The organism is Vibrio kyushuensis (assembly GCF_050337325.1).
In the GTDB taxonomy this organism is placed as follows: Bacteria; Pseudomonadota; Gammaproteobacteria; order Enterobacterales; family Vibrionaceae; genus Vibrio; species Vibrio kyushuensis.
On record NZ_JAKJSV010000003.1, the window covers coordinates 519,042 to 625,845 of the forward strand.

A 106,804-nucleotide genomic window follows, 5' to 3' on the forward strand; every position below is an offset into this window, starting at 1 on the left:
AGCCGAAATATTGATTAAGCCAAGCAAGTGTCTCATCTTCATCGAAATCTCCACCTATGGTGATCACGGCATTATTAGGACCGTACCAACGCAAGAAGAAGTCTTTCAAATCATTAACATCAACACGATCAAGGTCTTCTACATAACCGATTGGTTGCCATGAATATGGATGACCTTCTGGATAAATTGCTTCGCCCATCCGCTCCCACATCAATCCATAAGGACGATTATCGTAACTTTGTGCACGCTCATTTTTTACGGTATCTCGTTGAATCTCAAACTTGTGCTGAGAGACTGCATCCAGCAAGAACCCCATACGATCCGACTCTAGCCAAAGCACTTTTTCAAGTTGATTAGAGGGTACCGTTTGAAAGTAATTGGTTCGATCACGATTTGTCGTGCCGTTTAATGTGCCACCAGCTTCAGTAATAATTCTGAAGTGCTCTTGATCACCGACATTCTCAGAACCTTGGAACATCATGTGCTCAAAAAAATGAGCAAAGCCCGATTTACCAACGTCTTCACGTGCTGAACCAACATGATAGGTAACATCGACGTGAACCAAAGGATCCGAGTGATCTGGAGAGAGAATAACGGTTAAACCATTATCTAACTGATACTTTGAATAGGGGATCATCACTGCGTCAGGTGTTTGAGACACTTCTTCAATTAGAGTCATCCCTTCCGGCACTGAAGAGAAAAAAGGAACGGAAGGAATGGTGTAACTTGAACAGGCTGAAATAGTAAGGAGGGAGAACGCTCCTAACCAAATGTTTCTCATGATGTTTCCTTAAAAAAAACCAAAATAGATTGCAGCTAATAAGCTATATCGAAGTGCTTTGCCGATCAGAATAAGAACAAAACAAGGTAGTAAGCGCATTCTTAGCCAACCTGCGGCTAAGCAGAGTGGGTCACCAATAATTGGGAGCCAACTAAATAATAACGTCCAGTAGCCGTATCGATTAAGCCAGCTAATAGCTTTATGACCATGCTTTTCTTGTTGAGTTCGATTAGGTAACCATAACCCCAACCAATAGTTAGTCATACCACCAAGGGTATTGCCCAAAGTCGCAACAACAATAATAATCAGAGTAGAATATTGATTCAGGCTGAGTGTGGCAATTAAACCCGCTTCAGAGCCACCGGGTAATAAGGTGGCGCTCAAGAAACCACTAATAAAAAGTACCCATAAAGCTGAATCAGAGAACCAAAGAGCAAAAGTTTCAAACGCGGTAGTAAATGTCTCTAGCATTGCATATCAAGTAACACCTTGCCTCGCGTATGCCCTGTTTCTATTTGCAGATGGGCATCTTGCGCTTGGGTAAAAGGGAATATTTGTTGGATTTCAACTTTAAGTAACCCAACACTGACCATATAAAGCATGGTATCAAGTTGCTCAGGATCTGGGTCAACTAACATGCCTGTTGCTTCAAACCCAAGCAGTTTGGCTTTTTCACAAATTAACTCAGCAGAGAGAGTCGGTACAGTAACAACACGTGCGCCATCTTTTAAACACTTCAATGCATCCAAAGCAGCATCACCACCCACTAAATCAATCAACACATCTACTTCTTCAACTCTTTCTGATACTGGAGCGAATTGGTAATTGATAGCATGTGCACCAAGGGTTGCCAGATAATCAAGATTACGCTCACTGCAGGTAGTAAACACTTCAGCTTTTGCAGCAATCGCGATTTGTATCGCCAAGTGCCCGACACCGCCTGCCCCTGCAAGAATAAGAACACGGTCGCCTTCCTTTACTTCTGCTTTATTCAACGCTTGAGCCGCGGTTTGGCCCGCTAAAGGAAGGACCGCAGCCGCTTCTAGTGTTACAGCATCAGGAATGAGGCTAAGCTCACTCTCTGCAACACAGACATACTGGCTATAGCCTCCACCTTGAAGTGGAAAGCCAATAAAGCCTGCAACATTGGCCCCTTGCTCAAAGCGCGATGAATCATCACCCACCGCAACGACTTTACCTGAAATATCATAGCCAGGAACCCAAGGTAAGTTATCTTTATTTTGAGCAGCTGCCCAGCCAAGACCTGCACGTGTTTTTACATCAATAGGGTTAACCCCGGAAAAAGCAACTTTAACAAGTACTTCGCCAGATTTTGGTTGGGGCACTTCGGAAGTAAGAGTGGCAAGGACATCTGCTTCACCAAACTTGGTAATTGCTATTTGCTTGTTTTCCATCTGTTCTATTCCCTATTGAAAAAAAGAAAGGGATGCCGAAGCATCCCTTTGAATATATAACATTTCTTTCAATTAAGTTAACTATTAGCTCGCAATTTAACCATCAACTGACCAAATGCGCTTTTGTTAACCAGCTAATCATTATTAACCGAGCCATTCTTATCAACCGATCAGCTATTATCAACCGACCAAGGCAAGAAGAATACCTGCAGCAACCGCAGAGCCAAGTACACCGGCTACATTTGGTCCCATAGCATGCATCAGCAAGAAGTTTTGTGGATTAGCCTGTAAGCCAACCTTATTCACAACACGCGCAGCCATCGGTACAGCGGAAACACCTGCAGCACCAATGAGTGGGTTAATATCTTCTTTAGAGTACTTGTTTAATAGCTTAGCCATCAAAACACCAGCGGCTGTACCTATACTAAAGGCAACAGCACCAAGTAATAGAATACCTAGCGTTTTGAAGTTCAAGAACTGCTCTGCTTGAAGTTTAGAACCAACACCAAGACCTAAGAAGATCGTTACGATGTTAATAAGCTCGTTTTGCGCCGTTTTTGATAAACGATCAACCACACCAGCTTCACGCATCAAGTTACCTAAACAGAACATACCGACTAAAGGTGTCGCTGATGGTAGGAACAAGATAGTCATCAACAGTACAGCAAGTGGGAAGATGACCTTCTCCGCTTTGCCAACATGTTTCAGCTGAGCCATTTTAATCTGACGTTCTTCAGGCGTTGTTAAAGCCTTCATAATTGGTGGCTGGATAATCGGTACTAATGCCATGTAGCTATAAGCGGCTACCGCAATTGCCCCAAGCAGCTCTGGTGATAGCTTACTGGCTAGGAATATAGCCGTTGGTCCATCTGCACCACCAATGATTGCGATAGAAGCGGCATCTGGCATTGAGAACTCCATACCAGGAATATAGTTAAGCATAATCGCACCAAATAGCGTTGCGAAGATACCAAACTGAGCCGCAGCCCCAAGCCATAGTGTTTTAGGGTTTGCAATCAGAGCACCGAAGTCCGTCATTGCCCCTACGCCCATAAAGATAAGCAGTGGGAAAACACCTGTTTCAATACCAATGTAATAAACGTAATAGAGCAAGCCACCCGGATCAGTAAATCCTGCATTGGGGATATTTGCTAGTATTGCGCCAAAGCCAATAGGCAGTAAGAGTAACGGTTCAAAGCCACGAGTGATCGCTAAAAATAACAGAATTGCACCAACTAGCATCATGCATAGCTGGCCAAATTCAAAATTAGCAATCCCTGTCTCTGACCATAAGATCATCAATCCTTCCATGGTGATCCCTTACGCTAAGCTTAGAAGTGGTGAGCCAACAGTCACGGCATCGCCCTCTTTCACATGAAGATCTTGTACGATACCACCACGAGCAGCACGTACTTCTGTTTCCATCTTCATTGCTTCAAGTATCAATAACACGTCACCTTCGGCAACTTGAGCGCCAGCTTGGACGTTCACTTTGAAAATGTTACCGGCTAGTGGCGCTGGTACAGCTTCAGCGTTACCCGCAGAGGCTGCTACAGGAGCTGCTTGAGCTGACGCTTGAGTTGGCACAACAGACGTTAGCTCCCCTTGAGGGCCTACTTCAACATCAAATACTTGACCATCTACTTTCACGCTGTAACTTTCAATACCACCTGGAGCCGCTTTAGCAGCAACTTGTGGTTGAACTTGTTCTACGCTAGGTGCCGGTTCAAATGCTTCAGGGTTACGACGATTTTTAAGGAACTTCAAACCAACTTGTGGGAAAAGTGCATAAGTTAATACATCATCAACTGTATCTTCAGCTAAAGATATGCCATCCGCTTTTGCTTTTTCTAAAAGCTCTGTGGTTAATGTATTGAGCTCATTTTCAATCAAATCAGCAGGACGACAAGTTACCGGCTCAGCACCGTCTAGTACTTTTGCTTGTAGTGCTTGATCAACTTCAGCAGGAGCAGCACCATATTCACCCTTCAGCAAACCAGCTGTCTCTTTAGTGATGCTCTTATAGCGCTCACCCGTTAATACATTAATTACCGCTTGAGAACCTACAATTTGCGATGTCGGCGTAACCAGTGGGATATAACCCAGCTCTTTACGAACGCGTGGGATCTCTTCAAGAACTTCATCAAGACGATCAGCTGCGCCTTGTTCTTTTAGCTGGCCTTCCATATTGGTAAGCATGCCACCAGGAACTTGAGCAATGAGAATTCGTGAATCAATACCTTTAAGTTGGCCTTCCCATTTTGCATATTTTTTACGTACTTCACGGAAGTAAGCTGCAATAGGCTCAATTTGATCAAGTTTTAAATTAGTATCTCGCTCTGTGCCTTCAAGCATCGCGACAACTGTTTCAGTCGGCGTATGTCCGTAAGTACAGCTCATTGAAGAGATTGCGGTATCAAGAATATCGATACCTGCTTCTACGGCCTTCACCGCTGTTGCAGTCGAAAGACCAGTCGTAGCATGGCAATGGAGTGCGAGAGGAACATCACATGATGCTTTAATACGTGTAATGAGCTCTTCAGCCTCATAAGGCTTTAAAAGGCCAGACATATCTTTAATACACAAAGAGTGACAACCAAGGTCTTCTAAGCGCTTCGCCAAATCTACCCATGTATCTGAATTATGAACAGGGCTTGTCGTATAAGACATAGTTCCTTGCGCATGTGCACCAACATCAATGGCAGCTTTAACCGATGTTTGGAAGTTACGTACGTCATTCATCGCATCAAAGATACGAAATACATCCATACCATTGGTATGAGCTCGTTCGACAAATTTCTCTACCACGTCATCCGCATAGTGGCGGTAACCCAGCAGGTTCTGACCACGCAGTAACATTTGCATTGGTGTATTTGGCATCGCTTTTTTTAATTCACGCAGACGCTCCCAAGGGTCTTCCCCTAGAAATCGAATACAAGAATCAAAGGTGGCACCACCCCAAGTTTCAAGTGACCAATACCCGACTTTATCCAACTCTGCCGCAATAGGCAGCATATCTTCAATACGCATACGCGTAGCGAATAGTGACTGATGGGCGTCACGAAGGACCACATCCGTAATAGCTAGTGGTTTAGACATGCTCATTAACTCCTTTTAATCCTTAAAAAATCTATTTAGCTGTAACTGTACGATGTTGGTGAACGGCAGCTGAGATCGCTGCAACAACTTTCGGACTGATAGCAGAAGGATTTGATTGAACTTTATTATTTTGAATTGGTGTGGAAAACGTCTCTGGTGCTTCTGTTGGCACTAGTTTCGACATTAACCGAACGAGGTATACAAGAATAGTTAGGAAAATAAATACGACTGACATTCCCGTAATCATCAGGGTTGCAGCGTCGCCTAGCAGGCTTCCAATATTTGTCATGTTGCTTCCTTTCTTTGTCATCCTGACAATTTATGTGCCGACGGTTCCAGTAAACAGTGTCGACAGTGATCTAGGATTATCTCGATTGGTAAAAGTTTGTCAATTTTGTTTAATCAACTCTTTATGATAAAACACAAATCCGGTGGATATTTCACCGTTCAAATCACATAACTCTGAAAATTTAATGCTTTTTAGGTAATAAAACTAGCCAATTTATGGACGTTAATACAAATTTTGAACGAATACTGAGATGGAGTTAATAGTTATTGGATTTTTCTTTTAAAACAACGAGTTGTGATTTTAAAGTTATCAGAATGATAATGAGATGTTAATTAAAAAGCCTCGCTAATTAGCGAGGCTTTCGTATAGTGGCGCGTCCTGGAGGATTCGAACCTCCGACCGCCTGGTTCGTAGCCAGGTACTCTATCCAGCTGAGCTAAGGACGCGTGGGGTTTTGATATTAATAACTAAGATAAGTATCAACATCAGGATTAATGAAAACCCTTAATAGTGGCGCGCTCTGGAGGATTCGAACCTCCGACCGCCTGGTTCGTAGCCAGGTACTCTATCCAGCTGAGCTAAGAGCGCACGGGTTTTGATATTGAATTGTCTAAGTTGCGGTAAAGCTAATTAGATCTTCAATATCAGGATTAATGAAAACCCTAAATAGTGGCGCGTCCTGGAGGATTCGAACCTCCGACCGCCTGGTTCGTAGCCAGGTACTCTATCCAGCTGAGCTAAGGACGCACGGTTTTGATATTGGAACACTTTACTTATAAAGCAAATTTCAACATCAGGATTAATGAAAACCCTAAATAGTGGCGCGCTCTGGAGGATTCGAACCTCCGACCGCCTGGTTCGTAGCCAGGTACTCTATCCAGCTGAGCTAAGAGCGCACAAGGTTTCGATACTGAATTCTCTATTAACTTAGTGTTAATTAAGTTATCAATATCAGGATTAATGAAAACCCTAAATAGTGGCGCGTCCTGGAGGATTCGAACCTCCGACCGCCTGGTTCGTAGCCAGGTACTCTATCCAGCTGAGCTAAGGACGCACAAGATTGTGAACAATATCACAATTTATTTCTTTTGGAACAAAAAAATTGACCTAAGGCCAATAAATGGCGGAGAGGGAGGGATTCGAACCCTCGATGCGGCTATAAACCACATACTCCCTTAGCAGGGGAGCGCCTTCGGCCACTCGGCCACCTCTCCACATTATATCTTTCATTCTAATAAGAAGTGACTCTTAAAAAGAATGGCGCGTCCTGGAGGATTCGAACCTCCGACCGCCTGGTTCGTAGCCAGGTACTCTATCCAGCTGAGCTAAGGACGCACATTTTGTTCTCTGTCTGTTTGCCTGCTAAAACAAACAATTATTTGTATGCTACAACAAATAAGCAAGAATGGCGGAGAGGGAGGGATTCGAACCCTCGATGCGGCTATAAACCACATACTCCCTTAGCAGGGGAGCGCCTTCGGCCTCTCGGCCACCTCTCCGTCTTGCGGAGGCACATATTACGATTTACCGAAAATATGTCAAACACTTTCTTGGCAAAAAGATTAAAAAAAACGTCAACCGTTTGCAATTTAATCAAAGCGATGTGAAATCACTCTTTTTACTCGTATTATCTGTTTTAAACTCACAAAAAAGGCCAGCATAGATGCTAGCCTCTTAGATATTAGTAACTGCCGCCAGGTGCAACGTTACCATTACCTTTTTCTGCTTGGATTCGCATGTAGATCTCTTCACGGTGTACAGAAACCTCTTTTGGAGCATTTACACCGATACGAACCTGATTACCTTTTACACCAAGAACAGTGACAGTTACTTCATCACCGATCATAAGAGTTTCGCCAACACGGCGAGTCAAAATTAGCATTACTAGCTCCTTGAGTAGTCTCTAAATAAATTTGCTACGAAAGCATTATCTAACAAAAGTTATATTTTCGTAAACAATAATGTTAATCAATATTAGCCTAAAAGCACGTGTTTCTTTTGGCCATCGAATGCTTGGCTTTGGGCAATATAAGCATCATGTAGCACATAAGCTGCATTATCTACGCAATCTTTAGATAAAACAATCGTCAATGATTCATTCTCAATAAAATCGCTGACAACGTTAATATCACGTCCTATTAACAACTGCTTTGATGACTTAATCAATCCTTTTGCTCGCAAGCCAACGACCGTTAACAGGCTTACCTCTGAACTATTACGGATTTTGTCACTGAACACCAGATCCAATTTAGAAATTGAGTCATGTTCAATCACAATGCTCACGTGATCTGGATGTTTGATCACATTCCAGATGGTGATCCCGAGCATTTGGCACTGTGTCGTCGCACTTGCTAAGTGTGCGGGCTCTATCTCGACCAATAGCATATTTCGACTTATCGCGATTCCTGCAACGTTTTTGGACGCTACCTCTCCTTGAATCAAACTGCCATTGTTCGTTTTGAAAGTAGAAAGAACTCGAAGCGGTACATTGTTTTTCCATGCATATTGAACTGAGGGCAAATGTAATACCTTGGCACCTTTACGGGCCAACTGCTCCATCGATGGAAAATCAATAACATCTAGTTTCTTAGCATTGGGAACCACTCTTGGATCGCAAGTGTAAATGCCATCAACATCAGTAAAAATCTGACACTCTTTCGCCTTTAGTGCCCCAGCTAACGTAACAGCACTGGTATCTGATCCGCCACGCCCTAAAGTCGTGATGTCTCCGTTATCATTAATCCCTTGAAAGCCAGCTACAATGACTATGTTGTCTTGCTCTAGTCGGCTTTCAATCGCATAGGTATCAATGCATTTGATCGTGGCGTCATTATGTTGGTTATCTGTCTGTATGCTGGCTTGTGTTCCTGTTAGTGAACACGCTTTATACCCAAGTTTACTGAGCGCCATAGCAAGCAGTGCCATCGAGACTTGCTCTCCAGATGACAACAAGACATCAAGCTCGCGCGCGTTTGGCACACTGTCGATCTGCTTTGCCAAAGACATTAAGCGATTCGTCTCTCCTGACATAGCTGACACAACAACCACAATATGATTGCCTTGATTCTTAGCATTAATAATATGTTTGGCGACAGTATGAATCGATTCAATCGTTCCTACTGACGTCCCACCAAATTTTTGTACGATAACGGGCTTTTTCACCAGCCTTCACCTTCCCAAGACTAAATCTTATTGGACCTACAGAAACAAACTTCATAGGTATGTAAAAGAGAAAAACCAAGTCGTCTACTTGGCTCTGTATTTCGGCCAATTAAACCACTTGGTTCTAATAACATTGTTATGCTCAATCAAAACTTTTCAATTAAGCATACTTTTTTTGCTAACGGTTACTTCAAGCGCTCTTGTAACCAAGCACGAGTAGAAGTAAGTGCTTCAGGTAATGCTTCGATATCATTACCACCAGCTTGAGCCATATCAGGACGGCCACCGCCTTTGCCACCAACTTGCTCTGCAACCATCTTGACTAGATCACCAGCTTTCACTTTGCCGATAAGATCTTTAGTCACGCCAGCGATTAGGCCAATCTTGCCATCGTTAACGTTCGCAAGAAGAATGATGCCACTACCAACGCGATTCTTAGCTTCATCAACCATTACGCGTAAGTTTTTGTTGTCACCGCCTTCGATGGCAGCAACAAGAACTTTTGTACCTTCGATCTCTTCAACCTTACCCATGATGTTCGCGCTTTCCGCAGCAGCCATCTTGCCTTTCAGTTGTTGGATCTCTTTTTCTAATTGCTTTGACTTGCTAGCAGCTTCGCTGAGTTTCTCTTCATACTGAGCTTGCTGTGCATCAACAGCATCCAACGCCGCTTCACCAGTCACCGCTTCAATACGACGAATACCCGCAGCAATGCCACCTTCCGATGTGATCTTAAATAGACCAATGTCACCCGTGTTGCTTGCGTGAATACCACCACAAAGCTCTGTAGAAAACTCACCCATTGATAGTACGCGAACTTCATCATCATACTTCTCACCAAACAGTGCCATAGCACCTTTTTGTTTAGCAGACTCGATATCCATGATGTTAGTTTCAATAACGTGATTTTGACGAACTTGAGCATTAACCATACGCTCTACTTCTTTCAACTCAGCAGGTGTAACCGCTTCTAAGTTAGAAAAGTCAAAACGTAGATTATTTGGCTTAACCAATGAGCCTTTCTGAGCAACGTGGTCACCAAGAACAGAACGCAAAGCAGCGTGTAGTAAGTGAGTTGCTGAGTGGTTCAAAGTAATGGCAGCGCGGCGTGATGCATCAACCTTTGCGCTTACTTCGTCGCCTTTAGCGAATACACCTTCAGAAAGTACACCGTGATGGGCAATTGCATTGCCTAGCTTTTGTGTGTCTTCAACAGTGAATACACCAGCGTCAGTAATCAACTGACCTGCGTCACCACATTGTCCACCTGATTCTGCATAGAACGGCGTTTCATCTAATACGATGATCGCTTTGTCACCAGCAGAAAGAGTAGAAACTTCTTCGCCTTCAACAAAAAGTGCTGATACCTTGCTGCTGCCTGTCGTTGCTTCATAACCACAGAACTCACTTTCACTATCAATTTTGATAGTCGCGTTGTAGTCGGTACCAAATTGGCCCGCTTCACGAGCACGTTTACGCTGCTCTTCCATCGCCTTTTCAAAGCCAGCTTCATCAATAGACAATTCACGCTCACGCGCAACATCATTAGTTAAGTCAGCAGGGAATCCATAAGTGTCATACAGTTTGAAGACAGTTTCACCGTCTAGTACGCTGCCTTCTAGATTATCAAGAGCCTCATTTAAGATAACCATGCCACGCTCTAGAGTTCGGCTAAAGTTCTCTTCTTCAATACGCAGAACTTTTTCAACAATAGCTTGCTGCTTCTTAAGCTCTTCACCCGCCGTGCCCATGACTTCAATAAGTACAGGAAGCAGTTTATGGAAGAATGAACCTTGAGCACCTAGCTTGTTACCGTGACGTACTGCACGACGAATAATACGACGAAGTACATAACCACGGCCTTCATTTGACGGCATAACACCATCAACAATGAGGAATGCACATGAACGAATGTGGTCAGCAACCACACGTAGAGACTGATTAGAAAGATCGTCATGACCAATCACTTCTGCCGCTGATTTGATTAATGTTTGGAAAACATCAATTTCATAGTTCGAGTGAACGCCTTGCATAATTGCAGAGATACGCTCGATACCCATACCCGTATCAACAGCCGGTTTTGGCAGTGGTTCCATCGTGCCATCGGCATGACGGTTAAACTGCATAAATACGTTATTCCAGATCTCAATAAAGCGATCGCCATCTTCTTCTGGCGTTCCAGGACGCCCGCCCCAGATATGCTCACCATGATCATAGAAGATTTCAGTACATGGACCACAAGGACCGGTGTCGCCCATCTGCCAGAAGTTATCTGACTCAAACGCCTTACCACCCTCTTTATCGCCAATACGAACGATACGATCAGCAGGAATACCTACCGTTTTGTTCCAGATATCAAACGCTTCATCGTCTGTTTCATAAATGGTAACAAGCAGACGTTCTTTTGGAAGCTGTAGAGTTTCAGTTAGAAACTCCCAAGCAAACGCAATAGCATCTTCTTTGAAGTAGTCACCAAAGCTGAAGTTACCAAGCATTTCAAAAAAGGTGTGGTGACGAGCAGTAAAGCCAACGTTTTCTAAATCATTGTGTTTACCACCAGCACGTACACAACGCTGAGACGTAGTCGCTCGCGTGTAGGCTCGTTTCTCTGAGCCTAAGAAGCAATCTTTGAATTGGTTCATACCTGCGTTTGTGAATAGCAGGGTTGGATCGTTATGTGGAACTAACGATGAACTGTCTACGATTTGGTGTCCTTTGCTTTCAAAGAACTTAAGGAACGCGTTGCGAACCTCATCAGTGCTCATGTACATGCAGCTCTTCCTGAAAATTATCGAGTTAGAATTTTGCCGTATTGTAGATCATGGTTAAGTCATAGACTAGTTTTCTAACTAAAAAGACGCTATTGACCTCAAATGAGGGACTAATTCGTCATTTAATACAGTTTCGCATTCAATATTTGAGGGGGAAATGTTCAGCTTGATAGGAGTGTTGAATGGTAAATACAACAAAGCCCTGCATTGCAGGGCCTTGATTTAAATCAGGGAAGAATCTAGCTAAATATTACAACTCTTCTTCTGGTTGCTCTTCTTTTTCTGGCTCTTCAAGTTGAGCTGGAGTTAGCAGCATTTCGCGTAGTTTAGTATCGATTTCAAGCGCAACAGCTGGGTGCTCACGAAGGTACTTACCAGCGTTTGATTTACCTTGGCCAATCTTATCGCCATTGTAGCTATACCAAGAGCCCGCTTTTTCAACAAGCTTGTTCTTCACGCCTAAATCAATTAGCTCACCTTCGCGGTTAAAGCCTTTTCCGTAAAGGATTTGAGTTTCAGCTTGCTTAAATGGTGCTGCAATTTTGTTCTTAACTACTTTGATTCGCGTTTCGTTACCAACGATTTCGTCGCCTTCTTTGATAGAACCTGTACGACGGATATCAAGACGAACCGATGCGTAGAACTTAAGTGCATTACCACCAGTTGTCGTTTCTGGGTTACCAAACATCACACCAATCTTCATACGAATTTGGTTAATGAAGATTGCCATACAGTTAGACTGCTTAAGGTTACCCGTTAGCTTACGCATCGCTTGTGAAAGCATACGCGCTTGAAGACCCATGTGGCTGTCGCCCATTTCGCCTTCAATTTCAGCTTTTGGTGTTAGAGCAGCTACTGAATCGATAACCAACACATCAATCGCGCCAGAGCGTGCTAACGCATCACAAATTTCTAGAGCTTGCTCACCAGTATCTGGTTGAGAAACCAATAGTGCGTCGATATCAACACCTAGCTTTTGTGCGTAGATAGGGTCAAGTGCGTGCTCTGCATCAACGAACGCACAAGTTTTACCAACACGTTGAGCGGCAGCGATAAGCTCAAGCGTTAACGTTGTTTTACCTGATGATTCAGGACCGTATACTTCAACGATACGTCCCATTGGTAGGCCACCAGCACCCAGTGCGATGTCTAGAGAAAGTGAACCTGTTGAGATGGTTTCAACATCCATCGTACGGTTGTCACCAAGACGCATAATAGAACCTTTACCAAACTGCTTTTCAATTTGGCCAAGGGCTGCGGCTAATGCTTTTTCTTTATTTGCGTCCATCTCTATCTCCACACGGTTCGCAGTTTGAGTTGCGAACTAGAATACAATTGGTTTACCGATATACGGGTTACCCGTAAGGGTCTTTAATTGGCTTTTATTATACTGTTGATTCATACAGTGTCTATAGCTGTATGAAAAAAATAATAGCTTTATATTGTTTGGATCACACTATTTAGTGTCAATTATTTCTAGCCACTATTTTAATTTCTTACTCAAATAATCAATAACGGATTGAAGTGCATGACTTATTGCTTGTGATCGAACACTCTCACGATCGCCTTCAAAATAGATCGTTTCAACTTTACGCCAATCACAATTACTTGCCCAAGCAAAACAAACCGTTCCTACTGGTTTACCTTCTGTTGCGCCACCTGGCCCGGCAATTCCACTAATGGAGACAGCCAACGTCGCTTTTGAATGGGACAAAGCACCATTAACCATTTCAACCACAATCGGCTCACTCACTGCACCGTATTGTTCTAATGTCTCTTGCTTAACACCTAACATCTCCATTTTTGCTTCATTGCTATAGGTGACAAATGCGCGATCAAACCAAGCAGAACTGCCCGCCATATCGGTAATTGAGGTGGCAACCCCTCCCCCTGTACAGGACTCAGCCGTTGCCATGATCTGCTTTGTTTCTAGAAGTAGCTGACCGACCTGTTTACTGAGCTGCTTATTAAGCTGTTCATTAAATACTAGATGTGACGCCATGACAGAGAACCTCTTTGTGTCTTTCGTATGAATTTGGATCTTTTCGCGTGAATCGTATTCACGTATCCTAAGCCGCAATAGATCAAAACGAAAGAATAGAACTGTGAAAGCCGATCAAAAACACACGCCAATGATGAAGCAATATCTTGGGCTGAAAGCTGAGAATCCTGAAATACTCTTGTTCTACCGTATGGGGGATTTCTACGAGCTTTTTTATGATGATGCCAAGCGCGCATCTCAGTTACTTGATATCTCTCTGACAAAGCGTGGGGCCTCAGCGGGTGAGCCTATCCCAATGGCCGGTGTTCCTTATCACTCGATTGAAGGCTACCTAGCAAAATTGGTTCAACTTGGTGAGTCTGTCGCTATTTGTGAGCAAATTGGCGATCCAGCAACAAGTAAAGGCCCAGTTGAACGTAAAGTTGTGCGCATTGTGACTCCGGGCACCGTGACTGACGAGGCCCTGCTTTCTGAACGTGTCGATAACTTAATTGCAGCTATTTTCCACCACGGCGATAGGTTCGGTTACGCAACGCTTGATATGACATCTGGCCGCTTTCAATTAATTGAGCCAGAGAATGAAGAAGCGATGGCCGCGGAGCTTCAGCGCACTTCACCAAGAGAGCTTCTTTTTCCGGAAGACTTTGAACCCGTGCACCTGATGAGCAACCGAAATGGTAATCGTCGCCGTCCGGTGTGGGAGTTTGAGCTGGATACTGCCAAGCAGCAGCTTAACCAACAGTTTGGTACTCGTGATCTCGTAGGCTTTGGTGTAGAAAATGCAAAACTTGGATTATGCGCTGCGGGTTGTTTAATTCAGTACGTTAAAGATACTCAACGCACTACCCTGCCACACATCCGTTCATTGACATTTGATCGCCAAGATCACTCGGTTATTTTAGATGCAGCTACAAGACGTAACCTTGAGATCACGCATAACTTATCTGGCGGTTTAGATAACACCCTAGCAGAAGTGCTTGATCACAGTGCAACAGCAATGGGCAGCCGAATGCTAAAACGCTGGCTTCATCAACCAATGCGTTGTACTGACACACTCAATCAACGCCTTGATGCCATTGGTGAGCTTAAAGATTTAGGCTTATATAGCGATTTACAACCAACATTGAAACAGATTGGTGATATTGAACGCATTTTAGCTCGATTAGCGCTTCGTTCTGCTCGACCAAGAGACATGGCTAGACTGCGTCAAGCACTGCAACAACTGCCCGATCTGCATGCTTCTCTCAATGAGCTAAAGCAACCATATCTAGTAAAGCTACACCAATATGCCGCACCATTTGAGGAGATACGCGATCTTTTAGAGCGTGCCGTCAAAGAGAACCCACCGGTTGTGATTCGTGATGGGGGGGTGATTGCACCAGGCTACAGCGAAGAGTTGGATGAATGGCGTGATTTAGCCGATGGTGCAACTGAATTTCTTAATAAGCTCGAAGCAGAAGAGCGAGAGCGTCACGGAATTGATACGCTGAAAGTTGGCTTTAACAATGTGCATGGTTTCTTTATTCAAGTTAGCCGTGGGCAAAGTCACTTAGTACCGCCTCATTACGTAAGGCGTCAAACGCTTAAGAACGCTGAGCGCTATATCATCCCTGAACTAAAAGAGCATGAAGACAAAGTACTGAGTTCAAAATCAAAAGCACTCGCCATTGAGAAAAAACTTTGGGATGAGCTGTTTGATTTACTGCTTCCACACCTAGAACGCCTGCAAAATATCGCTTCAGCTGTATCACAAATCGATGTATTGCAAAACCTTGCTGAGCGTGCAGAAAGCTTAGATTACTGTCGTCCAACCATCAGCAAAGAAACCGGGATTCATATTCAAGCAGGCCGTCACCCTGTGGTTGAAAAAGTAATGGACGCACCGTTCATCGCTAACCCAATTGAACTCAACGATAAGCGCAAAATGTTGATCATTACTGGGCCGAACATGGGCGGTAAATCCACCTATATGCGTCAAACAGCACTGATCGCTCTCATGGCACACATTGGCAGTTATGTACCTGCAGAATCGGCGCAGATCGGCTCAATAGACCGTATTTTCACTCGTATTGGTGCATCTGATGATTTGGCCTCTGGCCGTTCAACTTTCATGGTTGAAATGACAGAAACCGCCAATATCTTGCATAATTCAACACCAAAAAGTCTGGTTCTAATGGACGAAATTGGACGAGGAACCAGTACTTACGATGGCTTATCTTTGGCTTGGGCAAGTGCTGAGTGGCTTGCGAGTAATATAGGCGCTATGACACTGTTTGCGACCCATTACTTTGAACTGACTGAGCTTCCAAATCAGCTGCCAAATCTTGCCAATGTACACTTAGATGCGGTTGAGCATGGGGATAGCATTGCCTTTATGCATGCAGTTCAAGAAGGTGCAGCAAGCAAATCATACGGCCTTGCTGTAGCGGGTCTTGCTGGTGTGCCGAAGAGTGTCATTAAAAACGCACGTAATAAGCTAACGCAGTTAGAACAATTAGGTACGGCAACGGAACAGAATAAACCATCATCCGTTGATATTGCTAATCAGTTAAGTTTGATTCCAGAGCCAAGCGAAGTTGAATCTGCACTTGCAGGGATTGATCCCGACGACCTTACGCCAAGGCAAGCCCTTGAAGCGCTGTATCGCTTGAAGAAAATGATCTGATTTTCTTTATGTCGTAAAGATAAGAGTAGTAAAGAAAACAGAAAGCAATCAATACAAAAAAGATCCTGCTATTTACCTAATAGCGGGATCTTTTTATTTCAGCTTTTTCTAATTAAATCGAGTACTTAAAGCGAATAGTTAAGGTTATTTATCTTCAGCACTATTCGTCTTATTCATCTTCGACACTAAAGAGGTTTTCCATGTTAAGCCCTTGCTTAATCAATACCTCACGTAGTCGACGTAGCCCTTCAACTTGGATCTGACGAACTCTTTCACGAGTAAGATTTATTTCTCGCCCAACCTCTTCTAGAGTAGATGGCTCGTAGCCAAGCAATCCAAATCGACGTGCAAGCACTTCTTTTTGCTTTGGATTTAACTCATCAAGCCAATGTACTAACGAGGTTTTAATATCGTTATCTTGAGTTGAAACTTCGGGATCTGAATTATTAATGTCAGGAATAATATCTAACAGTGCTTTTTCACCATCACCACCAATTGGCGTATCAACCGAACTCACACGTTCGTTTAAACGAAGCATTTTGCTCACATCTTCCACTGGCTTATCCAGTTTTGATGCGATCTCTTCTGCTGTTGGTTCATGGTCAAGCTTTTGTGATAGTTCTCTTGCGGTGCGGAGATAGATATTAAGTTCTTTCACTACATGGATTGGTAAACGAATAGTACGTGTTTGATTCATCAAAGCGCGTTCTATTGTTTGTCGGATCCACCATGTCGCATAGGTTGAAAAACGGAAGCCTCGTTCAGGATCAAACTTTTCTACAGCGCGGATCAATCCAAGGTTTCCCTCTTCAATCAAATCTAGCAGTGCGAGACCACGGTTGCTGTAACGGCGAGATATTTTGACCACAAGACGAAGGTTACTTTCGATCATGCGTTTACGTGCAGCTTCATCACCTCGTAGTGCTCGACGAGCAAACAAGACTTCTTCTTCTGCAGTAAGTAGCGGAGAAAAACCAATTTCACCTAGGTAAAGTTGCGTAGCATCTAGGCTTTTACTAGAAACCTCGGCTTCTTCACTGGCGACGGCTTTTGCTTTAGGTGCTGCTTTTGCTTTAGCGGTGGATTTTGCTTTCGTTGGTTTTTTTTTAGCTTTACCGGCATCCTTCGCGGTATTGTCTAAATCAAACTCTTCGATTTTCGTTGCTGCATTGCTGATACTCATAGTGCCTCCCCCTGGCGAGCTAGCAAGACATTACTACTTCTTAATGTCGCTAAATTACCCTTAAAGTAAATTACGGTAAGTAACGATTTGGATTCACCGACTTACCTTGGTAGCGAATTTCAAAATGTAATCGAACACTGCTGGTCCCTGAACTGCCCATTGTTGCTATTTTTTGACCTGCTTTTACACTCTGTCCTTCTTGTACAAGCAACCGATCATTATGAGCGTATGCACTGAGGTAGTTATCATTATGTTTTACAATCACTAGATTGCCGTAACCTCTTAACGCATTACCCGAATAAACAACGGTTCCTCCTGCTGTTGAAACGACGGATTGACCTCGCTGTCCTGCTATGTCAATACCCTTATTTCCTTGTTCTCCAGCAGAAAACTTCTTAATGATTCTCCCTTTGGTAGGCCATATCCAACTGCTAACTTTGTCGTTTTTTGGTTTTGTCTTAGTTGTGACATTGTTAACATTTTGTTGACTTGTTGATTTAACATACTCCTTTGATTTTGATTGATCAACCTTCTTTGGAGGATCTTTTTGTACTACTTTAGTTTTGGCTGATGTATTTGCAGGTTTAGAGTTTTTACTTGTTTTTTCGGTACTTGTAGCAGCAACTGCTCCCACACCTGTACCACCAAAGGCTGGAGCAACATAATTCTTACGCCATAAGTTAAGTTTTTGACCTGGATGAATAGTATAAGGGGGCGATAAGTTATTATTACGAATGATCTCTTTTACATCTTTATCTGTTACGTAACTGATAAAGTAGAGCGTGTCGCCTTTTTTCACTTCGTAGAAGCTGCCTCGATAGCTACCACGAGAAACACTGCTGTAATCTTTCTTTAATCCAGAAACAGGCGCAGGGTTTTGTGCAGCACATCCAACTAAGAGGCTGACAAAACAAATGACCAGTATGTTTCTGGAAAATATACTCATATCTAAGCAAGATCACCGGCAACTAGGGGAACAAAACGCACCATCTCTATAACTTCTGAATGATACTCACCGCCTTGGCAGGTAATTTTAATAAGCTGCTGTTCATCTTCCCCTACAGGGATAATCATTCGCCCACCTTCAGCTAACTGCGTTAGAAGTGCTTGAGGAACGCTCTCTGCTGCTGCTGTAACAATAATGGCATCAAAGGGCGCTTTATTAGGCCATCCTTTCCAACCATCACCGTGCTTGGTAGAAACGTTATAGATATCAAGCTGCTTCAAGCGTCTTTTCGCATCCCATTGCAGTGTCTTTATTCTCTCAATTGAATGCACATGATCCACTAATTGAGCAAGTACCGCGGTTTGATAGCCTGAACCAGTCCCGACTTCCAACACATTACTGCTTCGCTCTAGCGCCAGCAGCTCTGTCATTCTAGCAACGATATAAGGCTGAGATATTGTCTGCCCCTGACCAATCGGCAGTGCATTATTATCATAAGCTTGATGAACCATCGCCTGAGATACAAAATATTCTCGAGGCAGGTTTCTGATTGCTTGTAATACTCGTGGATCTTGAATGCCACTCGCGACAAGAAAATCAATAAGCTTGTCAGCATGTGGGTTTGTCATAATCTCTTTTCCTTAAACCAATGTTCCATCGCTCGCAAAGATTCATGTGCGGTAAGATCTACCTGCAGTGGTGTAACCGAGATCTGGTTTTTATCCACCGCATAAAAGTCTGTGCCTTCCCCTGCGTCCTGCTCTTTTCCCGGGGGACCTAACCAATAAATATCATGTCCGCGTGGATCTTTCTGCTTAATCATATTCTCAGCGTGATGGCGGGCACCTAAACGTGTCACTTTTATGATTGAGTCACTGTGACTATCTTTATCAGGGATATTCACGTTAAGTAATCGATTAGTAGGGATAGGCTGTGCGATATGCTGCTCGACAATCTGTTTCGCTACTTGAGCTGCAGCGTCAAAGTTAACTTTACCAACTAACGAAAAAGCGATCGATTGAACACCTAAGAAATGCCCTTCCATCGCCGCAGCCACAGTGCCAGAGTAAAGTACATCATCACCCAGATTTGCACCGTGATTAATACCAGACAACACAAGGTCAGGAAGATCGTCTTTCATTAGCTCATTGAGTGCAAAGTGTACGCAGTCAGTAGGTGTTCCTTGCACTGAATAAACTTGTGGTGCAATCTCATTTACTCTTAAAGGTTGCTCTAAGGTTAATGAGTTAGATGCCCCAGACCGGTTTCGATCAGGGGCAACAATGATGATCTGTGCAATCTCTTTTAAGGCATCAGCTAGCGCATGAATTCCTTGCGCGTGAACGCCATCATCATTGCTGATCAATATCTTTAACTTAGGCTTCATTTTCGCTCTACCTTAATAAACCCAACATATTAATAAACGCGTTCAACGATCTCTTCTTCCACTAGTTCTCTTACGATTGACGTCGCAAAACTACCAGCATCAAGTGAGAATTTAAGCGTTACTTGATCATCAGTGTGTGACCATGTGAGATTTTTGGGCTGCAACAAGATCGAACGGCGATCATGGCGCATTCTATTACCACGGATCAGAGCCATTAAATCAGGTTCATCATCAAGGTGCGGCTGTTCGAGTTGTTGTGCTTTTTCTTGAGTAGGTAGTGCATTATCACCGGCTAATGCCGCAGTGATCATCGCCTCTTGGCCCGCAATAGCTTGCTCAATTGAAGCCGAATTGTCTTCTGTTACAGGAGTCGATTCGAAACCTGTCACGATGTCGCCAATGAGCAGTGCGTTAAACACGTTTTGCTCTAATCGAGCTGAAACAATTCTGTTAAAGATCCATGAACGAGCAGAAGATAGATACAAGCTACGTTTGTTTTGATTGCGAGTTCGTACGTTCTCACGCCCCCAGCGACGAGCTTCCTCTAAATTATTGCCCTGATTACCAAAACGCTGGCTACCAAAGTAGTTAGGCACACCCACATTTGAGACTTTCTCAATACGTGCAATAACATCATCAACATCCGTCACATCTGACAGCGTGATTTCAAAATCATTACCCGCCAAATCGCCAGGGCGAAGCTTTTTGTTATGACGAGTCATATCGAGTATTTCAATGCTTGGATACTGCGTTAAAAATGCACCAAAATCAGGAGTGCCACCTTTAGGTAAATGAACGCTTAACCACTGCTCAGTCACTGCGTGACGATCTTTTAATCCCGCCCAGCTAATATCTTTCGATTTTACGCCACAGGTTTTTGCCAGCTCATTGGCAACAAAGCTAGTGTTTTCACCCGTTTTACGAATGCGCAGCATTAGGTGCTCACCAGAACCGGTGAATTCATAACCTAAGTCTTCACTTACTTTAAAGTGTTCAGCTTTTGCTTTTAATTTGGCCTTTGCCGTAGGCTTGCCGTGTAAGTAATGAAACTGGGATAAAACATCTGACATATTATTCTTCCGTCACAACGTGACTCTCGATTTGTTTTAAAGTAATACATGTTTTTAAATATCAGCTGCTTTTAAAGTAACTGGTATCATTAAAGGTATGGTTTTTGTAAAAGCTATTTTTTTAATAGTAGAACAACCGCTTCACAAGCGATGCCTTCTTTTCGCCCAGTAAAACCAAGTCGCTCTGTCGTTGTCGCTTTAACATTCACATTACCAAGCTCTGTTTCTAGATCTTCAGCAATCGCTGCACACATCGCTTTAATGTGAGGTGCCATTTTAGGGGCTTGCGCCATGATAGTGACATCAGCATTACCAAGCACATAACCTTTCTCTTTCACTAAGCGATAAACATCTTTAAGCAGCTCTCGGCTATCCGCGCCTTTCCACTTATCATCGGTATCTGGAAAGTGGCGACCAATATCACCTTCGGCAATTGCACCAAGCAATGCATCACTTAAAGCATGCAAAGCCACATCACCATCGGAGTGAGCGATTAGTCCTTGCTCATACGGTACCGCGACACCACCAATAATAACCGGCCCTTGACCACCAAATTTATGTACGTCAAAACCGTGACCAATGCGCATTATAGTATTTCCTTATTTCGGCTTAAATAGAACTCAGCCAAAGCAAGATCTTCAGGCTGAGTTATTTTTATATTATCAGAGCGACCACGCACCAAAGCAGGAGCTTGACCTAGTCGCTCAAGTGCAGACGCTTCATCAGTAATGATTGCGTTCTGTTTTGATGCTGCATCTAACGCCGCAGACAAAGATCCAACGGGAAACATTTGCGGCGTGAGTGCATGCCATAATGCTTCTCGATCAACGGTTGTGCAGATGTTCTTTGATTCATCAGAGCGTTTCATTGTATCTCGGACCGGACACGCCAATATCGCGCCAACATCATGATTCAACGAGACATCAATCAGGTTATCAATATCGCTTAATAGTACACAGGGCCGAGCGGCATCATGAACCAGTGCCCAAGATGCAAGGCTGTGATGGTTAACATACTCAAGTGCAGATAAGACAGAGTCAGCCCTCTCTTTACCACCAGCAACACGAATGACATTTGGCTGATTGGCGATAGATAGAGTTGAGTAATAGGGATCATCTTCACTGATCGCAACAACAACGGTCTCTATCCTAGGGTGAGAGAGTAACTTACATATGGTGTGTTCTAGAATGGTCACATCATTGATTGTTAAGTATTGCTTTGGGCGATCAGCTTGCATGCGGCTACCAACGCCAGCAGCAGGGACGATTGCGACAATCGAGCTGTAACTTTGTTGAGGCTCTTGGGCTTGATTAAGCTCGTTATTTTCTTTAGATAAGTGCACTGACATTCTACTGAGACTCCTCTCCAAGCAATCGGTAGAACGTTTCTCCTTCTTTGACCATGCCCAACTCATGTCTAGCGCGTTCTTCTATCGCATCTAAACCTTGGCGCAAATCATCAATTTCAGCGAACATTTCTGCGTTACGAGCTTGGAGGTTATCGTTAACTTGATGCTGCGCTTGAATGTCACTATTAACTAAATTGAAATCAATAATGCCGTTTTTTCCAAACCACAATTCATATTGCAGCCAGCCAAACAGTAGCGTTAGTGTCAAAACAAAAATTCGCATAATCGTAACGTAATATAAGGGAGAAAGATTTAAGACCACATATATATCACAATGCAGCTTTTCAAGCGAGATTGAGCAAGTAAGGAAAGAGTGAGAAATGGTGCTACATGATGCAGCACCCTTTAAAAAACGCGTTTATTGAAGCAGTAGGAAAGCAAACAAACCGCCGCCTAGGATAAGGCGATAGATCACAAATGGTGTCATACCCATTCTAGAGATCAGTTTCAAGAATAAGTGAATACAGATATAGGCACTAATAAACGATGTTACAACGCCGGTCATTAACACCCCTAAATGCAGAGGTTCACCACTCATTACGAGTTTTAACCCAAGGTAACCACCAGCCAAGAGAATGATTGGGATCGACATTAGAAACGAAAAACGAGCCGCTGCTTCGCGAGTGAACCCGAGATATAGAGCCGCTGTAATGGTTATCCCTGAACGTGAGGTTCCCGGGATCATTGCCACCGCTTGAGCGATACCTATAAACAAGGATTTCTTCCAGTCTGCTTGATGTTCATCGTAAAGCAGTTCAGCATTTTTATCGACATACCAAAGCAATAGACCAAAGATGATCGTAGTAACGGCGATGACCCAAGCACTACGCAAATATATTTCGATAATATCTTTCATGAAAAGGCCGACAATACAGGCTGGAATTGTCGCTAAGATGATCATCCAAGCAAATTTTGACTCTTTGCTTCGCTCACCTTTAAAAATCGAACCAAAAAAGGCGCTTAATAACGTGACCACTTCTTTGCGGAAATAGATGATCACCGCCGCTAATGTGCCAACATGTACAGCAACATCAAATGCTAGGCCTTGATCTTCCCAACCTAGTACGGCTGAAGGCAGTATTAGGTGAGCAGAACTTGAAATAGGTAAAAATTCAGTCAGTCCTTGAATAAGAGCAAGGATAAACGCTTCTATATAGCTCATTAAAATCTCATTAGTTCTTTAGATCAAACCACGGCTTGATACTAATTAAAGAGTCAAAATCAGAGGATTGGCGCCAAACTTGGCGAACCGTTCTTCCATCTGATGGAATGTGTAAATCAGGGCATAGCTCATAAAGAGGCTGGATCACGAACGGATATTTAAAAATATCGCATCGTGGTAACTGCGGCCCACTGTCACGGACTTCATCACCAAATAAAATGATATCAAGATCCAAGGTTCGATCTTGATACTTTTCAGCGAACTCTTCACGACCCCAACTTATTTCTATCTTACGCAATGATTGTGAAAGATCCGTTAATGACATGGATGTTTTCATCTCAACGACCAAGTTATAGAAAGCATCGCTATCAAAACCCACCGAAGCACATTCGTATATCGACGATAACTTTAACTGCTCCCCCAATTGTGAAAGCTCTGCTATCGCCGCCTCTACATGCTTCTTCCGCTCTACATTGGTTCCAACACCAATGTAAGTGGTGATCATTGCTCGCCTCGCTCAATGATCACGCCAACCCCTTTCGCTTGAGCAACTGCACCCGGCTTAGTTAGGCGAATTTTGATCCAAGGGACACTGAAGCGAGTCATAATTAACTCAGCCACTTCTTCAGCCACACGTTCAACCAGTAAAAATCGACCTTGCTCAATGTGTTTTAGCACCGCTTGGCTCACTTCAAAGTAATCTAGCGCATCAACCACATCATCACTTTTACCCGCAGGTTGATTGTTATGGCCCATTTCAATATCTAAAACCAGCTTCTGCTTGATCTCTTGTTCCCAGTCGTACACGCCGATGGTCGTGATCACTTCTAGCTGTTCAATGAATACTTTATCCATGATGGAGTCTGTCCTTTGTAGAGGTCGGATACCCAAACGGGTCAAAAAAACTTACTATCCTGATGTATCGCTCACGCTGACCATGCATATGTCAGTAGTGCGAGGATATGAATCGCGATATGATAACAATTAGTTGCTTTTAGAGCATCTGTTTCATAAACCGCCCGTTTCACACGACTAACCTCACTTTCTATAAGTTAAGCTCGAGTCGAGTAGTGCTTTTATTAAGTCATGTTTCTATACGAGTAAACGTATCATGAGCCCACTTGTTCTCACATTGATCATTTCAGCCTATTTACTTGGCTCGATCTCAAGTGCGGTATTGATCTGTCGTTTATTAAGGCTCTCGGATCCTCGTGATGTTGGATCTAACAACCCCGGTGCGACCAATGTTCTAAGAATTGGTGGAAAGAAAGCGGCCGTAGCGGTTTTATTGTGTGACATGCTAAAAGGAACAATCCCTGTGTGGGGTGGTTACTTCCTCGATATTGATTCTTTCCTATTAGGTGTTGTGGCTATTTCCGCTTGCCTCGGGCACATGTACCCACTGTTCTTCCACTTTAAAGGTGGAAAAGGAGTAGCTACGGCGCTCGGTGCTATCGCCCCTATTGGATTAGGGTTAACAGGAATAATAGTGCTGACTTGGCTAAGTGTTGCAATTGTCTTCCGTTATTCATCACTCGCAGCCCTTGTCACCGTCTTGCTAGCCCCGTTTTATACCTGGTTAATTAAACCTCAATATACGTTGCCGGTTGCCATGCTCTGTTGCTTAATCGTGTTTCGACACGGACCGAATATCAAACGACTATTAGATGGTACAGAGCCGAAAGTCGGCGAGAAAAAACAAGGATTAAAAAAGGCCTCATAAGAGACCTTTAGATTCTGTTGTTTCGATGCTGTCTTTTTCTTAGCTAAGCAGCTCTTTAGTTTTAGCTGCTAGGCTCTAACTAATTGGCTCTAGCTGATCAATCGGCCAACGTGGCATCGCTTGAACGGATAAATCGCTGGTTTCACCATTCTTAAGACGCTGCATACCAGCGTAAGCGATCATAGCGCCGTTATCGGTACAAAACTCAGTACGCGGGTAGTAGACTTCACCACCAACCTTTTTAGCAAGTTCACCCAGTGACTGGCGAAGCTGTTTATTCGCACTTACACCACCCGCAATTACAATACGTTTCATGCCAGTTTGAATTAATGCACGCTTACATTTGATCACTAACGTGTCACATACCGCCTCTTGGAAGGCATAAGCAATATCAGCGCGAGTCTGATCATCATTGTCATTGGCAGCAATGGTATTTGCGGTAAAGGTTTTTAGGCCAGAGAAGCTCATATCAAGCCCCGGTCTATCGGTCATTGGACGAGGGAACTTAAAGCGACCCGGATTACCATTTTCAGCAAGCTTGGCAAGCAGCGGGCCGCCTGGATAATCTAGACCCATTAGCTTAGCTGTCTTATCAAACGCTTCACCAGCCGCATCATCAACCGACTCGCCTAAAATTTTGTATTCACCCACACCATGCACTTCAACCATCATGCTGTGTCCGCCAGAAACAAGCACCGCAACAAAAGGAAATGGTGGTGGGTTATCTTCTAGCATAGGAGCAAGTAAGTGCCCTTCCATATGGTGGACAGCAACCGCAGGAACATCCCATGCATACGCAATACTGCGTCCAATGGTTGCTCCGACTAGCAGCGCACCAACAAGACCAGGGCCAGCGGTATACGCAACACCATCGATGTCTTTAGAGGTTAAATTCGCTTCTTTAAGCGCCGCTTTAATCAAAGGAATCGTTTTCTTAACGTGATCGCGAGATGCAAGCTCAGGCACCACACCACCATAATCGGCGTGCAGTTTTACTTGGCTATATAATTGATGGCTCAGCAGGCCTTTTTCATCGTCATAAATCGCTATCCCCGTTTCATCACACGAGGTTTCAATACCAATAATGCGCATATTTTTCTCTGTATGCTTTTATCTATGGAGGGAATTTGCCGCAATCTTACCCTGCCTTGGCTCGGCAAACAAATTTTGTACAGACAATAAACGATAAAAGGCTTTACAAAGGTTAGGTGATCGGATTAAAATTCCGCACCATTTTTGATCAAGCTGGTTAACGACCAAACGTGAATGAGAGTTAGCTCGATGGGTAACTTCTCTGATTTGGCGATGAATAACCAGCGATAATGAATAACCCCTGAGGTGAAAGGCATATGCCAATAGTTAAAGTACGTGAAAACGAACCGTTCGACGTTGCACTACGTCGTTTCAAGCGCTCTTGTGAAAAAGCAGGTATCCTTTCTGAAGTGCGTCGTCGTGAGCACTATGAAAAGCCAACTACAGTTCGCAAACGCGCTAAAGCAGCAGCTCAAAAGCGTCACGCTAAGAAGCTAGCTCGCGAAAACGCTCGTCGCGTTCGCCTGTACTAATAACTCGATCCCATAAGGAATCCAGTTATGGCTCTTATTGAACAACTCAAAGAAGAGCAGAAATTAGCGATGAAAGCCAAGGACAAACCGCGCCTTGGCACTATTCGTTTAGCCCTTTCAGCAATTAAGCAACGTGAAGTTGACGAGCGGATCACTCTGACCGACGACGACATTATTGCAATTCTGGTCAAAATGGTTAAACAACGTCGCGATTCTGTCGCTCAATTTGAAACAGCTGGTCGTCAAGATTTAGCTGATACTGAGAAAGCTGAAATCACAGTACTAGAGGCCTTTATGCCTCAACCGCTTACTGAAGATGAAGTTATTGCATTAATTACTAGTGCAATAGAAGAATCGGGTGCTGCGGGCATGCAAGACATGGGTAAAGTGATGGCAGTATTAAAACCTCAGATTCAAGGGCGTGCAGATATGGGTAAAGTAAGTGGTTTAGTTCGCTCTAAACTCGCTTAACCCACATCAAATTGCAACAAGCCGTGCTATCCTTTGGACGCACGGCTTGTTTGTATCTATTGTAAACTTTTCTTTTTTCTTAGGTTTTATGGCAGGACACATCCCTAGAAGCTTCATCGATGACCTCCTTGCTCGACTCGATATTGTCGACATTGTCGACCCGCGCGTGAAACTTAAGAAAAAAGGTAAGAACTACGGCGCTTGTTGCCCGTTCCATAATGAGAAAACCCCCTCTTTTAGCGTAAGCCAAGAGAAACAGTTCTATCACTGTTTTGGTTGTGGTGCTCATGGTAATGCCATCGATTTCATGATGGAGTACGAACGTTTAGAGTTCGTTGAAGCGATTGATGAGCTGGCCTCTTCTTTAGGATTAGACGTACCACGTGAACAACGTAGTGGCGGATTCAGTAATCAGCCAACCGCTAATACTGAAGAAAAGCGTAACCTATACGATGTCATGGGTAGCATTGCCCAGTTTTATCGTAATCAGCTTAAAACCGCGTCAAGTAAAGTGGCTATTGATTACCTTAAAGAGCGCGGATTATCTGGTGAAATCGTACAGAAATTTGGTATTGGTTATGTCGCTGACGAATGGGACTTAGTTCGTAAGAACTTTGGCCAGCAACCTAAAGCACAAGAGATGCTAGTCACTGGTGGCATGCTCATCGAGAATGATAAAGGCAACCGATACGATCGCTTTCGCGGCCGAGTCATGTTCCCTATTCATGATCGCCGTGGTCGAGTCATTGGTTTTGGTGGGCGAGTCATTGGTGATGGTACACCTAAATACCTCAACTCACCTGAAACGCCAATCTTCCATAAAGGTAAAGAGCTTTATGGTTTATATGAAGTACTGCAAGCCTATAGAGAGCCGCCACAAATCCTAGTCGTTGAAGGCTATATGGATGTGGTTGCTTTAGCGCAGTATGGCGTTGATTACTCTGTTGCATCACTGGGAACATCAACAACCGGTGATCACCTACAAGTACTGTTTCGCCAAACGAACACTGTGGTCTGTTGCTATGATGGAGACCGAGCAGGACGCGAAGCCGCATGGCGCGCATTAGAGAATGCCTTAAGCTACTTAAAGAGTGGCAATATTCTCAAATTCCTATTCTTACCGGATGGCGAAGATCCAGACAGCTTTATTCGAAAAAATGGCCAAGAAGCCTTCGAAATAGAAGTTAAGCAAGCGGTGCCATTATCTCGATACCTATTTGATCATTTAGTTGCTCAAGTTGATATGGGCAACAACGAAGGTAAAGCCGCTTTAGAAGCTCTGGCTATCCCTTTGATCAATAAAGTTCCTGATGCTTCCATGCAAGGTCAGTTACTAAAAATATTAGGTCAAAAAACGGGCATTTATAAAAAGCCGCTATTACCAAAGGATTCAGAAGCTAGACCTCAACCGCATAAAGAGATCAAGCGCACGCCAATGCGAGAAGTTATCGCTTTGCTTATTCAGAATCCGAGCTATGCTGATATGGTACCCGATCTCTCATCGGTGAGAGAATTATCACTACCGGGACTAACTTTATTAATAGAAGTCCTTGAATATTGTCGAGCGAATCCCCATATCAACACGGGCCTATTACTAGAACAATGGCGCAATAACAAAAATGAGGCGCTTCTGTCTCGTCTCGCCAGTTGGGAAATCCCAACAAATGAAGACAATCAAGAAGACATATTTTTAGACTCACTGGACAAAATTTTGGCCCAGTGCGTTGAAAAACAAATTGAAAACCTGCAGGCCAAGGCAAGAAGTATCGGTTTATCAGCCGATGAAAAAAGGGAGCTACTAGCACTGATGCTAGATTTAAAAGCGTAACCCTATTGAATTGGTCAGCATTGGAAAGATTTGTTATTACTCGTGGTTTGCATGTCGCATACTAAATCCGTCACTAGATACGAAGTTGGATACCGTCTATGGATCAAAATCCGCAGTCACAGCTAAAACTACTTGTTATTAAAGGCAAGGAGCAAGGCTATCTGACGTACGCCGAAGTAAATGATCACCTACCAGCAGAAATCGTAGATTCTGAACAGGTAGAGGATATCATTCAGATGATCAACGATATGGGTATTAAGGTAGTAGAAACTGCTCCTGATGCCGATGACCTTGCACTGAATGAAGACAACACAGTCACCGATGAAGATGCGGCTGAAGCTGCTGCTGCCGCGCTATCAAGCGTGGAAAGCGAAATTGGTCGTACAACCGATCCTGTCCGCATGTATATGCGTGAGATGGGTACAGTTGAACTTCTGACTCGTGAAGGTGAAATTGATATTGCGAAACGCATTGAAGATGGTATTAACCAAGTTCAAAGCGCAGTTGCTGAATACCCAGGTACGATTCCATACGTTCTTGAACAGTTTGATCGTGTTCTAGCTGAAGAACTTCGCTTAACAGACCTTATCAATGGTTTTGTTGATCCGAATGATGATGGAACAACAGCACCAACAGCAACTCACATCGGTTCAGAGCTAGCTAAAACTGATCTTGCTGATGAAGATGGCGATAAAAAAGAAGAAGATGACGAGGAAGAAGAAGAGGAAGATACAGGTATTGATCCTGAACTTGCTCTAGAAAAGTTCACCTCGCTACGCAACACTTATCAAAACCTTCAACTAGCGATCAACGAGCACGGCGCTGACAGCAGTAAAGCATCGAACGCAACAAAACTTCTTCAAGAAGTCTTTGCTGAATTCCGCTTAACGCCAAAGCAGTTTGATTACTTAGTGACTCAGCTACGCACCTCTATGGAGCGTGTTCGTACTCAAGAACGTTTGATCATCCGTCAAACCGTTGAATACGGAAAAATGCCGAAGAAATCGTTTGTTGCGATCTTTACTGGTAACGAATCAAGTGATGCATGGTTAGACGAAGCACTGGCTTCAGATAAGCCGTATGCTGAAAAAGTTAAGCGTAGTGAAGAAGACATTCGTCGTTCAATTCTCAAGCTTGCTATCATTGAAAGAGAAACTAACCTATCTGTTCAAAGCATTAAAGAAATCAGCCGACGCATGTCGATTGGTGAAGCGAAAGCTCGTCGTGCTAAGAAAGAGATGGTTGAAGCGAACTTACGTCTAGTAATCTCAATTGCTAAGAAGTACACAAACCGTGGTCTACAATTCCTGGATCTAATCCAAGAAGGTAACATCGGTCTGATGAAAGCTGTAGATAAGTTTGAATACCGTCGTGGTTACAAATTCTCTACTTACGCTACTTGGTGGATCCGTCAAGCAATCACTCGTTCGATTGCCGACCAAGCTCGTACTATCCGTATTCCGGTTCACATGATCGAAACGATCAACAAACTAAACCGTATCTCTCGTCAAATGCTACAAGAGATGGGTCGTGAACCACTTCCGGAAGAGCTGGCTGAGCGCATGCAAATGCCTGAAGATAAGATCCGCAAAGTATTGAAGATCGCTAAAGAGCCAATCTCTATGGAGACACCAATCGGTGACGACGAAGATTCGCATCTAGGTGACTTCATTGAAGATACAACTCTTGAGCTACCGCTAGACTCGGCAACATCAACAAGTCTAAGAGGCGCAACGAAAGACGTACTTGCAGGTTTAACACCTCGTGAAGCTAAAGTTCTACGTATGCGTTTTGGTATCGACATGAACACTGACCACACTCTTGAAGAGGTTGGTAAGCAGTTTGATGTTACTCGTGAGCGTATCCGTCAAATCGAAGCGAAAGCACTACGTAAACTACGTCACCCAAGCCGCTCAGAAACTCTGCGCAGCTTCCTAGACGAGTAATAAGTATTCGATATTAAAAAAGGTGAGCACTAGCTCACCTTTTTTGTATCTGATTGGTTTAAGTGGATAAAAACTGAGCGCAATTGCCCCCTACAGTGGGTAGACATGCACAAAGGCTTCCCCTATAATCACTCACCTAATTCGGCCCCTTAGCTCAGTGGTTAGAGCGCACGACTCATAATCGTTCGGTCCCCAGTTCAAATCTGGGAGGGGCCACCAAATACAGAAAGGCCTGAGAGCATTTATGCTTCTCAGGCCTTTTGCTTTTCTAGCTGTTTTAATGCCTTAGATTCTCTATAGATGATGCGCGGGCAGTTCATTTGATTCATAAGCATCAGCAAATGAGTGGTTACGATCTCTGTGCTTTGCCTCATCATCACGAATTCTAAGAATGACATCATGCAATAATGCATCTTCACTAAGTTGATAGTAATCAATAGCAATTTGGGGAGCTGAGACGTTTTCAACTTCACCTGACTCTATTTTTTCTAAATACTCCGTATAACTCTTGCACGCCTCTTCTTCAAAGTATCCCACGACACGATGGGCAATTTTTGAGGAGAATATATAAATGATACTGTAAACCACAACAAATACAGCTTGCCCTAAAAATACCAAAGTTCTTTCTATCCAACTTGGCTTTGCTATATCTAAGAAAATCATTAAGTGCATTCGCTCATTTTCAGCCTCGCTGAGCAACTCCTTAATCCACCCCTCATCATCTTTCATCTTTCTTAGCGCCTTTAAGTGGTTGAACATACCCGCAACCATTCCAGGGACCGCAGCGATTGTTTCTAAGATAACCGCTCTTTTCGCATATTTTTTTCCATAAAATGCATTAAGTATAAGCTTGAGAAACTGGGTAATTTTATAAGCAACATGCTCAGATAACTTGGTGGTATTTCTATGCGTTAATTTGAAGTTTGACATGGTATGACCCTCAACCCTTAAGATGCATTTAAGATACACCTTAATGACGTGAGGCTCAAATTAATTTGATAAGTTAAACTAAAATTACATCAGTGAAAGTGTAAGAATTAATAACACCAGCCAGTTGGAAAGAGCAATAGATCCTAGTTTGATATTCTTAATTACTTACAAAGCAGAAGTACTCCCCCAGTTAAGCTCGGCTTGTTGTATCATATGTGGAGAAATTTCAGCTTGAGCGTTTAGTGATAGTTAACAAAAAATAGTTAGCAATTCCTAATCTCAATCAGCAGATAATGAAGAGATATTTATATGCACCTAACAAGCTTTACTGATTACGCATTACGTACATTGGTGTATCTAGCCTCCTTGCCGGAAGAGAAACTTGCGAGCATTACCGAGGTTACTAACTTATTTGGAGTATCAAGAAACCATATGGTGAAAGTTGTCCATAAACTGGGGCAATGCGGCTATATAAAAACGGTACGAGGGAAGAATGGTGGTATTTACTTAAGCAGATCGTCTGAGTCGATCACTGTAGGAAATGTTGTTCGAGACTTAGAGCCGATGGAGCTTGTAAATTGTACACAAGAGTTTTGTCATATCACTCCAGCTTGCCGCTTAAAAGAAAAGATATTTAAAGCCAAACAGACTTTTTTAGCTGAATTAGATCAGTGCACTATTTATGATTTACTCGATGAGAACCCAGATCTTTATAAGCTTCTCATACCTTCGTAACAGTCTGGCTCTATCATCTAGATGACTAAGCCAAACTGTTAATTAGTAAAATATTAAACCCATGATCTAAGCTACACCCATTAAGGGAATGAAAAGCATGAGCCCTATTTTTCATTTTCATCAACCATAATAAAAGTCTCAACTTTCCCTGTTATGTACTCTCAATTAAGAGCAAGAACCACAGCAAGAACTAGGGCTACCACTTTCATGAGGTTGTTTCTTGGTATTGTCTTTACTACTTTCTGATTCACTCACTTTTTTATCTTCGTCTTTAGAGCGTAACTTTTCTTCGATTTTGGTAAACAGTTTTGGTGTTTGTAATGCCATCATTTTTTCCTAGTAATGCAATTGTGTACTTTTGATCTGACTAACTAAAAGCTAATCACCATAAAGATGCATCTGAAATGCACCTTATGGTGAGATTACTACGATTACTGAATATTTACTAATCATTAATCAACCTACGAATTAAAAATACAAAAAAGCCTAATGAAAATATTCACCAGGCCTTCTGCGAATCGACTTTTACTTTCTTACAGATACAACAACGGGAGCATTTAGCTCCCGTCTATTCCAGCTCAGCAAAAACGAAGTTTGTGTCATTATTTTTATAGCGTTAAACGCCTAGTTAACTTAGCAACAATCCTCTTCGAATAACATTACAGTCAAGCATTTTGTGAGCGATAATTTATTTGCCAGCTCAAAATTTATCAATGTTGCACGCTAGTCTCGTCTTACAACAAACCGATATATTAAAGTAGGTCTACTTTCGATAACGCGATTAATTATAGAAATGACACAAATAGAATACCAAACAACACATTCACAGGTTAAATACACAGATGCCTGAGCAATCAATAATCGTTACTTAATTTCAACTAACTCTATAGGGTTATTAAAAATCAATAAGATCAAGCTCGAAAAGGAAAGCAAATGAGATCATAGTCACATTTAATATTTAGATTAATCAGAAAATAACCAAAATAAAGATCTAGATCACAATATATTTCAATATAAAAACTTTAAAACAGAGATCACTGTCACTTATGTTTTCATTGACTTTTTAACAAGTCGCATTTCGTATTAAAATTACACGCTATAAACTTGAAGAGCATCACTGAAATCCATCAACAAAAGCACTGCTTCGGGATGACAGTCACAAAAAACCCGTTGTCAGTTCTATTATTAATTTGTGTGGTAAATTGATTGAGTACTAAGCAATCAACGAAACGGTTTTAGCGAACCGTTACCACACAATAATCATTAGAACATCGAACGGGGAATTCTCATGATATCACCAGATGCTAAGATCAAGATACAAAATTTTGGTCGCTTCTTATCTAACATGGTAATGCCAAATATTGGCGCCTTTATCGCTTGGGGCTTTATTACCGCACTCTTTATTCCAACAGGCTGGCTGCCTAACGAAACCTTAGCAGCCATGGTTGGACCTATGATCACTTACCTACTTCCATTACTGATCGGTTATACCGGTGGTAAGTTAGTTGGCGGTGAACGCGGCGCAGTTGTTGGTGCTATCACCACAATGGGCGTTATTGTCGGAACGGATATTCCTATGTTTATGGGTGCCATGATGGTTGGTCCTATGGGCGGCTGGGCAATCAAAACATTTGACCAAAAAGTGGATGGTAAAATTAAAAGTGGCTTTGAGATGTTGGTTAACAACTTCTCCGCAGGCATCATTGGTATGGTCTGTGCGATCATCGCTTTCTTCTTTATCGGTCCGTTTGTCAAGGTGCTTTCGGCAGGTCTTGCTGGCGGGGTACACTTCTTAGTTGAAGCGCACCTGCTTCCTTTAACATCTATTTTTGTTGAACCTGCAAAAATCCTTTTCCTAAATAACGCGATTAACCACGGTATTTTCTCTCCTCTTGGTATTCAACAGGCATCTGAAGCGGGTCAATCAATCTTCTTCCTGATTGAAGCAAATCCAGGGCCTGGGCTAGGTATTCTTCTTGCTTACATGGTCTTCGGTAAAGGCACGGCGAAACAAACAGCGGGCGGCGCTTCTATTATCCACTTCTTTGGTGGTATCCATGAAATTTACTTCCCATACATTCTAATGAATCCTCGCTTGATCCTTGCGGCTATTGCAGGCGGTATGACTGGGGTATTTGTTCTAACTGCTTTTGATGCGGGTATCGTATCTCCAGCATCTCCGGGGTCAATCTTTGCTGTTCTCTTAATGACACAGAAAGGATCAATCATCGGTGTACTGGCCTCTATCGTCTCCGCTACTGCCGTTTCATTTACTGTTGCTGCATTACTGTTGAAGACACAAACATCGACAGAAGAAGATGGTGATGACTCAGCGTTAAGCAAAGCAACATCACAAATGAAAGATATGAAGTCATCTTCAAAAGGTGCAACGGTAGCGAACCAAGATAAAGGCGACATCGATTTAGCCAACGTACAAAGCATTATTGTTGCTTGTGATGCAGGTATGGGCTCAAGCGCGATGGGCGCAGGTCTACTACGTAAGAAGATTCAAGAAGCGGGTTTATCCATTCACGTGACAAACCTAGCAATTAACAGTTTGACAGAAAGTGCCGACATTGTGATTACTCATAAAGACCTAACTGACCGCGCTCGCAAGCATGCTGAGAATGCACACCATATTTCACTCACTAATTTCCTAGACAGTGAAATGTACAATCAAATAGTGACTAAACTATTAGCGGCTCAAAAAAGCACAGCAGCCAACGACGATAACCTAGGGAAGGTTTCTGTTTTAGCGGCTAACGATGATAGTTTTGAGCAGATTCAACCTTCTGTCTTCCAAATCCAACCCCAAAATATCCACCTTGGCCTTAAGGCAAATAATAAAGAAGATGCTATCCGCTTTGCTGGTAATAAACTGGTTGAACTCGGTTACGCTGAACCAGAGTACGTGGATGCGATGTTTGAACGTGAAAAACTGGTCCCAACCTACCTAGGTGAGTCTATTGCTGTTCCCCATGGAACGGTAGAAGCCAAAGACCGAGTGAAAAAGACGGGTATCGTTATTTGCCAATACCCTTCTGGTATTCAATTTACAGACGATAAAGACGACGTAGCAAAATTAGTCATCGGCATTGCTGCCAAAAATGACGAACATATTCAGGTTATTACCTCGATAACTAACGCGCTTGATGAGCCAGATGCCATCGAAAAACTGACCAATACACAAGATGTAAATGAAATTTTGAACATCTTATCAGGTCACCAAGCCGCATAAGGTTTTTGCTCCTGAGCAAAAAGAGGTCAACTGCCCCCTATACGGTTGACCTCACCTTAGTAGAAAGATAGTTATCCATTTTTGAAATATTTTGAGTAGGTAAGATTATGAAGAATGCAGTTCATTTTGGCGCAGGTAATATCGGACGCGGTTTCATTGGTAAATTGTTAGCAGACGCTGATGTTGAGGTCACTTTCGCTGATGTTGATAAACCACTCGTTGATCAACTAAGCCATAAACAAGAATACAAAGTGAAAGTCGTTGGCTCTCAATGCCAAACAGACACCGTCACTCACGTTACTGCGGTTAATTCAGCGAGTGAAGATGTGATTGATCGAATCGTCAAAACAGATTTAGTCACAACAGCCGTTGGTCCGAACGTGCTCGATATCATCGCAAAAACCATTGCTAACGGGATTAACAAGCGTTTCGCTTCAGGAAACCTAAAACCATTAAATATCATCGCTTGTGAGAATATGGTTCGCGGCACGACTCACTTAAAAGGTGAGGTCTACAAATATTTAGATGAATCACTGCACGAGCAAACTGAAACACTGGTTGGCTTTGTAGATTCTGCTGTAGACCGTATCGTGCCACCAACATCGGCAGCCAATGATGATCCATTAGAAGTCACCGTTGAAAGTTTCAGCGAGTGGATTGTGGATGAACAGCAATTTAAAGGTGAAATTCCTGACATTGAAGGAATGGAAAAGACATCGAATTTAATGGCGTTTGTTGAACGTAAACTGTTTACTCTCAACACTGGTCACTGCATCACCGCTTATCTAGGTTGCCTCAAAGGTCACCCCACCATTCGCGATGCCATTGAAGATAAAGATATTCAGCAACAAGTTAAGCAGGCCATGCAAGAGAGCGGAGAAGTCCTCATTCAACGCTACGGCTTCGATCGTGAATTACACGATGCATACATCAATAAGATACTGGATCGCTTTGCTAATCCATTCTTAGTCGATGAAGTGGATCGCGTTGGTCGCCAGCCAATTCGTAAACTAGGGCCAAATGATCGATTAATAAAACCACTTTTAGGTACAATCGAGTATGGCACTGATAATAAAACACTTTTAAAAGGTGTTGCTGCCGCATTAAAATACACAAATGCGACTGACCCTCAGGCGGTTGAGTTACAAGAGTCGATTAAAGCGCAAGGCATTAAGCAAACCTTGGTTCAATATACTGGCTTGGCTGAGTGCAGCAAAGAAGTGGCAGAGATCGAAGTCATTTACAACCAACTATAGATAGTTAAGGGGCTAGGAACGCCCCTTTTATCGCAAATTTAAAGACAGGTATGGCAATTAATAATATTAACGAAACTGAGATCATCGAACAGCTAAACAACGCACCATCGGTACGTGGTTTTTTTATTGCAGCCGTCGACGTATTTAATAGCTCGATTGACGCGCTCGTTCAACGAATCTTTCGTAAAGACAATTTTGCAGTGCAATCTGTTGTTGGTCCTCTACTACAAGACTCAGGCCCGTTAGGGGATCTCTCTGTACGTTTAAAGCTGCTATTTGGTTTAGGCGTCCTTCCCGATGAGGTATATCACGATATCGAAGACATCATAAAGATCAAAAATATGCTCAACAATGATGCCTCTGATTATGAGTTTACCGACCCAAACATTCTCTTGCCTATAAAAGAGCTTAACCTAGTTAAGAAGATGGGAATGGTGCAACTTGAAGTCAGTGAGCCTGATGATGATATTGATTTAGAATTTTACCACCTTCAGCTACAACGCCAGCAGCAAATTATTAAATCCGGCCTTTCACTTGCCATTGTCGACATCTGCAATGAACTCGGTAAAGACAGCCCATTCTAGTGATAGAACTCCTCTCCCACATTAATACCACAGCCCTTATTTGCGTTAGGTCAAACTAGCTTTTAAAAACTCCTCTTTACCCATTTTCTCTGACTATACTACTTTAGTAAATCCTAATGGATTCATTTCAACTGTATAACTAATAACTATAACGCTGTTTAAATACGTCATTTGTACGCTTCTTTCTTCCAAAGAAGTTGCAGTACATAAATCGGATTCAAATCCATTTAGAGCTTTGAGTTTTTCATCGCACTATAAAAAATAAAAACCGATGGCAGCTAGGGAAATAAACATGAATTTATCTGATATATCCTTCAAACAAAAAATCGTCATTTTGATTGCCTTACCGATACTTGGTTTTCTTTGGTTAAGCTTTTTCTCTATTAGCCAGAGCATTACCACAACGAAAGAGATGTCTTCGCTCAAACAACTCACCAGTCTCTCTGTCGTTTACAGTGAGCTTGTTCATGAAATCCAAAAAGAACGAGGAATGACGGCCGGATTTCTTGGTTCGCAAGGCAAACAGTTTAGAAGTGAGCTAACCGCGCAAAGAAAGGCGGCCGATAATAAAAGAGAGCAACGACGTAGCTATTGGCAAACCTCTGAAGTTGAAAATCAACAAATACAGACGCTAAATAATCAGATCAATCAGCAACTGAGCAGTATCGACTCAGTTCGAAGCCAAATTGATGCCCAGACAATGGCACTTTCTGATGCGTTATCCTACTACACAAAACTCAACTCAATGCTGTTGAGTGTTTCTGAGCTAATCTCAAACATTAGTAACAATGCTGAAATCACGCAGGAGACCATTGCCTACTACAACTTCTTACAGGGAAAAGAGCGAGCAGGTATAGAAAGAGCGGTACTCAATAACACGTTTGCAAAAAATGAATTTGGCACAGGAATGCTAGTGAAGTTTATTTCCCTAGTGACGCAACAAGACACCTACCTAAATAATTTCAATGTATTTACCACAGCATCAAACAAGCAGTTCTTCAATCAACAGATGCAACATCCTTCTATTGCGGAAGTAACTAAAATTCGCCAAGTAGCTGAATCAAAAAACAGTCAATTTGATGTCGATCCCGTGTATTGGTTTTCTCAAGCAACCGCGCGAATAGGGCAACTTAAAAAGATTGAAAATCACCTTTCGTCAGGTTTAATTACTCTCGCAGAAAGCAAATCAAAATCTGCTCAGTGGTCACTCATCGTTAATATTATTATGTGTTCACTGATTGCTCTTTTCACCGCTGTCATAAGCCTGCTAACCAGTAGAGATCTTTCAGCCAGAGTGAAAGATCTCACCTCTGTGATGACCGAAGTAAGAGATCATAATGACTTAACCGTTCGAGCTGTTCATATTGATAAAAGTGAGTTGGGGATTATCTCTTCTTCTTTAAATGCGACGCTTGAGCAGTTTTCACAGGTGATTGATGACTTATCAAACTCAAGTATCACGCTCGCCTCTGCTGCTGAAGAGACCTCACAAACCTGTCAGTTGAACTCAACCTCAATGAATGAGCAACAGGGGCAAGTAGCATTAATAGCAACCGCAATAGAGGAGTTTTCTACCACGGTTAATGAAGTTGCCACCAAGACTCAAGATACAGCTGAAGCGGCTAAAGTCGCTAACGATAAGTCACAAGCAGGTCTAAAGACAGTTCAAAATTCTTACCACTCCATTGAAAGCCTTGCGACCGAAATAGATGGGTTGGCAGAAAAAATAACCCATCTACATGAGAGCAGCAATGATATTAACAATGTGATTGATGTGATTAAGTCTGTGGCCGAGCAAACCAACTTGCTAGCACTTAACGCAGCGATTGAGGCAGCACGAGCTGGTGAGCAAGGAAGGGGCTTTGCCGTGGTCGCGGACGAGGTACGAACACTCGCTCAACGAACTCAAGAATCTACCGCTGAGATCGAAGGATTTGTCAGCTCTCTTCAATCCGATGTGGAAGGGGCATTTAATGTCATAGATAGCAGTCAGAGGAAATCTTCAGTAGCGGTTGAAGACTCAAAAAGTGTTGAACAAACTCTGGCCGATATATCTAACTCAGTAAACAGCATCTTTGATATGACAGATCAGATCGCAACAGCGGCAGAAGAACAAGCCGTGGTCACTCAGGACATAGCTAGAAATGTCATGACTGTTGAAGAGAAATCCAATGAGACAACAGAGGGAGCAATACAAATCGCTACAACCTCTTTAGAGCAGGCCGAACTCGCCACATCACTGAAAAACCTTGCCAGCTCCTTCAAGATCTAATCTTTCAGCTTAGACTGACTCTCCAGTCATAAAACAAAAAAGCTCCCAACCCGGGAGCTTTTATTTTATTGAGCTTCTGCTATAAGAGTCACCATTGAAGATAACTCATTACGGTACTATCTGTAGCTCTATTCAACCTTTGGCCCTATTCAACCGTCACTGCTTTTGCTAGGTTGCGTGGTTGATCCACATCGGTCCCTTTGATCAGAGCAACATAGTAAGAAAGCAACTGCATTGGAATCGTGTAGTAGATCGGTGCAGTAATATCGCTAACCCTAGGCATAGTGATGATTTTCATGTTCTCATCCGCTTCAAAACCTGCGTCTTCATCCGCAAATACGTACAACAAACCGCCACGTGCTCGAACTTCTTCGATATTAGATTTTAGCTTCTCTAATAATTCATTATTCGGCGCGACCACTACAACCGGCATATCTGCATCAATCAGTGCCAATGGACCGTGTTTCAGTTCACCAGCTGCATACGCTTCAGCGTGAATGTAAGAGATCTCTTTAAGTTTCAAAGATGCTTCCATAGCGATGGGGTAGAACTCACCTCGGCCTAAAAACAGTGTATGGTGCTTATCTGCGAAATCTTCAGCCAGTGCTTCAATCTCCTTTTCAAACGCCAGTGCAGCGTTAATCTGCTGTGGAATCGCATGCAGTGCTTCTACGATCTCTTTCTCTTTCTCAGCACCAATCAGGCTTTTCTGTTTACCTAATGCAGTTACTAGCATCAGCAGCGCTGCAAGTTGCGTGGTGAAAGCTTTCGTTGAAGCTACGCCAATTTCAACGCCAGCTCGGGTCATGAAGGCAAAATCAGACTCACGAACCAATGAAGAACCAGCAACATTACAGATAGTCATTGCTGACATATAGCCTTTCTCTTTCGCTAAGCGCAGAGCGGCTAACGTATCAGCGGTTTCACCCGACTGAGATAAGGTAATTAATAGGCTATTTGGACGTGTGACAAACTTACGGTAACGGAACTCAGATGCAATTTCGACATCACAACTAACACCCGCTAGATCTTCAAACCAGTAACGTGCCGCCATACCTGCATTGTAAGACGTACCACAAGCGATAATCTGTACGTGTTCAACGTTAGCAAGAATTTCCGCTGCATTAAGCCCAATACTTTCAGTCACGACAGAGTCTTTGGTGATGCGACCTTCCATCGTATTCGTTAATGCCGTAGGTTGCTCGTAGATCTCTTTTTGCATGAAGTGACGATATTTTCCTTTATCACCAGCATCATGCTCAGCATTCGACTCAGTTATCTCACGCTCAACCTGCTCGCAGTTTAGATCGTAAACGGTGACGTCACGTCGAGTGATCTCCGCGACATCCCCTTCTTCCAAATACATAAATCGGCGAGTGACATTAAGCAGTGCCAGTTGGTCAGAGGCTAAGAAGTTTTCACCCACACCAAAACCAATCACAATTGGGCTACCAGAACGAGCGACAACAATACGGCTAGGATCTTTACGATCCACAACCACCGTGCCGTACGCTCCATCTAGCTGAGCGACTGTTTTCTGCAGTGCTTCACGCAAAGATTTGCAGCTGCGCAGTTCCCATTCAACAAGATGGGCAATCACTTCGGTGTCGGTTTGAGATTCGAATACATAACCACGTTCGCGAAGTAATTCACGTAGCTCTTCATGATTCTCAATAATACCGTTATGAACAACCGCAATATCACCAGACATATGAGGGTGAGCATTGGCTTCAGAAGGTTCACCGTGTGTCGCCCAACGAGTATGGGCAATACCTGTACCGCCAAGGACATCTTGCTTTTCAACAGCGTCAGCCAACTCTTGAACTTTACCTAAACGGCGAACACGAGTCAGATTGCTTTGAGCATCAACAACTGCCACACCCGCAGAGTCATACCCGCGATACTCAAGGCGACGAAGACCTTCGACTAAGATTTCGGCTACATCACGCTGCGCGACTGCGCCTACGATTCCACACATAGTGTTTACTCCATTATAATTTTATTTTTTATATCCCTAACGGCTGCAAGCAAGGCCTTAAAGCTAGGGTGATTTTTAGTACATCTTTATTAAGCTCGAATCACCCGCACATTATTTGATTCAATTTCGGCGGAGTGTTCAGGTGAAAGTTCACTATCGGTAACCAATACATCGATACTTTCCCAGCTCAACTCTAAATTTGGAATTTTTCGGCCTAACTTTTCAGACTCGACCATAACAACCACTTCCCGTGACACTTCTGCCATAACCTTGCTTAAACCAACTAACTCATTAAATGTAGTCGTTCCTCGGCTAAGGTCGATACCGTCAGCGCCAATAAATAGCTGATCAAAGTCGTAAGATCGCAATACAGACTCTGCAACTTGCCCTTGAAATGACTCTGAATGAGTATCCCAAGTACCGCCGGTCATTAATAATGTTGGCTCACTTTCAAGATCGTTAAGTGCATTGGCCACATTTAGTGAGTTGGTCATTACCACTAAGCCGGTTTTGTGGTTTAACTGTTGAATAAGCGCTGCAGTGGTACTGCCACTATCGATCACAATGCGATTATGGTCCCGAATAAGAGCTGCGGCAGCCGTTGCCAATTCTACCTTTCGCGGCGAAACCTTAGGAGCAAGTGCTTCGTTAACCACTTCTTTAGGTAGTGCAATTGCACCACCGTATCGGCGCAAAAGCTGACCATTTTTCTCAAGCTCTGCGAGATCCTTTCTAATCGTGACCTCGGATGTTGTAAACTTACAGGATAGTTCCTCAACGCTTACCTCGCCCAACTCAATAATGAGGTTAGAAATAGCGTGTCTTCTTAGCTGTGTGTTTCGTTTCGACATCAAAAAATCAACTTTAAGTTTCAAACTGAAAGAAAGTATAGTCGAACCGAAAGATATTCGTCCATTTATTTCGATCTAAAAAATAAATATTTCATACCAAAACCTTGTCCTAAGACAACTCTAGACCGTGATATTGAGTTGATTCGGTGGTAGAATTGCGCCCGAAAAGAAAATTAATTACAGAATTAACCGTAATTTGTTTGAAAACTTACTCATATAAAGTGGGTTAAGTCACATAAAGCCTAGATTCGTAGCCTTTTGCTTGGTCATAAAATGACTAAATCAGGTGAAAGACTTACAAGATTGATGTAGTTATTTAAAAACCGATGAGTTTTAGCTAATAAGAAACGCTAAACACAGGTTCTACATTAAAAATACAAACCAATTTCAAATTGAAACAATACTTACCGGAGAGTATCTTCCATGAAAAAGACTAAAATCGTATGTACGATCGGCCCTAAAACAGAATCTGTAGAGAAGCTAACTGAGCTAGTTGATGCAGGCATGAACGTAATGCGCCTGAACTTCTCTCACGGTGACTTTGCAGAGCACGGCACTCGTATTGCGAACTTCCGTTCAGTAATGGAAACTAAAGGCGAGCAACTTGCTATCCTTCTGGATACTAAAGGTCCAGAAATCCGCACTATCAAACTAGATGGCGGCGATGATGTTGACCTAGTAGCTGGTCAAGAATTCACTTTCACAACTGACGCTTCAGTTGTAGGTAATAAAGACGTTGTTGCTGTTACTTACCTAGGTTTTGCAAAAGACCTTTCAGCTGGTAACACTATCCTAGTAGATGACGGCCTAATCGAAATGGAAGTTATCTCAACTTCTGAAACTGAAGTTAAGTGTAAAGTTCTTAACAATGGTGCTCTAGGCGAAAACAAAGGTGTTAACCTTCCTGGCGTATCTGTTCAACTTCCAGCTCTTTCTGAAAAAGACAAAGCTGACCTTAAATTTGGTTGTGAGCAAGGCGTTGATTTTGTGGCTGCTTCTTTCATCCGTAAAGAAGACGATGTTAAAGAAATCCGTGCTCTTCTAAACGCTAACGGCGGCGAAAGCATTCACATCATCTCAAAAATTGAGAACCAAGAAGGTGTTGATAACTTCGATTCAATTCTTGAAGCTTCTGACGGCATCATGGTTGCTCGTGGCGATCTAGGTGTTGAAATCCCAGCTGAAGAAGTAATCTTCGCTCAAAAAATGATGATCGAGAAGTGTAACCGTGCACGTAAGACTGTTATTACGGCAACTCAAATGCTTGATTCAATGATCAGCAACCCACGTCCTACTCGTGCTGAAGCGGGCGACGTTGCGAACGCTATCATGGATGGTACTGATGCGGTTATGCTTTCTGGCGAAACAGCAAAAGGTAAGTACCCTGTTGAATCAGTAACTATCATGGCTCAAATCGCGAACCGTACTGACAGCGCGCTTAAAGCTGAGCTAGGTTCTCGTCTAGACAGCCCACGTCTACGCATCACTGAAGCAGTATGTAAAGGCGCGGTAGACACAGCTGAGAAACTAGCTGCTCCACTTATCGTTGTTGCTACTGAAGGCGGTAAATCTGCACGTTCAGTACGTAAGTACTTCCCAACTGCAAACATTCTTGCTCTTACTACAAACAAGAAAACAGCAGCTCAACTAGTACTAACGAAAGGTGTTAAGCCTGTTCTTGTTGATTCAATTGAAAGCACAGATGCTTTCTACATCAACGGTAAGAACATTGCTTTAGAGTCTGGTCTAGGTAAGAAAGGCGATATCGTACTAATGGTTTCTGGTGCACTAGTTGCTTCAGGTACTACTAACACAGCTTCTGTTCACGTTCTTTAAGAACTGATTAGATTCTGATGTTAAAAAAGAGAGCTTCGGCTCTCTTTTTTGTTGCTTGCACAGTTATTGTGACTGACGTTTCTATTTTCTATTAATTAAGCACAGAGTAATGGCTTACTCTTTACAATCGACAGCTGATTACGCCCTAGCGATTTCGCTTTATAGAGTGCAATATCAGCCCGCTTATAAGAGTCGGTGCTATTTGATGTCAAATCAGTATAGCCTCCACTCACAGTGACTGGCAGTTCAACATTCTCTTCCACCGATTTTCGTAATCGTTCCAGTACTGGTGTCGCTTCATCAAGTGACGTATTGGGTAGTATAACGGCAAACTCTTCCCCCCCAATTCGAGCAATCATATCCGTTTGCCTTAGGTTCGATTGAAGTGTCTGAGCAACAACACGAATAACTCTATCGCCTTCATCATGCCCTTTTTCATCATTTACACGCTTGAAAAAATCAATATCAAATATCGCTAAACAGACGGGTGAACGGTCATTATAGCGTTCAACGATTTGAGCGTGGCTCAGCAGTGCCTGTTCAAATTTACGTCTGTTATACAGGTTCGTTAATTCATCTTTTTCACTCAATAGTCTTAACTGATCTTCTAACTGTTTTCTTTCGGTAATATCAACAAAGGTCGTGATGTAATAATCCACTTCTGACTTTATCGTGTGAAATGCCTGAATTCTTGTAATTAGCGTTGACTGGACACCCGCGCTATTGTTGATCATCACCTCCCCTTCCCATGTATCTTGAGCCTTGAGAAGCTGACTCACTTGTTTCAGTTTTTCAATATTGGTTATGTCAGAGACCAGTTCATAAGCATCTTTATTAATTGCACCACTCTGAGACAAGCCAGTCATGCTGGTAAATGCTTTATTCACCATGACAATACGATGCTGTTTATTAGTAATAACAACAGCAGACATACCATCAATGGCAGCTCGAGCAAGTTTACTTTCTAGGTTTCTACGGCGGTAATGTAGAAAAGTGAACACCGTGGGTATAGCAAACAGTAGCATCGTTAAAAAGACTAAAGCGACCTCTTGCTGAAGCGTAACAAGGTCTTTGGAAAGTCTTTGATTTAGTATTTTTTTGTTCGCTTGTACGACAATAAATAACGATTGATTTGAAGACACGTCTAGCTGTTTGAAAGTAAATAGGTCTCCATTATTTACAATATATCCAGATTTTTCTTTGAGCATGCGCTGCCACACTTTAGGGTACTCTGACGATAAGTTGTAGCCCACTCGCCTTTCGATTAAATGCCCATGAAGCTTATCTGCTCGATGACTTTCAATATAATACCCTTGGTCACTGATCAGCTCAGGGCGAAAATCTCGACTAAATTTGTAATTAAAACGCGATGACACATAGCCAATATCCATATTAAGGATTAAATAGCCGGCCTTTTCCTGCATCACAGAAATAGGGCTAATGATTCGAAAAACAGGTGCATTATGAGCAGAGATTGAATCATTTTCGTTTTCTAGGTCTATTCCCCAAGAGCCCATTTGGCTAACCGATAACGACTGAGCAAGCTTAAAGTAGTCTCGGTGGCTCTCATCCCCAAGATTGTTGGTAATCGATATTTCATCGTTTACTTCGGAGTATTTAACGCTGACTTGCTCACTGCCGTTAGAGTCTACATAGCGAATTTGAGGAAACCATTTTTGGTGGATCATTGTTGATGACCAAACCTGCTCTAATTGTTTTTTATTAAATAGAGTCGGTGAAAAAACGTAGTCATACATTGCCTGATTTTTCGAGAGCAGATCCGATATCGAAATCACTTGAGTACGTAAAAAACTATATTCTCTATGGCTGTATGTGATTTGCTCCTTCGCCTCTTTGACACTTTGATCAAAGCTATCTTGCTTAACTGTTTGATATCGTTGGGCGTAATAGACTAACGAAATGAGAATAAGGGCCAAAGTAGTCGCAAAAAATGGCAGAATAATTTTGAAATACTTCATTTATGACTATGAGATACCGACAATAAACAACAAAGGTAGAAATAAAAAAGTGGCGCTAAAGCACCACTTCATCTAATAACAAAAGCTCATTAATTTTGAAGCTTATAAATCACATCAACTCGATCTCGGATCACGAGAGTGGAGTCTTGATAGCTATTACTTTCAGACTTAGCATCCATAGACATAGAGCGCATCAAAACCGGTTGAGAGCTAGGCATATTATAATCAATACGCCATACGCTTCCAAGATCTTGATCAAAACCTTGAGCTAAAGACTGTGCTTTTGCGTTAGCGTCTTTAATCGCTTCAAGACGCGCTTGCTGTTGATATTTGGCTTCATCACGCACTTTCAAACGAATGGTATCGACCTGATTAATGCCCTCACTTAAAGCAATATCCAGATATTGATTGAGATTAGCCAAATCATCCACCTTAACCGTCATGGTGCGAGAAGCTCGATAACCAACAAGTTCAGGCTTACCCTTCTTTGGATAATGGTACTGTGGTGTCAGGTAAAGATTAGAACTATTGATGCTAGTCGCCACTACACCATGTTCCGTCAATTTAGCGATAAAGCCATCGACAACATTATCGACCATCTGCTTTGCTTGCTCGGCTGTCATGGTTGATTCAACCACTTTTACCGTAAATTCTGCCATATCGGGGGTTGCAGTGACCTCACCATAACCCGTTGTCACAAGGTGAGGAAATGTAGGCGCATTGGCTGATACATTTAAACTAACTAAGCTACTGAGAGCCAAAGTCAAAATAGGTAACATCTTCATTTTTACTACTCTGATAGTTTTATCACCTACATAATAGGTAAATGCTGACAATTGGCTACCATTCGAGCAACAACCTGACACAACTTTTACCTAGCCTCTTACTTAATAGCAATCTGCAATAGCTCTCCTACGGTTTTTCGTAACCAGCGATGAGCCGGACTATTGTCTACCCTTTTATGCCAAATTGAATGGTGTGTAACACGTCCACTATTGAAGGGAAGGTTGCGTACGGCAAGCCCCATACTGTCTGCATACATATTTGCTAGGCTTTCTGTCACTATCGTAATGTTTTGTGTACGAGAAGCCATTGCCATGGCTGATAACATTGAATCAGACTGCGCGACTATCTTTCTCTGTCCTAGCTGCTCTTTGGCAAAGTACTCCGCAATTCTCATATTCGCCCGTTTAAGGTTCTGCACGATATGACCGAAGCTGAAGTACTCGTCAATAGTCATATCTCTACTTGCGAGTTGATGCTCTTTACTTATCACCATCACAAGGTTCTCGCTAAATAATTCACTTGAACAGAAAGAAGGTAATAAATTATCTAATAGGTCGATGACCAAATCTGTTTGATTCTCAATAAGCTGTTTTGATACCTCATCATCAGAAGAGGGCGTAACCGAGACAGATAACTCGCACGCGGCAAGTTTAGGGTGAGTCAATAAAGGAAGAAGGAGGTGCTGAATTGGCTCACTGAGTGTCACATGAAATTTATGGGCACGAGCTGGATCGAATTCCAAAACCTGATCCAACGCTTGATCGATAATGCCGGTAGCCAGCTCTAATTGCTCAGCCAGCATTTTTGCGGAAACCGTCGGTGCAATGCCACGTCCTTTTCGAATAAACAGTGTCACCCCAAGGTTTTCCTGTAATCGCTTTAATGCGTTACTTACCCCAGGCTGAGTCATATTCAGCACTTCTGCTGCTGTCGTGATCGAACCAAGGCGATAGACCTCAATAAAAACACTGAATAAATTCCAATCTATTTTAGTTTGCATAGCCAACACATCACCACTAGGAATGTTTAATACTAATTTTAGTTTATATATATAAATGTTTCATCTGTTTATTATTACCTCAATCCAGTACGAATACTCCTTCGAGGTTAAGATGAACAAGATTACATTAAACAAATCAGTTATCGCTTTAGCAGTCATGATCGCACTTCCAGCAAGTGCTGCATCTAACAAACCAGTCGGTGATATTAGTGCCAACGGTAAGCCTGCTTCAGAGCACACGTCTACTGCCAATCATAGACTTGCTGCTCAACTTAATTTCGACGATGTTCGTGCTTTTGAAAATAATGATAAAGGGTTAATTGTTCCGCTAACAGAAGAGACACGTAAGAGCCTGAGCGATCGTTTCTCTCACCTGCATAAAGGTCAAACCATTGCCGCTGACGCACCGGACACCGTAAACCCATCACTATGGCGTCAAGCACAACTAAACCACGCTGCTGGTGGCTTATATCAAGTTCGCGACGGCATCTACCAAGTACGCGGGACGGATCTTTCATCAGCCTCGTTTATTCGTAGTGAATCAGGTTGGATTGTTTACGATGTGCTGCTAACCAAAGAAGCAATGGCAGCCTCTTTAGAGTTCTTTCTCGATAATGTACCTGAAGGTGGCGACCTACCGATTGTAGCTATGATCTACTCTCACAGCCATGCCGATCACTTTGGTGGTTCTAAAGCTGTTCAAGAACGCTTTCCAAATGTGAAAACTTACGCTCCTCACGGATTTATCAAAGAAACGATTGACGAAAATGTACTTGCTGGTAATGCAATGTCTCGTCGTACTGCTTATCAATATGGTGGCACGTTAGGCAAAGCGTCTGAAACAGGTGCGATTGACGCAGCGTTGGCAAACGGTCTTTCAACTGGCGCTATCACTTTAGTTGCACCAGATGAGACTTTCCCAAGCGGCGAAGATCAAAAGTTCTTCACCACAGAAATTGACGGCCTTGAGTTTGTCTTTATGGATACAGCAGGTACTGAAGCACCAGCAGGCAGTGCCGCGTATATCCCATCAATGAATGCTCTTTGGACTGGCGAAATGATGTATCACGGTATGCATAATGTATACACACTCCGTGGTGCTAAAGTTCGTGATTCATTGAAGTGGTCAAAAGACATCAACGAAATGATCAACGCATGGGGCGGCGACATTGAGTACCTATTCGGCTCTCACTCATCACCTATCTGGGGTAATGAAGAAATCACTGAATTCATGAAGCTTCAGCGTGATAACTATGGCTTTGTCCATAATCAAACGTTGCGACTAGCGAATAATGGCATGGTGATGCAAGACATCGGTGCGAAGATCAATGACGAGCTACCTGAGTCAATCAAGAACTCATGGCACACAAATGGTTACCACGGTACTTACAGCCACAATGCTCGCGCTGTTTACAACATGTACCTAGGTTTCTTCGATATGAACCCTGCAAACTTAAACCCACTTCCAGTTCAAGAAGAAGCAGAAAAGTTCGTTGAATACATGGGTGGCGCAGACGCTGTCGTAACAAAAGCGAAGAATGACTTTAGCGAAGGTAACTACCGCTTTGTTTCAACCGCACTTAACAAAGTTGTTATTGCACAACCAGAACACAAAGAAGCGCGTCAATTACTTGCTGATAGTTATGAACAACAAGGCTACCAAGCAGAAGGCGCTGGTTGGCGTAATATTTACCTAACGGGTGCTCAAGAGCTAAGAATTGGTACTATGCCTGGCGCACCAAAAACTGCGTCTCCAGATGTTCTTTCTGAAATGACTGTCACTAACCTTCTTGATTACCTAGCGGTTCAAGTTGTGGCAACGAAAGCTGATAAAACACCGTTTACTATGAATGTAAATGTGCCTGATATTGGTGAAAAACACTTTGTTGAGCTATCTAATGGTAACTTGAACAACGTGATGACAGCGGATCTAAGTGACGATGCAGACGCTACACTTCACGTCAACAAAGCGGATCTGACTCAAATTCTGCTTGGCCAAACGACTATGGCTGATTTGCTGAAATCAGGAAAAGCGGGTATCACGGGTGACGCAACGGTACTAGAGAAGCTTAAGCAATCAATGGTTCGCTTCGACGACAAATTTGAAATTGTTCCTCGCCCAGCGAAAGGACAAGAAGTAGATGCTGATATCTACCGCCCTCTCGGTCAGTAAACATCATTAAGTTAGCGATTTAACTGCCACTACAACAATATAAGGCCATGAGAACATGGCCTTATCTCTTCAAAAATACTCTTAACTATTTGTTTCTCCGCATGGATAGCCACACGCTAGAGGTTCATTATGAAATCTAAACTGACGACAACACTGCTCACTGCTCTACTTGGATTTTCATCGGCTAATACCATCGCATGTGGCATTGATGGTGGCGCTTTCTTTCAAACGATAGGAACCATGCCTTCAGGAACGTTTAGTGTTGCTCTTGCGATTAATGAAGCAAAAGAGAACCAACAGATTGTCGTTTCAGAAAAGCACTCTCAACGGTTGGATATGGTGCTATGGCAAGTTCAACAACGATTGAAACCACACTACCAAGGCGAAGAGTTTGAAGTGACTGTTTATGATATTGCAGGGAATCATTTTTTAAATATCAAAGCCGATGGGAATACGCTAAGTAGTGCAGCTCACGAGTTACCAAAAGAAGGCGAAGAAATCGTATTTGGTGTAACTGACGCGTCGGTTCTATTTGCTCTTGCAACAAATGAACTAACCTTTAGCCAAGCTCAATCAATGGGTTTATGGAGTAGTGAAGGCGGTTCAGAAGAGTTTAATGGTTTGCTTCAAGCAGCATTTGGCTAAGTAAAATATAAATTAAAAAAAGAGGCGCCATAGCTGATGTAGCTTTGACGCCTCTTTTTTTCAAACAGCGAATGCTATTTAATAATCGACAGCAAATAGCTAGTCGACTTTATTTAAATGCACATCCATTTGTGGGAATGGAATTTCAATTTCGTTTTCATCCAAAGCAATCTTAATCGCTTGAAGCGTATCGAAGTAAACATCCCAATAGTCTGCTGTTTTACACCACGGTCTTACAACAAAGTTCACCGAAGAGTCAGCTAATGCGCTTACACCAATCTGAATGCCTTTCTCTTTAATAAGGCGAGAATCCGCTTCAAGTGTTTCGCGAATAACCTTTTCAGTCTTTTTAAGGTCTGCGCTGTATGAAACACCAATAACATGGTCAACACGACGAGTGTCATGGCGTGAATAGTTGGTAATTGGGCTACCAATAACACCACCATTTGGTACAACAACCATTTTATTATCTGGTGTTGTTAGAACCGTTTGGAAGATTTGAATAGATTCAACCGAACCTGCAACACCACCAATCTCAACATAATCACCTGATTTGAATGGACGGAATGCAACGATCAACACGCCAGCTGCAAAGTTTGATAGTGAACCTTGAAGGGCAAGACCAACAGCAAGACCAGCGGCACCAATAACTGCAACAACAGAAGCAGTTTGAACGCCAAGTCGACCTAGAGCGGCAATCAATACAATAGTGAACAATAGGTATCGAACTAAGCCATGAATAAATTCAACAACGGCTCTATCCATATCCTTTTTCTTCAATACCTTGGCAATGCTATTTGCCACAGCTTTAACCGCTATATTACCGATAAACAGAATAATAACAGCAGAAAGGATGTTAACCCCATACTGCACAAATAACTCAGAATTATTTGTTAACCATGTTTCTGCTTGTGTTAATCCATCAACCAAGGGAGTTTCTAGCCCCAGTGAATCATCTGCCATAACTTAATCCTCTAAAAATACATCTCAATTGTCTAACCCATACATTCACAATGTGTCACTAGAAATATTTAGTTACATCTTGCGTTAATTTTGGGGGACAATATCTTATTTTGGCGACTTGAACGTAAGCGTTGGGTCAATTCTGACCTTGCTTAGCTAAGTTCGCTCCTTTTGATAACAACCTGTTACAGGTTACTCACAATTGTAATGTTTCGCTAGGGTTAATAACGTCTTAGAAATGAATTTTAGGCATAAAAAAACCCGCTAAAAGCGGGTTTTTAAAACAGTTATCGAAGTCTAAATTATAGAACGTCGATAGCGTTTAGGTCAGCAAAAGCTTTCTCTAGGCGAGTAACCATTGAAGCTTGACCTGCACGTAGCCATACGCGTGGATCGTAGTACTTCTTGTTTGGCGCAGAGTCGCCAGTTGGGTTACCAATTTGACCTTGTAGGAAGTCAAAGTTTTCAGCAGAGTAAGTACGGATACCGTCCCATGTAGCCCACTGTGTATCAGTATCGATGTTCATTTTGATAACACCGTAGCCGATAGACTCTTGGATTTCTGCTTCAGAAGAACCAGAACCGCCGTGGAATACGAAGTTTAGAGCGTCAGGTGCAATACCGAACTTCTCTGCACAGTATGCTTGAGAATCACGTAGGATAGTTGGAGTAAGAACTACGTTACCAGCTTGGTAAACACCGTGTACGTTGCCGAAAGAAGCAGCGATAGTGAAACGTGGGCTAACAGCGTTTAGGATTTCGTAAGCGTATGCAACATCTTCAGGAGAAGTGTATAGCTCAGATGCGTCCATATCCGTGTTATCAACACCGTCTTCTTCGCCACCAGTACAACCTAGTTCGATCTCTAGAGTCATACCCATTTTAGCCATGCGAGCTAGGTATTTAGCACATGTTTCGATGTTCTCTTCTAGAGTCTCTTCAGAAAGATCGATCATGTGAGAAGAGAATAGAGGCTTACCAGTTTCAGCGAAGAACTCTTCACCAGCGTCTAGAAGACCGTCGATCCAAGGAAGAAGTTTCTTAGCAGCGTGGTCAGTATGTAGAATTACTGGAACACCGTAAGAAGCAGCAACAGCGTGTACGTATTTTGCACCAGCTACAGCGCCAAGGATTTGTGCACCTTGACCTTCAAGTTTAACGCCTTTACCAGCGAAGAAACCAGCACCGCCGTTAGAGAACTGAACAACAACAGGAGCTTTAACTTTAGAAGCTGCTTCTAGAACACCGTTGATTGAATCAGTATTTACTACGTTTACTGCAGGAAGAGCAAATTTGTTTTCTTTTGCTACTTCAAATACTTTCTGTACGTCATCGCCAGAAATTACACCAGGTTTTACAAAATCGAAGATCTTAGACATGGAAAAAGTCCTATTTATTCTATCGTTTTAAGATTAAAAAACTAAAGTTTAAAAACTTGCAAACGTTTGCTCACAACGCGCGCATTGTATCAAACAAACATTAAAAAAGCGGAAATATTATTCCCGCTTTCAAAATTTATTACTTAGCACGCTCTTCTAGCATTGCTACAGCAGGGAGTACTTTACCTTCAACAAATTCAAGGAAAGCGCCGCCGCCAGTAGAGATGTAAGAAACGTCAGCTTTGATACCGAACTTGTCGATAGCAGCTAGCGTATCACCACCGCCTGCTACAGAGAAACCTGCAGAGTCAGCGATTGCTTTAGAAATACCTGCAGTGCCTGCTTCGAAATTCTTGAATTCAAATACGCCAACTGGGCCATTCCAAAGAATTGTTTTCGCGTTGCTGATGATGTCAGCAAGTACAGCAGTTGAATCAGGACCAAGATCGAAGATCATGTCGTCATCTTGTACGTCTGCAACGTTCTTGATTTCAGCTTCTGCGTTTTCATCAAATGCTTTTGCACATGCAACGTCAGTAGCAACAGGAATAGCACACTCTTTCATTAGCTTTTTAGCTGTATCAACTAGGTCTGCTTCGTATAAAGACTTACCTACATTGTGACCTTCAGCTGCGATGAATGTGTTTGCGATACCACCACCAACAACAAGTTGGTCAGCGATTTTAGAAAGAGACTCAAGAACAGTCAGCTTTGTTGATACTTTAGAACCACCAACGATAGCAACTAGTGGACGCGCTGGGTTATCCATCGCTTTACCAAGAGCTTCAAGTTCAGCCGCTAGTAGAGGACCAGCACATGCGATTGGTGCATTAGTACCAACACCGTGAGTCGATGCTTGTGCACGGTGAGCCGTACCAAATGCGTCCATTACGAAGATGTCACAAAGTGCAGCGTACTTCTTAGAAAGCGCTTCTTCGTTCTTCTTTTCGCCTTTGTTAAAGCGAACGTTTTCAAGAACAACTAGCTCACCAGCGTTTAGCTCTAGGCCATCTAGGTAATCTTTAGCTAGTTTAACGTCGCAATCTAGTGCGTCATTTAAGTAGTTAACAACAGGAGCTAGAGAGAACTCTTCGTTGTATTCGCCTTCAGTAGGACGACCTAGGTGAGAAGTAACCATTACTTTAGCGCCAGCTTCTAGGCAACGCTTGATTGTTGGTAGTGATGCAAGGATACGTGCATCTGAAGTTACTTTACCGTCTTTTACTGGCACGTTAAGGTCAGCACGGATGAAAATGCGTTTACCTGCAAGTTCCAGGTCAGTCATCTTGATTACAGACATGTTTGTCCTCTCAAATTATTTAATAAATAAAGTTTTTGGAAACCCGGCAACCCTGCCGAGCCTAATAATTCTTCAAACTGGTTACTTATATGGAGATACTTCACATTTATTTCAAGTCTCGAAATAAACATTTCTCCACGGCATCCTTTCCATTCTATTAATCGAACTTGGATGCTTGCATTGCGAGCGCGGTATCCAGCATACGGTTCGCAAAGCCCCATTCGTTGTCGCACCATACGAGCATCTTAACGAGATGCCCATTGCTTACTCGAGTTTGTGAACCATCGACAATCGCGCTATGAGGATCGTGATTAAAGTCGATAGAAACGAGCGGCGCTTCAGTATAGTCAACAATGCCATCTAATGTACACTGAGATGCCTCTAAAATGGTTTGATTTACGTCATTAACTTTCACATTTGTATTAATTGTGACACTTAAATCCATTGCAGTAACGTTTACTGTCGGAACCCTTACAGAAATGGCTTCAAACTTGTTAGAAAATTTCGGAAAAATACGTTCAATACCTTTATGAAGTTTTGTATCGACAGGAATGATAGATTGGCTGGCTGAACGAGTACGGCGAAGATCGCTATGATACGCATCGATCACCTGCTGATCATTCATCGACGAGTGTATCGTTGTGATCGTGCCAGACTCTATTCCAAAGTGCTCATCAAGCACCTTAATAATCGGCACAATGCAGTTCGTCGTACACGATCCGTTCGAGACAATGCGATCGCTCTGTTTTAGCGTATCGTGGTTCACACCGTAAATGATTGTATTATCAAGATCATTATCGCCAGGGTGTGAGAATAGAACCTTCTTAGCACCCGCTGTAATATGCGCCTCACCATCGGCGCGACAGCCATAAACACCGGTACAATCGAGAACAAGATCAACGTCAAGATCTCGCCAAGGCAACAGATCGATTTCAGCTAGATGAAGAATTCGGATGGTATCAAAGCTATCTTTGTTATCAGAAGCCTTATCGCCATGATGCACGTAGATGTGCTCTTGATCATTGGTAATTTTTTTCCCAAATCGACCATGGCTTGTATCATATTGCAGTAGATGGGCCATAGCATCTGGCTGGGCAAGCTCATTGACAGCAACAATCTTAATCTGATGATCTTTATGACTTTCATACAATGCACGAAGAATATTGCGACCGATACGGCCAAATCCATTGATCGCTACTTTTAACATAATTCCATTGCCCTACTTCATTCGATTCATTGTCATTAATTCTGTGGCACAAATATTACCTGATAGTGGTGAAAAGCGCATCAATCAAGTGATCTACGTCGATAAATACCTTTAATCTATTGAAATTACGCATTTACATAACGCATAGTAATCAGTGTGAGGCGCGATTTACCTGAGTCACATTTTCTTTGGCTGTTTCTAACCTACTTTATCAACCAAGGAAAAGGCTATTACATGACAAGTAAACGTAATTTTTTAAAAGACGGGTTTCTGGTCACTCACTTTTGTAAACAGTGCAATCAAGAAACAGAGCACAGTGAAGTTCTTGTTCGTAAAGCAAGCAAGTACGATACACAAACATCACTGTTTAGCAGGTTCATGCTTTTTATAACTGAATTCATTAATGGTGGGCATTACTACAACATGGATCGTTATGTGACATGTAAAATGTGTGGTCGTCGAGAGCTCGACAATAAAGGGGATGAATTTGAGTGATTATTGATAGCATTAAAAAACCGAGCTAATCGCTCGGTTTTATTTTTTGTTCAAGACTTTCTATTTTTCGTCTTCTTCGCTTTCATCTTCTTCTTCAACTAGAGCATCTTCGCCTTCATAGTAAGTGCCCCACCCGTCATAGATAATATCGAATTTCTCAGCAAGGTTTATCAGCTTCTCAACTTGTGCATCAATCGCTTCAGCGTTTAATACCGACTCCATCGAAGCGTCACAACAAAGCAGTTTATTGCCGTCTTCATCTTCGGTTTCTTCAGCTTCAAGAACTTCAAAGCCCAACTTAAACGCTTCTACTGCCGCTTTTTCTAACGTTGCAAAATCTTCAGCAAATAAATGGTGTTCAATTTCATACAGCGAATCCGGTTCACTACCATCTTCCAGCAAAGCTTGAATGATATCGCGAGTCTCTTCTTTTTGAATCTCAATTAAGTCTTCTACTGATACATAGTCATCTGCGTTAGACATAGTTTGTGCTCCAGATCGTGTTCATAAATTCAAAATTATTTGCGACGAAATATCGCATGGATCGCATAGAAATGCCACTAACAAAGCGATCCTGATAGGATCTTTATCCTTTATCGATGGATTATCGATACAAACACGCTTTGAGTTACAATTTTCTAACAATCGCCACTGAAATGTAAATTCAGAGTTTTATCTCACAGCCTGATTCTTCAAGACCAATTCAAAAGTGCGTGAATATGGTCAATCCTTGAATATCTTTATTCATCTTAATATGAATAAAGATTTAAACATCACGTTAGTTTTGCCAGAAGATGAATATCTATTCGCCATAGTCTTGGTTTCTTTCTTCTATAATTAAAAGACAAAACGCATAGGCAAGCACTGAACAATGATATGTTCCACACCTCACTTTTGGAGTTTACATCTGCAATAAATACAAAATATAGAGGTAATAACTCAAATGTCAATCAACACCAGTCATTACCATTGCAATTGCTACTTGCATCTTTACATCAAGCTTGTCATAAATACTGGCTGGAATATTAGTAAGGATACGAAATGAGTAAGTTGTACGTTGGATCTGAAGTCGGTCAGTTAAGACGAGTACTATTAAATCGACCTGAGCGCGCGCTCACTCACCTAACCCCATCAAATTGTCATGATCTGCTTTTTGATGATGTATTGGCTGTCGAAGCGGCGGGTGAAGAGCATGATGCTTTTGCTAAGACCCTCACTAACCAAGGCGTTGAAGTACTATTACTCCATGACTTGTTGGTCGATACACTAGCCATTGAAGAAGCGAAGCTGTGGCTTCTAAATACTCAAATTTCAGATTTTCGCTACGGCCCTATCTTTGCAAAAGATCTGCGTAACTACCTCTCTCAAATGACCAATGATCACCTAGCAACCGTGCTACTCGGTGGTTTGGCTTACTCAGAGCTTAAAATTAAGTCTTCATCGATGCTGCCTAAAATGCATCGTCCTCTAGATTTTGTCATTGAACCGCTACCGAATCATCTATTTACCCGTGATACATCTTGCTGGGTTTACGGCGGCGTATCTCTTAACCCAATGATGAAAGCCGCTCGTCAACGAGAAACCAATCACTTGCGTGCTATCTATCGATGGCATCCGGTATTTGCAGGGCAAGACTTTATTCAATACTTCGGTAACGAAGATCTTCATTATGATAATGCCAATATCGAAGGCGGTGATGTACTGGTTATTGGTAATGATGCGGTACTGATTGGTATATCTGAACGAACCACGCCTCAAGGTGTTGAAAACTTTGCAGCTAACCTGTTTAAGCATGGGCAAGCTAAGGAAGTGATCGCCGTCGATCTACCAAAACATCGCTCTTGTATGCACCTAGATACGGTCATGACTCATATGGACATTGATACTTTCTCTGTCTATCCAGAAATCATGCGCAAAGATCTCGATACTTGGCGATTAACACCGAAAGGCAGTGATGACTCTGCATCAACCGATGAAATGAAAGTTGAAAAAGTGCCAAGTTACATCCACGCTATCGAAAATGCGCTGGGGTTGGACTATCTAAAAATCATTACGACCGGTGGTGATAGCTATGAAGCGGAACGTGAACAGTGGAACGATGCTAATAATGTTCTAACTGTCAAACCGGGCGTTGTTATTGGTTATGAACGTAACGTTTATACCAATGAGAAATACGATAAAGCTGGGATTGAAGTTTTAACCATTCCAGGCAACGAGCTTGGGCGTGGTCGTGGTGGTGCTCGTTGTATGAGTTGCCCAATTGAGCGAGATGGAATTTAACTGAAATTAGCCTAGTTTTCTAAACTTGCTTTATATAACTCCTAACAAAAAAGCAGCGGAAGGTCGTCCCGCTGCTTTTTTAATGTCTGAACGTTAATGTTCGAGCTATTGTTACTCAGTACCACCAACCGTTAACATATCTAATTTCAATGTTGGCTGACCAACACCTACTGGCACGCTTTGGCCTGCTTTACCACAAACGCCAACACCGCGATCCAAACTCAGATCATTACCAACCATCGACACTTGCTGCATGGCTTCAATACCAGATCCAATCAAGGTTGCCCCTTTAACTGGGTGAGTGATTTTCCCGTCTTCAATCATATACGCTTCAGACGCAGAGAACACAAATTTACCGGACGTGATATCAACCTGACCACCACCAAAGTTTGGCGCGTACAAACCGCGTTTAACCGTTGAGATGATCTCTTCTGGTGTGTGCTCACCTGGTAACATGTAAGTATTTGTCATGCGAGGCATTGGTAGATGTGCATAAGACTCACGACGACCATTACCCGTTGGTGCAACACCCATTAATCGAGCGTTGAGTTTATCTTGCATGTAACCTTTCAACTCACCGTTTTCAATCAAAGTGTTGTATTGACCACTGATACCTTCATCATCGACGTTCAGCGATCCACGAAGATCTTTTAATGTTCCATCATCCACAATCGTACAGTGCTTAGAGGTCACCATTTCTCCGATCTTACCAGAAAATACAGATGACTCTTTACGGTTAAAATCACCTTCTAAACCATGACCCACCGCTTCATGAAGTAGTACGCCCGGCCATCCAGAACCTAGCACAACTGGCATTGCTCCAGCAGGGGCTGCAACAGCTTCTAAGTTAACTAATGCTTGGCGAATCGCTTCATCGGCAAATTGATACGCGACTTGTGAGCCTTCTTGATCGGTAAGGAAGAAATCATACCCAAAACGGCCACCGCCACCTGAACTTCCTCGTTCACGACGATCGCCTCTTTCAGCAAGTACACTAATAGACAAACGCACTAACGGGCGAATATCACCTGCGTAGGTACCATCGGTAGCAGCAACTAACATGTTTTCATGTACGCCGCTTAGACTAATTGATACTTCTTGGATCAGAGGCTCTTTGGTTCTGATGTACGCATCTAACTCTTTTAATAGCTCGGTCTTTTGCTGTTTCTTCCAACTCTCTAACGGATTAACCGCAGAATAATAGGCTTGATTATCATGACGGCTAAACGCCTGCACTTTTGCATTCTGCCCTTTTTGAGCAATACCACGTGCTGCTACTGCACTTTGTGTTAGGCCATCAAGGTGAATTTGGTCTGAATAAGCGAATCCAGTTTTTTCACCCGCAACGGCACGAACACCCACACCACAGTCAATATTGAATGAGCCGTCTTTAATGATGCTGTCTTCAAGTACCAATGACTCATGCCAGCTAGATTGAAAGTAGATATCGGCATAATCAATCTGGCGAGTGGCAATGCTGGCTAATGTGTCTGAAATATCTTGCTGCGTTAGACCGGTTGGCGATAACAATGCATCTTCGATTCGGTTTAGGCTCATAATCTACTCTTAATTATTTTTAAATTGGTTTTCAAACCGAGTGTGCGACGCCACTGGCATGGTATTTCGAATTTCGGCAACCTGCTGTAAGTTAATCTCTACGATACCGTTACTAGGTTTGCTATCGAGGTTAAGTACGACTTCACCCCAAGGGCTTATTACCATTGAATGACCCCAAGTCTCACGCCCACATGGGTGTCGGCCAACTTGATTGACCGCCACGACCCAAGACTGAGTTTCAATCGCTCTAGATTTTAATAAGGTTTCCCAATGTGCCTTCCCTGTTACCGCAGTAAACGCGGCTGGCACTAACAGTATCTGCGCCCCTTTTTTGACAAGCTCAGAATACAGGTGAGGAAAGCGCACATCATAACAGATTGAGAGGCCAAGTTTTCCAAAAGGCGTATCCGTTACCACAACATTAGAACCTGCTGAGAAGGTTTCTGACTCTCGGTAACGCTGATGGGTATCTTCCACATCAACATCAAACATATGTAGCTTGTCATAGTGGGCGATGATCTCCCCTTCACTATTGATCACTAAGCAAGTTGTACTGACATCTCCAGCTGCAGTTCGAATTGGCATACTCCCAACAACCAGCCATACCGAATACTGCTTAGCGATAGCGCTTAGCTGATACTGAATGGGTCCATCATCTAATGGTTCAGCATGTTTATGGTAGTCTTTACGATGGCCAAATATGAGTGCGTTTTCGGGTGTTACAATCCACGTTGCGCCTTGATAAGCAAGGCTAGCTACTTCCTGTTTAATGTACTCCAAATTCTGTAAAGGATCTGGCGTGGATGTCATTTGAATAATACCAACACGTTCCATGTGTTCTACTCCGCTTGTGCCTCTTCGATAAGCTTCTCAGGCAGCTTAAACTCACCTTTACTTCTAGATAATTCATTCACACTTGGTGAGTCTAGTGGTCCTTTAACTTCATAATTGACCTGAGTAAACACCTCTACGACGGGGGCAATCACCGTCGTAATAGCCAATACGTAGATGGCTGTTTGTGGTGTAACAGCAAAGGCTGTTAAAACAGGGATCCCAGAGGTAATGTCAGGAACAAAATTCACTTCTGCATCAACTGTTCTATCATTGAGATTCGCCATCCCTTTGATGTTCATCTCTCCAGCAACCGCGTCCATCTGAATATCATTGGTTACGAAGATGCCATCACGCACCTCGCCTGTCCCTTTAATAGAGTTAAACGCCATTCCCTTGTCAAATACGTCGGTAAAGTCGAGCTGCATCTTACGAATGATTGAATCTAAGCTAAATAGACCCAATAAACGAGCCGCACCACTGACATCTGAAACGATGCCTTTACCAAGCTTACTGTTAACTTTGCCTTCCAAGGTATTCACTTGCATTGACCAAGGTGCACCATCCCACTTCATCTGAGCGGAAAGATCAAAAGGGGCACGCTGAATACCAGAGCTAATACCAAATCGCTCCATCAGGTCACTGTTGTTTTCACCACTCAGTTCCATATTGTATTCGGTGAAGCTTTTATCTCCAGTCAACGTCCATGCGCCATTGATCGTGACGCTATTTGAGCCACTAGTAATAGAAATATCCTTCCACTCTAGCTTGTCGCCTTGCCTGACAAGGTCAACATTCACCTTACCGACCTTGTAACCTTGCAACCAAAAATCATCGATCGCTAACGTTAAGTTTGGCATCGACTGATGAAAAGCGCGATCAAAGCTTGAAATTAGCTCAGTCGGTTTCGAATCAACCGTTAATAGCGAAGCGTCTTCATCCATTTCATCTAACGCAGGAACATAAATGTGTAGCCGGTCTAGCGATACGGCAAGATCATAAGGTTCGATGTAACTCGCTTCCCCGCTGACCTCTTGGCTTTCAAGATCAAAGTACCAGCCGAGGGTCTTTCTACGCGCGGAAAAGTCTACATCGTGCCATTCAATGCCTGCTAGCGTCAGATCTGCCACATCAATATTGACACGCTGGGGCATTGGGATCGTCGGGGTGTTAAGCTCGTCGAGTACCGCTTTCTGCTCTGGTACTGGCCGGTTTGAAATCTCAAGCCATTTATCTAGATTGAACTTACTGGTTCGGATCTGAGCATGATGACCAACAACAGGGCTGATTTTAAAGCTGCCATTGCCAACCACTAAATTGGTTGCCGTGATCACGGGCGTCTCTGGTCTAATATCTATTTCAGCTTGGTATTTCGCTCTTGGCAATAATAGACGTGCACTGATTGACTCTTGGTTACCCGAAGCTTGTAATCGAGCCTCACCTTTAGTTTTCAGTGGTTTCTTCAGTGGATATGGGTAATCGCTTTGGATCATTTTCATATCAGCCGTAAGATCAACCTGATAAGTAAACCCAACATCATTAAGCTGAATATTGATGTCTGACTGCCAAGGCGCATGACCTGATAGGTCTTGCGTCCAACGATCACCGATATAAGGTGTTAATGGCTTGATATCCCAATCACCTAACAAGTCGATACCAACAGCGTAACCAGACCCTGAGTTTTCACCTGAGAAATCGAGCGATATTGGTTGCTTTAAAAGATCTGCGGATAAACCGGCGGCTTTGACCACATCATTATCAAATTCAATTCGACCCGACACTTTTTCAAGCGTCATAGGCGGCGCATCAATCTCTACGTGATTATCGACTAAATCAGCATAGCCCCAAGCTCTCGCTTCTTCGCCATCATGAAATGGTATATAGAGCTGGAATTCAGAGGCTACTTCACCGTCAATTTGAATAGCGGTCAGCGCAGCACCCACAGAATCAACCAAGGGTGAAGATGTCATATAATCTCGAACCGCATTACCTTGGCCAACAGCAGTTGCTTCAATTTCAATATGCCCGTTACCAGCAAGTTCAGGGATTCGGCCAGTAATGCGTTTACCTTCAACATCCATTAAGGTTGCGTCACGAGAATCTAGATGCATCGCATCGTTTTCAAACAACAAATCAAGCTGTAGATCGGTGATTGGTGGCCACGCCGTATCAAAGCTGAACTTGGCTTCTCTTAAGCCAACTAACGCTTGGAACATGCCGTTATTATCATGGTAAGGGAAGTTACCTAATTCGCCATACCACAGCAGTTTTGAAGTACTGACCTTACCTGCTTGGATGGCTGTAGATAAGTAATCAGTGAGGCTTTGGCCTAGCGCTAACGTCGGTAAGTATCGCCATGTTTGGCTAGCGTTATAGAGATCCGCTTCTGCATAAAAAGAGAGAAACGGACTTTTTCCCTCAGGGAAGTCTAATCGAAAGGCACCAAGCACTTGCAAATCAGGCGTTGCAGCGGTGACCTTATCTGCCCACAGAGACCAACCGTCTGAATTATTCTGCCAAACAATTTCGACCTGACCTTGTCTAATATTAAGTGGCGCTTGGAAAACGTCACCATACGGCAAAATGTCATCAATAAGGGAGACCGATGCTTTCGCTTGCTCTGTATTCCCCGATACTGAAATAGAGGCGTGATGAACTTCAGGAAGCAATCCCCACTGCGCCATTCCGGCATAGTTAAGATCAGCTGAGTATCGAAGAGATTCAATCTCACCCCCCATCGAGACTCGCACATCTTCAAGTTGGCCTGTAAAGTCAAACTCTTCAATAAGCTTTACTGTCTCGTCAAAATCAGGAACTAAGCGTACCAACGGACGTAGTGTCTCTAAATCAAGTTGAGACATATTTAAGCGCCACTGATCTGGCTGCCAGTCAAAGGCGATATCTAACTCAGGCCATTCACTCTCATCGGTTCTTAATCTAAGTGAGTGACCATTCACTACCCAACCTTGCTCACTTGGAAGTAGCTTCACAATACCCGATTCCAGCATCAGTACGTGTTGTTTACTATCACTCCAGACAAGCTCTGATGGATTAATATCAACATAGGCATCAATTGGACGGCTGCGTTCTAACGTTAACCAACTACTAAAGCTAACTAACCCTTTTTCGATGCCTGTTTGTTGTTGTAAATTACTGGTAATCCAAGGCGTAATTAATATGCTTTCAGCTTCAACGTAGAATTGACCGGAAACATCTCTCAATGAGCCAAAATCATGAAAGTTAGCGCTCACTTTCAATGAGTTCAACGATGTGTCTGCTATGCTGATGGTCCCTTCTGCTTTATGCAAATTACCTTGGTTTAACCAGCGCAGATTTTCGATATCAAGTTGACGAGTACCACCATCTACAGACTGATACGTAACCTGAGAATTGGTCATTGAAAAGTCATCAAGCTGACGTAGAAGAAGTCTGTCTAATTTAGATATTAACGAGCTATCGTGATCGGGTACATCCTCACTAGGCTCTTGGTCAGATTCAAAGACATCAACCGACCGCATATCTAACTTAAACCCATCAAGAGTTAGATCCGTGACAATAGGTTGAAGTTGAAGTAACGACTGAATTAAATCGAATTCAACTTCTAACGTCTGGGCTGAAAGGTGAATATCGGAATTATCAGGAAGATCGGCGGTCATGCCTTTAAGGGCAATAGAAGGGTGAGTATTGCGCCAAAACCCCTTCACACTGTCGATATTAAATTCAATTCCGGCACTGGTACTGACCCAGGTCTGAATCTCATCTTGGAAGTGATTTAATTTGGGCAACGCAATACGCAAGCTCGTCACCAAAATTGCCAATGAGACAAGTATGGTGAGGAGCAAGAAGAGCAAAAACCGTAAAAGGTGAACTAAAGCTGAATTCACAAAAAGCCCATTACATCATAACAACATCAAACTGCTCTTGAACATACAAAGGCTCTACTTGAATCCGAACCTCTTTACCAATAAAGACTTCTAGCTCCGCCATAGCATGAGACTCATCATCTTCTAATGATTCTGCGACGGCTGGTGAAGCGTAGACTACAAATTTATCGGCATCGTACGCTCTGTTTACACGAGTAATTTCACGCAAAATTTCAAAACAGACTGTCGCAACCGTTTTAACGCTACCGCGACCTTCACATGCTGGGCAGCTCGCACATAATATATGCTCAATGCTTTCGCGAGTACGTTTTCGCGTCATTTCAATCAGGCCAAGCTGAGTAAAACCGTTAATATTGGTTTTAACGCGGTCTTTACTCAACGCACCTTCAAGAGAGTTAACGACTCGCTTACGGTGATCATCAGATAACATATCGATGAAATCTATGATGATAATACCGCCAAGATTTCTTAATCTCAGTTGACGAGCAATCGCTTGAGTCGCTTCAATATTAGTATTGAATATCGTCTCTTCTAAATTTCTGCGCCCAACAAAAGCGCCGGTGTTGATATCAACGGTCGTCATCGCTTCTGTTTGATCGATAATAAGGTAGCCACCTGATTTCAATTCAACTTTTCGATCAAGCGATCGTTGAATCTCATTTTCAGTGTCGTACATATCAAAAATTGGCTTATCGCCTTCGTACAACTCGACTTTATCGGTTAACTCAGGGACATATTCACTGGTGAACTCAAGTAAGTTTTCATACTCAAGGCGAGAATCGACCATGATGTTATCAAGCTCAGTACCAACAAAATCTCGAATGATTCGCTGCGCCAAACCAAGCTCACCATAAAGAGTGCTGCGCGTTTTGTACTTTGCTCGACGCTCTGAAATCTTTGACCAAAGACGTTTTAAAAAGGCGGCATCTTGAGAAAGTTCTTTCTCATCAGCACCTTCAGCGGCAGTACGGATAATAAAGCCACCATGCTCATCACAGTATTCTGAAACGACTTTCTTTAATCGGTTACGTTCTTTTTCACTTTCAATACGCTGTGACACACCCACATGGCTTGCTCCCGGCATAAACACGAGATAACGCGATGGCAAAGTAATATCGGTCGTAAGGCGAGCACCTTTCGTGCCTAGTGGATCTTTAACCACTTGTACAACAATGTCTTGCCCTTGACGAACAAGCTCTGAGATGTCGCGAACTTGGAACTGTTTCTTCTCATTTTCAGCCACACACTCAGTGTGAGGAACAATATCTGAAGCATGTAGGAAGGCTGCTTTGTCTAAGCCAATATCAATGAACGCAGCTTGCATGCCGGGTAGAACTCGGCTTACTTTACCTTTATAGATATTACCAACAATGCCCCGTTTGGCTTCACGTTCTATGTGGATTTCTTGTAGGATTCCACCTTCAATCATTGCTACACGCGTTTCACTTGGCGTGATATTTAACAGTAACTCTGCACTCATGAGCGCACCTCAAAATTATAATTATAAAAATTCGCGCAGCAATTGGTCGGTTTCATAAAGCGGTAATCCAACTACGGCAAAGTAGCTACCTTCGATTCGAGTAACAAATCGACCGCCTAACCCTTGAATGCCATAGCTTCCCGCTTTATCGCATGGTTCACCGGTTTGCCAATATTGTTCTATTTCATTTTCAGACAACGGTTTAAACCATACATTCGTCGATACAACGACTGAGTGATGCTTTTGATTCGATATAACAGTCACAGCAGTTAAAACTTGGTGGCAGCCATTAGACAGCTGCTTTAACATTGCTTTTGATTCAGCAAGGTCGTTTGGCTTTTCTAGTACATTATCACCACATACAACGATGGTATCTGAGCCAAGTACCACTATATTATCTGAGCCAAGTTCAACTATATTATTTTGCTCGCTTAAGTGCTTCTCATAACTAAAAAGCCCTGCTTTGGCCTTATCAAATGAGAGCCGCTTAACATATTGCTCTGGTGTTTCCTTTGCTAAACGAAACTCTTCGACGTCGGTCACCAGAACCTGAAACTCATAACCAAGCTGCGCGAGTAACTCTTTGCGCCTTGGTGAGCCTGACGCTAAGACTAATGTTGTTGATTGCATTATTTTATTTGCCAATGTCGTCTCACTCGACGCATTAAAAGGAACATCCAAGGCCATAAAATACAGTTTATCAAACCACTCCAAAGTGAGAGTGGATTAAACGTAATGTCTTGAATTAAAAATTCACCAAAAAATATCAGTCCCTCAAGCCCTATAGATAATAGAGCAATAATGATCGCTTGCTGCCATAACGCCATGTTTCTTAATACTAGGAAATTAATAGCAACGATATAAACGATAATGGATAGCATCATTCCTCGGATGCCAAGTGTGGAGCCTAATAAGAGATCCCACAGCAAACCTAGCACTAATGCCGTACCCACGTTCACACGATGCGGCAACGCTAATACCCAATAACAGATCACTAGCAATAACCATGCAGGCCTAACAAGGTCAAGCATGCCCGGCCACGGAATAGTTTGTAAAATAAGAGCAATTAAAAATGAAGTGACAATCACCAATCGACTTGAGAGTGCTCTATTGGTCATTGTTATTCTCCTCTTCCATAACTTCAGGCTCGGCTTGCATCGCTTTTTCTACTCTCGACTCATTAGGCCAAATCAGCAGTAAATATCTCAAGCGATCAAACTCCACTACCAGCTCTGCACTGATAGCAGCAAATTCACGTTGAGTATCTCTATCGACACTGGAAACATGCGCGACTGGATAACCTTCAGGATAAACACCACCAAGGCCAGAAGTGACGAGTAAGTCACCTTCTAAGATATCGGTACTGGTCGGAATATGTTCAAGTTGAATTTGGTCAATATCTCCAGACCCAGACGCAATGACTCGAATATCGTTACGTATTACCTGAACTGGAATAGCACTGTTACTATCGGTTAACAGTAAAACACGGCTGTTATGCGCAGCAACAAACGTCACCTGACCAACAATGCCATGTTCATTGGTGACTGGCTGACCAACGTAAACACCATCGATACGGCCTTTATCAATCACCACTTGACGACGATAAGGCGTGGTATCTACCGCCATTACTTCTGTGACCACTTTGCGTTCATCTCGAACGAAAGAAGAGTCCAAAAGTTTGCGTAATCTATTATTTTCTTCTTTATATTGGTCGAGTAGCAGTAAGTCGCTTTTAAGTTTGAGAACTTCACGCTTGAGTACTCTGCTTGAATCAAGCAGCTTAGTGCGCGTATTGAAGTTATCGTAAAAACCATCAAACATAAGGCGTGGCATATCCGCCGCATACTGAATCGGAGCTACTAAACTATTTAAAAAATATCGGACGCTTGAAAATGCACCTAAACGACTATCAGCCAGCATAAGGCTGGCTGATAAAGTAACCGCTAAAAATAGGCGAAATTGAAGTGAAGGCCCTCTGCCAAAAATCGGCTTCATGATATAGAGATCCTAATTTTCGCTTTATTGACCTTAACCCTGTATATCAACGCAATTTTTTCGAAGATAGACACGCTAAGGTCGAATAATCTTATTACTCTTCGCTAAATAGATCGCCACCGTGCATGTCGATCATCTCTAGAGCTTTACCGCCACCAAGAGCAACACAAGTCAATGGGTTTTCAGCAACAACAACAGGGATCCCTGTTTCTTCAGTCAACAATCGGTCGATATCTTTAAGTAGTGCACCACCACCTGTTAATACCATACCGTTTTCTGAAATATCAGAAGCAAGCTCTGGTGGACACTGTTCTAGTGCAACCATTACTGCTGAAACGATACCCGTTAGAGGCTCTTGTAGTGCTTCTAAAATCTCGTTTGAGTTTAGGCTAAAGCTACGAGGCACACCTTCAGCAAGGTTGCGACCACGAACTTCGATCTCTTCCACTTCATCACCAGGATAAGCAGAACCGATCTCATGTTTGATTTTCTCAGCCGTTGCTTCACCAATTAAGCTGCCGTAATTGCGACGAACGTAGTTAATGATCGCTTCATCGAAACGGTCACCACCAATACGTACAGATGAAGAGTAAACAACACCATTTAGTGAGATAACAGCAACTTCTGTTGTACCACCACCGATATCAACAACCATTGAACCTGTTGGCTCAGAAACACGAAGACCTGCACCAATTGCAGCAGCCATCGGCTCATCAATTAAATACACTTCACGCGCACCAGCACCGAGTGCCGATTCACGAATTGCACGGCGCTCAACTTGAGTCGAACCACAAGGTACGCAAACCAAAACACGAGGGCTTGGTTTAAGCACACTGTTGTCGTGAACTTGCTTAATGAAGTGCTGTAACATTTTTTCAGTTACGTAGAAGTCAGCAATAACACCATCTTTCATTGGGCGAATCGCTGAAATATTACCAGGCGTACGACCTAGCATTTGCTTTGCGGCATGACCGACTGCTGCAACACTTTTTCCTGAGCGTGCGCGGTCTTGACGGATAGCAACAACAGAAGGCTCGTCTAGAACGATCCCTTGTCCTTTTACATATATAAGAGTGTTGGCTGTACCTAAATCGATGGATAGGTCGTTAGAAAACATGCCACGAAGTTTTTTAAACATATTCTTCGTTCGTCCTGCAAGAATTAGAAGATAAAAATTGCACTAAATGTACCAATGCCTTGCCACATCGGCAAGGCATTGAAGTATAAACATGGACCAAAATCCGCTATTTCTAACAGTTTCCTTACTTAACGCATGAAATCATGATAATTACTGACCTGTTAAACCCGTTTCACCTCGATAAATGACTCGATCGTTACCACGATGAATTCCAAATGTTACGACGGTTGATGGATCTTCTTCATCGTCACCCTCTCCATCCCAGTTGTAACGCAACCATGGCAATCCATTATCACTACCACCACAACTGTCACTTTCACTATTTGTTCCATCTGTATTATGAAGGGTTAGCCAAAATCTAATTTGCTCACGAGTTGAAGTAGATTGCGTAGCAAGTAGAGAGCGTGATTCACCTAATGAAACAGTACCATCTTCTGACAAACTCGCATTACCCGATAAGTCGGACCAAATGACTTGCTGACAATAATCATCACCATCAAACGAAGTATTACTATCATCCGTATTGGTTATAAATCGACTACCGTTCCAATATTCGACGGTTAATGGGACTGAAATGTTCGTATCTTGATTGCCACCAACGTCTTTTAAATTGATACGTCCAAAACGGATATCTGGCTGATCCGTTAAGATCTCACCATTAGTGGTATAAGCAATAGGATCAGTATTTATAACAGATAAAGTACCATCAAGAATGATATTCGAATCTTCTATATCTTCAGCTGCGTTGAACGGACCATCAGGATCAACGTTGTCTTGCTTATTCCAACAGATACTATCTGAGCAATCGTTCGCAGCTGTATTATTAAAAGTTCCAATAGAACGACTATTATTCACGGCCCAACTTCCATCGCCAAATGCAGGGGAGACAAAGCGTGAACCAAAAGAACTGTCTTCAAATAGGTTAAACTTAGCTTTCAGTCCAGTAGCAAATAGAGGGTAGTTTTGTACTGCACCGTTATTGCTGTTTAAGGCCTCTACATCAAAATCTAATCCATCAAACGGTTGCCCCATATAAACATGGGATAGAGAACCAGGGTAATTCCAACGAGTATCACTCACTTGAAAGAACGCCGGATAAAAACGACCCACACCTAAAACAAAATCATCCACATCTCGCCCAAGATAATTTGCACTCGTAGTTAGATCAATTGTACCTACTTCATCCCATGTATGCTCTAGCGTTAGCGTAGAACTAATATCAGAAAAAGAAGGGATTGTTGCAGGTGTAAGCTCTCCTTGAGTTACAGTACCACCAGTCGGGTAGTTCACTGTAAAGTCTAGATTCAGTGGTCCATTATCTACCGCGTAGTTCTCTGTAATAGTAAATGAACAATCGTCACTTGAACCTCCCATATAATCTTCATGAACAATTGGAATATACGTTGCGTTAAAAGCCTCCCCTGAAGGCATAAACCCGGGGGTTCCAGTTGTTGTAGAAGGGTTCTTATTGGAGGTTTCTAAAGTTTGCTCTACATTACAAATAGCAATTTTCCATGGAATTGACTCTACCGTTTGGCTACCACTAAATGTTTTACAGATGGGATTGCCATCTTCATCATCAATGCATTGCTCGCCAGAAAGTGAATAAGAAACTTTACCTGATTCTGGATAAATCAACTCAGACGATGCAACGACCTCGCCGCTATCTGAGCTAAACTCTAGGCTCAAACTTGTCGTTCCCGTGACGGGAGTTTCAATCCAAGAACCACTGCTATTGAGGAGAGATATCACAGCGCTATTAGCTGGCGAGCTTGGAGCATCATAACTTACAGTAGATAACTCCAGTGTTTTAACGCCTTCGTAATCGGAAGAACTGATTGGGCTTCCGTTAGAGCTACACTCCATAGGGCGAATTTCAAAAGATTGTGGCTTTCCGGCAATAACTTGAAGAGGATTACTTGTCAGCTCATATAGATAAGGAACGAACTCGTAGCTACCGCTGTCATCATAGGCAGTACTATCAATTGTTGTAGTAACTTTGGCCGATACATTGCTGACTTGCTCGTAAGTTAAATCAAACTCTGCAATACCAGAGGTAGCTGCTTTAGTTTCTATATTTGAGCCATTAACAGACAAGGTAATATCACCACTGTAAGAAGTGTGTACAGCGTCGTCCTTGTAAACCGTAGCGGTAAGTGGGATGTCATCACAGGTGAGAGCAATATCAAGACTTGGAGTAATTACAATGCTATAAGTGGATGAAGGAGGTGGACTTAAACAGACACCCTGACCAACGATTGTCGAATCACCTTTCATTGTTAGATAGTTAGTTGTGACTCCACCGAAGACTGTTATTGGATTTTCAAAACTCACAGCATTCGCTAGCATAAATCCAGTAAAATCACTCTTTACATTTTTAAAGGTTATTGCTGCTTGTGGGCCATACATTATCAAATCATTGGAATCATCGATGTCATTAAAGTCCACCTCAACTTCGGCAGACCAACTCTCTACAATATTTATAGTCACCCCGCTTTCCGCACCAAATATTAAGGACCCATCATTAAGCAAAAATGTTCTAAAAGTTACAACACTATTGGACTTAAATATCGTATTTACTTTTCCCCCAGCGTGATATCGTTCTATTTCTAGCCCGTAGTCTCCAGATATATTTTCAAATTCAATTACAAATGTTTTTGCGCCGTAATTATTTACGGTTAGATCGCCCATGGATTTCAATATAGAGAACCTGACTTCTGAAGCTGATTCCGTATAGCTGCAGTACTCACTATTCGAATCACATGTAGATTGATAATTACCGTCGGTAAGCTCAAAAGTAGTTTTGTCATTAAAATTAGGGGATATATTGAAAGGAGTTGACGCTTTTTCTCCACCAGCAGAACACGAGCCAACATCACAAGTTCCATCTGCCTCTGAGTTATCTAACATATTATCAAAGCCTGTCTGTAAACTACCTCCATTTAAATTCCGAACTATATAGTCTTCAGACCAACCACCGATATGATAGGGGTAATTTGCACCACTGCCTTTTTGATTAGTTATATTCAAAGTAGTATTACTGTTCCAACTCTGTGCCGGTTCAGGAAAGTAAGTACATAAGTCGATATCAATATCTAAGTTTTCAAATGCAAAATAGCCAAGTTCTTCTTCTAAATGGGTTCTATTAGGATAGTCTTCATCTATAACAAAACTTACCTCATTGTCATTGACGATCTGACAACGACGAGCCCAACCGCCATCGCCACCTCGACGCTCTTGTTTATTTGCAATGATTCCATCAACAAAATCGACCGAAGTTGTTGCAAATTTTCCCGTACAACCATCAACCATAGGCTCATTTCCCTGCTGACGTATTGAATTAAACCCTCGAGCAAATTGAACTTCGTAATTATTAACCTCTAGATGATTAACCGAGTTGGTGGCCAAAAAAGCGATTCTTTCTTCTATATAAGTGTGATCAGAGTCTCTCGATGCAGAAAGCTCAATTAAAAGCCTTGCTCTATTGTCATCATCATTTGTTTTAACTTTACCCGACGTCATCCATTTATTACCGTTATTTCTGGTTTGAATTTGATGTAGTACAATGGGAGAGTCAAATGAACCTTGTTTTCCAAACTGAGAAAAATAGACATTTTCAGCGTGACCATTATGTGATTTAGAATTGTTAGCATCCGTATCTAAATAGCCAGCTATCACTTCATGTCCATTAAAGTTTGCTACACCTGGTTCTATCACTAAGTAGCTAATTTCAGTCATAGGTTGTGAAACTAAGCTAGGATCAGATCCATTATTTGGTGCTACTACTTGCTCAATCGTAACCTCATTCTTAGTGACACTAGTGACGACGATTGTAGCTGGTGCATCACTATCAGGGTTAGATATAGAGATAGTAGGCATAACAAATGCCACAGGAATATTCGTATAATTTTTAGTCAACGGTATTGAGCAACTGCCTCCAGAGCAGGAAGCGACGCCAAACTCATATTGAGCATCTTCAACATATATGGGAATGTCCTCACACCCTGATTCGCGATAGATAAGCTGAGCATTATTTTCCATATCAGCATGATCGGTAGTCACAGAGCCATAAACAACTGTGTTCCCTTTTAACTTGACCTTTTCCCGAGCAAATATTGAGGCATACAGCGGCTTATCTGCATCAAGTTTTATTTCGACTTCATCTTCTGACCAGATGATCAAATTCGACGCTAAATTACCATCGACCTGAATATGAGTATTACTATCTTCAAATTCCAAATCTTCAACAATGAAACGAGTTCTCCCCGTTAAAATTAAAGTCGCTTCCTTTGATACTTCAAAATCTCCGATATAGTAGTCGCCCGACATTCGATATGTACCTTTTTCTAGCTTTATCTCTTCATACACACCAGCTGGGATTGTGATGTCATCATTGGCATCTTTGTATTTTAACTTAGGACCATTAGTCCACACGTTAATAATGGGAGGTTCAGATATAAGCAGTGATGGCTCAGCGATACACTCAGCTCCGTCACATAATGTCTTATTTTTATTACTGTCTTTAACTTTAGAAAACCCTACACGTCCGGAGAAGTTATAAGTACCAGTAATTGATGCTTCATTGCTATTACCTTTAACATGAAGCTCAGATTTAGCAGGATCCCAAGCTTGAATTGCAACATCAGCAACAGGACATACCTCAGGGAATTCGGGGTCAGGAATCTCACCACCATCTTGAATACAAACAGGTAAGCTAAATTTTTCTCTTTGGTCGTCTACCCATGCCTGTGACTCCTTCCCATCCATATCAAGATCAACATTAATCTTTGTATCTCTGAGCTCCCAAGTTCCCCCGTTTACTCTTAGATAGTAATAAAAGTTACCTTCTACATCTTTATCATCAAGTTCAAGGAATTGAAAAACAATACGAATATCATTGACATTAACATCACTGGCTGACGGTTCATAAAACAAAGCACTACTTCTAGCCTGAGACCAAAGTTCAATAGTATGATTTTTATCTGGCTTACCGACGTCATGCCCATGTGACAAATATAAAGTATCTATATCAACACTTGATGGCGTTGAAGTTATCCCATCATCACGGTGATAGGTTGCTTCAATAGTAAAATTTTGATCTAGCCGAATTTCATCAACGCAAATATTGGCAAATACAGCTGAGCTTAGAAAGAGTAAACAAATTGCTAATATCATTTTACGCATCAAACCTACTCCTTCACCCAAACTTCTTGCGTTCGCTGCACATAGTTAATGCCAGTTCCACAAATTGTTGAGCTTCTAACTTTATAAAACTCTTCACCATCTAACGCTCCGATTGAGCTACACGTGCTGGTAATTTCAGAGCAATTAGCATGATTTGAAGCCAGTGCAGACAATGCACTTTGGACTGTAGTTAAATCAGAGCAAACCATAGAAACAGCTGCTGACGCATTCAATGGATACATATAAGTTAAAACCAGTTCATTAGCGGAGTGTGACAATAACCAAGCTTGTGTGCCCAACGCATCACGTGTGAGTGCGTCGCTGTTTGACCATTCCATTCGTGTTAATGCGGTCCCTAAAAAACCCATCACGACCAATACAAATATGGCAATAATATATACGCTTCCCGACTGTTTACGTCGTCCATTAAGTAATCCACTTCTACGGGACATTAAGCACCTGTATATCTTGTTGGAAACTCGTTTCTTCATCATCATTTGTAAAGGTAACGTCTATATGTACAACACCACCACGCTGTAGGGTTGGCGCGTCGTAACTGATACCTCCTCCGGTTACGCTATCGGCAACTTGAGTCGTATTTCTAACAATCGCCTCACTTGAAAAGTTTAAACAATAAGTAACGAGGTCTTTATAAATATAGTGTCGATTTGCAATAGATTCACTAGCAAGAGGCTGGTCTAAAGTAATTGTGGTACTGGCTCCCGATAACGTTATAGCGATGTTACTGTCTGTAAAGTCACTCTGTTGACTTGGATTGATAATCATAAACAGATCATCATAAGTTGCCGGAGGGTTATCATTACCTACTAAAAAAGAGAGGCTTAGGTTGTCGGCCGATGATACCGAGTAAAAACCTGAATAAAGAATAGGGTAAAAGGAGACGCAGGTATCTGTTGTTCCCGAAACTTCAATACTATTAGGCACCGAGTGGCGTATTTCTCGTGATATTTTCTCTAGAACAAACCTTGCTTGGGTCTGTAGCCGCTGCCTATCTACGGTATCACTGTAGCCTTTCATGCCAAGCTCTAGAAACCCTGTAATACCCAGAACCAAGATCCCACCAATAATGATGGTCATAATCATTTCAATTAAAGTGAATCCACTACGTTTCATTAGTAATTACCTCGATAGCCAATGAAACTGTAATCGCCCCACCTGCCCGCTTGTATCGATAGCGTTATTTTTTTCATGGTGGTGATTGTTGTGACTTCATCATAAGAGTCAGGGTCGACATAACTCACTGCTACAATAACGACAAAGTTTTTATATTGGTCTGAAGAGTCATTACCAAGGATATCAGTTAGGTCATATTCTGGTGTTACGCCCGAACAGCCAGAGCTATGTGTACCTTTCCAGCAGCCTAAATAATCATCTACATCGTTAAAACTCTCAGGGTCACTTTCTCCGTAGGCTGTATCCGCACCCAAATCGTCGTTGCTAGTACAACTGTTAGTTGGATTATCAGCATGAGGAACTAAAGCAGGCTCTCCACAACGTACATTCCCCCCATCAAAATCACTCCAATGATCAAATCCACGCGCTAAAATCTGGCTCAACATACTTTGCCCTAAAGTAACAGCACGTGTTTGATATTGAGAAGATGCTGAACGTTCGATTTGCGGATAGAGAAAACTAGTTAATGTCACCATGGCAAAGCCCATGATGATAATCGCAATGATGCTCTCGATGAGGGTAAAACCTTCAACTCGCTTCATAAGCAGGTACCGCCATACACATACCCTTGAGAGTTAATGCAAACGTTAGTCTCACTTTGCCCAGCGGTAATTGTTATATCGACACCACCACTCACGGCTTCTAATGGGTTACCTAGTAGATCAAAAGTAATGTTAGATATGGATGGTACGGTGCTAAAAGAGACTTGATCAGCGATAACAACATCACTGCGAGAGCTTGAGTCGCTCGCACTACAACCACTCGAACTACCAACACAACTTGAGGTAGCAGTAATTCGGCTTCGCAAACAAAGCTCTCTTAAATCGGAATTCGCAGGGGTAAGGTCATCACAGTAATCATAGAGGTCAGTAATATTAGTTTGAATTCGATTTACTTGAACTTGGCGAATAACAGAAATGATTTGTTCTTGTGCGGTAAACGCAGAAAAACTAGATACACCTAAATATCGACTAGATGCATACACAGAGACGATTGCAATCAATAAGATAACAACGATAAGCTCTACGAGTGTGAAGCCTTGTTGTTTGGAACTGCCTTCATCCATGCATCACCTAAGCTATGACGATAAATATATAAAATAAGTGTTTAATATTATAGCAAAAAGAAGAAAAGGGGTTGTATTCAGTTTAAGAGTTTATGACGGGGTTAAAAAGGCCAGCAATGCTGGCCTTTTTAAGTATTACGGTGTAGTACAATCATCAGTACCAACAGTAACTATCGACGCAGTATTAGCATTCTCAGCTTCAGTATATTTAACACAGCTAGTAGTAAAGTCAGGGAGGCCAAAAGTCGCTTCTGCAGGCGTTGCGCCAGATACGACCTGAATAAATTCAAAATCTTCATCTGTACCTAGTCCAGTTACGATAGCCGCAATATCGGCTTCTGTCGCTTGAGGATATCCAAATGCTGTATTTATTGTATCACCACTCAAAGTTACACTCGAACTAGATACAGCCTCTGTTCCGTCAATTGCAGACTTACCATATACAATGCCGGCAGCACCTTGCATAGCTCCGGCTAAACCTTCTAATGTTGCACTTCGCGCATCATCTTGAATATTTAGAAATCTCGGTGCTGCAGTAACTGCAAGAATACCTAGGATTACAATCACCACCACTAGTTCAATTAGGGTGAAACCGCCTTGTTTTTTCATAGCCAAATTCTCTCTACGTCTTAGTCAAAAAATGCAGCATTACTGCAAGGTTACGGTCACACGACCTGTTTCAATTTCATACACAAACTCATGATCTGTTCCACCTTCTTGTTGTACATAAGTACAAGTGGAATCGTCATCATTCGCTAGCGCTGAATACTTTACATTGGAATCTGTTTCAGCGTTTTCCACCGTATCGACTTTAGGTGGGTTCTGTAACAAATTATCCATTAAATCAATACAATGTGCATCAGTTAATGTTGATGGAAATGCGCCACCGCCCGTATTTAGAGCAAATGGGTAGCCATCACGAAAACCTGTATCTTCGCCAGCGTTGGTGCTTGAGCGAGTGAGCCAAAAATCAACGCCGTCATAGTTCACAGTGTTGTATTTTTCATTACTGATGGTTTCTGATGGCCTTGCTTCTGCTTCCCATTGGGCGCGAGCAGAAAGTACGCCTGTCGCATAACCACCAGCAACGCCTTCAATACTGGCTTTTTTTGCTTCGTCAGTTACATCTAGAAAGCGTGGCAGTGCAGCAACTGCGAGTAGCCCCACCACAACGATGACGACAACAAGCTCTACTAAAGAGAAACCAGTTTGTTTATTGTTCATTTTTTTACTCACTTTATTCGTATGGCGTATTATACGGTAAAATTAATCACTTGCTATCAATAACGCGTCAAAAATTACGCTTCTGTTAGAAAATCGACACTGACCGAAAATTTATCATTAACTAATTGAATAACAATGACTTGATCGCTAGCGTAGATATACCTACATTGATATTTCATACTATCAGCATCATTTTCAGTCAGTACACTCGATGAATGTAAATCTCGATTATCAGGGTACAAAACCTGCAGCCAAAATGAACAATCTACTTGTTGATTTTGATCAATGGGCGTGACCCAACCAGCCTGACTCATTGTTAATGTTGTACCATCTATTAACAGTTTAGAAGGTTGTTTGTTTAACAACCACTCCTGCTTATAATAACTGGCCCGTTCAACTATTCTTTTACTGGCCACAAGCAGAGCCGTATCACTCGCTTCCTCGTCGACCTTCTGCCAGGCCAACATAAACCCCATGACCAAGATGACAATAATCAAAAACCAGATAACAAACTGAGAGCGTCCATTTTCCACAGCTCAATTACCCTTTCATTGCATCGAGCATGCCCCACATTGGCAGGAAGATACCCAATGCGAGAACTAAAACCATACCCGCAACAATCACCAATAGTATCGGTTCTATCCTTGCGGTTAACGTTTTAAGATCGTACTCAACTTCACGATCATAAAAGTCTGCAACCTCTAATAGCAACTCATCAATTCGCCCCGTTTCTTCACCCACAGAGATCATTTGAATAACCAAAGGGGTAAATATATTGGCATTAATAGCGGTAGACGAAATCGTCGTACCCGCTTCAATCGCTGATTTCATCTCAAGTAACTTTCTCTCTAGAAATTTGTTATCCAGAGCTTCCGCTGATAACGCTAACGATTGATTCAGCGGTACCCCCGCTTTGAGCATCAAGGCAAAAGTTCGAGAAAAACGAGATAACTGTGCTCGATTTACAATATCACCCACAATAGGCATCCGTAATCGAATCAGATCCCATCGCTCACGTCCCGCTACGGTATTTACCCACGCTCTGAACGCAAATAACAGCCCAACCATGACACCGATCATTAAAGCCCAGTAATTGACAAAGAAATCCGACATCCCAATTAAAATACGAGTAGGTAATGGAAGATCAACACCAAAACGACCAAACATCGTAGCAAACTGAGGGATCACTTTGATATTGAGAATAAACAACGCGACAAGAATAAAGCTAATAACGAACGTTGGATAACGCATCGCGGTTTTAATTCGTTTACGTGTTTCAACTTCTTGTTCGTAGTACCCGGCAAGCTGCAGTAGAGCTTGATCAAGTCGACCTGTATTTTCACCAACACTGATCATCGAAACAAACAAAGGGCTAAACACTTTAGGGTGCAACTGCATTGATGCCGATAAGCTACGACCATTAGTCAGCTCTGCGGCCACTTCTTCCAACGCTTCTTTAAGTTGCTTATTCGCACAGTTTTGCGTTAACCCTTTCATCGAGCGTAATAGAGGCACACCCGCTTTGGTTAAGCTATAGAGCTGACGACAAAAAATAACTAAGACTTCGAGTGGAACGGCAGGAACGAACAGGGTTTTCAGATCGAAATCGAATGAAAAGCTCTTACCACCAACGGATATTGAGGTCGGGATAACCCCTTTGTTCATTAACGATTCCGCCGCTAACTCTTCAGTTGCCGCTTCAACTTGCCCCGTGGCTTTGCTGCCATCGGAGTTACGTCCGTGATACTGATACGTTGGCATATCTTTCCCAAATTAACATTGCTTTCCTACATTAATATTGCTTTGCTGATGCCAGATGCATCGCCTTCACTAAGGTTCATTACTTCATCAAGGCTAACGACACCTTGCAATGCAAGCTCCATTGCTGACGCAAGTAATGGCTTATAATTTTCAGAGCTTCGAGCCGCATCGGCAAAACCGACAGCGTCATTTGCACGCAATGCGTCCATCATTTCCTGTTCTAGCTCTAGCATTTCAAACACACCAATTCGCCCTCTGTAACCAGTCAGGTTGCAATTTTGACAACCGCTACCACGAGAGAAATTGGCCTGTGTTTGGTTAGGGAATCGAACTGCGAGCCATTGTCTTCTAGCTTCATCAACATCTTCTTCAACTTTACAGTCGGTACATATTTTCCGAACAAGACGCTGTGCTACGACGGCGCGTACGGCACTGGCAACGAGGTAACCCGGTGCGCCCATATCCATCATGCGAAGAGCACTGTCTACTGCATCATTCGTGTGCAAAGTACTTAATACTAAGTGACCTGTTAGTGCAGCTCTTAATCCGATTTCTACTGTCTCTTGATCACGCATTTCCCCTACTAAGATTATGTCGGGATCTTGACGAAGAAAGGTTCTTAATATGGTTGAAAAGTCGAGATTGATCTTAGTATTAACCTGAACTTGGTTCACTCGTGGTAAGCGATATTCCACCGGATCTTCCACGGTAATGATCTTTTTTCCCGGCTCATTTAGCTCAGACAATGCACCATAGAGTGTAGTCGTTTTACCGGAACCCGTTGGTCCTGTTACCAAGATCATGCCATGAGGTCTTTTAAGCTGCTTGCGAAGTTTATCTAACAGCTCAGTAGGTAATCCAGACTCTTCAAGCTTTCTCACCCCAGATGATTGGTTAAGTAAACGCATAACGACCGACTCGCCATGCTGAACTGGCATCGTAGACATACGAATATCAACCGACTGCCCTTTGGTTCGAATATTAAAACGGCCATCTTGTGGTAAGCGTTTTTCTGATATATCCAAGTTTGCCATCAGCTTTAAACGAAGTACTAGCGCGGATGCGATATTAACTTCATTAAGCAGCGTTTCATGAAGCACACCATCAATACGCTGACGCAAACGCAGCACATTGGCGTCTGGTTCAATATGAATATCAGACGCACCCATTTGAATCGCATCTTCAAACAGTGAGTTAATCAGCTTAACAACGGTTACTTCATCGCTGTCGGTGTCGTCATCAAGAATATTAATATCAAACGCATCATTAACTTGGTGCTCTGCCTGCAGCTGCTCGGCAAACGAAGCGATCTCTTTAGTACGACGATAATAGCGGTCGAAGCCATCAACAAGTTGGCTTTCAGGTGCAATAACAAACTCAAGGCTAAATTTTGACAGTTGACCTAACAGTGCCTCTTGGGCAAAAAGATCAGCAGGATCACTCATGGCAATACGCACGGTATCGCCATTACGTGAGATCACCAACGCACGTAAACGACGGGCATGAACCTCTGGCAAGAGCTGTACGGCATCAACGTCAATATTAGCTCGACTTACGTCTATCAAAGGAAGAGCCAGCTGCTGAGATAAGAACGTCAGCATCTGATGCTCAGATAAGAAACCAAGCTCAATCAGCATAGCCCCCATTTTTCGGCCAGTGCTTTTCTGTGCAGCTAACGCTTGTTCAATTTGAGATTCGGTAACGATGCCTTCTTCAACCAGCAAATCACCAAGACGTTTTCGAAGCTTAATTTGCACTGCTACTCTCCTCTTTTGAGCTGCTACTCTCTAGAGAAGTCAGCAACTTTATTCGTTCTCGTACAAATGTCTGTGATTGTCTTGATAGACCCACTTTCGTCAGAGCCTGTTCATAAGACTCTTTCGCCTTTGGCATATCCGCATTTCGTTCTTGTTGGATGGCCAATCCCAGCCACCAGCGCGCATTGCTATCTTCGACTACAACAAGCTGTTGGTATGTTTCTAAGGCGATATCATCAAGGTTATTTCTTTGTGCTAGCGCTGCTCTTAATGATAAATAATCAACACTCGGATTATGGTTCAAATGGATGAGAGGTGTTAATGCTGCTTCATGCTGCTGCTCTTTAATGAGCAGTTTTGATAAAGCAATACGAATGACTTCACTGTCATTATCGATTTTTATGCCATCTTGGAGTATTTCAAATGCTTGACGGGCATCCCCTTTACCGTAATAAAGTGCCGCCAACTGCTGACGAATATTCTCATTTCTAGGGGTGTATCGAAGGGCTTCTTTGTAACTACTTAGCGCTTCATCGATATTATTACTATCAATCGCCTTACGAGCTCGTTGCTCGGCCTTTTCAGCCAATTGCGCAGGTGTTAGCTCGACTTGCTCAATGATAACCGTATTCGGTTTTGAGGCTACTGGAGTTTGAACTGGTGTCGACGATGAGGTTTTAGTTTTAGCCACAGGCTGAGAATTACTATCCAATAGAAGTGGCTTGTCTGATATTTTCTTTTCAACAGGTTTAACTTGTGTAGCCTTTGGCAACTCTTTAATGGTTGATTGGGTCGCTGTAGCAACAGCCAACGACTGATCGACTTTCTTCACTTGCTTAGATGGTGTTATTTGCTTGGCTTGAGAACGTTGCTTAGCTTGATCGACGGGAGTTGGGTTCTTTTCAACAATCTCACTAGAAGCCTGATAAATAGTCACTTGCTCTGAAGAGCCTTTCGATACTGAAGTATTCGCAACTTTGGTTACCAGGCTTAGTTCAGCCTCTTCACTTCTCTGATTATCGACTTCCAAAGCAACTGGTTCAGAAGTTAATACGATCTGCTCAATAGTGTCTGACTGCTGCGATACCGCCCAGCCACCAAGAGCCAAGCTAATTGAAAACCCGCCAATAATCCAAGGTAGCACCGGGCGAGGCTTCACTTTGTTAATTTGAGCTTTTTCAATCTTAATCTCTGCGCTTTGAGCTTTAACTGTAAGCTCTGATAACGCTTGATTGATGGTACTCATGAGTGACTCCATCCCCATAAAAATGGGGCTTTAAATTTTGGTTTACAGCTATCAAATGTATCGTAGATAGCGCTATAAACATGATTAGTATTTACTTTCGATGCATTAACACCAAAAGCCAAAATCAGTGCTTTATGACAAATCTGATTGATCAGCCGAGGATTTCCATTACTTGCTCGCCAAATCGCTTTTTTTAGAGAAAGGCTGAACAAGCTTTCACAACCGGCACTTCGTGTTAAACGAGTATCAATATACGCAACGCTCTCGTCGAGAGACAATGGCCGTAACTTAGCGTTAAACGTAATACGCTGACGAAATTGGCGTAAATGATGCTGAGTTAAACGTTCATCAAGCTCTGGCTGACCTATCAGTACAATATTAAGGAGCTTGTCTTGCTCTGTTTCCAAATTTCCAAACAGCCTTAATACTTCCAAGGCTTCATCGGATAAAGCCTGCGCTTCATCAACGATTACAACAGTTTGTTTGCCTGACTTTGAAAGTGCAATCAACTGCTCTTGAATTTTATCAACAACGGATACCGAAGATTGAATACTCAGACCTAATTCACTGGCAACAGCCAGACGAAGTTCTTCACCCGTTAATACTGGATTTGGAAGGTAGACTAATTCAACACTCTCTTTTAAGTGGTTAATCAGCATTCGGCAAATCATGGTTTTACCTGAGCCAACCTCGCCAGTGACCTTAATAACCCCTTCACCCATAGTTAACGCAGCCGTCACCATTTGAATGGCTTCGTAGTGAGGCTCTAACCCCAAAAACAGACCTGTGTTTGGGGTTAAATGAAATGGATACTGGCTAAAACCAAAATGTTCAAGATACATTATTTACTCGGAACCTAACCTTGCTCGAAATCCGATGTTCTTAAGATCAAAGCTAATGAAGGCCACTGCGGCTAAATCACCGATTACTTTGAATCAGGGAACCACTCTTGCAATATGTCACGTGAGCGCTCTAGCTCTTTTTGCCACGTATTTACACCAACAACCGTCGGTCTAAGTAGTATCACCAATTCAGTTTTCTGAGTGAGTTCAGTGGTATTTCTAAACAGATGTCCAAGCGCTGGAATATCACCAAAGAACGGAACTTTAGATACTTGCTCAAACGTGTTGGACTTCATCAAGCCACCAATCACGACCACATCACCATCACGAGCCCGAATAATAGAATCAGATTCACGAATTGAACTTTGGGCCAACGGCAAACTAATGGTTGTATTACCGTAACCAATTTCTTTGACCTGCTCGGTTACATCAATGACGGCAGGGTGAACATGCAATAGCACATTTCCTTCATCATCAATCTGTGGTGTCACATCCAATGAGATACCTGAGAAGAATGGCGTTAGTTCAACTTCTGGAGATGCTTCAGAATTATCACCGCTACCGACTACACTGGAGAAATCCGTCACGTAATACTCATCAGTACCGACTTTGATCACCGCTTTTTGATTATTAGCCGCAGTAACTCTAGGGCTTGAAAGTACATTCAAGTCGCCTTGGGTATCCATAAAGCTCAGAACGGCTTCAAAGCTGCCATCGGAAATCGTTACATTCGTTTGACCACCCAATAAACTACCAATCGAATCTAACCCAGGAAGCGCGGCTGCACCCAATCGGTCAATCACAACCTTGCCATCACCCATCGAGATATTTGACCAGTTGATCCCTTGTTGATAACCATCATTAAGAGTAACTTCTAGGATCTTCGCTTCCAAGATAACTTGACGCTGTAAACGCTCTTGGGACACGCTCAAAAAGTGTCTTACTTCTCGAATTGCATCAGGGTACGCTCTTACGGTAATCACACTGGCTTGTGGCGTAACAACAACACTTTGCCCATCACCACTGCCAATTAATTGAGAAACCGCCGTCACTAACTGAGGCCAAAAGTCACTCTCACTGATCGTTTCTATTTCAGTTCCGCCTTTTGAACTCGTCGTTGATGATCCTGACGAACTTGAAGAAGAACTGGATGATGAAGAAGATGAAGACGAGCCACTGTCAGTGTTGGTAATAGTGCCGGTAGTGATCGACGTTAATGAACGACCTTTTCGCTGCATCTGCAGGTAATCAACAGGAATGGTAACGGTACGGATACCAGAAGGGTAAACCTGAATCACCTTCCCTTTTCGCTCAACTTCATAGCCGTACATATCACGAACAACCGATAAAACTTCATCTAAAGTGACATCCGATAAGTTAACGGTAATGAGACCTTTTACAGAAGGATGAATCGCAGCGCTGTAGTCTGTCCCCTTAACCAAGCTAGCAAAAAAGGTGCTGGCTTCAACACCATCAGCACGGATTCTAAAGCGCTTAACATTGGCTTTAGCAGCCAGACTCACACCATCAATGTTTGGCATAAGATCTTGCTGAACAGAGGCCGGCAATTCATTAAGCTTTAGGCTATTGGCTTCATTGATCGCTTCATTAAGGGCAGACTTTGCCTCAACAGGATCACGGTGACCCATAGAGCACCCAGCAAGAGTTACGATAGCGATAGCAATTACGATTTTGCGCATAGAATTATTATTACCTTAATTCTTAATATCTAACGAGAATAGCTCTAATGTCCAAAGCTTACTCCCGCGTACTAAAGTCACGTTTTCATCTGAAATCTGACGGACTTGGTATCCATTTAATTTATCTCCCTTCTCAACAACACTGTTATTGAGAACGGCATTACATCGGCCCATTTCATCACAAGCGATGCTCTTAAGCGTAGGCAACCGATAGGTGACGGTTCTTTTCGCTGTCGACGTTGATTTCGCAGGCTTTTCCCATCCTAAGGGAGCTGTTGGATCTTGCCCTGCCATGCGTATTTTGTCTGCTGCAGGCTGCTTTTCTGTTGAAGCAAGAGCCTGTTCTGCGAAGGAAGGCGCACTTCCTAACGCGAGGGCAACGAATAGCATTATTCTTAATGTCATGTTCTGTTAGCCCCCTATAAACTCTTTACGAGCTCCTAAAGTGTAGACTTCCATAATCAGTCGCGCTTTAGGGTACTCTTCAACCTGATAATGAAAACTGCGCCAATAGTATTTCGCAGGCATCGCTTCTAACGCTTCTAGGTAAGTCAAAATATCAAAATAGCTGCCGGTAACTTCAATTCTAACCGGGTGTATGAAGTAGCCAGTCTCTTGCGACTGTTTCTTAACAATGGATTCAGCACCAAGCGTTTCTAAAGAGACAAGATGAAGACGTTTACTTTCAGACAGCACATTTTCAAGTAACAAGGTCATCTGTGTCGGAGAAATCAGCGTATCAATAACCCCAGACAGTTCATGAGAGAGATCTTGGCTCTGTTTGAGTAACTTTTTGAACTCAATATCGATCTCTTTATTGGGATCTTTTCTTAACTTAGCTGTTAAAACCAGTGTTTCACCTTGCATGCGCTGAATATCAGACTTGGTGATCATTAATTGGTGATTCAGTTGATTACTTTTTTTCATCGCAGGCTCAAAGACGAAAGTAAACATCACTAGCGCAGTAACGATAAAACCACCGATTGAAATCAACCATTTTTCACGCCCAGACAACTGCTCAAATTTGTTTTCAAGCTGAACTAGTGTTTGATTCATCGTTTGACATCCCCTTGCGTTAACAACTCGAATGTAATGATGTTTTGTTCATTTCTGCCAATTTTAAGTTTTTCAAAGGTTCGACCTATCAAGTTCAGCTCTTGCCTAAATTGATGAACCCAGTTCGGTACGGCTTCTGCATTTCTTGCTAAGCCTTGTAAATTGAGCTGTTGACTGTCGATCTGAATTTTTATCAGCGAAATATCTTTTCTACCAAGTGTAGCCAAAGAAGCCATCACTCCTGAATACCCTTGCCTTTGAGATTGATCATAATCACCGATCGCTTTCAATGAGTCACGATGAGACTGAATTTCAAGTTTAAGCCTTGCGACTGCCGCAACCTTATCCGGTGACGGTATATGGCTTTCGAGCTGTTTTCTTAACTTGGCTGACTCTTGCGACAGTACTTTTGCCTGTTGCTTCTGATCCGTCAACTTAACTTGCAACTGTTGCGACTGATAGTAATAAAAACCACTGAGTGAAAGCAGTATAGCGGCGACAGCAACCCAAGAAAGCGCCATATTCTGAAAAGTGAAGTACTGTTTCTTTGGCCTTAGGTGTGCGGGGTAAAGGTTAATAGTTTCAGTTGGTACATCAGTGGCTGCTATAGATAGTAGCTCGCCAGAAGAGGTAGCTTCTTCTGATAGCGGCTTAACTTTTACGTTTAGTCGTTCATCGAGCGCCAGTGCTAACTCTTGCTGATCTTCTTCATCACAACAGGTAAAGAGAGTATGTAATGGTATGCCTTTTAGCTGAGAAGAGAGGTAGTCAATTGAACGTTGCAATTCAAGTGCCATTCCATCTAACTGCAATGCAGAGCTTGCGGTACCTGTTAATGGTGAAGCAACATTACGTATTGTGCGTTGAAACACGCATTTGCTTTCATGAAAAGCGCTGATTTTATAACTGCCGCGAACACTGCGCTGAAGCAATAAATAGCTATTCTGCTCTTGTGATGTTGCACCCCAGACGTCATCTTCAGTAATGACCTCACCCAATAAGCAACCCTGCTTAGTCAGTAGCTGGGTAAGTTCGGCTATGATTGATTTTTTTATGACATAAGTTTGGATCTTATTTCCATTAGGCAATCGGAATGCATCTGCCACAATCTCAGTCACTTTTTCAGTAACTAAGTCTTTTAATAGAAATGGAAGTGCGACTGACCACTCTTCTTGTGGAATGTTGGGCGTTTCTATTTGATAAGTTTGATAAAGAGTAGAGTTGAGAACAACACTTACCGTTACACCTTCAACACCGTGTGTTTTTAAACTCGTCGCAAGCACCTGTGTCCAGCTGCTATTTTCAAGCGAAACTTTAGGCAAAGTGAATGTTGGATGCGCTGAAAAATAGATAGCATCCGGCTGCACTATCGCCAGTAAACTAGAGTGCTCGCTCTTTTTCGGTTTAAATTTATCTATGAGTGACTTAATTTTCATCTACCAATCACTTTAATGTATTGTTCGCCATCGATTTCGTCGACCCGGCTTTATTTTATTTGAATTCACAGTAGGCGCTTTTTCATTTATTTTAGCCCATACTTCTGATTCTGTATCAAAAAGGCGACCTTGCACGCCATGAACACCGAGATCTATTAGGGTTTTATGCTCAGGTTTACTTTCGACACCAACCGCAATGACCTTCGTTTTTCCACCGCTGCATGCACCAATAATACTTCGTACAAAGAGTTGGTTTTCATCTCTTTGATCGATTCGTTTAATTAGGCTTCGGTGTAACTTAAGGTAATCGACATTCAAGTCTTTTAAGTAGTGCGTACTGACTATTGTTCGTCCTGCTTGACCAACAATAACTTTACAACCTAGACCAGAGAGCATTCGTATCACAGGTCGCATGTAGTCTAAGTGCTTAACTAACCGCCCTTCAGCAAATTCAAAACCAAGTTGTGAACGCTTCTGAGATGTTAACTGCAATAATTCATTCCTCAGCCATTTAAAGTTATTTTTATCCGAAAATGGTTGAACATGAAGGTTTACAGAATAACATAGGCTTAAAGGGGATTGTTTCACATATGCTACTGTTTTTCGAAGCATTTCTCGATCTATTTTGTGTTGATATCCAACCTGCTCAAGTGCGGCATTAAACCTTGATGCCTTCAGTATCCCTTTCTCTGGATCATTGATTCGAGCAAATAGTTCTTGATGAATTAACTGCAATTCATTCCTGTCTGTTTGGAGGTAACAAGATTGAGCGTAAACACGAAGATTTTCTTGAGTCAGGGTTTGATCAAACAGAGTACGCCATCGAACACTGCCTCGATCTTCTTTCTCGATATTAGCCTTACTAAAACGGGTCCAAGTATTAATTTGTTGCAGTTGAGCACTTTTTAATGCCACCTCTGCCTCATCCATAATCTTTCCTTGGCGATCACCCTCTCTAAACAAGGTCACCCCCATATGGCACCAATTTTCTTTATCGATAGGAGAAGGTGGAGAGAGCTTTTCTAATTGTTTCATACACGCGTTAACAAGGTGAGTGACCTCTTTACTGCCCTGATGCGGTACGAATATAGCGAAGTCAGAGCTGAAATACCGAGATAGTAGTACATCAGGGTAACGCTGTATTACACTGTTTAATGCCTCAGCTAATTCGACAATAAAATCATCACTAACACTTTTTCCATTAAGCTCTTTAACGTCTTCCCAATCATCAATTCTAAGTAATATCACAGAGCCGTAAGCCCCACTTTCATGCAGTACCGACTCTAGTTTACTGTCAAAAAGCACACGGTTAGCCGTCCCGGTTAGTTGATCCAGAAAAGTTTGGGTACGAATAAACGTATCGAAGCGACTGCGCTCTTGCCTAGCATCTTGCAACTCTTCGATTAAGCAGTCTAATGCTTCACTCGCGGTGTAGGGCCACTCTCTTAAGTCCCCCTTTGCATGCTGCTCAACACGTCCGGCTAAAATCATTCTGCCACGCTCTTCAAGAAGCTCTGAACCAATAAGTTGTTCTTTCAGCCACTTAACGCCTCTGATCAAACAAAAAATAATTAGACCAACAGCCAGAGTGATCGTCCACAATGCACCAAAAGAATCGGTATAACCTAAGTAAGGGGGAACAGCTTTGAATTTTATTTGGTAGCCGTTGTTTCTTTCGAGTGAATATTCCCTGCTATACAACCGAGCAGGGTCAACGCGAGAAGCGGTATCTTTGAATCGATAAATAATACCGGCACTAGAGGAGAGTTCCATTTCGACAATACGTGAGGCTTGCAACATTTTGGGCATCCAACGTTGCATCGACTGCGCGGCTTCTGGATCTGACATTTCTTTGTCAACGACAATCACTATGCCATCTAGATAATGGGAGAGATACTCTTGGCCAATTTTTTTGAACGTCAGCGTCCCACCAATGAAGAGAATAAAGGTCGCACTGATAACAATGATGGTAACAAATGCCACCAACCGGGTACTGAGCTTTAAGGTAGGGGTAAACCTCATAAAGTTAGAGTTCCTTTCTATATTTTCTTCAACGGCACAAAATTGATGGCTGCAATTGAGAGATAAGTCATTTATCTCTTTGCTCACTATATAAAAAAGCCGCGATAATCGCGGCTTTTTTCAACATTTTTTCCCTTAGAACGGGATGTCATCGTCAAAATCCATCGGCGGCTCGTTATATTGTGGCTGAGCTTGCTGAGGAGCTTGTTGTTGAACTGGCTTATGCTGAGGTGCTGCTTGAGGCTGCTGCATTGCAGGTTGCTGCTGTTGTTGCATAGCAGGTTGCTGAGGTTGACCCCAGTTATTGTTTTGCTGCTGATTCTGTTGACCTGCACCGCCACCTTGACCACGACCACCTAATAATTGCATTTGGCCTGTTGGCCATTGAACAACAACTTCTGTTGAGTAACGATCTTGACCGCTTTGATCTTGCCACTTACGAGTCTGTAATTGACCTTCAAGATAAACTTGAGAGCCTTTACGTAAGTATTCACCAGCAATTTCAGCCGTTTTGCCAAATAACACAACACGGTGCCACTCTGTTTTTTCACGCTGTTCGCCAGATTGCTTATCGCGCCAAGTTTCAGAGGTTGCAACGGTAATATTTGCAATCGCACTACCATTGGCGGTGTATTTAACCTCAGGATCTTGCCCAAGGTTACCCATAATGATGACTTTATTTACGCCACGGCTTGCCATGTTCTGCTCCGTTTAAATGATGTCTTTGGAAAAGTTAAGTGCGGTAGGATAACACGCTTTATCACGGGTACAAATGGGATTAAATAATCCATCGCCTTCTCAACAATATCATCGAATTAATTTACTGATTTTTAGAGGTTCTTCAAATTCACAGTTACTGATAAATGCCTAGATTACTCAGCAATATGAAACCAGACGCAAAAGAACGGTCTATTATTCGGTATATCTAGCTCTTACCCACAATTTGCTTCACTTTAGTCTAAAAAATAACGTCATAATAATAGCAAAGGGCTTAAGTCATGAAGAAAGCAGATTACACCAGAACTATCTATTTTTTATGTGAAGATAAAAGTGCTGACTATCCACACGTCGATAAGTTACAACAGGCTCTATCTATAGAGCTCCCTAAGATCCAGCCAGAGGATCTAATGGAAGCAAGCCCTAAACATCGCCACAAAATACTTCTTATCGACTATCAGGCGCATAAATTGCTTCAACAACAGGTCCGTAACTTACCGATTGCAGATAAGAACTTTGAAGTGATCATCTTCAACCTCAATAAACGCCTAACGACGGATGAACTTCTCTATTTTGGTAACTTAAAAGGGTTGTTTTATACCTACACTAGCGTCGATGATATTGTCCGCGGACTAGGAGAGATTATTAATGGTCAAAATTGGTTACCAAGGAAAGTCGCTAGTCAACTGTTGCACTATTATAGACATGTGATAAATAGTAATACCGCGCCCGTCATTGTTGACCTAACCTCTCGAGAGCTGCAAATATTGCGTTGCCTGCAAAACAGTTCATCCAATATTCAAATAGCGGATAGCTTATTCATTAGCGAGTTCACCGTAAAATCGCACCTTTATCAGATTTTCAAAAAACTTTCTGTTAAAAACCGTGTTCAAGCGATAGCATGGGCGAATCAAAATTTAGCGTCTTAATTTAACGAAAAGATATCAATTCAGCACTTGATCAACGACGGTTAATAAATCCGTCGTAGAAAGCATGTTATCTTTGCGCCAAATTACTATTTATACGGAATTTCAAAGGGTTTTATCATGATCAAAAAGTGCCTTTTCCCAGCAGCTGGCTACGGAACTCGCTTTCTTCCTGCTACTAAATCAATGCCAAAAGAGATGATGCCAGTGGTGAACAAACCATTGATTGAATACGGCGTCGAAGAAGCAATTCAGGCAGGTATGAATGGTATGTGTATCGTTACTGGTCGTGGTAAGCACTCGCTTATGGATCACTTTGATAAGAACTACGAGCTTGAGCACCAAATTAGCGGGACCAATAAAGAGGAGCTTCTGTTCAATATTCGTAAAGTGATCGACAGTGCAAGCTTCACCTACATTCGCCAGCAAGAGATGAAGGGTCTTGGGCACGCCATACTCACGGGTCGTGAGCTCGTTGGTGATGAACCCTTTGCTGTTGTGTTAGCTGATGACCTTTGTGTTAATGAGCAACAGGGCGTATTGGCACAAATGGTCGCGCTTTATAAGCAATTCCGCTGTTCAATCGTTGCTGTTCAAGAAGTTCCAGAAAATGAAACACACAAGTATGGCGTAATTTCTGGTGAGATGATTAAAGACGATCTATTCCGTGTCGATGACATGGTAGAGAAACCTGAACAAGGTTCGGCACCAAGTAACCTTGCCATTATTGGCCGCTATATCTTAACTCCAGATATCTTTGAGTTAATAGAGCAGACAGAACCAGGCAAAGGTGGTGAGATTCAAATTACTGATGCCCTACTGAAGCAAGCTAAATCTGGCTGTGTTTTAGCTTATAAATTTAAAGGCAAACGCTTTGATTGTGGCAGCGTTGAAGGGTACATCGAGGCGACCAATTACTGCTTTGAAAACCTGTATTTAAAAGATAAAAAGACCTCAGAGCTAGGTAAGCAATCAACACACAAAGAGTAACCTCTTAGCGATATCTAGCCTTACATAACGCCACTTGTTCTATATTGGATACGTGGCGTTACTGTTTTTTTGTCCAGTATTATCTTTGCACAATTCTCACACTATGTAATACTTGCATCACTTAGTATTTCAACGAGTTTAGAAGATGGACACAATCGAAGTTCGCGGTGCACGAACCCATAACCTTAAAGACATCAACCTCACGATTCCTCGCGATAAATTGATCGTTGTCACCGGCCTTTCGGGCTCAGGTAAATCTTCTCTCGCTTTTGATACCCTTTATGCAGAAGGTCAACGTCGCTATGTTGAATCTCTTTCAGCGTATGCACGCCAATTTCTTTCATTGATGGAAAAGCCGGATGTAGACCATATTGAAGGCCTATCTCCTGCTATCTCAATCGAACAAAAATCAACCTCACATAATCCACGCTCTACCGTTGGAACGATCACTGAAGTCTACGATTATCTTCGTCTACTATACGCTCGTGTCGGTGAACCTCGCTGCCCAGATCACCACACACCATTGGCTGCACAAACCATCAGCCAAATGGTAGACAGGATCTTAGAACTGCCACAAGGTTCTAAAATGATGCTCTTGGCGCCTATTATTAAAGAGCGAAAAGGCGAACACGTAAAAACTCTAGCGAACCTTGCCGCACAAGGCTTTATTCGTGCTCGTATCGATGGAGAAACCTGCGATCTATCTGATCCACCAACACTAGAACTACATAAAAAACACACCATAGAAGTGGTTGTTGACCGATTCAAAGTACGCAGTGATCTACAACAACGCTTAGCAGAGTCTTTGGAAACCACGCTTGAGCTTTCAGGAGGCATCGCTGTTGTCACCTCAATGGAAGGTGATGAAGAAGAGATCGTTTTCTCTGCTAACTTTGCCTGTTCACACTGTGGTTACAGTATGCAGGAACTTGAGCCTAGACTGTTTTCATTTAACAACCCGGCAGGTGCGTGTGGTACATGTGATGGCCTTGGTGTTCAACAATATTTCGACCCAGAGCGTGTTATTTTAGATGAGAGTGCAAGTCTTGCTGACGGAGCCATTCGCGGCTGGGATCAAAAGAATTACTATTATTTTCAAATGCTCTCATCACTTGCCGAGCATTATGGTTTTGACCTTAACACTCCATTTAAAAAGCTTCCAAAGAAAACTCGTGAAATCATTTTAACCGGTTCAGGTAAGACTGAAGTTGAGTTTAAATATATCAATGATCGCGGTGATATTCGTGTTAAACGCCACCCATTCGAAGGGATACTCAATACTCTTGAACGACGCTACCGTGATACGGAGTCAAATGCAGTTCGGGAAGATTTGGTTAAGTATATTTCGACGAAATCTTGTACTGCCTGTGAGGGTACTCGTCTACGTGTTGAAGCACGGAATGTCTTCATTAACGATACTGCATTACCGCAAATAGTAGAGTTTAGCATCGCTGAAGCACTCGACTTTTTCCAAAACCTAAAACTGGATGGTCAACGAGGTCAGATTGCCGATAAAGTGATGAAAGAGATCAATGACCGACTTCAATTCTTAGTTAACGTAGGTCTAAATTATCTAAACCTCTCTCGCAGTGCGGAGACATTGTCAGGAGGTGAAGCGCAACGTATTCGCCTCGCTAGCCAGATTGGCGCAGGTTTAGTGGGGGTCATGTACGTATTAGATGAGCCTTCAATTGGTTTGCATCAACGTGATAACGAACGCTTACTAAAAACACTGACGCACCTTCGCGATCTCGGAAATACTGTATTGGTCGTAGAACATGATGAAGACGCCATTCGATGCGCTGATCATGTTATCGATATTGGCCCAGGAGCTGGTGTTCATGGTGGTCACATTGTGGCTGAAGGAACGATGGAAGAGATCATTGCTACACCTGAATCACTAACGGGACAATATTTAAGTGGTGTCAAAGAGATATCTATTCCCAAGAAACGCACTAAAAAAGATCCTAAGAAAACCGTTGAGCTAATTGGCGCAACTGGGAACAACCTTAAAGAAGTCACTCTTTCTCTGCCTGTAGGACTATTTACGTGTGTAACAGGGGTATCTGGATCAGGTAAATCGACTCTGATCAACGACACTTTCTTTAAGATCGCACATACAGCGTTGAATGGTGCAACCACCGCTACTCCAGCACCTTATAAAAAAATCAAGGGACTCGAGCACTTTGACAAAGTCATTGATATTGACCAAAGCCCTATCGGTCGAACTCCCCGCTCTAACCCTGCCACTTACACTGGAATTTTTACACCAATAAGAGAGTTATTTGCCGGGACTCAAGAGTCTCGTTCTCGTGGTTATAAACCAGGAAGATTTAGCTTTAACGTTCGTGGAGGACGCTGTGAAGCTTGCCAAGGTGATGGCATGATCAAAGTGGAGATGCACTTCTTACCTGATGTGTATGTCTCATGTGATTCTTGTAAAGGGAAACGCTATAACCGCGAAACTCTTGAAGTTCACTATAAAGGTAAGAGCATAGATGAAGTGCTTCAGATGACCGTTGAAGATGCGCGCACATTCTTTGAACCTGTGCCTGTAATAGCCAGAAAACTTCAAACCTTGATGGATGTTGGACTCTCTTATATACGTCTAGGACAAGCAGCAACAACCCTATCAGGTGGCGAAGCCCAACGTGTAAAACTAGCTCGTGAGCTATCCAAGCGAGATACAGGAAAAACCCTCTATATTTTGGACGAACCAACAACAGGTCTGCACTTCCACGATATCCAACAACTGCTTACTGTTTTGCATCGATTACGTGATCACGGCAATACTGTGGTAGTGATTGAGCACAATCTTGATGTTGTTAAAACAGCGGATTGGGTCATCGACTTGGGGCCAGAAGGGGGACAAGGTGGTGGTAAAATTGTAGCTCAAGGCACTCCGGAATCGGTCGCAAAGGTTAAAGGTTCTCATACTGCACGCTTTCTTAAGCCTATGTTGAAATAGAAAAAAACGCTAAGATAAAGGAACCAGCATTGACGCTGGTTTCTTTGTATAGGAATAGTAATAACATGGCAATATTGCATACTGGAGGCACTCGTCTTGAGCCCCATGTACCCAAAATTCCACTCAACAAGCCATTCTTAGCTTCTCTCGCGGTCGTCTTTTTCATCGCGATGCATTTTTTCATGCCTAACCCTGGCGGCTCTGGGCTCGCATTGGCATTCAACCCAGCCACGTGGCTTGCTCTCTCATTTACTCTTTCTATCGGCTTATATCAACTCGCAACCAATCGGGCTCTACTTTATTCAAAGCTAACCATTGGCCTGTTTGTTTGTGTCTGTTTAATGACACTTCCGTTACTGTATGGGAGTGCAACACCTTCAGCCGCGCTAGGACGAATTATTGGGCTTTGGCTTGGTTTCTTACTATTCGTTTTATTGCAGCAGTTTCGATTTAGTAATAAACATAAACAAAGATTGTTGTGGTTTATTGTTATTGCGGTTTTTATTGAAGCACTGTTTGGTTTCTACCAATACCTATATCTTGAACCCAATAACCTATTTGGTTACGATGCTATTCGTAATCGACCATATGGAATCTTTCAGCAACCCAATGTGATGGCAAGCTTTCTCGCAACAGGGCTAGTCACATCAGGATATTTACTGGCCAGGCAAACCAATAAATACAGCAAAATTAGCGAGATTTCATTTTTATGCCTGACGCCACTTCTGACTGCAACTCTTCTTATCATTATCGCTTCTAGAACCGGCTGGTTAGGCGCGGCCATCGCTCTACTTTTCGTTCTGCCTTACTTATATAAATACGCTTCAACTAAACGTTTCATTAGCTGGGTAGTTTGTTGCTTAATAGGTATTGGGTTAGGCTTTTTTGCCACCAACTTACAGGGAACAAGCGGATTACTAAGCGATAAAGCCGATCTTGAAAGTCCGCGAAGATACACATTTCCACAAGCACTCGACATGGTGATTGAAAAGCCCTTTACCGGTTACGGTTATGGTAATTTTGAGTCTGAATATATTCTCTATACCGCACGACAACATCAATTGAATCCAAGCTACAAAGCTGGCTTGCCAGCAATGGACCATCCTCATAATGAACTACTTTTTTGGGGGGTTGAAGGAGGATTGATTCCAATTCTCGCCATTGTACTTGCGGCAGCCTTGGTGTTAGCTCGTATTTATTACGCAAAGAAGGGAACCAGGCTAGCGATGTTTGCGCTGTTTGTGCCGATTGTACTGCACTCACAACTTGAATATCCTTTCTATCACTCCGCAATTCACTGGATCATCTTTATGATCTTACTGTTCTGGGTCGATCAACGTGTCGCAAACTATAAACAGATAGGCTTTAGTAAAGTGAGTAAAAGCTTGTTGAGAATCTCATGCTTAGTACTACCTCTCGTGACGACTATTTATATGGTTAGTGCGTTGCATACTAATTATGTTTTAACGCAGTTTGAACGTTCGTCTCCTAAAGAGCCTGAAATTCTAAGTCGAGTCACTAATCCTGTCGTCTGGAAAGATCGCTTTGACTGGGACATCTATAGTACCTACCTTAATATTGGTTTGTATAAGCAAGAGCCTGAGTTAATACAGCCGTACATAGACTGGTCACTAGGTATTATTCAGTCTAAACCGAGACCTGCATTTTACAGCAACCTTATCTTAGCTTATCAGGGGCTAGATGATACGAGTCGCGCAGAGCAAATACGGGCTGAAGCTCTATACCTATTTCCAGAGAAAGATTTTTCAATGATTCAATACAAACCACGGCCCGATAAGCAATCAACATCGGTTTCAACATCGGAAGCTAGCAAAAAACCTTAGCTTAGAAATAGAAAAGGGGCATCAAGGGCCCCTTTTATAATATTTAGTACTGATTATTTATTGTTGCAGTGTCTCTTCAAGGGCACGTAAACACAAAGACACATTCTCGTTTCTTGCAGCGTAACCCATCAATCCGATTCGCCATGCTTTACCCGCTAGTGCCCCTAATCCTGCGCCTATTTCAAGGTTGTACTCTTCGAGCAAAGTCGAGCGTACCTTAGCATCATCAACACCTTCAGGAATGAAGATAGCATTAAGTTGAGGAAGTCGGCTCTGCTCATCCACGACAAACTCAAAGCCAAGCTTTTCCAAGCCTACTTTAAGCTTCTCATGCATATCAGCGTGACGCTTCCATGCATTTTCCAAACCTTCATTTTTTAGCATCAACAAAGATTCGTGCAAAGCATAGAGGCTATTAACGGGGGCCGTATGATGATAGCTTCGCTTGCCTTCCCCGCTCCAATAACCTAACACTAAGCTTTGATCTAAAAACCAACTTTGGATAGGTGTCGTACGAGACTGAATCTTTTCGATCGCTTTAGCTGAAAAAGTTACAGGCGATAAGCCAGGAACACACGAGAGACACTTCTGACTACCAGAGTAAACAGCGTCTAGTTGCCACTCGTCGACCTTGAGAGGCACACCACCTAGTGACGTTACCGCATCGACTATCGTCAGTGCGTTATTATCAATCGCAATACGGCTCAATGCTTGAGCATCAGAAAGTGCACCAGTTGAGGTTTCTGCATGTACAAACGCCAAAATCTTCACATCAGGATGAGTTAGAAAGGCATCTTCGACCTTACTAAGTGTAACAGGAGCCCCCCATTCATCATCGACCATTATCGCTTCAGCGCCTGCTCGGTTGACATTTTCTCGCATTCGATCGCCAAACACACCATTACGACAAACAATCACCTTATCGCCTGGCTCAATGAGGTTGACAAAACACGCTTCCATTCCCGCGCTCCCAGGGGCAGAAACAGCTATAGTAAAATCATTCTCAGTTTGAAAAGCATACTTAAGCAGCTGCTTTACCTCATCCATCATGCCAATGAAGAGTGGGTCTAAATGCCCAACAATCGGGCGACTCAAAGCTTGTAAAACTTGAGGGGATACATCTGATGGTCCCGGCCCCATAAGTATTCTATGAGGAGGGATAAAACTTTGAATTGGCATAATAGCTCCTTGTATACAGAAGTGTGAACAACCACATTAATTCAATTATACAAGCCGAGCAATGCGCCGTAAGTCTAGTGTGATTACCCGCAACATTATTCACTCAATCGATCAATAAATGGTGACTAACAAATATCCGTTGACATTTGTTGCGCAAAACCGTTCAATGAAGACGCTTTATGCAGAAGAGGAGCACTGCCCAGGCAGATAGTTTGTGGAACCTTAATTCCGATACAGCCTATCAATGGGGAGCAGTGCCGAGATAAATGTAATGTAAGGGTTACGTTTGTCGGTTAAGTGGGCTGAATCCCCTTAACTGTCACTAGCACCGTCTAGTGATGAGCTTCTGAGGTCAATCTATCTATACGCACCTCTTTTTTGCTCATTTTTCTCTTCTCTAAAGAACTTTAGGTTATCGTTAACCTGTTTATCTTATTTGAATATTTAGGGAGAAATGCTGTGAGCGCATTCAATGTCGCCAAATTTGGTGGGACCAGTGTAGCCAACTTTGAAGCAATGAGCCGTTGTGCTGCTATCATCGAAAACAATCCAGAAACCAAGCTTGTGGTTAGCAGTGCATGCTCTGGAGTGACTAATCTACTTGTTGAACTAGCCAATGGTGTTTCAAACCAAGAGCGACGCAGTGAAGTACTACAAAAGATTGCGGCAATCCACGATGCCATTTTGTCACAACTAACGAGTTCCGACGAAGCAGCCACTGAGATTTATAAGATCTTAGACACAGTAACAAGCCTTGCAGAAGCAGCGTCAATCCAAGCGAATAAGAAACTAACCGATCACCTCGTTGCTTGTGGCGAGCTAATGTCTACTCACCTGCTGGCTCAACTAATGCGTGAACGTGGCATCAATGCTGTTCGGTTTGATATTCGAGAAGTGCTTAGAACAGACGGAACATTTGGAAAAGCAGAGCCTCAGCTTGAGGATATTTCCAAACTTGCTAAAGAAAAGCTTATACCGCTATGCCAAGATCATGTCGTAGTTACCCAAGGCTTTATTGGTGCTGACACTGAAGGCAATACAACGACTTTAGGTCGAGGCGGCAGTGATTACAGTGCAGCATTAATAGCGGAAGGTGTCGAAGCTTCAGGGCTAGAAATCTGGACAGATGTTCCGGGAATCTATACCACCGATCCGCGTATTGCATCAAAAGCCACACCTATCCCAGAGATCAGCTTTAGTGAAGCATCGGAAATGGCCAACTTTGGTGCGAAGATCCTACACCCTTCAACGCTTGTTCCAGCACTTCGTCACGATATCCCAGTTTTTGTAGGTTCTTCAAAAGAACCTGAACGTGGAGGAACATGGATTCGTCACCATGCCGAAACGTCGCCCCTTTTTCGTGCTCTTGCTCTGCGTAGCAATCAAACAATGGTTACACTGCGCAGTGCTAACATGTTCCATGCGTATGGCTTTCTCGCGAAGGTATTTGAGATCTTAGCAGCACATAAGATTTCGGTGGATTTAATTACTACATCCGAGATCAGTGTTTCACTAACCCTGGATCAAACAGATACAGCCGGTGGCGCACCACAACTGCCTGATCAAGTGCGTATCGAATTAGAAGAACTCTGTCATGTGGAAATTGAGCACGACCTCTGCTTAGTCGCCTTAATTGGTAACAATATGAGCGAAAGTAAAGGCTATGCGAAACAAGTGTTCGGAACATTGGAAGACTTTAACTTAAGAATGATTTGTTACGGCGCAAGTCCACACAACCTGTGCTTCTTACTTCACGAGTCAGATGCTAAATCTTCAATTCAAAAGTTACACGCAGAATTATTTGAATAATCACGTCTGTAGTGCCGCTAGTACAGCGGCACTTTTTATTAACCATTCTCACATGATGACCAGCTTAGCGTATTTCTATAGTTCAGCTCATCACTTTCACATCAGCTTAGACGCATAGCCTATTTAACTAAAGCCTACATGAACACCGTAACTCTAATAATTGCTCTATAAATAATCACACAAGCATGACATAAAGCCATTGCTATTTGAGTTAACTGGCCCGAAAATCCAAGGTAACATTCAGTTACATCTTTGGTTGATAATGTCCATCTACTACACTCTTTGCTTTCTTTCCGCAGCTGCAATGCTGATTGCTTTTATCAACAGTAAAATCGGCAAGATGCAAACTACGATAGCGATTACGGCAGGAGCAATGATCCTTTCACTGCTCATTTTAGTCGCGGGTCAAAATGATTGGTTCCAGTTAACTGAACTATCCACTTCTACGATTGCCAGCATCAACTTTGAAGATTTTCTGCTAAAAGGCATTCTAGGCTTCCTGCTCTTCGCCGGTGGACTTGGTATTCATTTACCCCATTTAAAAGATCAAAAATGGGAAATTACCACCCTAGCTCTAGGGTCGACTTTATTCTCAACATTCTTTATTGGTGGTGTGTTATACGGGTTCTGCCTACTAATAGGGATTCAATTCGATTTAGTCTATTGCTTACTCTTTGGTGCGTTAATATCCCCAACCGATCCCATCGCTGTTTTAGCTATCGTTAAAAAATTACAGGCTCCGGAACGAATTTCAACCCAGATTGAAGGCGAATCGCTGTTCAATGATGGTTTTGGGTTAGTTATATTTGTGACCTTATTCACCATCGCATTCGGCACAGAGACGCCAACCTTTTCAAGTATCGCTCTTCTATTTTTTCAAGAAGCTATTGGAGGAATCGCCTATGGTTTTGTTCTCGGCTTATTGTTCCATTACTTAATCAGTTCAACGAACGATCACTCAATGGAACTATTACTCACTATCGGTATCCCTACAGCAGGATATGTTTTTGCTGATGTACTTCATGTTTCCGGCCCACTAGCTATGGTTGTCTCTGGAATAATGATTGGTAACTGGACTCGCTACGTGGGATTTTCAAAGGAGAGTGAAGAGCACTTAGATAAATTTTGGGAATTGGTGGACGAATTCTTAAATGGCATTTTGTTCCTACTTATTGGCATGTCGATGCTGCTTTTTAAGTTCCATCAAGAAGACTGGATTCTAATGGCATTTGCTATTCCACTCGTATTGTCGGCTCGTTATCTGAGCGTGTTTATCTCTTACATCGGTTTTAAGCGCTTTCGCAGCTACAATTCATGGTCTATACGAATCCTTACTTGGGGAGGTTTGCGAGGTGGTTTAGCTTTGGCTATGGCGCTTTCTATTCCATCAGGTATTTGGGTTATCCCAGATAAACTAATTGATGTAAAAGAGATCATCCTAGTTATGACGTACGCTGTGGTTATGTTTTCAATCTTAATACAAGGCTCAACAATAACGCCTATGATCGAGAAAGCGAAACACGTACAAAAAAAGTTAGACGACCCAGAACAACATCAACAAGATATCTAACTGTAAATATATATCGAGATGTAAAAAAGGGTCGCTTAATAGGCGACCCTTTCGATTACAATCTATGACTTAACTAGTTAAGATTTGGTCCTAACCATTTTTCAGCTTCAACAAGATCCCAACCTTTACGCTCGGCGTAACTTTCCAACTGATCTTGCTGAATCTGAGCAATTGCAAAGTAACGACAATCTGGGTGCGAGAAATACATGCCAGATACCGATGCTCCCGGCCACATAGCGTAGCTACTGGTCAAAGACATATCGATAGCTTTTTCCACGTCCATGAGTTCCCATAACGCCCCTTTCTCTGTATGTTCCGGGCATGCAGGGTAACCCGGTGCAGGACGAATACCTTGATACTTTTCACGAATCAAATCATCGTTACTTAAATCTTCATCTGGTGAGTAGCCCCAAATATCCTTCCGCACTTCTTTATGCAGATACTCAGCAAAGGCTTCAGCCAAACGATCCGCAACAGCCTGAATCATAATGGCGTTATAATCATCGCCATTCGCTTTGTACTCATCAGCCAACTCTCTTTCGCCAATACCGCCGGTGACAGCAAAGCCACCAATCCAATCAGATTTACCACTCTCTTTGGGTGCAATATAATCAGATAAACAATAGTTGAAGCCTTTAGGTTTATCTGTCTGTTGACGTAAGTTACGCAGAACCTTAAGTACCTCGGTTCTTGATTCGTCGGTATAAACCTCTATATCGTCACCAACGCTGTTTGCAGGGAATAGCTCACACATGCCTCTCGCTTCAAGAAGTTTTTCACTTTCAACTCGATCAAGCAGGTCATTGGCATCCTTAAAGAGACGTCTCGCCTCCTCGCCAACTTCCTCATGGTCTAAGATCGCAGGATATTTACCCATTAACGTCCAAGTCATGAAGAAAGGAGTCCAATCAATATATTGACGCAACACCGCCACATCAAAGTCTTTAAAGATATGGATGCCCGGTTTTACGGGTGCAGGAGGAGTATAAGCAGCCCAATCAATATCCACTCGGTTTTGGCGAGCTTTCTCTAAAGTAACAGGTTTGGTACGAGGCTTTTTACGATTATGCTGCTCTCGTACGCGCTCGTAATCTAAATCGATCTTTTCGACAAAGGCAGGTTTTAATTCATTTGAAAGCAATGAAGTACACACACCTACCGCACGAGAAGCGTTATTCACATAAACAACAGGCTGAGAATAGTTCTGTTCAATTTTGACAGCGGTATGTGCCTTTGAAGTCGTTGCGCCACCAATTAACAGTGGTAAATCAAAACCTTGACGTTCCATCTCTTTAGCGACATGCACCATTTCGTCTAACGATGGTGTAATCAAACCTGAAAGCCCAATGATGTCTACATTCTCTTCTTTGGCAACCTTAAGAATTTTTTCACAAGAAACCATCACGCCAAGATCAATAATATCGTAATTGTTACACTGAAGAACAACACCGACGATGTTCTTACCGATATCGTGAACATCTCCCTTAACAGTAGCCAGCAAGATCTTTCCGTTGGTTGAACCTACGTCTTTTGTCGCGTTAATAAATGGCTCTAAATGAGCAACCGCCTGTTTCATTACCCTTGCTGATTTCACTACTTGAGGAAGGAACATTTTTCCTTCACCAAACAGATCTCCGACAACGTTCATTCCGTCCATCAGAGGACCTTCAATGACTTCAATAGGGCGAGAAGCATTTACTCGTGCCTCTTCCGTATCTTCAACAATAAAGTCGGTGATACCTTTCACAAGAGAGTGCTCTAAACGTTTCGCAACTGGCCAAGTTCGCCACTCCAAAGCAGACTTATCTTCTACTTTACCAACAGCACGCTCCAAATATTCTGTCGCGATATCCAGCAGGCGCTCAGTGGAGTCATCTCGGCGGTTAAGCACAACATCTTCAACCGCTTCACGCAAATCCTCAGGAACGTTATCGTATATCTCTAGTTGGCCTGCGTTTACTATCCCCATATCCATACCGTTTTTGAAACAGTGATAAAGGAATACCGCGTGGATAGCTTCACGCACGTAGTTGTTGCCTCTGAACGAAAATGAAACGTTTGATACACCACCAGAAATCATCGCATGTGGAAGATTCCGTTTAATATCCCCAACAGCCTCGATAAAATCCACGGCGTAGTTATTGTGCTCATCAATACCTGTTGCGACAGCAAAAATATTTGGATCGAAAATGATATCTTCAGGTGGGAAACCAACCTCATCAACGAGGATGTTGTAAGCGTTCGTACAAATCTCAATTTTACGCTCACGAGTGTCAGCTTGGCCTACTTCGTCAAAGGCCATTACAATCACTGCTGCGCCGTATCGGCGAACGAGCTTCGCTTGCTCTACAAACTTCTCTTTCCCTTCCTTAAGAGAAATTGAGTTTACAATTCCCTTACCCTGAATACACTTCAAGCCCGCTTCAATAACCTCCCACTTGGAAGAATCGACCATTACGGGTACTTTCGATATTTCAGGTTCTGAGGCACATAGATTTAGGAATCGAACCATACACGCTTCCGCGTCGAGCATTCCCTCATCCATATTAATATCAATTATCTGAGCGCCATTTTCTACTTGTTCACGAGCAACGCTCAGTGCCTCGTCGTAAAGCTCTTCTTTAATGAGTCGCTTGAATCGAGCAGAGCCGGTAACGTTGGTACGCTCACCCACATTTACGAATAGTGACTCTTTTAAAATAGTTAAAGGCTCTAATCCGGATAAACGACAAGCAACAGGGATTTCCGGTAGTGAGCGAGGTATGACACCCTCAACAGCTCGAGCCATTTGGCGAATATGTTCAGGCGTGGTACCACAACAACCACCAATGAGGTTTAAGAACCCACTTTCAGCCCACTCTTTAACATGTTCCGCCATATCTTCAGGAGAAAGATCGTATTCACCAAATGCGTTAGGAAGACCCGCATTAGGGTGAGCGGAAACACTGCACTCTGATATACGTGATAATTCGCTGACATACTCACGGAGCTCATCAGGACCAAGAGCACAGTTCAAACCAAATGAAATCGGTTTAACATGGCGTAAGGCATTGTAAAATGCTTCAGTAGTTTGGCCTGATAGCGTTCGACCAGAAGCGTCAGTAATGGTACCTGAGATCATAACAGGCAGGGTGATTCCAACCTCTTCAAATACAGATTCGACGGCAAAAGAACAGGCTTTAGCGTTCAGCGTATCAAAGATCGTTTCGATCAAAATCAGGTCAGAACCACCTTTAATTAAGGCACGTGTAGACTCTGAATAGGCTTCAACCAATTCATCGAATGTTACGTTTCGAAAACCAGGATCATTTACATCCGGTGATATCGTACAAGTTCTATTTGTAGGACCTAAAACACCAGCAACATAACGTGGTTTATTCGGGGTCTTAGCCGTCCACTCATCTGCAACTTCTCGAGCAAGCTTAGCGGCTTCGAAATTAATCTCTTCACTCAAACTTTCCATGTCATAGTCAGCCATGGCGATAGTCGTTGCGTTAAAGGTGTTTGTTTCTAGGATATCAGCACCCGCTTCTAGGTACTGCCCATGAATATCTTTTATCATTTGAGGCTGAGAAAGAACGAGTAAGTCATTATTCCCTTTAAGATCACAATGCCAAGTAGAGAAGCGATCACCACGGTAATCATTTTCTTCAAGTTTATAATCTTGGATCATCGTGCCCATACCACCATCTATAAGCATGATTTTCTGCTTAAGTTGAGCTTCGATCTGTTGTCTTACATTACTTCCCACGGTACAGCCTCATTCCTTTTATATTACCTCTATCCTATCACAGAACATACAGCTGTCTAGACGTCCAAACCAAATTTGAATACATTTTAGTTTTTCAACTAATGGTCGTTTTAATCTAAGAAAGTACACGTGATATTAAGCTGTAGTGATATGAATTCAGAAAATGAAGCGAAGAGAAAACACGCCCGTTGGTATTTTTGGTCACCAAACGAACCATTTGGAACTCAAACAAACGGACTAGCAGTTGAAATACGAAAAGTCGGTTGGTTTAAACGGAAGATTGGACATGCTGTCATTAAAGACATCAGTCTAGGCGGGGCCGGAATATTGGTTTCAAACAGAGTCAATGTTCCTAGTAGGATAATAATAATCACACCTACCTTGAGTGAGTTTTATGCCGACGTTGTTTACCAGCGTAAAGAAGGGGATAGCTTCACCTTTTTAGGTATTACTTGGTGTGATTCTAATGACGATGAACGTCTTGAGTTAATTGCTCACGTACAGAAAGCCACAAATGTAGAAAGCCGAAATGAGGTTTCAATAAAAGAAAGGAATAAAGAAAAGTCCGTAGAAGAAAAAGATTAATTTAATGAGCTAACATATATGCGATATATCATGATTGATGTATAGCAAATCTGTTCGCTCTTTCTTCAGACGTAAAAAAGCCCGACTCTTTCGAATCGGGCTTTTTTAATAAGTGGCGGAGTGGACGGGACTCGAACCCGCGACCCCCGGCGTGACAGGCCGGTATTCTAACCAACTGAACTACCACTCCGCAGTGGCATACTTGCAAAGCAAGTGTCCATCTGTTTTTAGGTCTTGACCTAAAAACGATATTTAAAGCCTGGCGATGTCCTACTCTCACATGGGGAAACCCCACACTACCATCGGCGCTACTGCGTTTCACTTCTGAGTTC

Annotated in this window: 86 protein-coding genes, 10 tRNA genes, 1 rRNA gene and 1 riboswitch (1 of these 98 running past the window's edge); of the genes, 24 read left to right on the top strand and 73 right to left on the bottom strand. The window is 42.6% G+C overall.

What is annotated here, in order from left to right:
- From L4D20_RS08720 to pncC, 19 genes are all read right to left on the bottom strand, one after another.
- A protein-coding gene (locus tag L4D20_RS08720) for a M16 family metallopeptidase (protein WP_428801186.1) crosses the window boundary here: on the bottom strand, positions 1-781 show its 5' portion. It extends 2,078 nt beyond the left edge of the window; 781 of the gene's 2,859 nt are visible here — the first part of the coding sequence; the start codon lies at positions 779-781; its stop codon lies off the left edge, out of view.
- 9 nt (positions 782-790) lie between these two features.
- On the bottom strand, positions 791-1,252 hold the full coding sequence (locus L4D20_RS08725) for a YqaA family protein (protein WP_428801187.1): 462 nt from the start codon (positions 1,250-1,252) through the stop codon (positions 791-793).
- Positions 1,246-2,196 carry an NADP-dependent oxidoreductase gene (locus L4D20_RS08730; protein ID WP_428801188.1) on the bottom strand — a complete coding sequence of 317 codons (951 nt, stop codon included), beginning with the start codon at positions 2,194-2,196 and terminating at the stop codon, positions 1,246-1,248. The genes L4D20_RS08725 and L4D20_RS08730 overlap by 7 nt, the downstream gene beginning before the upstream one ends.
- A gap of 180 nt (positions 2,197-2,376) precedes the next feature.
- Complete coding sequence (locus L4D20_RS08735; protein WP_428801189.1) at positions 2,377-3,507, bottom strand: sodium ion-translocating decarboxylase subunit beta; 1,131 nt, start codon at positions 3,505-3,507, stop codon at positions 2,377-2,379.
- Between the two features lie 9 nt (positions 3,508-3,516).
- Positions 3,517-5,295, bottom strand: coding sequence for a sodium-extruding oxaloacetate decarboxylase subunit alpha (oadA, locus tag L4D20_RS08740; protein WP_428801190.1), 1,779 nt, complete (start codon positions 5,293-5,295; stop codon positions 3,517-3,519).
- Between the two features lie 31 nt (positions 5,296-5,326).
- Positions 5,327-5,584: an oxaloacetate decarboxylase subunit gamma gene (locus L4D20_RS08745; protein ID WP_428801191.1), complete on the bottom strand. Its 258-nt coding sequence runs from the start codon at positions 5,582-5,584 to the stop codon at positions 5,327-5,329.
- Positions 5,585-5,953: 369 nt separating this feature from the next.
- Positions 5,954-6,030 (bottom strand) — tRNA-Arg (locus L4D20_RS08750).
- A gap of 65 nt (positions 6,031-6,095) precedes the next feature.
- Positions 6,096-6,172, bottom strand: a tRNA-Arg gene (locus L4D20_RS08755).
- Between the two features lie 82 nt (positions 6,173-6,254).
- Positions 6,255-6,331 (bottom strand) — tRNA-Arg (locus L4D20_RS08760).
- 72 nt (positions 6,332-6,403) lie between these two features.
- Positions 6,404-6,480, bottom strand: a tRNA-Arg gene (locus L4D20_RS08765).
- Positions 6,481-6,561: 81 nt separating this feature from the next.
- A tRNA-Arg gene (locus L4D20_RS08770) sits at positions 6,562-6,638 on the bottom strand.
- A gap of 67 nt (positions 6,639-6,705) precedes the next feature.
- Positions 6,706-6,798: transfer RNA gene (locus L4D20_RS08775), tRNA-Ser, on the bottom strand.
- A 44-nt stretch (positions 6,799-6,842) separates the two neighbouring features.
- A tRNA-Arg gene (locus L4D20_RS08780) sits at positions 6,843-6,919 on the bottom strand.
- Positions 6,920-6,990: 71 nt separating this feature from the next.
- A tRNA-Ser gene (locus L4D20_RS08785) sits at positions 6,991-7,083 on the bottom strand.
- A gap of 182 nt (positions 7,084-7,265) precedes the next feature.
- Positions 7,266-7,466, bottom strand: coding sequence for a carbon storage regulator CsrA (gene csrA, locus L4D20_RS08790; RefSeq protein WP_248007442.1), 201 nt, complete (start codon positions 7,464-7,466; stop codon positions 7,266-7,268).
- 92 nt (positions 7,467-7,558) lie between these two features.
- Positions 7,559-8,746 carry an aspartate kinase gene (locus tag L4D20_RS08795; protein WP_428801192.1) on the bottom strand — a complete coding sequence of 396 codons (1,188 nt, stop codon included), beginning with the start codon at positions 8,744-8,746 and terminating at the stop codon, positions 7,559-7,561.
- Between the two features lie 185 nt (positions 8,747-8,931).
- Positions 8,932-11,517, bottom strand: coding sequence for an alanine--tRNA ligase (gene alaS / locus L4D20_RS08800; protein WP_428801193.1), 2,586 nt, complete (start codon positions 11,515-11,517; stop codon positions 8,932-8,934).
- Positions 11,518-11,767: 250 nt separating this feature from the next.
- A complete protein-coding gene (gene recA, locus L4D20_RS08805; protein ID WP_428801194.1) occupies positions 11,768-12,805 on the bottom strand; it encodes a recombinase RecA in 1,038 nt (345 codons plus the stop codon).
- A 195-nt stretch (positions 12,806-13,000) separates the two neighbouring features.
- On the bottom strand, positions 13,001-13,519 hold the full coding sequence (gene pncC / locus L4D20_RS08810; protein WP_428801195.1) for a nicotinamide-nucleotide amidase: 519 nt from the start codon (positions 13,517-13,519) through the stop codon (positions 13,001-13,003).
- Positions 13,520-13,622: 103 nt separating this feature from the next.
- Between pncC and mutS the strand changes: the two genes are divergently transcribed.
- Positions 13,623-16,184 (top strand): DNA mismatch repair protein MutS, encoded by a 2,562-nt coding sequence (mutS, locus tag L4D20_RS08815; protein WP_428801196.1) that lies wholly within the window; start codon positions 13,623-13,625, stop codon positions 16,182-16,184.
- A 169-nt stretch (positions 16,185-16,353) separates the two neighbouring features.
- Here mutS and rpoS read toward each other — a convergent pair whose 3' ends face one another.
- From rpoS to folB, 11 genes are all read right to left on the bottom strand, one after another.
- Positions 16,354-17,367: an RNA polymerase sigma factor RpoS gene (gene rpoS, locus L4D20_RS08820; RefSeq protein ID WP_428801197.1), complete on the bottom strand. Its 1,014-nt coding sequence runs from the start codon at positions 17,365-17,367 to the stop codon at positions 16,354-16,356.
- Positions 17,368-17,437: 70 nt separating this feature from the next.
- Complete coding sequence (locus L4D20_RS08825) at positions 17,438-18,313, bottom strand: peptidoglycan DD-metalloendopeptidase family protein (protein ID WP_428801198.1); 876 nt, start codon at positions 18,311-18,313, stop codon at positions 17,438-17,440.
- Between the two features lie 2 nt (positions 18,314-18,315).
- A complete protein-coding gene (locus L4D20_RS08830) occupies positions 18,316-18,942 on the bottom strand; it encodes a protein-L-isoaspartate(D-aspartate) O-methyltransferase (protein WP_428801199.1) in 627 nt (208 codons plus the stop codon).
- The gene (gene surE, locus L4D20_RS08835) at positions 18,939-19,700 is read right to left on the bottom strand and encodes a 5'/3'-nucleotidase SurE (RefSeq protein ID WP_428801200.1); all 762 of its coding nucleotides are present in this window, start codon (positions 19,698-19,700) and stop codon (positions 18,939-18,941) included. Before surE ends, L4D20_RS08830 begins: the two co-directional genes overlap by 4 nt.
- 29 nt (positions 19,701-19,729) lie before the next feature.
- Positions 19,730-20,770, bottom strand: coding sequence for a tRNA pseudouridine(13) synthase TruD (truD, locus tag L4D20_RS08840; protein WP_428801201.1), 1,041 nt, complete (start codon positions 20,768-20,770; stop codon positions 19,730-19,732).
- 113 nt (positions 20,771-20,883) lie between these two features.
- Positions 20,884-21,360, bottom strand: coding sequence for a 2-C-methyl-D-erythritol 2,4-cyclodiphosphate synthase (ispF, locus tag L4D20_RS08845; protein WP_428801287.1), 477 nt, complete (start codon positions 21,358-21,360; stop codon positions 20,884-20,886).
- Positions 21,357-22,118, bottom strand: coding sequence for a 2-C-methyl-D-erythritol 4-phosphate cytidylyltransferase (gene ispD, locus L4D20_RS08850; RefSeq protein WP_428801202.1), 762 nt, complete (start codon positions 22,116-22,118; stop codon positions 21,357-21,359). The genes ispF and ispD overlap by 4 nt, the downstream gene beginning before the upstream one ends.
- A 1-nt stretch (position 22,119) precedes the next feature.
- Positions 22,120-22,401, bottom strand: a complete 282-nt coding sequence (gene ftsB / locus L4D20_RS08855) for a cell division protein FtsB (RefSeq protein ID WP_428801203.1) — start codon at positions 22,399-22,401, stop codon at positions 22,120-22,122.
- A gap of 135 nt (positions 22,402-22,536) precedes the next feature.
- Positions 22,537-23,340 carry an undecaprenyl-diphosphate phosphatase gene (locus L4D20_RS08860; RefSeq protein WP_428801204.1) on the bottom strand — a complete coding sequence of 268 codons (804 nt, stop codon included), beginning with the start codon at positions 23,338-23,340 and terminating at the stop codon, positions 22,537-22,539.
- A gap of 10 nt (positions 23,341-23,350) precedes the next feature.
- Positions 23,351-23,845, bottom strand: a complete 495-nt coding sequence (folK, locus tag L4D20_RS08865; RefSeq protein ID WP_428801205.1) for a 2-amino-4-hydroxy-6-hydroxymethyldihydropteridine diphosphokinase — start codon at positions 23,843-23,845, stop codon at positions 23,351-23,353.
- Positions 23,842-24,195, bottom strand: coding sequence for a bifunctional dihydroneopterin aldolase/7,8-dihydroneopterin epimerase (gene folB / locus L4D20_RS08870; protein WP_428801206.1), 354 nt, complete (start codon positions 24,193-24,195; stop codon positions 23,842-23,844). Before folB ends, folK begins: the two co-directional genes overlap by 4 nt.
- A gap of 256 nt (positions 24,196-24,451) precedes the next feature.
- Here folB and plsY point away from each other — a divergent pair, with 256 nt between their 5' ends.
- Positions 24,452-25,063, top strand: a complete 612-nt coding sequence (gene plsY / locus L4D20_RS08875; protein ID WP_428801207.1) for a glycerol-3-phosphate 1-O-acyltransferase PlsY — start codon at positions 24,452-24,454, stop codon at positions 25,061-25,063.
- Between the two features lie 75 nt (positions 25,064-25,138).
- On the opposite strand, the gene tsaD is transcribed toward plsY, so the two are convergent.
- A complete protein-coding gene (gene tsaD / locus L4D20_RS08880; protein WP_428801208.1) occupies positions 25,139-26,155 on the bottom strand; it encodes a tRNA (adenosine(37)-N6)-threonylcarbamoyltransferase complex transferase subunit TsaD in 1,017 nt (338 codons plus the stop codon).
- A gap of 257 nt (positions 26,156-26,412) precedes the next feature.
- Here tsaD and rpsU point away from each other — a divergent pair, with 257 nt between their 5' ends.
- The 5 genes from rpsU to L4D20_RS08905 all read left to right on the top strand — a co-directional run bounded on the left by rpsU (position 26,413) and on the right by L4D20_RS08905 (position 31,092).
- A complete protein-coding gene (rpsU, locus tag L4D20_RS08885) occupies positions 26,413-26,628 on the top strand; it encodes a 30S ribosomal protein S21 (RefSeq protein WP_004396009.1) in 216 nt (71 codons plus the stop codon).
- 27 nt (positions 26,629-26,655) lie between these two features.
- On the top strand, positions 26,656-27,099 hold the full coding sequence (locus L4D20_RS08890; RefSeq protein ID WP_428801209.1) for a GatB/YqeY domain-containing protein: 444 nt from the start codon (positions 26,656-26,658) through the stop codon (positions 27,097-27,099).
- A gap of 88 nt (positions 27,100-27,187) precedes the next feature.
- The gene (gene dnaG / locus L4D20_RS08895) at positions 27,188-28,927 is read left to right on the top strand and encodes a DNA primase (RefSeq protein ID WP_428801288.1); all 1,740 of its coding nucleotides are present in this window, start codon (positions 27,188-27,190) and stop codon (positions 28,925-28,927) included.
- 98 nt (positions 28,928-29,025) lie between these two features.
- Positions 29,026-30,873 (top strand): RNA polymerase sigma factor RpoD, encoded by a 1,848-nt coding sequence (gene rpoD / locus L4D20_RS08900; protein WP_428801210.1) that lies wholly within the window; start codon positions 29,026-29,028, stop codon positions 30,871-30,873.
- A gap of 143 nt (positions 30,874-31,016) precedes the next feature.
- Positions 31,017-31,092, top strand: a tRNA-Ile gene (locus tag L4D20_RS08905).
- Positions 31,093-31,167: 75 nt separating this feature from the next.
- Here the strand turns inward: L4D20_RS08905 and L4D20_RS08910 are convergent.
- Positions 31,168-31,803 (bottom strand): alternative oxidase, encoded by a 636-nt coding sequence (locus tag L4D20_RS08910; RefSeq protein ID WP_428801211.1) that lies wholly within the window; start codon positions 31,801-31,803, stop codon positions 31,168-31,170.
- Positions 31,804-32,112: 309 nt separating this feature from the next.
- On the opposite strand from L4D20_RS08910, the gene nsrR reads away from it, so the two are divergent.
- Positions 32,113-32,538 carry a nitric oxide-sensing transcriptional repressor NsrR gene (gene nsrR, locus L4D20_RS08915; protein ID WP_428801212.1) on the top strand — a complete coding sequence of 142 codons (426 nt, stop codon included), beginning with the start codon at positions 32,113-32,115 and terminating at the stop codon, positions 32,536-32,538.
- Positions 32,539-32,703: 165 nt separating this feature from the next.
- Here nsrR and L4D20_RS08920 read toward each other — a convergent pair whose 3' ends face one another.
- Complete coding sequence (locus tag L4D20_RS08920; protein ID WP_428801213.1) at positions 32,704-32,868, bottom strand: hypothetical protein; 165 nt, start codon at positions 32,866-32,868, stop codon at positions 32,704-32,706.
- Between the two features lie 958 nt (positions 32,869-33,826).
- Here L4D20_RS08920 and L4D20_RS08925 point away from each other — a divergent pair.
- From L4D20_RS08925 to L4D20_RS08940, 4 genes are all read left to right on the top strand, one after another.
- Complete coding sequence (locus tag L4D20_RS08925) at positions 33,827-35,776, top strand: PTS mannitol transporter subunit IICBA (protein ID WP_428801214.1); 1,950 nt, start codon at positions 33,827-33,829, stop codon at positions 35,774-35,776.
- Positions 35,777-35,883: 107 nt separating this feature from the next.
- Positions 35,884-37,032 (top strand): mannitol-1-phosphate 5-dehydrogenase, encoded by a 1,149-nt coding sequence (locus L4D20_RS08930; RefSeq protein ID WP_428801215.1) that lies wholly within the window; start codon positions 35,884-35,886, stop codon positions 37,030-37,032.
- A 50-nt stretch (positions 37,033-37,082) separates the two neighbouring features.
- Positions 37,083-37,616, top strand: a complete 534-nt coding sequence (locus L4D20_RS08935; protein ID WP_428801216.1) for an MltR family transcriptional regulator — start codon at positions 37,083-37,085, stop codon at positions 37,614-37,616.
- Between the two features lie 292 nt (positions 37,617-37,908).
- The gene (locus L4D20_RS08940; protein ID WP_428801217.1) at positions 37,909-39,888 is read left to right on the top strand and encodes a methyl-accepting chemotaxis protein; all 1,980 of its coding nucleotides are present in this window, start codon (positions 37,909-37,911) and stop codon (positions 39,886-39,888) included.
- 145 nt (positions 39,889-40,033) lie between these two features.
- On the opposite strand, the gene glmS is transcribed toward L4D20_RS08940, so the two are convergent.
- The gene (gene glmS, locus L4D20_RS08945) at positions 40,034-41,866 is read right to left on the bottom strand and encodes a glutamine--fructose-6-phosphate transaminase (isomerizing) (protein ID WP_428801218.1); all 1,833 of its coding nucleotides are present in this window, start codon (positions 41,864-41,866) and stop codon (positions 40,034-40,036) included.
- An 89-nt stretch (positions 41,867-41,955) separates the two neighbouring features.
- Positions 41,956-42,717, bottom strand: coding sequence for a DeoR/GlpR family DNA-binding transcription regulator (locus L4D20_RS08950; protein WP_428801219.1), 762 nt, complete (start codon positions 42,715-42,717; stop codon positions 41,956-41,958).
- 423 nt (positions 42,718-43,140) lie between these two features.
- Between L4D20_RS08950 and pykF the strand changes: the two genes are divergently transcribed.
- Complete coding sequence (pykF, locus tag L4D20_RS08955; protein WP_428801220.1) at positions 43,141-44,553, top strand: pyruvate kinase PykF; 1,413 nt, start codon at positions 43,141-43,143, stop codon at positions 44,551-44,553.
- A gap of 95 nt (positions 44,554-44,648) precedes the next feature.
- Here pykF and L4D20_RS08960 read toward each other — a convergent pair whose 3' ends face one another.
- From L4D20_RS08960 to L4D20_RS08970, 3 genes are all read right to left on the bottom strand, one after another.
- Positions 44,649-46,532 carry a GGDEF domain-containing protein gene (locus tag L4D20_RS08960; protein ID WP_428801221.1) on the bottom strand — a complete coding sequence of 628 codons (1,884 nt, stop codon included), beginning with the start codon at positions 46,530-46,532 and terminating at the stop codon, positions 44,649-44,651.
- 89 nt (positions 46,533-46,621) lie between these two features.
- Entirely contained in the window at positions 46,622-47,317 is a 696-nt protein-coding gene (locus L4D20_RS08965; RefSeq protein ID WP_428801222.1) for an oxidative stress defense protein, read from the bottom strand.
- A 98-nt stretch (positions 47,318-47,415) separates the two neighbouring features.
- Complete coding sequence (locus tag L4D20_RS08970) at positions 47,416-48,318, bottom strand: LysR family transcriptional regulator (RefSeq protein WP_428801223.1); 903 nt, start codon at positions 48,316-48,318, stop codon at positions 47,416-47,418.
- 112 nt (positions 48,319-48,430) lie between these two features.
- Here L4D20_RS08970 and L4D20_RS08975 point away from each other — a divergent pair, with 112 nt between their 5' ends.
- Complete coding sequence (locus L4D20_RS08975) at positions 48,431-50,491, top strand: alkyl/aryl-sulfatase (RefSeq protein ID WP_428801224.1); 2,061 nt, start codon at positions 48,431-48,433, stop codon at positions 50,489-50,491.
- Positions 50,492-50,620: 129 nt separating this feature from the next.
- A complete protein-coding gene (locus L4D20_RS08980) occupies positions 50,621-51,136 on the top strand; it encodes a hypothetical protein (RefSeq protein ID WP_428801225.1) in 516 nt (171 codons plus the stop codon).
- 99 nt (positions 51,137-51,235) lie between these two features.
- Here the strand turns inward: L4D20_RS08980 and mscS are convergent, their stop codons facing one another.
- From mscS to epd, 4 genes are all read right to left on the bottom strand, one after another.
- Positions 51,236-52,099: a small-conductance mechanosensitive channel MscS gene (gene mscS, locus L4D20_RS08985; protein ID WP_428801226.1), complete on the bottom strand. Its 864-nt coding sequence runs from the start codon at positions 52,097-52,099 to the stop codon at positions 51,236-51,238.
- A gap of 302 nt (positions 52,100-52,401) precedes the next feature.
- Entirely contained in the window at positions 52,402-53,478 is a 1,077-nt protein-coding gene (fbaA, locus tag L4D20_RS08990; protein WP_428801227.1) for a class II fructose-bisphosphate aldolase, read from the bottom strand.
- 139 nt (positions 53,479-53,617) lie between these two features.
- Positions 53,618-54,778: a phosphoglycerate kinase gene (locus tag L4D20_RS08995; RefSeq protein ID WP_428801228.1), complete on the bottom strand. Its 1,161-nt coding sequence runs from the start codon at positions 54,776-54,778 to the stop codon at positions 53,618-53,620.
- 157 nt (positions 54,779-54,935) lie between these two features.
- A complete protein-coding gene (epd, locus tag L4D20_RS09000) occupies positions 54,936-55,985 on the bottom strand; it encodes an erythrose-4-phosphate dehydrogenase (protein ID WP_428801229.1) in 1,050 nt (349 codons plus the stop codon).
- Between the two features lie 234 nt (positions 55,986-56,219).
- Here epd and L4D20_RS09005 point away from each other — a divergent pair, with 234 nt between their 5' ends.
- Positions 56,220-56,480: a hypothetical protein gene (locus tag L4D20_RS09005; protein WP_428801230.1), complete on the top strand. Its 261-nt coding sequence runs from the start codon at positions 56,220-56,222 to the stop codon at positions 56,478-56,480.
- A gap of 60 nt (positions 56,481-56,540) precedes the next feature.
- On the opposite strand, the gene rraB is transcribed toward L4D20_RS09005, so the two are convergent.
- A complete protein-coding gene (rraB, locus tag L4D20_RS09010) occupies positions 56,541-56,963 on the bottom strand; it encodes a ribonuclease E inhibitor RraB (RefSeq protein WP_428801231.1) in 423 nt (140 codons plus the stop codon).
- 558 nt (positions 56,964-57,521) lie between these two features.
- Between rraB and arcA the strand changes: the two genes are divergently transcribed.
- A complete protein-coding gene (gene arcA, locus L4D20_RS09015; protein ID WP_428801232.1) occupies positions 57,522-58,760 on the top strand; it encodes an arginine deiminase in 1,239 nt (412 codons plus the stop codon).
- A 111-nt stretch (positions 58,761-58,871) separates the two neighbouring features.
- Here the strand turns inward: arcA and tldD are convergent, their stop codons facing one another.
- From tldD to L4D20_RS09145, 26 genes are all read right to left on the bottom strand, one after another.
- Positions 58,872-60,317, bottom strand: a complete 1,446-nt coding sequence (gene tldD / locus L4D20_RS09020) for a metalloprotease TldD (RefSeq protein ID WP_428801233.1) — start codon at positions 60,315-60,317, stop codon at positions 58,872-58,874.
- Between the two features lie 9 nt (positions 60,318-60,326).
- Positions 60,327-61,151 carry a carbon-nitrogen hydrolase family protein gene (locus tag L4D20_RS09025; RefSeq protein WP_428801234.1) on the bottom strand — a complete coding sequence of 275 codons (825 nt, stop codon included), beginning with the start codon at positions 61,149-61,151 and terminating at the stop codon, positions 60,327-60,329.
- Positions 61,152-61,156: 5 nt separating this feature from the next.
- Complete coding sequence (locus tag L4D20_RS09030) at positions 61,157-65,032, bottom strand: YhdP family protein (protein ID WP_428801235.1); 3,876 nt, start codon at positions 65,030-65,032, stop codon at positions 61,157-61,159.
- Positions 65,033-65,042: 10 nt separating this feature from the next.
- On the bottom strand, positions 65,043-66,512 hold the full coding sequence (rng, locus tag L4D20_RS09035; RefSeq protein WP_428801236.1) for a ribonuclease G: 1,470 nt from the start codon (positions 66,510-66,512) through the stop codon (positions 65,043-65,045).
- 21 nt (positions 66,513-66,533) lie between these two features.
- Positions 66,534-67,142 (bottom strand): Maf family protein, encoded by a 609-nt coding sequence (locus L4D20_RS09040; protein WP_428801237.1) that lies wholly within the window; start codon positions 67,140-67,142, stop codon positions 66,534-66,536.
- The gene (gene mreD, locus L4D20_RS09045; RefSeq protein WP_428801238.1) at positions 67,142-67,630 is read right to left on the bottom strand and encodes a rod shape-determining protein MreD; all 489 of its coding nucleotides are present in this window, start codon (positions 67,628-67,630) and stop codon (positions 67,142-67,144) included. The genes L4D20_RS09040 and mreD overlap by 1 nt, the downstream gene beginning before the upstream one ends.
- Entirely contained in the window at positions 67,620-68,507 is an 888-nt protein-coding gene (gene mreC, locus L4D20_RS09050) for a rod shape-determining protein MreC (RefSeq protein ID WP_428801239.1), read from the bottom strand. Before mreC ends, mreD begins: the two co-directional genes overlap by 11 nt.
- 94 nt (positions 68,508-68,601) lie before the next feature.
- The gene (locus tag L4D20_RS09055; RefSeq protein ID WP_428801240.1) at positions 68,602-69,645 is read right to left on the bottom strand and encodes a rod shape-determining protein; all 1,044 of its coding nucleotides are present in this window, start codon (positions 69,643-69,645) and stop codon (positions 68,602-68,604) included.
- Positions 69,646-69,795: 150 nt separating this feature from the next.
- Positions 69,796-74,829 (bottom strand): DUF6701 domain-containing protein, encoded by a 5,034-nt coding sequence (locus tag L4D20_RS09060; RefSeq protein ID WP_428801241.1) that lies wholly within the window; start codon positions 74,827-74,829, stop codon positions 69,796-69,798.
- A 5-nt stretch (positions 74,830-74,834) separates the two neighbouring features.
- Positions 74,835-75,281 (bottom strand): MSHA biogenesis protein MshP, encoded by a 447-nt coding sequence (locus tag L4D20_RS09065; protein ID WP_428801242.1) that lies wholly within the window; start codon positions 75,279-75,281, stop codon positions 74,835-74,837.
- Positions 75,271-75,963, bottom strand: coding sequence for a PilW family protein (locus L4D20_RS09070; protein WP_428801243.1), 693 nt, complete (start codon positions 75,961-75,963; stop codon positions 75,271-75,273). The genes L4D20_RS09065 and L4D20_RS09070 overlap by 11 nt, the downstream gene beginning before the upstream one ends.
- Positions 75,963-76,565 carry a prepilin-type N-terminal cleavage/methylation domain-containing protein gene (locus L4D20_RS09075; protein WP_428801244.1) on the bottom strand — a complete coding sequence of 201 codons (603 nt, stop codon included), beginning with the start codon at positions 76,563-76,565 and terminating at the stop codon, positions 75,963-75,965. The genes L4D20_RS09070 and L4D20_RS09075 overlap by 1 nt, the downstream gene beginning before the upstream one ends.
- A complete protein-coding gene (locus L4D20_RS09080; protein ID WP_428801245.1) occupies positions 76,562-77,089 on the bottom strand; it encodes a pilus assembly FimT family protein in 528 nt (175 codons plus the stop codon). The genes L4D20_RS09075 and L4D20_RS09080 overlap by 4 nt, the downstream gene beginning before the upstream one ends.
- A gap of 135 nt (positions 77,090-77,224) precedes the next feature.
- Positions 77,225-77,698 (bottom strand): type II secretion system protein, encoded by a 474-nt coding sequence (locus L4D20_RS09085; protein ID WP_428801246.1) that lies wholly within the window; start codon positions 77,696-77,698, stop codon positions 77,225-77,227.
- 39 nt (positions 77,699-77,737) lie between these two features.
- Positions 77,738-78,313, bottom strand: coding sequence for a prepilin-type N-terminal cleavage/methylation domain-containing protein (locus L4D20_RS09090; RefSeq protein ID WP_428801247.1), 576 nt, complete (start codon positions 78,311-78,313; stop codon positions 77,738-77,740).
- A 74-nt stretch (positions 78,314-78,387) separates the two neighbouring features.
- Complete coding sequence (locus L4D20_RS09095) at positions 78,388-78,846, bottom strand: MSHA biogenesis protein MshF (protein WP_428801248.1); 459 nt, start codon at positions 78,844-78,846, stop codon at positions 78,388-78,390.
- 7 nt (positions 78,847-78,853) lie between these two features.
- Positions 78,854-80,074, bottom strand: a complete 1,221-nt coding sequence (locus tag L4D20_RS09100; RefSeq protein WP_428801249.1) for a type II secretion system F family protein — start codon at positions 80,072-80,074, stop codon at positions 78,854-78,856.
- Positions 80,075-80,100: 26 nt separating this feature from the next.
- The gene (gene mshE / locus L4D20_RS09105; RefSeq protein ID WP_428801250.1) at positions 80,101-81,831 is read right to left on the bottom strand and encodes an MSHA fimbrial ATPase MshE; all 1,731 of its coding nucleotides are present in this window, start codon (positions 81,829-81,831) and stop codon (positions 80,101-80,103) included.
- Positions 81,821-83,077, bottom strand: a complete 1,257-nt coding sequence (locus L4D20_RS09110) for a tetratricopeptide repeat protein (RefSeq protein ID WP_428801251.1) — start codon at positions 83,075-83,077, stop codon at positions 81,821-81,823. Before L4D20_RS09110 ends, mshE begins: the two co-directional genes overlap by 11 nt.
- Positions 83,074-83,919 (bottom strand): ExeA family protein, encoded by an 846-nt coding sequence (locus L4D20_RS09115; protein ID WP_428801252.1) that lies wholly within the window; start codon positions 83,917-83,919, stop codon positions 83,074-83,076. Before L4D20_RS09115 ends, L4D20_RS09110 begins: the two co-directional genes overlap by 4 nt.
- 83 nt (positions 83,920-84,002) lie before the next feature.
- Positions 84,003-85,619 (bottom strand): pilus (MSHA type) biogenesis protein MshL, encoded by a 1,617-nt coding sequence (mshL, locus tag L4D20_RS09120; RefSeq protein ID WP_428801253.1) that lies wholly within the window; start codon positions 85,617-85,619, stop codon positions 84,003-84,005.
- Between the two features lie 15 nt (positions 85,620-85,634).
- Positions 85,635-85,913: an MSHA biogenesis protein MshK gene (locus tag L4D20_RS09125; RefSeq protein WP_428801289.1), complete on the bottom strand. Its 279-nt coding sequence runs from the start codon at positions 85,911-85,913 to the stop codon at positions 85,635-85,637.
- A gap of 117 nt (positions 85,914-86,030) precedes the next feature.
- On the bottom strand, positions 86,031-86,675 hold the full coding sequence (locus L4D20_RS09130; RefSeq protein WP_428801254.1) for a type II secretion system protein GspM: 645 nt from the start codon (positions 86,673-86,675) through the stop codon (positions 86,031-86,033).
- A complete protein-coding gene (locus L4D20_RS09135; protein ID WP_428801255.1) occupies positions 86,672-88,111 on the bottom strand; it encodes an MSHA biogenesis protein MshI in 1,440 nt (479 codons plus the stop codon). The genes L4D20_RS09130 and L4D20_RS09135 overlap by 4 nt, the downstream gene beginning before the upstream one ends.
- 12 nt (positions 88,112-88,123) lie before the next feature.
- Positions 88,124-90,133, bottom strand: coding sequence for an RNase E specificity factor CsrD (gene csrD, locus L4D20_RS09140; protein WP_428801256.1), 2,010 nt, complete (start codon positions 90,131-90,133; stop codon positions 88,124-88,126).
- A gap of 135 nt (positions 90,134-90,268) precedes the next feature.
- Positions 90,269-90,832: a single-stranded DNA-binding protein gene (locus tag L4D20_RS09145; protein WP_428801257.1), complete on the bottom strand. Its 564-nt coding sequence runs from the start codon at positions 90,830-90,832 to the stop codon at positions 90,269-90,271.
- Between the two features lie 299 nt (positions 90,833-91,131).
- Here L4D20_RS09145 and L4D20_RS09150 point away from each other — a divergent pair, with 299 nt between their 5' ends.
- The 4 genes from L4D20_RS09150 (at position 91,132) to L4D20_RS09165 (ending at position 97,578) form a co-directional block, all read left to right on the top strand.
- A complete protein-coding gene (locus L4D20_RS09150; protein ID WP_428801258.1) occupies positions 91,132-91,779 on the top strand; it encodes a LuxR C-terminal-related transcriptional regulator in 648 nt (215 codons plus the stop codon).
- A gap of 117 nt (positions 91,780-91,896) precedes the next feature.
- Positions 91,897-92,766, top strand: a complete 870-nt coding sequence (gene galU / locus L4D20_RS09155; protein ID WP_428801259.1) for a UTP--glucose-1-phosphate uridylyltransferase GalU — start codon at positions 91,897-91,899, stop codon at positions 92,764-92,766.
- A gap of 145 nt (positions 92,767-92,911) precedes the next feature.
- Complete coding sequence (uvrA, locus tag L4D20_RS09160) at positions 92,912-95,734, top strand: excinuclease ABC subunit UvrA (protein WP_428801260.1); 2,823 nt, start codon at positions 92,912-92,914, stop codon at positions 95,732-95,734.
- A gap of 65 nt (positions 95,735-95,799) precedes the next feature.
- A complete protein-coding gene (locus L4D20_RS09165; RefSeq protein WP_428801261.1) occupies positions 95,800-97,578 on the top strand; it encodes a PglL family O-oligosaccharyltransferase in 1,779 nt (592 codons plus the stop codon).
- A gap of 57 nt (positions 97,579-97,635) precedes the next feature.
- Here the strand turns inward: L4D20_RS09165 and L4D20_RS09170 are convergent, their stop codons facing one another.
- A complete protein-coding gene (locus L4D20_RS09170) occupies positions 97,636-98,757 on the bottom strand; it encodes a pyridoxal-phosphate-dependent aminotransferase family protein (protein ID WP_428801262.1) in 1,122 nt (373 codons plus the stop codon).
- A gap of 177 nt (positions 98,758-98,934) precedes the next feature.
- Positions 98,935-99,111, top strand: a riboswitch (Lysine riboswitch).
- Between the two features lie 105 nt (positions 99,112-99,216).
- Between L4D20_RS09170 and lysC the strand changes: the two genes are divergently transcribed.
- Together lysC and L4D20_RS09180 are read left to right on the top strand one after the other, a co-directional pair.
- On the top strand, positions 99,217-100,566 hold the full coding sequence (gene lysC, locus L4D20_RS09175; protein ID WP_428801263.1) for a lysine-sensitive aspartokinase 3: 1,350 nt from the start codon (positions 99,217-99,219) through the stop codon (positions 100,564-100,566).
- A 262-nt stretch (positions 100,567-100,828) separates the two neighbouring features.
- Entirely contained in the window at positions 100,829-102,136 is a 1,308-nt protein-coding gene (locus tag L4D20_RS09180) for a cation:proton antiporter (protein ID WP_428801264.1), read from the top strand.
- Positions 102,137-102,209: 73 nt separating this feature from the next.
- Here the strand turns inward: L4D20_RS09180 and metH are convergent, their stop codons facing one another.
- Positions 102,210-105,887: a methionine synthase gene (metH, locus tag L4D20_RS09185; RefSeq protein WP_428801265.1), complete on the bottom strand. Its 3,678-nt coding sequence runs from the start codon at positions 105,885-105,887 to the stop codon at positions 102,210-102,212.
- A gap of 150 nt (positions 105,888-106,037) precedes the next feature.
- On the opposite strand from metH, the gene L4D20_RS09190 reads away from it, so the two are divergent.
- Entirely contained in the window at positions 106,038-106,472 is a 435-nt protein-coding gene (locus L4D20_RS09190) for a PilZ domain-containing protein (RefSeq protein ID WP_428801266.1), read from the top strand.
- Between the two features lie 113 nt (positions 106,473-106,585).
- Here L4D20_RS09190 and L4D20_RS09195 read toward each other — a convergent pair.
- Both L4D20_RS09195 and rrf read right to left on the bottom strand, forming a co-directional pair.
- Positions 106,586-106,662: transfer RNA gene (locus tag L4D20_RS09195), tRNA-Asp, on the bottom strand.
- Positions 106,663-106,729: 67 nt separating this feature from the next.
- A 5S ribosomal RNA gene (gene rrf / locus L4D20_RS09200) occupies positions 106,730-106,804 on the bottom strand; the annotation flags it as partial.

Coding starts and splice junctions, on each gene's coding strand:
- L4D20_RS08830 (WP_428801199.1), bottom strand. CDS start 18,942: ATGACAAACCCACATGCTGACAAGCTTATTGATTTTCTTGTCGCGAGT.
- alaS (WP_428801193.1), bottom strand. CDS start 11,517: ATGTACATGAGCACTGATGAGGTTCGCAACGCGTTCCTTAAGTTCTTT.
- L4D20_RS09145 (WP_428801257.1), bottom strand. CDS start 90,832: ATGGCAAGCCGTGGCGTAAATAAAGTCATCATTATGGGTAACCTTGGG.
- folB (WP_428801206.1), bottom strand. CDS start 24,195: ATGGATAAAGTATTCATTGAACAGCTAGAAGTGATCACGACCATCGGC.
- L4D20_RS09055 (WP_428801240.1), bottom strand. CDS start 69,645: ATGTTTAAAAAACTTCGTGGCATGTTTTCTAACGACCTATCCATCGAT.
- glmS (WP_428801218.1), bottom strand. CDS start 41,866: ATGTGTGGAATCGTAGGCGCAGTCGCGCAGCGTGATGTAGCCGAAATC.
- L4D20_RS09005 (WP_428801230.1), top strand. CDS start 56,220: ATGACAAGTAAACGTAATTTTTTAAAAGACGGGTTTCTGGTCACTCAC.
- L4D20_RS08965 (WP_428801222.1), bottom strand. CDS start 47,317: ATGAAGATGTTACCTATTTTGACTTTGGCTCTCAGTAGCTTAGTTAGT.
- tsaD (WP_428801208.1), bottom strand. CDS start 26,155: ATGCGCATTATTGGTATTGAAACCTCGTGTGATGAAACGGGGATAGCG.
- oadA (WP_428801190.1), bottom strand. CDS start 5,295: ATGTCTAAACCACTAGCTATTACGGATGTGGTCCTTCGTGACGCCCAT.
- uvrA (WP_428801260.1), top strand. CDS start 92,912: ATGGACACAATCGAAGTTCGCGGTGCACGAACCCATAACCTTAAAGAC.
- rpoS (WP_428801197.1), bottom strand. CDS start 17,367: ATGAGTATCAGCAATGCAGCAACGAAAATCGAAGAGTTTGATTTAGAC.
- L4D20_RS09180 (WP_428801264.1), top strand. CDS start 100,829: ATGTCCATCTACTACACTCTTTGCTTTCTTTCCGCAGCTGCAATGCTG.
- L4D20_RS09190 (WP_428801266.1), top strand. CDS start 106,038: ATGAATTCAGAAAATGAAGCGAAGAGAAAACACGCCCGTTGGTATTTT.
- L4D20_RS08725 (WP_428801187.1), bottom strand. CDS start 1,252: ATGCTAGAGACATTTACTACCGCGTTTGAAACTTTTGCTCTTTGGTTC.
- L4D20_RS08960 (WP_428801221.1), bottom strand. CDS start 46,532: ATGAAGTATTTCAAAATTATTCTGCCATTTTTTGCGACTACTTTGGCC.
- L4D20_RS09150 (WP_428801258.1), top strand. CDS start 91,132: ATGAAGAAAGCAGATTACACCAGAACTATCTATTTTTTATGTGAAGAT.
- rpsU (WP_004396009.1), top strand. CDS start 26,413: ATGCCAATAGTTAAAGTACGTGAAAACGAACCGTTCGACGTTGCACTA.
- L4D20_RS08890 (WP_428801209.1), top strand. CDS start 26,656: ATGGCTCTTATTGAACAACTCAAAGAAGAGCAGAAATTAGCGATGAAA.
- L4D20_RS08910 (WP_428801211.1), bottom strand. CDS start 31,803: ATGTCAAACTTCAAATTAACGCATAGAAATACCACCAAGTTATCTGAG.
- L4D20_RS09085 (WP_428801246.1), bottom strand. CDS start 77,698: ATGAAAAAACAAGGCGGTTTCACCCTAATTGAACTAGTGGTGGTGATT.
- L4D20_RS08745 (WP_428801191.1), bottom strand. CDS start 5,584: ATGACAAATATTGGAAGCCTGCTAGGCGACGCTGCAACCCTGATGATT.
- L4D20_RS08995 (WP_428801228.1), bottom strand. CDS start 54,778: ATGTCTGTAATCAAGATGACTGACCTGGAACTTGCAGGTAAACGCATT.
- L4D20_RS09130 (WP_428801254.1), bottom strand. CDS start 86,675: ATGAATCAAACACTAGTTCAGCTTGAAAACAAATTTGAGCAGTTGTCT.
- L4D20_RS09165 (WP_428801261.1), top strand. CDS start 95,800: ATGGCAATATTGCATACTGGAGGCACTCGTCTTGAGCCCCATGTACCC.
- L4D20_RS08940 (WP_428801217.1), top strand. CDS start 37,909: ATGAATTTATCTGATATATCCTTCAAACAAAAAATCGTCATTTTGATT.
- L4D20_RS08970 (WP_428801223.1), bottom strand. CDS start 48,318: ATGCAAACTAAAATAGATTGGAATTTATTCAGTGTTTTTATTGAGGTC.
- rng (WP_428801236.1), bottom strand. CDS start 66,512: ATGAGTGCAGAGTTACTGTTAAATATCACGCCAAGTGAAACGCGTGTA.
- L4D20_RS09025 (WP_428801234.1), bottom strand. CDS start 61,151: ATGGAACGTGTTGGTATTATTCAAATGACATCCACGCCAGATCCTTTA.
- surE (WP_428801200.1), bottom strand. CDS start 19,700: ATGAAGCCTAAGTTAAAGATATTGATCAGCAATGATGATGGCGTTCAC.
- ftsB (WP_428801203.1), bottom strand. CDS start 22,401: ATGCGAATTTTTGTTTTGACACTAACGCTACTGTTTGGCTGGCTGCAA.
- csrA (WP_248007442.1), bottom strand. CDS start 7,466: ATGCTAATTTTGACTCGCCGTGTTGGCGAAACTCTTATGATCGGTGAT.
- rraB (WP_428801231.1), bottom strand. CDS start 56,963: ATGTCTAACGCAGATGACTATGTATCAGTAGAAGACTTAATTGAGATT.
- L4D20_RS09170 (WP_428801262.1), bottom strand. CDS start 98,757: ATGCCAATTCAAAGTTTTATCCCTCCTCATAGAATACTTATGGGGCCG.
- L4D20_RS09060 (WP_428801241.1), bottom strand. CDS start 74,829: ATGCGTAAAATGATATTAGCAATTTGTTTACTCTTTCTAAGCTCAGCT.
- L4D20_RS08825 (WP_428801198.1), bottom strand. CDS start 18,313: ATGAGTATATTTTCCAGAAACATACTGGTCATTTGTTTTGTCAGCCTC.
- L4D20_RS09125 (WP_428801289.1), bottom strand. CDS start 85,913: ATGGCAGGGCAAGATCCAACAGCTCCCTTAGGATGGGAAAAGCCTGCG.
- L4D20_RS09115 (WP_428801252.1), bottom strand. CDS start 83,919: ATGTATCTTGAACATTTTGGTTTTAGCCAGTATCCATTTCATTTAACC.
- galU (WP_428801259.1), top strand. CDS start 91,897: ATGATCAAAAAGTGCCTTTTCCCAGCAGCTGGCTACGGAACTCGCTTT.
- L4D20_RS09070 (WP_428801243.1), bottom strand. CDS start 75,963: ATGAAACGTAGTGGATTCACTTTAATTGAAATGATTATGACCATCATT.
- pykF (WP_428801220.1), top strand. CDS start 43,141: ATGAAAAAGACTAAAATCGTATGTACGATCGGCCCTAAAACAGAATCT.
- epd (WP_428801229.1), bottom strand. CDS start 55,985: ATGTTAAAAGTAGCGATCAATGGATTTGGCCGTATCGGTCGCAATATT.
- L4D20_RS09090 (WP_428801247.1), bottom strand. CDS start 78,313: ATGAACAATAAACAAACTGGTTTCTCTTTAGTAGAGCTTGTTGTCGTC.
- L4D20_RS08935 (WP_428801216.1), top strand. CDS start 37,083: ATGGCAATTAATAATATTAACGAAACTGAGATCATCGAACAGCTAAAC.
- dnaG (WP_428801288.1), top strand. CDS start 27,188: ATGGCAGGACACATCCCTAGAAGCTTCATCGATGACCTCCTTGCTCGA.
- mreC (WP_428801239.1), bottom strand. CDS start 68,507: ATGAAGCCGATTTTTGGCAGAGGGCCTTCACTTCAATTTCGCCTATTT.
- recA (WP_428801194.1), bottom strand. CDS start 12,805: ATGGACGCAAATAAAGAAAAAGCATTAGCCGCAGCCCTTGGCCAAATT.
- L4D20_RS08860 (WP_428801204.1), bottom strand. CDS start 23,340: ATGAGCTATATAGAAGCGTTTATCCTTGCTCTTATTCAAGGACTGACT.
- L4D20_RS08930 (WP_428801215.1), top strand. CDS start 35,884: ATGAAGAATGCAGTTCATTTTGGCGCAGGTAATATCGGACGCGGTTTC.
- nsrR (WP_428801212.1), top strand. CDS start 32,113: ATGCACCTAACAAGCTTTACTGATTACGCATTACGTACATTGGTGTAT.
- pncC (WP_428801195.1), bottom strand. CDS start 13,519: ATGGCGTCACATCTAGTATTTAATGAACAGCTTAATAAGCAGCTCAGT.
- plsY (WP_428801207.1), top strand. CDS start 24,452: ATGAGCCCACTTGTTCTCACATTGATCATTTCAGCCTATTTACTTGGC.
- L4D20_RS09040 (WP_428801237.1), bottom strand. CDS start 67,142: ATGCAATCAACAACATTAGTCTTAGCGTCAGGCTCACCAAGGCGCAAA.
- truD (WP_428801201.1), bottom strand. CDS start 20,770: ATGTCAGATGTTTTATCCCAGTTTCATTACTTACACGGCAAGCCTACG.
- mshL (WP_428801253.1), bottom strand. CDS start 85,619: ATGCGCAAAATCGTAATTGCTATCGCTATCGTAACTCTTGCTGGGTGC.
- L4D20_RS08735 (WP_428801189.1), bottom strand. CDS start 3,507: ATGGAAGGATTGATGATCTTATGGTCAGAGACAGGGATTGCTAATTTT.
- ispD (WP_428801202.1), bottom strand. CDS start 22,118: ATGTCAGTGCACTTATCTAAAGAAAATAACGAGCTTAATCAAGCCCAA.
- folK (WP_428801205.1), bottom strand. CDS start 23,845: ATGATCACCACTTACATTGGTGTTGGAACCAATGTAGAGCGGAAGAAG.
- L4D20_RS08730 (WP_428801188.1), bottom strand. CDS start 2,196: ATGGAAAACAAGCAAATAGCAATTACCAAGTTTGGTGAAGCAGATGTC.
- mreD (WP_428801238.1), bottom strand. CDS start 67,630: ATGACCAATAGAGCACTCTCAAGTCGATTGGTGATTGTCACTTCATTT.
- L4D20_RS09065 (WP_428801242.1), bottom strand. CDS start 75,281: ATGTCCCGTAGAAGTGGATTACTTAATGGACGACGTAAACAGTCGGGA.
- tldD (WP_428801233.1), bottom strand. CDS start 60,317: ATGAGCCTAAACCGAATCGAAGATGCATTGTTATCGCCAACCGGTCTA.
- arcA (WP_428801232.1), top strand. CDS start 57,522: ATGAGTAAGTTGTACGTTGGATCTGAAGTCGGTCAGTTAAGACGAGTA.
- L4D20_RS09075 (WP_428801244.1), bottom strand. CDS start 76,565: ATGAAGCGAGTTGAAGGTTTTACCCTCATCGAGAGCATCATTGCGATT.
- L4D20_RS08920 (WP_428801213.1), bottom strand. CDS start 32,868: ATGATGGCATTACAAACACCAAAACTGTTTACCAAAATCGAAGAAAAG.
- L4D20_RS09080 (WP_428801245.1), bottom strand. CDS start 77,089: ATGGATGAAGGCAGTTCCAAACAACAAGGCTTCACACTCGTAGAGCTT.
- L4D20_RS09100 (WP_428801249.1), bottom strand. CDS start 80,074: ATGCCAACGTATCAGTATCACGGACGTAACTCCGATGGCAGCAAAGCC.
- L4D20_RS08925 (WP_428801214.1), top strand. CDS start 33,827: ATGATATCACCAGATGCTAAGATCAAGATACAAAATTTTGGTCGCTTC.
- L4D20_RS09110 (WP_428801251.1), bottom strand. CDS start 83,077: ATGAGTACCATCAATCAAGCGTTATCAGAGCTTACAGTTAAAGCTCAA.
- L4D20_RS09135 (WP_428801255.1), bottom strand. CDS start 88,111: ATGAAAATTAAGTCACTCATAGATAAATTTAAACCGAAAAAGAGCGAG.
- rpoD (WP_428801210.1), top strand. CDS start 29,026: ATGGATCAAAATCCGCAGTCACAGCTAAAACTACTTGTTATTAAAGGC.
- csrD (WP_428801256.1), bottom strand. CDS start 90,133: ATGAGGTTTACCCCTACCTTAAAGCTCAGTACCCGGTTGGTGGCATTT.
- L4D20_RS08980 (WP_428801225.1), top strand. CDS start 50,621: ATGAAATCTAAACTGACGACAACACTGCTCACTGCTCTACTTGGATTT.
- L4D20_RS08975 (WP_428801224.1), top strand. CDS start 48,431: ATGAACAAGATTACATTAAACAAATCAGTTATCGCTTTAGCAGTCATG.
- fbaA (WP_428801227.1), bottom strand. CDS start 53,478: ATGTCTAAGATCTTCGATTTTGTAAAACCTGGTGTAATTTCTGGCGAT.
- L4D20_RS08950 (WP_428801219.1), bottom strand. CDS start 42,717: ATGTCGAAACGAAACACACAGCTAAGAAGACACGCTATTTCTAACCTC.
- mscS (WP_428801226.1), bottom strand. CDS start 52,099: ATGGCAGATGATTCACTGGGGCTAGAAACTCCCTTGGTTGATGGATTA.